This window comes from Bacillus sp. NH11B, from assembly GCF_001884205.1.
In the GTDB taxonomy this organism is placed as follows: Bacteria; Bacillota; Bacilli; order Bacillales; family Bacillaceae_G; genus Bacillus_A; species Bacillus_A proteolyticus.
Map to the genome: position 1 here is coordinate 1 of NZ_MAOG01000101.1, position 115,343 is coordinate 115,343.

118 protein-coding genes, 8 pseudogenes and 3 other annotated features (1 of these 129 running past the window's edge) are annotated in these 115,343 nt (G+C 34.8%); of the genes and pseudogenes, 88 read left to right on the forward strand and 38 right to left on the reverse strand.

What is annotated here, in order from left to right:
- The first annotated feature begins 372 nt into the window (after positions 1 to 372).
- From BAU27_RS14560 to BAU27_RS14570, 3 genes are all read left to right on the forward strand, one after another.
- Positions 373 to 810 carry an NUDIX hydrolase gene (locus tag BAU27_RS14560; protein WP_071771248.1) on the forward strand — a complete coding sequence of 146 codons (438 nt, stop codon included), beginning with the start codon at positions 373 to 375 and terminating at the stop codon, positions 808 to 810.
- Positions 811 to 1,163: 353 nt separating this feature from the next.
- The gene (locus tag BAU27_RS14565; RefSeq protein WP_071771249.1) at positions 1,164 to 1,469 is read left to right on the forward strand and encodes a hypothetical protein; all 306 of its coding nucleotides are present in this window, start codon (positions 1,164 to 1,166) and stop codon (positions 1,467 to 1,469) included.
- A 394-nt stretch (positions 1,470 to 1,863) separates the two neighbouring features.
- Positions 1,864 to 2,247, forward strand: coding sequence for a VOC family protein (locus BAU27_RS14570; RefSeq protein ID WP_071771250.1), 384 nt, complete (start codon positions 1,864 to 1,866; stop codon positions 2,245 to 2,247).
- Positions 2,248 to 2,291: 44 nt separating this feature from the next.
- Here the strand turns inward: BAU27_RS14570 and BAU27_RS14575 are convergent, their stop codons facing one another.
- Together BAU27_RS14575 and BAU27_RS14580 are read right to left on the reverse strand one after the other, a co-directional pair.
- A complete protein-coding gene (locus BAU27_RS14575) occupies positions 2,292 to 2,930 on the reverse strand; it encodes a zinc dependent phospholipase C family protein (protein ID WP_071771251.1) in 639 nt (212 codons plus the stop codon).
- A gap of 29 nt (positions 2,931 to 2,959) precedes the next feature.
- Positions 2,960 to 3,946 (reverse strand): quinone oxidoreductase family protein, encoded by a 987-nt coding sequence (locus BAU27_RS14580; RefSeq protein ID WP_071771252.1) that lies wholly within the window; start codon positions 3,944 to 3,946, stop codon positions 2,960 to 2,962.
- A 207-nt stretch (positions 3,947 to 4,153) separates the two neighbouring features.
- On the opposite strand from BAU27_RS14580, the gene BAU27_RS14585 reads away from it, so the two are divergent.
- Both BAU27_RS14585 and BAU27_RS14590 read left to right on the forward strand, forming a co-directional pair.
- Entirely contained in the window at positions 4,154 to 4,732 is a 579-nt protein-coding gene (locus BAU27_RS14585; protein WP_071771253.1) for a sigma-70 family RNA polymerase sigma factor, read from the forward strand.
- Positions 4,729 to 5,409: a DUF3600 domain-containing protein gene (locus tag BAU27_RS14590; RefSeq protein ID WP_071771254.1), complete on the forward strand. Its 681-nt coding sequence runs from the start codon at positions 4,729 to 4,731 to the stop codon at positions 5,407 to 5,409. Before BAU27_RS14585 ends, BAU27_RS14590 begins: the two co-directional genes overlap by 4 nt.
- 54 nt (positions 5,410 to 5,463) lie before the next feature.
- On the opposite strand, the gene BAU27_RS14595 is transcribed toward BAU27_RS14590, so the two are convergent.
- The 4 genes from BAU27_RS14595 to BAU27_RS14615 form a co-directional block, all read right to left on the reverse strand.
- Entirely contained in the window at positions 5,464 to 5,709 is a 246-nt protein-coding gene (locus BAU27_RS14595) for a hypothetical protein (protein WP_002118769.1), read from the reverse strand.
- Positions 5,710 to 6,019: 310 nt separating this feature from the next.
- Positions 6,020 to 6,454, reverse strand: a complete 435-nt coding sequence (locus BAU27_RS14605; RefSeq protein ID WP_071771256.1) for a hypothetical protein — start codon at positions 6,452 to 6,454, stop codon at positions 6,020 to 6,022.
- A gap of 85 nt (positions 6,455 to 6,539) precedes the next feature.
- The gene (locus BAU27_RS14610; RefSeq protein WP_071771257.1) at positions 6,540 to 7,511 is read right to left on the reverse strand and encodes an MBL fold metallo-hydrolase; all 972 of its coding nucleotides are present in this window, start codon (positions 7,509 to 7,511) and stop codon (positions 6,540 to 6,542) included.
- 96 nt (positions 7,512 to 7,607) lie between these two features.
- On the reverse strand, positions 7,608 to 7,817 hold the full coding sequence (locus BAU27_RS14615) for a DUF3925 domain-containing protein (RefSeq protein ID WP_000844980.1): 210 nt from the start codon (positions 7,815 to 7,817) through the stop codon (positions 7,608 to 7,610).
- Between the two features lie 225 nt (positions 7,818 to 8,042).
- Between BAU27_RS14615 and bsaA the strand changes: the two genes are divergently transcribed.
- Positions 8,043 to 8,525 (forward strand): glutathione peroxidase, encoded by a 483-nt coding sequence (bsaA, locus tag BAU27_RS14620; protein ID WP_071771258.1) that lies wholly within the window; start codon positions 8,043 to 8,045, stop codon positions 8,523 to 8,525.
- A gap of 82 nt (positions 8,526 to 8,607) precedes the next feature.
- Here bsaA and BAU27_RS14625 read toward each other — a convergent pair whose 3' ends face one another.
- From BAU27_RS14625 to BAU27_RS14645, 5 genes are all read right to left on the reverse strand, one after another.
- Entirely contained in the window at positions 8,608 to 10,836 is a 2,229-nt protein-coding gene (locus BAU27_RS14625; RefSeq protein WP_071771259.1) for a transglutaminase TgpA family protein, read from the reverse strand.
- On the reverse strand, positions 10,833 to 12,047 hold the full coding sequence (locus tag BAU27_RS14630; protein WP_071771260.1) for a DUF58 domain-containing protein: 1,215 nt from the start codon (positions 12,045 to 12,047) through the stop codon (positions 10,833 to 10,835). The genes BAU27_RS14625 and BAU27_RS14630 overlap by 4 nt, the downstream gene beginning before the upstream one ends.
- A complete protein-coding gene (locus BAU27_RS14635; RefSeq protein WP_071771261.1) occupies positions 12,047 to 13,009 on the reverse strand; it encodes an AAA family ATPase in 963 nt (320 codons plus the stop codon). Before BAU27_RS14635 ends, BAU27_RS14630 begins: the two co-directional genes overlap by 1 nt.
- A 501-nt stretch (positions 13,010 to 13,510) precedes the next feature.
- Positions 13,511 to 13,861 carry a hypothetical protein gene (locus BAU27_RS14640; protein ID WP_071771262.1) on the reverse strand — a complete coding sequence of 117 codons (351 nt, stop codon included), beginning with the start codon at positions 13,859 to 13,861 and terminating at the stop codon, positions 13,511 to 13,513.
- 46 nt (positions 13,862 to 13,907) lie between these two features.
- Positions 13,908 to 14,408 carry a hypothetical protein gene (locus BAU27_RS14645; protein ID WP_071745444.1) on the reverse strand — a complete coding sequence of 167 codons (501 nt, stop codon included), beginning with the start codon at positions 14,406 to 14,408 and terminating at the stop codon, positions 13,908 to 13,910.
- A gap of 318 nt (positions 14,409 to 14,726) precedes the next feature.
- Here BAU27_RS14645 and BAU27_RS14650 point away from each other — a divergent pair, with 318 nt between their 5' ends.
- From BAU27_RS14650 to narI, 4 genes are read left to right on the forward strand one after another with little or no spacing between them, the layout of a single operon-like run.
- Positions 14,727 to 18,410, forward strand: a complete 3,684-nt coding sequence (locus BAU27_RS14650) for a nitrate reductase subunit alpha (RefSeq protein ID WP_071771263.1) — start codon at positions 14,727 to 14,729, stop codon at positions 18,408 to 18,410.
- Positions 18,400 to 19,875 (forward strand): nitrate reductase subunit beta, encoded by a 1,476-nt coding sequence (narH, locus tag BAU27_RS14655; protein ID WP_071771264.1) that lies wholly within the window; start codon positions 18,400 to 18,402, stop codon positions 19,873 to 19,875. The genes BAU27_RS14650 and narH overlap by 11 nt, the downstream gene beginning before the upstream one ends.
- A 19-nt stretch (positions 19,876 to 19,894) precedes the next feature.
- The gene (gene narJ / locus BAU27_RS14660; RefSeq protein WP_071771265.1) at positions 19,895 to 20,425 is read left to right on the forward strand and encodes a nitrate reductase molybdenum cofactor assembly chaperone; all 531 of its coding nucleotides are present in this window, start codon (positions 19,895 to 19,897) and stop codon (positions 20,423 to 20,425) included.
- 17 nt (positions 20,426 to 20,442) lie between these two features.
- Entirely contained in the window at positions 20,443 to 21,132 is a 690-nt protein-coding gene (narI, locus tag BAU27_RS14665) for a respiratory nitrate reductase subunit gamma (protein WP_071745440.1), read from the forward strand.
- 120 nt (positions 21,133 to 21,252) lie between these two features.
- Here narI and BAU27_RS14670 read toward each other — a convergent pair whose 3' ends face one another.
- Entirely contained in the window at positions 21,253 to 21,945 is a 693-nt protein-coding gene (locus tag BAU27_RS14670) for a Crp/Fnr family transcriptional regulator (RefSeq protein ID WP_071745439.1), read from the reverse strand.
- 386 nt (positions 21,946 to 22,331) lie between these two features.
- Here BAU27_RS14670 and moaA point away from each other — a divergent pair, with 386 nt between their 5' ends.
- From moaA to BAU27_RS14710, 8 genes are all read left to right on the forward strand, one after another.
- The gene (gene moaA, locus BAU27_RS14675) at positions 22,332 to 23,345 is read left to right on the forward strand and encodes a GTP 3',8-cyclase MoaA (protein WP_071745438.1); all 1,014 of its coding nucleotides are present in this window, start codon (positions 22,332 to 22,334) and stop codon (positions 23,343 to 23,345) included.
- Between the two features lie 17 nt (positions 23,346 to 23,362).
- Positions 23,363 to 24,376, forward strand: coding sequence for a molybdopterin-synthase adenylyltransferase MoeB (locus BAU27_RS14680; protein WP_071745437.1), 1,014 nt, complete (start codon positions 23,363 to 23,365; stop codon positions 24,374 to 24,376).
- 43 nt (positions 24,377 to 24,419) lie between these two features.
- Positions 24,420 to 25,709 (forward strand): molybdopterin molybdotransferase MoeA, encoded by a 1,290-nt coding sequence (locus BAU27_RS14685; protein WP_071771266.1) that lies wholly within the window; start codon positions 24,420 to 24,422, stop codon positions 25,707 to 25,709.
- Between the two features lie 44 nt (positions 25,710 to 25,753).
- Entirely contained in the window at positions 25,754 to 26,224 is a 471-nt protein-coding gene (locus BAU27_RS14690; protein ID WP_071771267.1) for a molybdenum cofactor biosynthesis protein MoaE, read from the forward strand.
- Positions 26,221 to 26,454, forward strand: a complete 234-nt coding sequence (moaD, locus tag BAU27_RS14695; protein ID WP_071771268.1) for a molybdopterin converting factor subunit 1 — start codon at positions 26,221 to 26,223, stop codon at positions 26,452 to 26,454. The genes BAU27_RS14690 and moaD overlap by 4 nt, the downstream gene beginning before the upstream one ends.
- Before the next feature lie 80 nt (positions 26,455 to 26,534).
- On the forward strand, positions 26,535 to 27,704 hold the full coding sequence (narK, locus tag BAU27_RS14700; RefSeq protein ID WP_071771269.1) for a nitrate transporter NarK: 1,170 nt from the start codon (positions 26,535 to 26,537) through the stop codon (positions 27,702 to 27,704).
- A 271-nt stretch (positions 27,705 to 27,975) separates the two neighbouring features.
- Positions 27,976 to 28,173 carry a PspC domain-containing protein gene (locus BAU27_RS14705; protein ID WP_016094164.1) on the forward strand — a complete coding sequence of 66 codons (198 nt, stop codon included), beginning with the start codon at positions 27,976 to 27,978 and terminating at the stop codon, positions 28,171 to 28,173.
- Positions 28,174 to 28,365: 192 nt separating this feature from the next.
- On the forward strand, positions 28,366 to 28,788 hold the full coding sequence (locus BAU27_RS14710) for an STAS/SEC14 domain-containing protein (protein WP_083596025.1): 423 nt from the start codon (positions 28,366 to 28,368) through the stop codon (positions 28,786 to 28,788).
- Positions 28,789 to 28,979: 191 nt separating this feature from the next.
- Here the strand turns inward: BAU27_RS14710 and BAU27_RS14715 are convergent, their stop codons facing one another.
- From BAU27_RS14715 to BAU27_RS14745, 7 genes are all read right to left on the reverse strand, one after another.
- Entirely contained in the window at positions 28,980 to 29,453 is a 474-nt protein-coding gene (locus BAU27_RS14715; RefSeq protein WP_071771271.1) for a precorrin-2 dehydrogenase, read from the reverse strand.
- The gene (locus tag BAU27_RS14720; protein WP_071771272.1) at positions 29,446 to 30,156 is read right to left on the reverse strand and encodes a sirohydrochlorin chelatase; all 711 of its coding nucleotides are present in this window, start codon (positions 30,154 to 30,156) and stop codon (positions 29,446 to 29,448) included. The genes BAU27_RS14715 and BAU27_RS14720 overlap by 8 nt, the downstream gene beginning before the upstream one ends.
- Entirely contained in the window at positions 30,153 to 31,577 is a 1,425-nt protein-coding gene (locus tag BAU27_RS14725) for a uroporphyrin-III C-methyltransferase (RefSeq protein WP_071771273.1), read from the reverse strand. The genes BAU27_RS14720 and BAU27_RS14725 overlap by 4 nt, the downstream gene beginning before the upstream one ends.
- Before the next feature lie 59 nt (positions 31,578 to 31,636).
- Positions 31,637 to 31,954, reverse strand: a complete 318-nt coding sequence (nirD, locus tag BAU27_RS14730) for a nitrite reductase small subunit NirD (RefSeq protein WP_071771274.1) — start codon at positions 31,952 to 31,954, stop codon at positions 31,637 to 31,639.
- 14 nt (positions 31,955 to 31,968) lie between these two features.
- Complete coding sequence (gene nirB, locus BAU27_RS14735) at positions 31,969 to 34,374, reverse strand: NADPH-nitrite reductase large subunit (protein ID WP_071771275.1); 2,406 nt, start codon at positions 34,372 to 34,374, stop codon at positions 31,969 to 31,971.
- A 251-nt stretch (positions 34,375 to 34,625) separates the two neighbouring features.
- The gene (gene ric, locus BAU27_RS14740) at positions 34,626 to 35,333 is read right to left on the reverse strand and encodes an iron-sulfur cluster repair di-iron protein (protein WP_071745426.1); all 708 of its coding nucleotides are present in this window, start codon (positions 35,331 to 35,333) and stop codon (positions 34,626 to 34,628) included.
- 204 nt (positions 35,334 to 35,537) lie between these two features.
- Positions 35,538 to 36,446, reverse strand: coding sequence for an excalibur calcium-binding domain-containing protein (locus BAU27_RS14745; protein ID WP_071771276.1), 909 nt, complete (start codon positions 36,444 to 36,446; stop codon positions 35,538 to 35,540).
- Positions 36,447 to 36,659: 213 nt separating this feature from the next.
- On the opposite strand from BAU27_RS14745, the gene exsG reads away from it, so the two are divergent.
- The 3 genes from exsG (at position 36,660) to BAU27_RS14760 (ending at position 39,142) form a co-directional block, all read left to right on the forward strand.
- Positions 36,660 to 36,812, forward strand: a complete 153-nt coding sequence (exsG, locus tag BAU27_RS14750; RefSeq protein ID WP_000395676.1) for an exosporium protein ExsG — start codon at positions 36,660 to 36,662, stop codon at positions 36,810 to 36,812.
- A gap of 247 nt (positions 36,813 to 37,059) precedes the next feature.
- Positions 37,060 to 37,269 (forward strand): hypothetical protein, encoded by a 210-nt coding sequence (locus tag BAU27_RS14755; RefSeq protein ID WP_000830289.1) that lies wholly within the window; start codon positions 37,060 to 37,062, stop codon positions 37,267 to 37,269.
- Between the two features lie 268 nt (positions 37,270 to 37,537).
- Positions 37,538 to 39,142, forward strand: coding sequence for a lipase family alpha/beta hydrolase (locus BAU27_RS14760; protein WP_071771277.1), 1,605 nt, complete (start codon positions 37,538 to 37,540; stop codon positions 39,140 to 39,142).
- 195 nt (positions 39,143 to 39,337) lie between these two features.
- Here BAU27_RS14760 and BAU27_RS14765 read toward each other — a convergent pair whose 3' ends face one another.
- Entirely contained in the window at positions 39,338 to 39,922 is a 585-nt protein-coding gene (locus BAU27_RS14765) for a preprotein translocase (protein ID WP_071771278.1), read from the reverse strand.
- Between the two features lie 538 nt (positions 39,923 to 40,460).
- On the opposite strand from BAU27_RS14765, the gene BAU27_RS14770 reads away from it, so the two are divergent.
- Positions 40,461 to 40,736: a stage V sporulation protein S gene (locus tag BAU27_RS14770; RefSeq protein ID WP_000427797.1), complete on the forward strand. Its 276-nt coding sequence runs from the start codon at positions 40,461 to 40,463 to the stop codon at positions 40,734 to 40,736.
- 427 nt (positions 40,737 to 41,163) lie between these two features.
- Here BAU27_RS14770 and BAU27_RS14780 read toward each other — a convergent pair whose 3' ends face one another.
- From BAU27_RS14780 to BAU27_RS14805, 6 genes are all read right to left on the reverse strand, one after another.
- A complete protein-coding gene (locus tag BAU27_RS14780; protein ID WP_071771279.1) occupies positions 41,164 to 41,553 on the reverse strand; it encodes a hypothetical protein in 390 nt (129 codons plus the stop codon).
- Positions 41,554 to 41,832: 279 nt separating this feature from the next.
- A complete protein-coding gene (locus BAU27_RS14785) occupies positions 41,833 to 42,159 on the reverse strand; it encodes a YolD-like family protein (protein WP_071771280.1) in 327 nt (108 codons plus the stop codon).
- A 780-nt stretch (positions 42,160 to 42,939) separates the two neighbouring features.
- Complete coding sequence (locus BAU27_RS14790) at positions 42,940 to 44,079, reverse strand: site-specific integrase (RefSeq protein ID WP_071771281.1); 1,140 nt, start codon at positions 44,077 to 44,079, stop codon at positions 42,940 to 42,942.
- 23 nt (positions 44,080 to 44,102) lie between these two features.
- Positions 44,103 to 44,618 (reverse strand): ImmA/IrrE family metallo-endopeptidase, encoded by a 516-nt coding sequence (locus BAU27_RS14795; protein ID WP_071771282.1) that lies wholly within the window; start codon positions 44,616 to 44,618, stop codon positions 44,103 to 44,105.
- Between the two features lie 488 nt (positions 44,619 to 45,106).
- Positions 45,107 to 45,928 (reverse strand): sunset domain-containing protein, encoded by an 822-nt coding sequence (locus BAU27_RS14800; RefSeq protein ID WP_071771283.1) that lies wholly within the window; start codon positions 45,926 to 45,928, stop codon positions 45,107 to 45,109.
- A 159-nt stretch (positions 45,929 to 46,087) separates the two neighbouring features.
- On the reverse strand, positions 46,088 to 46,450 hold the full coding sequence (locus BAU27_RS14805; RefSeq protein ID WP_016079246.1) for a helix-turn-helix domain-containing protein: 363 nt from the start codon (positions 46,448 to 46,450) through the stop codon (positions 46,088 to 46,090).
- 146 nt (positions 46,451 to 46,596) lie between these two features.
- On the opposite strand from BAU27_RS14805, the gene BAU27_RS14810 reads away from it, so the two are divergent.
- From BAU27_RS14810 to BAU27_RS14850, 9 genes are all read left to right on the forward strand, one after another.
- A complete protein-coding gene (locus BAU27_RS14810) occupies positions 46,597 to 46,797 on the forward strand; it encodes a helix-turn-helix domain-containing protein (RefSeq protein ID WP_001042381.1) in 201 nt (66 codons plus the stop codon).
- 47 nt (positions 46,798 to 46,844) lie between these two features.
- Positions 46,845 to 47,144 (forward strand): helix-turn-helix domain-containing protein, encoded by a 300-nt coding sequence (locus BAU27_RS14815; RefSeq protein ID WP_071771284.1) that lies wholly within the window; start codon positions 46,845 to 46,847, stop codon positions 47,142 to 47,144.
- Between the two features lie 67 nt (positions 47,145 to 47,211).
- Positions 47,212 to 47,727, forward strand: a complete 516-nt coding sequence (locus tag BAU27_RS14820) for a helix-turn-helix domain-containing protein (RefSeq protein ID WP_071771285.1) — start codon at positions 47,212 to 47,214, stop codon at positions 47,725 to 47,727.
- Positions 47,728 to 47,755: 28 nt separating this feature from the next.
- Positions 47,756 to 47,977 (forward strand): RNA polymerase subunit sigma, encoded by a 222-nt coding sequence (locus BAU27_RS14825; RefSeq protein WP_071771286.1) that lies wholly within the window; start codon positions 47,756 to 47,758, stop codon positions 47,975 to 47,977.
- Positions 47,978 to 48,161: 184 nt separating this feature from the next.
- Positions 48,162 to 48,446, forward strand: coding sequence for a hypothetical protein (locus tag BAU27_RS14830; RefSeq protein ID WP_071771287.1), 285 nt, complete (start codon positions 48,162 to 48,164; stop codon positions 48,444 to 48,446).
- A gap of 117 nt (positions 48,447 to 48,563) precedes the next feature.
- On the forward strand, positions 48,564 to 49,544 hold the full coding sequence (locus BAU27_RS14835; protein WP_071771288.1) for a DnaD domain-containing protein: 981 nt from the start codon (positions 48,564 to 48,566) through the stop codon (positions 49,542 to 49,544).
- A gap of 10 nt (positions 49,545 to 49,554) precedes the next feature.
- On the forward strand, positions 49,555 to 49,917 hold the full coding sequence (locus BAU27_RS14840) for a hypothetical protein (protein ID WP_001126003.1): 363 nt from the start codon (positions 49,555 to 49,557) through the stop codon (positions 49,915 to 49,917).
- 71 nt (positions 49,918 to 49,988) lie between these two features.
- The gene (locus tag BAU27_RS14845; protein ID WP_000512853.1) at positions 49,989 to 50,180 is read left to right on the forward strand and encodes a DUF3954 domain-containing protein; all 192 of its coding nucleotides are present in this window, start codon (positions 49,989 to 49,991) and stop codon (positions 50,178 to 50,180) included.
- A 359-nt stretch (positions 50,181 to 50,539) separates the two neighbouring features.
- Positions 50,540 to 51,055 (forward strand): phiTE_072 family protein, encoded by a 516-nt coding sequence (locus tag BAU27_RS14850; RefSeq protein ID WP_071771289.1) that lies wholly within the window; start codon positions 50,540 to 50,542, stop codon positions 51,053 to 51,055.
- Positions 51,056 to 51,245: 190 nt separating this feature from the next.
- Here the strand turns inward: BAU27_RS14850 and BAU27_RS14855 are convergent, their stop codons facing one another.
- The 3 genes from BAU27_RS14855 to BAU27_RS32360 all read right to left on the reverse strand — a co-directional run bounded on the left by BAU27_RS14855 (position 51,246) and on the right by BAU27_RS32360 (position 53,283).
- Positions 51,246 to 51,824 carry a hypothetical protein gene (locus tag BAU27_RS14855; RefSeq protein WP_071771290.1) on the reverse strand — a complete coding sequence of 193 codons (579 nt, stop codon included), beginning with the start codon at positions 51,822 to 51,824 and terminating at the stop codon, positions 51,246 to 51,248.
- A gap of 304 nt (positions 51,825 to 52,128) precedes the next feature.
- On the reverse strand, positions 52,129 to 52,941 hold the full coding sequence (locus BAU27_RS14860) for a hypothetical protein (protein ID WP_071771291.1): 813 nt from the start codon (positions 52,939 to 52,941) through the stop codon (positions 52,129 to 52,131).
- A 201-nt stretch (positions 52,942 to 53,142) separates the two neighbouring features.
- Positions 53,143 to 53,283, reverse strand: a complete 141-nt coding sequence (locus tag BAU27_RS32360) for a hypothetical protein (protein WP_175546546.1) — start codon at positions 53,281 to 53,283, stop codon at positions 53,143 to 53,145.
- Positions 53,284 to 53,858: 575 nt separating this feature from the next.
- On the opposite strand from BAU27_RS32360, the gene BAU27_RS32365 reads away from it, so the two are divergent.
- From BAU27_RS32365 to BAU27_RS14985, 26 genes are all read left to right on the forward strand, one after another.
- A complete protein-coding gene (locus BAU27_RS32365; protein WP_083596019.1) occupies positions 53,859 to 54,029 on the forward strand; it encodes a hypothetical protein in 171 nt (56 codons plus the stop codon).
- A 20-nt stretch (positions 54,030 to 54,049) separates the two neighbouring features.
- Complete coding sequence (locus tag BAU27_RS14865; protein ID WP_071771292.1) at positions 54,050 to 54,520, forward strand: ArpU family phage packaging/lysis transcriptional regulator; 471 nt, start codon at positions 54,050 to 54,052, stop codon at positions 54,518 to 54,520.
- Entirely contained in the window at positions 54,517 to 55,059 is a 543-nt protein-coding gene (locus BAU27_RS14870) for a tyrosine-type recombinase/integrase (RefSeq protein WP_071771293.1), read from the forward strand. The genes BAU27_RS14865 and BAU27_RS14870 overlap by 4 nt, the downstream gene beginning before the upstream one ends.
- 590 nt (positions 55,060 to 55,649) lie before the next feature.
- Positions 55,650 to 55,829: a hypothetical protein gene (locus BAU27_RS14880; protein WP_071771382.1), complete on the forward strand. Its 180-nt coding sequence runs from the start codon at positions 55,650 to 55,652 to the stop codon at positions 55,827 to 55,829.
- Between the two features lie 125 nt (positions 55,830 to 55,954).
- Positions 55,955 to 56,173 (forward strand): hypothetical protein, encoded by a 219-nt coding sequence (locus tag BAU27_RS14885; RefSeq protein ID WP_071771294.1) that lies wholly within the window; start codon positions 55,955 to 55,957, stop codon positions 56,171 to 56,173.
- A 6-nt stretch (positions 56,174 to 56,179) separates the two neighbouring features.
- Positions 56,180 to 56,371, forward strand: a complete 192-nt coding sequence (locus BAU27_RS14890) for a hypothetical protein (RefSeq protein ID WP_071771295.1) — start codon at positions 56,180 to 56,182, stop codon at positions 56,369 to 56,371.
- A gap of 22 nt (positions 56,372 to 56,393) precedes the next feature.
- Positions 56,394 to 56,705 carry an HNH endonuclease gene (locus BAU27_RS14895; protein WP_071771296.1) on the forward strand — a complete coding sequence of 104 codons (312 nt, stop codon included), beginning with the start codon at positions 56,394 to 56,396 and terminating at the stop codon, positions 56,703 to 56,705.
- Between the two features lie 3 nt (positions 56,706 to 56,708).
- Positions 56,709 to 57,008 carry a hypothetical protein gene (locus BAU27_RS14900; RefSeq protein WP_071771297.1) on the forward strand — a complete coding sequence of 100 codons (300 nt, stop codon included), beginning with the start codon at positions 56,709 to 56,711 and terminating at the stop codon, positions 57,006 to 57,008.
- A gap of 107 nt (positions 57,009 to 57,115) precedes the next feature.
- A complete protein-coding gene (locus BAU27_RS14905) occupies positions 57,116 to 57,436 on the forward strand; it encodes a P27 family phage terminase small subunit (RefSeq protein WP_071771298.1) in 321 nt (106 codons plus the stop codon).
- Positions 57,420 to 59,090 carry a terminase TerL endonuclease subunit gene (locus tag BAU27_RS14910; protein ID WP_071771299.1) on the forward strand — a complete coding sequence of 557 codons (1,671 nt, stop codon included), beginning with the start codon at positions 57,420 to 57,422 and terminating at the stop codon, positions 59,088 to 59,090. The genes BAU27_RS14905 and BAU27_RS14910 overlap by 17 nt, the downstream gene beginning before the upstream one ends.
- A gap of 16 nt (positions 59,091 to 59,106) precedes the next feature.
- Positions 59,107 to 60,294, forward strand: coding sequence for a phage portal protein (locus BAU27_RS14915; protein ID WP_071771300.1), 1,188 nt, complete (start codon positions 59,107 to 59,109; stop codon positions 60,292 to 60,294).
- Positions 60,266 to 61,003, forward strand: coding sequence for a head maturation protease, ClpP-related (locus BAU27_RS14920; RefSeq protein WP_071771301.1), 738 nt, complete (start codon positions 60,266 to 60,268; stop codon positions 61,001 to 61,003). Before BAU27_RS14915 ends, BAU27_RS14920 begins: the two co-directional genes overlap by 29 nt.
- A gap of 40 nt (positions 61,004 to 61,043) precedes the next feature.
- Complete coding sequence (locus BAU27_RS14925) at positions 61,044 to 62,186, forward strand: phage major capsid protein (protein WP_071771302.1); 1,143 nt, start codon at positions 61,044 to 61,046, stop codon at positions 62,184 to 62,186.
- Complete coding sequence (locus BAU27_RS31860) at positions 62,167 to 62,346, forward strand: hypothetical protein (RefSeq protein WP_139254654.1); 180 nt, start codon at positions 62,167 to 62,169, stop codon at positions 62,344 to 62,346. The genes BAU27_RS14925 and BAU27_RS31860 overlap by 20 nt, the downstream gene beginning before the upstream one ends.
- 1 nt (position 62,347) lies before the next feature.
- Complete coding sequence (locus tag BAU27_RS14930; protein ID WP_071771303.1) at positions 62,348 to 62,641, forward strand: head-tail connector protein; 294 nt, start codon at positions 62,348 to 62,350, stop codon at positions 62,639 to 62,641.
- Complete coding sequence (locus BAU27_RS14935; RefSeq protein WP_000844458.1) at positions 62,625 to 62,972, forward strand: hypothetical protein; 348 nt, start codon at positions 62,625 to 62,627, stop codon at positions 62,970 to 62,972. Before BAU27_RS14930 ends, BAU27_RS14935 begins: the two co-directional genes overlap by 17 nt.
- Positions 62,962 to 63,348 (forward strand): hypothetical protein, encoded by a 387-nt coding sequence (locus BAU27_RS14940; protein WP_033674118.1) that lies wholly within the window; start codon positions 62,962 to 62,964, stop codon positions 63,346 to 63,348. Before BAU27_RS14935 ends, BAU27_RS14940 begins: the two co-directional genes overlap by 11 nt.
- Positions 63,338 to 63,760 carry a hypothetical protein gene (locus BAU27_RS14945; RefSeq protein WP_071771304.1) on the forward strand — a complete coding sequence of 141 codons (423 nt, stop codon included), beginning with the start codon at positions 63,338 to 63,340 and terminating at the stop codon, positions 63,758 to 63,760. The genes BAU27_RS14940 and BAU27_RS14945 overlap by 11 nt, the downstream gene beginning before the upstream one ends.
- Before the next feature lie 5 nt (positions 63,761 to 63,765).
- Positions 63,766 to 64,341 carry a phage tail protein gene (locus tag BAU27_RS14950; RefSeq protein ID WP_071771305.1) on the forward strand — a complete coding sequence of 192 codons (576 nt, stop codon included), beginning with the start codon at positions 63,766 to 63,768 and terminating at the stop codon, positions 64,339 to 64,341.
- Between the two features lie 46 nt (positions 64,342 to 64,387).
- Positions 64,388 to 64,849, forward strand: coding sequence for a hypothetical protein (locus BAU27_RS14955; protein ID WP_071771306.1), 462 nt, complete (start codon positions 64,388 to 64,390; stop codon positions 64,847 to 64,849).
- Positions 64,850 to 65,031: 182 nt separating this feature from the next.
- Complete coding sequence (locus BAU27_RS14960; RefSeq protein ID WP_071771307.1) at positions 65,032 to 69,099, forward strand: phage tail tape measure protein; 4,068 nt, start codon at positions 65,032 to 65,034, stop codon at positions 69,097 to 69,099.
- 1 nt (position 69,100) lies between these two features.
- Complete coding sequence (locus BAU27_RS14965; protein WP_071771308.1) at positions 69,101 to 69,784, forward strand: distal tail protein Dit; 684 nt, start codon at positions 69,101 to 69,103, stop codon at positions 69,782 to 69,784.
- On the forward strand, positions 69,781 to 72,204 hold the full coding sequence (locus BAU27_RS14970; protein ID WP_071771309.1) for a phage tail spike protein: 2,424 nt from the start codon (positions 69,781 to 69,783) through the stop codon (positions 72,202 to 72,204). Before BAU27_RS14965 ends, BAU27_RS14970 begins: the two co-directional genes overlap by 4 nt.
- 22 nt (positions 72,205 to 72,226) lie before the next feature.
- Positions 72,227 to 73,282 carry a BppU family phage baseplate upper protein gene (locus tag BAU27_RS14975; protein ID WP_071771310.1) on the forward strand — a complete coding sequence of 352 codons (1,056 nt, stop codon included), beginning with the start codon at positions 72,227 to 72,229 and terminating at the stop codon, positions 73,280 to 73,282.
- A gap of 57 nt (positions 73,283 to 73,339) precedes the next feature.
- Positions 73,340 to 73,765, forward strand: coding sequence for a phage holin family protein (locus BAU27_RS14980; RefSeq protein WP_071771311.1), 426 nt, complete (start codon positions 73,340 to 73,342; stop codon positions 73,763 to 73,765).
- A complete protein-coding gene (locus BAU27_RS14985; RefSeq protein ID WP_071771312.1) occupies positions 73,765 to 74,787 on the forward strand; it encodes a GH25 family lysozyme in 1,023 nt (340 codons plus the stop codon). The genes BAU27_RS14980 and BAU27_RS14985 overlap by 1 nt, the downstream gene beginning before the upstream one ends.
- 277 nt (positions 74,788 to 75,064) lie before the next feature.
- Here BAU27_RS14985 and BAU27_RS14995 read toward each other — a convergent pair whose 3' ends face one another.
- Together BAU27_RS14995 and BAU27_RS15005 are read right to left on the reverse strand one after the other, a co-directional pair.
- Positions 75,065 to 75,562, reverse strand: coding sequence for a DUF2247 family protein (locus tag BAU27_RS14995; protein ID WP_071771313.1), 498 nt, complete (start codon positions 75,560 to 75,562; stop codon positions 75,065 to 75,067).
- A 272-nt stretch (positions 75,563 to 75,834) separates the two neighbouring features.
- The gene (locus BAU27_RS15005) at positions 75,835 to 76,134 is read right to left on the reverse strand and encodes a contact-dependent growth inhibition system immunity protein (RefSeq protein ID WP_059037553.1); all 300 of its coding nucleotides are present in this window, start codon (positions 76,132 to 76,134) and stop codon (positions 75,835 to 75,837) included.
- 57 nt (positions 76,135 to 76,191) lie between these two features.
- On the opposite strand from BAU27_RS15005, the pseudogene BAU27_RS33380 reads away from it, so the two are divergent.
- Positions 76,192 to 76,410 (forward strand): annotated as a pseudogene (locus BAU27_RS33380) (N-acetylmuramoyl-L-alanine amidase); the annotation flags it as partial.
- A 45-nt stretch (positions 76,411 to 76,455) separates the two neighbouring features.
- Here BAU27_RS33380 and BAU27_RS15015 read toward each other — a convergent pair.
- Together BAU27_RS15015 and BAU27_RS15020 are read right to left on the reverse strand one after the other, a co-directional pair.
- Positions 76,456 to 76,758 (reverse strand): contact-dependent growth inhibition system immunity protein, encoded by a 303-nt coding sequence (locus BAU27_RS15015; RefSeq protein WP_016079286.1) that lies wholly within the window; start codon positions 76,756 to 76,758, stop codon positions 76,456 to 76,458.
- 12 nt (positions 76,759 to 76,770) lie between these two features.
- The gene (locus BAU27_RS15020; RefSeq protein ID WP_254797965.1) at positions 76,771 to 77,367 is read right to left on the reverse strand and encodes an RNase A-like domain-containing protein; all 597 of its coding nucleotides are present in this window, start codon (positions 77,365 to 77,367) and stop codon (positions 76,771 to 76,773) included.
- A gap of 151 nt (positions 77,368 to 77,518) precedes the next feature.
- Between BAU27_RS15020 and BAU27_RS32905 the strand changes: the two are divergent.
- From BAU27_RS32905 to BAU27_RS15035, 3 genes and pseudogenes are all read left to right on the forward strand, one after another.
- Positions 77,519 to 77,692 (forward strand): annotated as a pseudogene (locus BAU27_RS32905) (N-acetylmuramoyl-L-alanine amidase); the annotation flags it as partial.
- Between the two features lie 384 nt (positions 77,693 to 78,076).
- Positions 78,077 to 79,165 (forward strand): response regulator aspartate phosphatase, encoded by a 1,089-nt coding sequence (locus BAU27_RS15030; protein WP_071771314.1) that lies wholly within the window; start codon positions 78,077 to 78,079, stop codon positions 79,163 to 79,165.
- Positions 79,162 to 79,311 carry a Phr family secreted Rap phosphatase inhibitor gene (locus BAU27_RS15035; protein WP_071771315.1) on the forward strand — a complete coding sequence of 50 codons (150 nt, stop codon included), beginning with the start codon at positions 79,162 to 79,164 and terminating at the stop codon, positions 79,309 to 79,311. The genes BAU27_RS15030 and BAU27_RS15035 overlap by 4 nt, the downstream gene beginning before the upstream one ends.
- Positions 79,312 to 79,962: 651 nt before the next feature.
- On the opposite strand, the gene BAU27_RS15040 is transcribed toward BAU27_RS15035, so the two are convergent.
- Entirely contained in the window at positions 79,963 to 80,769 is an 807-nt protein-coding gene (locus tag BAU27_RS15040) for a hypothetical protein (RefSeq protein WP_071771316.1), read from the reverse strand.
- A gap of 109 nt (positions 80,770 to 80,878) precedes the next feature.
- Here BAU27_RS15040 and BAU27_RS15045 point away from each other — a divergent pair, with 109 nt between their 5' ends.
- The 5 genes from BAU27_RS15045 to BAU27_RS15065 all read left to right on the forward strand — a co-directional run bounded on the left by BAU27_RS15045 (position 80,879) and on the right by BAU27_RS15065 (position 85,085).
- Positions 80,879 to 81,526, forward strand: coding sequence for an HD domain-containing protein (locus tag BAU27_RS15045; RefSeq protein ID WP_071771317.1), 648 nt, complete (start codon positions 80,879 to 80,881; stop codon positions 81,524 to 81,526).
- Positions 81,523 to 83,418: an ABC-F family ATP-binding cassette domain-containing protein gene (locus BAU27_RS15050; RefSeq protein WP_071771318.1), complete on the forward strand. Its 1,896-nt coding sequence runs from the start codon at positions 81,523 to 81,525 to the stop codon at positions 83,416 to 83,418. Before BAU27_RS15045 ends, BAU27_RS15050 begins: the two co-directional genes overlap by 4 nt.
- Positions 83,419 to 83,493: 75 nt before the next feature.
- Entirely contained in the window at positions 83,494 to 84,225 is a 732-nt protein-coding gene (locus BAU27_RS15055) for a Bax inhibitor-1/YccA family protein (RefSeq protein WP_071771319.1), read from the forward strand.
- A 105-nt stretch (positions 84,226 to 84,330) separates the two neighbouring features.
- A complete protein-coding gene (locus tag BAU27_RS15060) occupies positions 84,331 to 84,585 on the forward strand; it encodes a DUF4318 domain-containing protein (protein WP_071745248.1) in 255 nt (84 codons plus the stop codon).
- A gap of 161 nt (positions 84,586 to 84,746) precedes the next feature.
- Positions 84,747 to 85,085, forward strand: a complete 339-nt coding sequence (locus BAU27_RS15065) for a single-stranded DNA-binding protein (RefSeq protein ID WP_071745247.1) — start codon at positions 84,747 to 84,749, stop codon at positions 85,083 to 85,085.
- A 47-nt stretch (positions 85,086 to 85,132) separates the two neighbouring features.
- On the opposite strand, the gene BAU27_RS15070 is transcribed toward BAU27_RS15065, so the two are convergent.
- Entirely contained in the window at positions 85,133 to 85,723 is a 591-nt protein-coding gene (locus BAU27_RS15070) for a TetR/AcrR family transcriptional regulator (RefSeq protein WP_071745246.1), read from the reverse strand.
- A 168-nt stretch (positions 85,724 to 85,891) separates the two neighbouring features.
- Complete coding sequence (locus tag BAU27_RS15075) at positions 85,892 to 87,025, reverse strand: FAD-dependent monooxygenase (RefSeq protein ID WP_071771320.1); 1,134 nt, start codon at positions 87,023 to 87,025, stop codon at positions 85,892 to 85,894.
- 258 nt (positions 87,026 to 87,283) lie between these two features.
- Between BAU27_RS15075 and BAU27_RS15080 the strand changes: the two genes are divergently transcribed.
- From BAU27_RS15080 to ileS, 10 genes are all read left to right on the forward strand, one after another.
- Positions 87,284 to 88,411: a conserved virulence factor C family protein gene (locus tag BAU27_RS15080; protein ID WP_071771321.1), complete on the forward strand. Its 1,128-nt coding sequence runs from the start codon at positions 87,284 to 87,286 to the stop codon at positions 88,409 to 88,411.
- Positions 88,412 to 88,414: 3 nt separating this feature from the next.
- Positions 88,415 to 88,798 carry a thiol-disulfide oxidoreductase DCC family protein gene (locus tag BAU27_RS15085; RefSeq protein ID WP_016094149.1) on the forward strand — a complete coding sequence of 128 codons (384 nt, stop codon included), beginning with the start codon at positions 88,415 to 88,417 and terminating at the stop codon, positions 88,796 to 88,798.
- Positions 88,799 to 88,881: 83 nt separating this feature from the next.
- Positions 88,882 to 89,316: a BrxA/BrxB family bacilliredoxin gene (locus BAU27_RS15090; RefSeq protein WP_000063705.1), complete on the forward strand. Its 435-nt coding sequence runs from the start codon at positions 88,882 to 88,884 to the stop codon at positions 89,314 to 89,316.
- Positions 89,317 to 89,365: 49 nt separating this feature from the next.
- A complete protein-coding gene (locus BAU27_RS15095) occupies positions 89,366 to 90,142 on the forward strand; it encodes a class I SAM-dependent methyltransferase (RefSeq protein ID WP_071771322.1) in 777 nt (258 codons plus the stop codon).
- Between the two features lie 40 nt (positions 90,143 to 90,182).
- Positions 90,183 to 90,397, forward strand: a binding site (T-box leader).
- Between the two features lie 44 nt (positions 90,398 to 90,441).
- Complete coding sequence (argS, locus tag BAU27_RS15100) at positions 90,442 to 92,130, forward strand: arginine--tRNA ligase (protein ID WP_071771323.1); 1,689 nt, start codon at positions 90,442 to 90,444, stop codon at positions 92,128 to 92,130.
- A 245-nt stretch (positions 92,131 to 92,375) separates the two neighbouring features.
- Positions 92,376 to 92,705 (forward strand): DUF2085 domain-containing protein, encoded by a 330-nt coding sequence (locus BAU27_RS15105; RefSeq protein WP_071771324.1) that lies wholly within the window; start codon positions 92,376 to 92,378, stop codon positions 92,703 to 92,705.
- A gap of 29 nt (positions 92,706 to 92,734) precedes the next feature.
- Positions 92,735 to 92,953, forward strand: a complete 219-nt coding sequence (locus tag BAU27_RS15110) for a hypothetical protein (protein WP_071771325.1) — start codon at positions 92,735 to 92,737, stop codon at positions 92,951 to 92,953.
- Positions 92,954 to 93,178: 225 nt separating this feature from the next.
- The gene (locus BAU27_RS15115) at positions 93,179 to 94,057 is read left to right on the forward strand and encodes a methyltransferase domain-containing protein (RefSeq protein WP_071771326.1); all 879 of its coding nucleotides are present in this window, start codon (positions 93,179 to 93,181) and stop codon (positions 94,055 to 94,057) included.
- A 420-nt stretch (positions 94,058 to 94,477) separates the two neighbouring features.
- Positions 94,478 to 98,680 (forward strand): tetratricopeptide repeat protein, encoded by a 4,203-nt coding sequence (locus BAU27_RS15120; protein ID WP_071771327.1) that lies wholly within the window; start codon positions 94,478 to 94,480, stop codon positions 98,678 to 98,680.
- 98 nt (positions 98,681 to 98,778) lie between these two features.
- Positions 98,779 to 99,017 (forward strand) — a binding site (T-box leader).
- Between the two features lie 54 nt (positions 99,018 to 99,071).
- Positions 99,072 to 102,173 (forward strand): isoleucine--tRNA ligase, encoded by a 3,102-nt coding sequence (ileS, locus tag BAU27_RS15125; protein WP_071771328.1) that lies wholly within the window; start codon positions 99,072 to 99,074, stop codon positions 102,171 to 102,173.
- A gap of 54 nt (positions 102,174 to 102,227) precedes the next feature.
- Here the strand turns inward: ileS and BAU27_RS31865 are convergent.
- A pseudogene (locus BAU27_RS31865) lies at positions 102,228 to 102,317 on the reverse strand (DUF418 domain-containing protein); the annotation flags it as partial.
- Between the two features lie 213 nt (positions 102,318 to 102,530).
- Between BAU27_RS31865 and BAU27_RS15130 the strand changes: the two are divergent.
- Positions 102,531 to 104,039 (forward strand): M36 family metallopeptidase, encoded by a 1,509-nt coding sequence (locus BAU27_RS15130; RefSeq protein WP_071771329.1) that lies wholly within the window; start codon positions 102,531 to 102,533, stop codon positions 104,037 to 104,039.
- Between the two features lie 104 nt (positions 104,040 to 104,143).
- Here the strand turns inward: BAU27_RS15130 and BAU27_RS15135 are convergent, their stop codons facing one another.
- The gene (locus tag BAU27_RS15135; protein WP_071771330.1) at positions 104,144 to 104,623 is read right to left on the reverse strand and encodes a hypothetical protein; all 480 of its coding nucleotides are present in this window, start codon (positions 104,621 to 104,623) and stop codon (positions 104,144 to 104,146) included.
- An 82-nt stretch (positions 104,624 to 104,705) separates the two neighbouring features.
- Between BAU27_RS15135 and BAU27_RS15140 the strand changes: the two are divergent.
- From BAU27_RS15140 to BAU27_RS15195, 11 genes and pseudogenes are all read left to right on the forward strand, one after another.
- A pseudogene (locus BAU27_RS15140) lies at positions 104,706 to 106,070 on the forward strand (UDP-N-acetylmuramoyl-tripeptide--D-alanyl-D-alanine ligase).
- A gap of 66 nt (positions 106,071 to 106,136) precedes the next feature.
- Positions 106,137 to 106,348 (forward strand) — a binding site (T-box leader).
- Positions 106,349 to 106,459: 111 nt separating this feature from the next.
- Positions 106,460 to 107,758: an aspartate--tRNA(Asn) ligase gene (gene aspS / locus BAU27_RS15150; protein WP_071745231.1), complete on the forward strand. Its 1,299-nt coding sequence runs from the start codon at positions 106,460 to 106,462 to the stop codon at positions 107,756 to 107,758.
- Between the two features lie 175 nt (positions 107,759 to 107,933).
- A complete protein-coding gene (locus tag BAU27_RS15155; RefSeq protein ID WP_071745230.1) occupies positions 107,934 to 108,698 on the forward strand; it encodes a vWA domain-containing protein in 765 nt (254 codons plus the stop codon).
- An 11-nt stretch (positions 108,699 to 108,709) separates the two neighbouring features.
- Positions 108,710 to 109,483 carry a hypothetical protein gene (locus tag BAU27_RS15160; protein WP_071771331.1) on the forward strand — a complete coding sequence of 258 codons (774 nt, stop codon included), beginning with the start codon at positions 108,710 to 108,712 and terminating at the stop codon, positions 109,481 to 109,483.
- Between the two features lie 27 nt (positions 109,484 to 109,510).
- Positions 109,511 to 109,873 carry a ubiquitin family protein gene (locus tag BAU27_RS15165; RefSeq protein ID WP_071771332.1) on the forward strand — a complete coding sequence of 121 codons (363 nt, stop codon included), beginning with the start codon at positions 109,511 to 109,513 and terminating at the stop codon, positions 109,871 to 109,873.
- A 31-nt stretch (positions 109,874 to 109,904) separates the two neighbouring features.
- Positions 109,905 to 112,529, forward strand: a pseudogene (essC, locus tag BAU27_RS15170) (type VII secretion protein EssC); the annotation flags it as partial.
- A 44-nt stretch (positions 112,530 to 112,573) separates the two neighbouring features.
- A pseudogene (locus tag BAU27_RS32910) lies at positions 112,574 to 112,672 on the forward strand (HNH endonuclease); the annotation flags it as partial.
- A 2-nt stretch (positions 112,673 to 112,674) separates the two neighbouring features.
- Positions 112,675 to 113,244: an SMI1/KNR4 family protein gene (locus BAU27_RS15180; RefSeq protein WP_071771333.1), complete on the forward strand. Its 570-nt coding sequence runs from the start codon at positions 112,675 to 112,677 to the stop codon at positions 113,242 to 113,244.
- 228 nt (positions 113,245 to 113,472) lie between these two features.
- Positions 113,473 to 114,264, forward strand: a pseudogene (locus BAU27_RS15185) (HNH endonuclease signature motif containing protein); the annotation flags it as partial.
- 24 nt (positions 114,265 to 114,288) lie between these two features.
- Entirely contained in the window at positions 114,289 to 114,759 is a 471-nt protein-coding gene (locus BAU27_RS15190) for an SMI1/KNR4 family protein (protein ID WP_071771334.1), read from the forward strand.
- A gap of 472 nt (positions 114,760 to 115,231) precedes the next feature.
- Positions 115,232 to 115,343, forward strand: a pseudogene (locus BAU27_RS15195) (WXG100 family type VII secretion target); its annotated part runs 664 nt beyond the window's last position; the annotation flags it as partial.

The window sequence follows — 115,343 nt, forward strand, 5'->3', positions numbered from 1 at the left end:
ACGATAATAAAATACTACGTGAAAAGATCGCATTTTGTATAAAAATATCCCTTAAGTTGATGGGTGTGGGGTAGCACCACATACCCATCAAGTTAATATTAAGTAAAATTCCGTCAACCGCCTTGTATTTCAGATAATCCAGACGAAAATCAACCAGGTGTCAAATGGATACCGTTAGATGAATTGCAGAATATCGTTCTATATCCAAATATTCGTAGTGAAATTGAAACATATATACATGGCAAACGAAACATTGAACTTATGGAATAACAACAATTAGAAGGGGATTAATAAAAATTTGGGGCTAATTCGTGTTTTTCGGCACTTGAATGAAACAACTTTATTATCATTACACAGGGAGGAGGTTAAGCAATGAGAGCACCATATCAAGTATTGATATTTCCTTATATAAAAACTGACGATTCTATTCAATATGCTATTTTTAACCGAAGTGATTATGGTTATTGGCAAGGAATAGCTGGTGGTGGAGAAGATGGTGAGACTCCTATTGAATCAGCAAAACGGGAAGCGTTTGAAGAGGCTGGTATTATAAGAGAATGTCCATATATAAAATTAGATTCTGTGTCTTCACTACCAGTAGAGGATGTAGTTGGAGGATTTCTTTGGGGAGAAGATGTTTATGTAATAAAAGAATTTTCTTTTGGAGTTAAAGTTCCTACAAAAAATATTTCATTATCCAAAGAGCACTTCAATTTTAAATGGTTATGCTTTGAGGAAGCAGTAACGCTTTTGAAATGGGATAGCAACAAAACAGCATTGTGGGAATTAAACAAAAGACTATTAAAGTAATTAAAGTGTTATCTAACAAAGACATTAGTAGTATAAGAATGAAACAACTTAAAAAAGCCTTGCTACACTTCATATGCAGCAAGGCTTTTATTTTTCTTAGCGTGGTTTTTTTCCGAAATGCTGGTGATACCCCATCGCCAAAAGAAAAGCAAATACCCCAAAACGAAAAAATGAGCTTTTTTGTTACTAGCTAGTACAAAATTTCGTTCTGGGGGTACTATAAAATTTTAGCTTGATGGGCATGTGACGGGACCCCTTATTGAACTAACGGGTGTTTTAGTTGAACAACATTTAAACAACTTTATTATCACTTTACATTCTGATGGATATTCTTGAAAAGGGAGTAATGTTGTATGAAATCAATAAATGTAAATGGGACTATATATCATATTGAATCTGTTCCTTTTGAAGATAAGAGTGAGCAGGATGAAGAGGGATACTACGAATATTTTTACAAAGGAGTCAATTTATCGTTTCACTCTGACAAAGAAGTAATGAAAGCCCGAATTTATGACGAGGAAGAAATAATATATTTCTTAAAAAATCCAATTCTTGCTTTTGGTAAAGATTTTGAAGCGATAAAGGTATATATAATTAAAGAATATGATGTAAATAAATTTAAGATTCCAGGTGGGGAAAAAGCCTATATAGAGTTATAGCCATAATTGATCTTTATCTTTACCATAATATATTAAATGCAAAAGGTAGATAGTTATATGATTCGTGAAGCTGAACCAAAGGACGGTAATATAAATGAAAATCTATTTTTAAAAATTGGTTGTTCCACAAAACGACAAAAATGAGCTGAATGATCATAAATAATTGTAAAGAGATAAAAATTTTGTTTAGGGGGGACTTCATAACCGTAGCTTGATAGCGGTGGGCTACAGCCACATTATTGCTACTAAGCAAAGGTTCTTAAGTGTTCCCTATAGCAAAAAAATAACTTTTTAATGACTAGCGATTTATAAGCATTCAACTGAATGAAAAAGGAATAATAATAGTACCTGTAGAAAGCTACATAGAATATAAAAACCATTAGGGGGAAAACAAATGATTCATAAAGTTGGACAAATTATGTTATACGTAAATAATCAAGATGAGGCAGTAAATTTTTGGACTGAAAAAGTAGGATTTCATGTAGTTGCAGAGGAAGATAACAAGCAAGGGATGAGATGGATTGAAATTGCTCCAACAAACGATGCGGAAACAGGTATTATACTACATAATAAAGAAGTTATTTCTAAAATGAGTCCAGGATTGAATCTTGGTACACCGTCTTTAATGTTCTTCTCGGAAAATCTTGACCAACTATATAAAGATTTAACAAATAAAAATGTTACAGTTGGCGAAATGGTAACTATGCCTTCTGGTAAAGTATTTAACTTTGCTGATAGTGAAGGGAATTATTTTGCAGTAATGGAAAAGAAAAAATAATTATATTGTTATGTGAAAATCCCCCTCGTAAATAATGAGGGGGATTAAATATTTGAAGTGAATTTTTTATTAGCGAGTTGTTCTATAAAAAATGTTCCTTTTTCAATTGCAGTCTCAATATAACCAACGATTTGATCAAATGAAAACACTTGTAACTCTTCATGCAAATGTTGCTCAGGATATAGCATATCTTCAAAAATATATTGCCGAAAAGCTAAAACATTCTCTCTAGAAACCTCATCGATATTCACAATGGTAGTCTCTTGATTAAGAAGGGAGAAGAGTTGTTGTTCTTTATCGTAATGATGCAACAACTTTGCGTTCAATAATTTAAAATCGTTATAGTACATAGGTGCAATAGTTTCGTCGTTTTCCATTCTGTTTTTAAGCCATGGTAGAAAAAAGCCGCTTAGCCAATTATCATCGGCAATGAGGTGGGTATAATAACCTAAAATATAAGGGGAATCCATATGATCTTCGTATTTATGAATAAATGAATCAAAATCTATTCTTCTCGTATAGTTCTTCGTGGTACCAGCGTAAAAATGTGAAGTTCCTTTTTTTTCTTTTGAATGAACAGCATCAGGAGCTACACCACCAAGTAAGAAAGAAGTTTTGTCTTGAATAGATAGTTTTTCGGCAATCCCGCTCGCGATAATGATATGCATAATTCGTGATCCCATGAATAACACCTCTATTTCATGTATTCATTTTAGGGAGCTGTCTGAACGTTTAGTATTACTTTCCCTGTACTTTGTCTACTTTCGACCCATTCATGTGCTTTCCCTGCGTCTTGAAGAGGAAAAGATTTCGTAGTATTAATTTGTAAACTTCCATCGCGTAAATAACGGAAAACTTGCTTCGCAGTTTCTTGGAGTAATTCAGGACGTTTTTTTCGTGTAGTGCCAAAGCTAAAACCGAGTATAGAACGGCAACTTGCGTGTAAATCTTTCGTTTGAAAATGACCAACTTCTCCGCTAGCATTGCCGAAATGGACGAGACGACCGTAATAAGCAAGGCATTTTAAACTACTTTCGGACATAGTACCAGAAATAGAGTCTAAAATTACATTAACTCCTTCTCCGTTTGTAAGCTTATTAACTTTCTCTACAAAATCTTCATCTTGATGACAAATAACATAATCAGCACCAGCATCTAAAGCAATTTTTCTTTTTGCTTCACTTCCGACAGTCCCGATTACTTTTTTAGCCCCTAATAATTTTGCGAGTTGAATCGCGGTAGTACCAATTCCTCCAGCAGCCGCATGAACTAGAACAGATTCACCTTGTTGAAGTCTTGCAACATTTACAAGTAAATTGTAGCTTGTAAAAGATACGATAGGGCAAGCGGCTGCAGTTTGGAAATCAACTTCATCCGGTAATACGAAAGTAAGATTTTCATTTGCAACAACATATTCAGAGTAAGAACCATTTTGAGGAAAAGCAATGACTCGTTGGCCAGGATAAATGTTTTTCACATGAGAACCTACGCGTTCTACAATACCAGCTGCATCTATCCCTGGGATAAAAGGTAAGGCTTTGTTTCCTTTTTTGCCATAACGTGATTTAATATCGGCGAAATTAACACTAGTAGCAACAACGTGAATTAAAACTTGGTTATCTGAAAGTGTAGGAATATCCATGTCTATATATTTCAACACTTCAGGACCACCGAATGAAGTTACAACGATAGCTTTCATATACATCCTCCTAAATTTGACTATATATATTATTTTAAATCTTCATTAGGAATTGGAAAATTATATAATTGTTATGCATGGTTATAAGTGAAGCTTATGAGCTTATTGAATTATTATATTAATTTATATAAAAAACTTTTTTGAAAAAATCGAACGAAATATCAATTACTTGCCAATATATAGTGTAAGACAAAGGAGGGATGGTAAATGAAGGATGAAACAGTGTATATGGATTTAATCCAATTAACTTTATCGGGCAATAAAGAAGCGTATAGCGAATTGTATGATAAAACGATTCAAGAAGTATATAAAACAGCACATTTCTTAATAGAAGATAAAACGGATGTAGTTGATGTTGTTCAAGAAATATACATACAGCTATATGAATCGCTTCGTAAATATGATAGTGAGAAGCCATTTCGTCCTTGGTTAATTGGACTTGCAATTAAACAAATTCATTCTTATAGAAGAAAGAGATGGATGCGACTGCGAATTGTAAAAAAAGCAGAAGAGCAAAGAAAGCCAGTACAAATTGATTTTTCTAGCGATGTTGTAAGTAAAATATCAAATCAAAAATTAATCGAACTCATTCATAAGTTACCGTATAAATTGAAACAAATTATTATCTTAAGATACTTACACGATTACTCTCAAGAAGAAGTAGCACAAATATTACATATTCCAATCGGTACAGTGAAGTCTAGAATTCATGCGGCATTAAAGAAACTACGCCAAAAAGAACAAGTAGAAGAAATCTTTTTAGGAGAGGTAGGGAATGTGAAATGAGCTTAGATTGTAGAGTTAGAGAATCTATACAAGAAGAAGCGAAGGGGATTGTAGCACCACCGGAGTTAAAAGAAAAAGTAATCATTCAAATAAAAATGAAGCGCAGTGGAAGTAAAAGAAAGAAGCGCCTTATCGCAGGAGTGCTTGCAGCAGCATTTTTAATTCCGACAACGGGTTTTGCTTATCAATCTATTATGGCAGATGGTATATACGGGTCTTTTGAAAATTTAAAGAAGCATGCCGGAGCTATAACATTAGAAGGATACATGCGTTTTAATGCAAAGTTATCACAAGCGAAAGATGAAATGGGTGCGAAGGAATATGAAGAGTTTACAAAAGAACTAAAGAAATTAACAAATGCAAAGCTTGAGTACGGGGATTCGAACGGTAATATTGATTATGATCAATTATCACCAGCTAAAAAAGAAGAAATGAAAAAGGTAGAAATGGAACTTCAGCCGTATTTTGATAAATTAAATGGCCATAAATCTAGTAAAGAAGTATTAACTTCAGAAGAGTATGAACAATATATGGAAGCGTTAATGTCATATCAAACTGTATTAGTAAAAGTGAAATCGAGTGGTGGGATAACAGTAGAAGAAGTACCTGAAGCGTATAAAGAAAGGTTTATTAAAGCAGAACAGTTTATGGAGTATGTAGATGAAAAGGTGAGATAAGTAAAAAAGCTCATAGCTTAAGCTGTGAGCTTTTCTTATTGAAAAGTAAATATATTAACCACCTATTCCTTTTGCTAGCAATAGGAAATATACAAATACTAATATTACGCCATTTAATGCAGTACCAACTATTCCGAATAACCAATTTTTTGATGCTATCGCAAAAATAATACCGAGTAATGAAAGTATGCCTAGAATCGCAATAATCAAAGTTAAATTTGCATTAGGTCCTCTTAAAATAAAGAAAGAACATATACTTGCGAGAAACATTAGACACGAAAATCCAAAAAATCTATACATAATAATTCTCCCTTGATTGAAATGTATTTTGTCTTAGTGCACGATTTTCTATAGTTTAACATAAATTTCCTAGTACATATTGAATATATAAACAATAAAAAACGAGTATAAAATCTACGTGATTTCATACTCGTTTTATTATTACTTAAGTTTCCTTACCGCATGAATAGCTACTCTTACAAGGAGTATTGCACTTATAAATAAACCACCATAACCAACGACATTTGAAAATTGAACATTAGGTTCTTTTGCATACAAGTCAGGGGCAGAATTATCTTGATTTGCTTAATAAAGTGAAAGTGGAAATTACTTAGTTATATTCCTTACTATTCTCCTTGTCTTTTTGTATCAAACAATCTAAAAGTGAGTAACCAGCTATTAAACTAATAATGGTAACGAAAGTCGTATTCACAAGAATAATATTAGCTAAATAAGGTAGGTATGAACCAACTGGTGAAAAGAGTAGAGCTGGAGAAAAGGAAATGAATAGCGTAGGCAACGTAATAGCGATAAACTTATCCGGTTGAAAGCTCCAGATTTGTTTACTCGTTTCGCGATTAATGGATTGAAGGAATCGTAATAAAATGCCAACTATAAGAGGGAAGAGTGTAAAGTAAAATAATCTTGGATAAACGTTAAAATTCACCTGCGCGTCTGTATCTAAATAAAATTGAATTTTCACTCCGACAAATAATAATAAGACGATAAATAATGTGAAGCAGAGGTATAGCATCACTTTTTGCATTACATTCCACCATCCTTTACTCAAAATATATTCAAAAAAAGAAGAGATATACAATAACTACTGTTGTATATCTCTTCTTTTACTGTTAGTTAATAGTGGAATTTGTTTTTTCTAGCTTCGTGAAATAATCAATTATGCCCATCGCGCTAATTTCTATATCCAGATGTAAAATGTTATAAACGGAATGATCTGATGGGACGTTTAATTTTGTAAGGTGAGAAGAGATTTTATCCATTAATAAGGTTTGTAATGCTTTAGTAGCCTCATCGAAATCATGATATTTTTCAAAGACTTCCTTACCGGTCTGAACGAAAATAGGTAACCAATGTTCTAGTTGGTTATATACTTCTGTAACATTGGACGATGCACCGTAATGGCCGAAATAAATAGTATCTACATTCATACTTTGAATGTGATTTTTAGAAGCAATCATCGCATCTGGTTGAAATTGTGAAGGGGACGTTGATGGTAGATATAGTTCTACACCAAGGCTTGCGAGTTCTCTATAATAAATTCCAATCGTATCGCCAGTAAAAATGCCGTTTGTTAATGAATCGTGAATGCTAATATGGTGTTTTGCATGTCCCGGTGTATCATAAAATGTAAGGATGCGGTCTTCTGCAATTTTTAATGTATTACCATGCTGTACAATACGAACACGTTCTTCTTTTATAGGAAGAATTGGATCAAAAAGTTTATCGAAATCTTCTTTGTACACAGCTTTTGCACCTAAAATGAGTTTCGTTGGATCAATCATATGACGAGCGCCGCGCGAATGCACATATAAAGTAGCATTTGGGCACTTCTCCATCATTAAACCAGCTGCCCCAGCGTGATCTAAATGAACATGTGTAACAATGATATTTTTTACATCTTTTAAATCAATATGTAGTTGTTGTAAGCCATCTAAAATGTAAGGAAGAGAAGGGGCTGCACAGGTTTCAATTAAAGTAATTTCGTCACCTAATAAAACGTACGTACCTGTTCGTTCATTATGTTGTAAGTCGTAATCATCAATAAGATATAGGTGAGAAGATAATTGTTCTACTTTTTTCATATTTACCACTCCTTATATACGGTATATATCTATTATACGCTAACAATAGAAAAAGACAGAAAACGAAAGCTCGTCTTCTGCCTTTTTCTATCGTTGTTATTTCGTTTGTTCTTTATTAATAGACATAACGAACAGTCCAACAATACCTCCAACTATTGGAAGCATAATCTCTCCTGCTAAATTAAAGTAGGAGCTTAAGAATAAACCATTTACATCGATTACCCAACCAGTAACATACAATAACATCATATATAGTACGAAATAAAACTCGCGATTTGAAATCGTTTCATGTTGTGCAGTTTTCATAATGAACACCATCCTTTTCTTTTATAATGGAAATATAAACTGTCACATTTTGTTCACAATTCAATTGTAAAACTTTCCATCATAAAAGTCTAGTAGTTTGTGCCGAATTTTCGAACAAAAATAAAGCGCTATCATTTTGGTGTATAAGTACGTAATAAGAGCTGTACATTCACGAATGTAGTATAGTATAAACATAGAATGATAGTGAAGAGAGGGGTAGGAACAATGACAGTTTATGATTTTTCAGCTAAAACAATTACAGGAGAAGATAAATCGTTAAAAGATTACGAAGGAAAAGCACTTCTTATTGTAAATGTAGCTAGCAAATGTGGTTTTACACCGCAATATAAAGGATTACAAGAAGTATATGATAAATATAAAGATCAAGGATTAGAAATACTAGGTTTCCCTTGTAATCAATTTGGAGGACAAGAACCGGGAACAGAAGCTGATATTACTAGTTTTTGTGAATTAAACTATGGTGTAAACTTCCCGATGTTTGCTAAGGTTGATGTGAAAGGTGATAAGGCTCATCCTCTGTATACATACATGACAGAAGAAGCACCAGGCTTACTCGGTATGAAAGCCGTAAAATGGAACTTTACTAAGTTTCTAATTGGAAGAGATGGGAAAGTAGTAGGGCGTTTCGCACCGCAAACGAAGCCAGTGGATTTAGAGGTGGAGATTGAGAAGATACTTGGAGAATAACTAGGAGTTTCACATTATTAAAAACGCCTCAAAGAACAATGCAGTTCTTTGAGGCGTTTTCTTTAAACTCACATTATCAAGATTAAATCACTCCATCGAAGTCATTTGATTTAGGCAGAGAAGCTGCTTTTTTCATAAGTACTTCCCATAAGTGTACGGATTTCTTCCATTCGGCTGCGGCCTGTCCCTTTTGATACATAGCGTTCTCATAACTGAAAGTAAGTTGTTGCATATCAGCCGAGTTGTAAAGTGTATCGATGTGGAGAGCGTATTCTCGGAATGTTTGACTTTCACTCCGTGGTATGCCGATTCTCGCAAATTGTTTTAAAAGTGCGCCGTAAGCTTTTTGATAAACAGCATCATCTTTTCGATATTTATAGAAAAGAATAATAAAAAATGTAATCCACTTCATTCTAGTGGTTAAGAGAATGTATCCTATAATACTAAGCGGTATCGTAGAGAGGAATACGTACCACCAAGAAAATCCATTTTTAGAATTTGTGATCTTTTTAGTAGAGGATTCTTCTGTATTTTCTATTAAACTTTTGAGCTTTGCTTCATTGTTCCGCTCTTGCATTTGCACGTTTTGAGAATTATTTTCTTCGTTATTTTGTGAAGTAGAAGCAGAAGGAGTATTTATAAAGTTATAGGGATTGGTAAACCCTTTTGTTGGTTCGAATGGAATCCATCCGTATCCTGGAAAATATACTTCAACCCAAGAGTGTGCGTTATTGTTTTCGATTTTATAAACATTCTCACCTTCTGCATCAGCAATTGTATTCTCAAGAGTTCCTTCTGTAAAGCCTTTTACCCAGCGAGCAGGAATCCCGGCAGAACGAAGTAACACGATCATAGACGTCGAAAAATTATTACAGTAGCCGCTTTTTGTATCGAAAAGGAATTGATCTACATAATCTTGGTTTTTTGCAGGGAATAAGACATTCATTGTTTCGTATACAAAAGAATGGTCTGTGAAGTAATTTTCAATAGCCAATACTTTATCATATCGGTTGTCTTTATCATTTGTAAGATTGACAGCCAAGTCTTTTACTCGCTGCGGTAATGATTCGGGAAGTTGTGTGTACTTTGTCATGAAATAAGAACTTGTTTCATGCCCTTCATTCGTTTTTACAGCTTTCAAATTTTCTATGGAAAACTCCGGGATTTCATATGTTACTTTATACGAATTTAAAGTAGTAGAAGAATCTCCGTGCATCGTAAAGATTTTTTCTGAAAATGGGTCAACGCTGTATGATACATCGGGAGAAGCCTCAATCGATACTAATCCTGCTGGATAGGTAAGGTGAGGATAACTTTTTTGCATGGTGATTGTTGCTTCGGTTGTCTCCGTTTTTGTATTTTGTTCGTACCAACTCACGACGTCGTTTTTATTTTTAAAAGAAACCTTTTTCGGATTTTCAGAAACCTCCCAGCCTTTTCCTGTATAAAAATCTTTTGTTTCTACTCTCCAATATTGTTTGTTTTGCGTTTGTGCTGTAAAAACAATTGTATTATCCGCCTTAAAAGGACCGCCTAATTGCGAGTCGTCTAAACCATACCCAATTTTAGAAATTTCTTGTTCTTTACTTGCTTCGGATGTGTTGAATTTTAAAAAATTTATTGGGTTTGGCCATTGAGGGCCAAATTTTGGAGCGAAGTATGCGATGGTTGCTGACAATACAATAAATATTGTAAGAGGTCTAAGTAATTTTGAGATTGCTCTAGCATAATTTTGTAAGTGTTCAATCTCTTTTATTCGTTCTATTTGAAGAAGACTAAGCATAAAAAAGCCAATGACAACAGTACGAATAATAGCGTAGTTTGCATTGTATAAATGTAAGTTATGAAAAGTTGTGATATAAATAATAGTCAATACAAGAAATAACAGCCCACGTTTTTTATGAATTATCCAAAACGAGATGAAAGAACTCAAAAACCAAAATGATAAAAAAAATAAAAGTGTTGGAAAAACTGGAGAAATATCTAACAAATTCCCTTGGGAAAACAGGGAGGAATTTCGAGAAATATCAGAAAAAAAATTCGTTAGCCAAGATGGATTTATAAAAGCATTTTTATAATACAGGAAATGAATGATGAATAAGATCGTGACGATTTTTATAGGAATCTGCCATCTTGTTTGAAAAAAAGAGAGAGTGAAGCAAATTCCTATAAATATTACAAAAATATCTAATCTACCTACATTTGTAATACCTATAAGAGGTCTTAGCCATTCTAGTAAAAGTAGAAGTGCACATACATGCATGAAGAATCTATTCATATCCCACTGTTTTTTTATTTGTAATGTTATCATTTGCTCACCTCAAAAAATACGTTTGTATACCGGTTTTCATAAACCGCATTTACAAATATTTTTCGTTTTTGTAGAGTTTCTAGTATACTTAGTTCCCGCTGTGAAAGTTGATTTGCTTTTTCTTTCACGACAAACACCATTAATTTTCTATTTTTAATAGCTGCATAGTCAGCTGCCTTTTGAATATCGGGAGAAAGAACGCTTGTCACGAGTATAATCGTTACGGGCTCATAAATTTTTCTTAATTCCATTTCTACACTCTGGGAGAGCGGGAATACACTGTCTGCTTGTACTTTCGCTAAATGACAAAAGATTTGTTGTAACTGCGTATCTCCATTGTCTAAAGGGAAAAAAGTTCGTTCTTTTCCGACAGACACGAATGACGCTGGTGAATTTTGCTTCAAGACAGCCCTTACAATAGAGGCAGTAAACGTTACGACTGATTCGAATAAAGGAGATGGGGTTCTGTCCATGAATATCATAATATTATGGCTGCGCTGTTGTTCAAACTCTTTCGTCATAATATTGTTTGTTCGTGCAGTTGCTTTCCAATCAATCCATGAAAAGCGGTCACCAGGTTTATATTCTCTGACACCGACAGAGACTGTAGAGTCTTTTGCTAAATTTATATTTGCTGAAAGTGCCCCTTGTTCGAAATGATTTTCCAATTGTCGATACGTTATATCTACATACTGGGGATAGACTAAAAATGTATCTGGAACTGAAAAAGTTACTTCTTTCTCTATCACACCGAATAGATCGCCAGTTTTGACACGTACGCTTGAAAAAGTGTGCTCTCCTCTAGGGATTGTGTCAATAACATATTGAAACGAAATATTTCGTTTTAATCCTGGAAAGAGTATTATCTTATTCGTCTTCGTTTGTTTACAATTTGTAAATTGTGATGGCAGTTCATCTTCTATAACTAAATAAAGTAAGGGAAAAGGAAATTTTCTTTTTATTGTAAGAGTGCTTAAAAATTGTTCTCCTGCTGCATATTCGTTTTGGTTTGTTATTCGTTTTACTTCAGCGTCTCGTAAAGCGTAGAAGGGAAGTAGTAGTGAATAAAGGCAAATAGGAATCGTACTGTAAAACAAAAACCAACTTACAAATCCTCCTTGAAGCATAGCGTATACAAATGTTAAGACTAGGCATAAAGGTATTAGCAATAACTTCGTAACGTGATATAGCGCCCGTAGTAGTCGTTTCATCAAAGGTTCATCTTCCTTTGAGTCGGAACGGTAGTTCGTGCAACGATTTTGGCGATAACTTGTTCTCCTGTTATTCCTTCAAATCTTGCTTCCATTTTTAGAATGAGTCTGTGAGCTAACACGTAAGGAGCTAAAAATTTAACATCGTCTGGAATAACATAATTTCTGCCATGGATGAATGCATAAGCTTGTGAAGCTTTCATTAAAGCAATTGAGCCGCGTGGACTTGCACCTAGCTGTATAGAACTATAAGAACGAGTCTGACTAATAAGCTTTACAATGTAATGCTTGATTGCTTTGTCCATGTTTATATCCCGTACGCTTTGTTGTAAATAAAGTAATTCTTTTATTGTAGTAATAGCTTGTAAATGAGAGAGTGGATTTGTTTTTTCCATCCGGTTTAAAATTTCAAATTCTTCTTCTGGTGTAGGATATCCCATTCTTAGCTTCAACAAGAAACGATCGAGCTGAGCTTCTGGTAAAGGGTATGTTCCCTCATATTCGACCGGATTTTGTGTAGCCATTACAAAGAATGGTTTTGGTAACGGTCTTGTAATGCCATCTATTGTGATAGTACCTTCTTCCATACTTTCAAGTAAGGCAGATTGTGTCTTTGGAGATGTACGATTAATTTCATCAGCAAGTATAAAATTCCCCATAATTGGTCCAGGCTTGAACTCAAATTGGAGTTCTTTTGGATTATAAATAGAAACACCTGTTACATCTGACGGCAGTAAATCAGGTGTGAATTGAATTCGCTTGTAATCGGCATCAATTGATTTAGAAAGAGCGCGTACTAACATTGTTTTCCCGACACCGGGAACATCTTCTAATAGTACATGACCTTCAGCTAAGAGAGCTGTTAAGGCTAAGATTGTTTCTTTTCGTTTCCCGACCATTAATTTTTCAATATTGTTGATTATTTTTTCTACAATAGGATGTAATGAATCAAGCTGGGGCATTGTAATCCTCCTAATTTTATTATCGTTTTCTAATCTATTTAGTGGACAATAGAATTTATCCCTCTATTTGCGGGTAGTAAAACTCTCATCTTAAATTCTGAGAATATTCAGATTATTTATTCCGATTACAACTAGTATAATTGTTTCCATAACTAAGGGCAATACAGTAAATAATGATTTGTAGTTTTATATAAAATATGTCTTGATATAAAATAGTAGCGTTGAAGAAAAATAAATTCCTTACGTACAATAAAACAATAGGATAATCCGTGTCAGAAGGTGACGAATATTTATTATTTATATATAATCATGGGTTATCGAGAGTATTGTCGGTAAAGAAGAGGAGGGAGGGAAGGAAAGGATAACCTTGGTGACCAAAATAAATAGCGTAGAAATCCCTACGCGTAAAGGTTAGATACATATATCATATGTCTTGTGATTAAAATTTATATGAAATAATAAATAAAGCCGACTGCATGTAGAGGCCAGCCACTTAAATTATTACAATTCTTTATTTTTCTCTTTTTTTAATTCTTTTCGTTTAGCTAACCAAATATGAATTAATTCTACCAATTCCATTGTTTCTATCTCACAATATTCACCTTTACCATCTTCTGCTAAATTGTCTAGCACAGTAGTTGTGTCGTTCCGAATTTCTAAACCGCAAATGTTGTCATTTACTACTCCGTAATTTTTTTCTCCGTTTAAAACACTATGTATTTCTTCTAAAATCCAATCTCCAAAAGCAGAAACTTCAACTCCTAAAAAAGTTTCAACAAGTTTAATTTCTTGAGGAAGTCTCATAACTAAATCTCTATTGTTAAGTACTTCAAAATTATATGGATATTTCATTACTATTCTACTCCTTTATACTAGCATCACTCTTGTCCTATTTAAATTATAGAAAAAGTAGATTATTATGAAACTCATCTACCCAATAATTCTCTGATTCAGGTATTAATTCAGTGAAACCTTCATATTTACCTATCCAATCTTTTGGTACATATTCTTCATATGATGCTGGTTCCGGAAACATCGAATATAGTATTGTATCATCAAAGTTAATTAATAACACTGGACTGAAATCTAATAGATCTTCTCCTGCATTTTTACTTTTAATATTTTCAAGTAATAAATAATTTAATTCCTCTTTAGTTACGTTATATTTATTAATCCTTTGTAAAAACACCTCTATATTTTCATTATCTAATACTTTTATTCCATTTCTTTCTTCCGTTTCGTAATTATCTTCAGTGCTTACACTTAAATTTTTATATGCATTATCTAATTTATTATAATCTAAAAACCATAGTTCTTTATCTGTTACATACCATCTAAATTCATTATTATATATGACGGCTACTACAATGTTTTCTGCATAAAGTGGTTCTAATATCATAATATCCTCCTTTTATTATTACTTTATAATCTTGCCATTCTTGGCGTTGTTGGGTCAACTATTTTCAGGACAGTTGCCCTTGGTTTAGTGGATATAAAGTATTGCATTTTCATTTATAAACACATCTAACGATTTAAGTATATCAAATTTAACAGTCAGTGAAGGATGTGAACCCCACAATGATTAGATTTTCATTTTTTCATATTTTCACTGGAATTTTTGACAATCTCTTGAACTGTGCGAAATGTCACATCTGTATTTTACAACCTCTCTTATAGTAAGGGTATGTAAGAGAGACGTATTAAAGGAGTGAACAGTATGAAGAAGAAACCTTCAGCACTAATGAGACGTTTAAAATATTTTTCACCAATAGATCGTTATAACGATAATCATACACAAGAAACATATGAAGATCGCGAATGGGAGAATGTGTACAGAAAGCGTTGGCAGCATGATAAAGTAATCCGTTCTACACACGGTGTGAACTGCACTGGTTCATGCAGTTGGAACATTTATGTGAAAGATGGAATTGTAACATGGGAAGGACAGGAGCTTAACTACCCAACAACAGGTCCTGATATGCCTGATTTTGAACCACGAGGTTGTCCGCGTGGAGCGAGTTTTTCTTGGTACATTTATAGTCCACTTCGTGTGAAATATCCGTATGTACGTGGTGTTCTTTGGAGTATGTGGCGAGAGGAATTACAAAATAATGAGTCACCACTAGATGCTTGGAAAAGTATTGTGGAAAACCCTGAAAAAGCACGTAAGTATAAGCAGGCGCGTGGTAAAGGGGGATTTATTCGTGCGAATTGGGATGAAGTATTACAACTCGTTTCTGCTTCGTTACTTTACACAATAATTAAATACGGCCCAGACCGAAATGTTGGTTTTTCACCAATTCCAGCTATGTCGATGTTAAGTCATGCAGCAGGTAGCCGCTTTATGCAACTTATGGGTGGGCCGATGCTTAGCTTCTATGATTGGTACGCTGATTTACCACCAGCTTCTCCGCAAATTTGGGGTGATCAAACAGATGTACCAGAAAGTAGTGATTGGTATAACTCCGGATACATTATGACGTGGGGTTCAAATGTACCGATGACGAGAACACCAGATGCTCACTTTTTAGCAGAGGTTCGATATAAAGGAACGAAAGTTGTTTCTGTAAGTCCTGACTTCGCTGAATCTACAAAGTTTGCGGATGATTGGATTAGTGTGAAACAAGGTACAGACGGTGCACTTGCGATGGCAATGGGGCACGTAATCTTACAAGAATTTTACGTAGATAATCAAGTGGAATACTTCACAAAGTATGCGAAGCAATATACTGATTTTCCTTTCTTTGTCACATTGAAACAAAAAGGAGATCAATTCGTTGCGGATCGTTTCTTAAATGCTTCTGATATTGGACGTGAAACAAAATTAGGAGAATGGAAGCCTGTACTTTGGAACGAGAACACGAACGATTTTGCAACACCTCACGGCACAATGGGATCACGTTGGGATAATGAAAAGAAATGGAACTTACGTTTAGAAGATGAACAAACAGGTGAAAAGATTGATCCACGTCTTTCTTTACTTGGAATGGAAGATGCGGTTGGTACGGTACAAATTCCATACTTCTCTGATGATGGAAACAAAGTATTAGAACGTACAATTCCAGTGAAAAAAGTTATGACAGAAGAAGGCGAAGTGTTCGTTACAACTGTGTATGACTTAACGTTAGCAAATTACGGCGTGAACCGAGGGCTCGGGGGACAAGAACCGAAAGATTTCAATGATGACGTACCGTTTACACCTGCATGGCAAGAGAAAATGACGGGAGTGAAACGAGAGCTTATTATTCAAATTGCTCGTGAGTTCGCACAAAATGCTGTTGATACGAATGGTCGCTCGATGATTATTGTAGGGGCCGGTATTAACCATTGGTTTAACTCTGATACGATTTATCGCGCCGTTTTAAATCTTGTTCTTCTCGTTGGCGCGCAAGGTGTAAACGGCGGTGGTTGGGCACATTATGTTGGGCAAGAAAAGTTACGACCAGCAGAAGGATGGCAAACAATCGCGATGGCAAAAGATTGGCAAGGGCCACCGAAATTACAAAACGGTACATCTTTCTTCTATTTCGTAACAGATCAATGGCGTTATGAAGATACACCGGTTGGACATTTAGCATCACCAATTGAGGGCAACTCTCGTTATCAACATCACGGTGATTACAATGTATTAGCAGCACGACTTGGCTGGTTACCTTCCTATCCAACATTCGAGAAAAATGGAATTGAATTATATAAAGAAGCTGTTGCTTCTGGTGCAACAACGCAAGAAGAAATCGGAAAATACGTTGCGAAAAAATTAAAAGAAAAAGAACTGAAATTTGCGATTGAAGATCCAGATAATAAAAATAACTTCCCGCGCAACTTATTCGTATGGCGTGCCAACTTAATTTCAAGTTCTGGTAAAGGACACGAATATTTCTTAAAACATTTATTAGGTACAACAAACGGATTAATGAATGATGATAGTGATTCATTACGACCAGAAGAAATTAAGTGGCATGAAGAAGCACCAGAAGGGAAGTTAGATTTACTCATTAATTTAGATTTCCGTATGGCTGGAACAGCGCTTTATTCTGATATCGTCTTACCTGCTTCAACTTGGTATGAAAAGCACGATTTAAGTAGTACAGATATGCATCCATTTGTGCATCCGTTTAATCCAGCAATCGGTTCACCGTGGGAAGCACGCTCTGACTGGGATATTTTCACCGCTCTTTCTAAAGCTGTGTCAGATTTAGCGAAGAAAATCGATCTTGAGCCAATGAAAGAAGTCGTTGCCACACCACTTCTTCACGATACACCGCAAGAATTAGCGCAACCACTTGGCAAGATTAAAGATTGGAGCAAAGGCGAGTGTGAACCAATCCCAGGTAAAACGATGCCACAAATTCATGTTGTCGAAAGGGATTATAAAACGATTTATGACAAAATGACAGCGCTTGGACCAAATGCTGGAAAGCAACCGATTGGTACGAAAGGGATTTCTTGGTCTGCAGAAAAAGAATATGAGCAATTAAAGAGTCGATTAGGAGTTGTGCGAACGGATTCTATTGCGAAAGGGTGCCCAGATATAAAAGAAGCAATTAATGCTGCTGAGGCGGTATTAACACTTTCTTCTACAACAAACGGTCACATGGCTGTAAAAGCATGGGAAGCACTTGAAAAACAAACCGATTTAAAACTGCGTGATTTAGCAGAAGAACGTGAAGAAGAATGCTTCACATTTGAACAAATTACAGCGCAGCCGAAAACAGTAATTACTTCTCCAGCCTTTACAGGTTCTGAAAAAGGTGGACGCCGTTACTCACCATTTACAACAAATGTTGAACGTCTTATCCCTTGGAGAACGATAACTGGTCGACAATCTTTCTACTTAGATCATGACATGATGAAAGAATTTGGTGAAACGATGGCAACATTTAAACCAATTCTGCAACATAAACCGTTCCGTAAATCACGGCCCGAAGTAGAAGGAAAAGAGATTACACTAAACTATTTAACACCGCATAATAAGTGGTCGATTCATAGTATGTATTTCGATTCATTACCGATGTTAACGCTGTTTAGAGGTGGGCCAACTGTTTGGATGAATAAAGAGGATGCTGCTGAAGCTGGCGTTGCTGATAATGATTGGATCGAGTGCTTTAACCGTAACGGTGTTGTTGTAGCGCGTGCTGTTGTAACGCACCGTATACCGAGAGGAATGGCATTTATGCACCATGCGCAAGATCGCCACATTAACGTACCTGGTTCGAAATTAACAAGTAACCGCGGAGGAACGCATAATAGTCCAACTCGAATTCATGTTAAACCAACACATATGATTGGTGGATATGGTCAATTAAGTTATGGATTTAACTATTATGGTCCGACTGGAAACCAGCGCGACTTAAACGTTGTAATTCGCAAACTGAAGGAGGTAGATTGGCTTGAAGATTAAAGCGCAAGTCGGAATGGTAATGAACCTAGATAAATGCATCGGCTGCCATACTTGTAGCGTAACATGCAAAAACACCTGGACAAATCGTCCAGGTGCTGAATATATGTACTTCAATAACGTAGAAACGAAACCTGGAATTGGTTATCCGAAACAATGGGAAGATCAGGAGAAATATAAAGGCGGCTGGGAATTGAAAAATGATGAAATTCAGCTGAAATCCGGTTCGAAAATGAAGCGCCTTATGAATATTTTCCACAATCCAGATCAACCAACAATTGATGATTACTTTGAACCTTGGAACTATGATTATGAAACATTAACAAATAGCCCGCAGCGTAAGCATCAACCAGTTGCTCGTCCGAAATCAGCAATTACAGGTGAATTTATTGATAAAATTGAATGGGGTCCAAACTGGGAAGATGATTTAGCAGGCGGACATATAACAGGATTACAAGATCCAAACGTAAAGAAAATGGAAGAAGAAATTAAAACGGATTTTGAAAATGTCTTTATGATGTATTTACCACGTATATGCGAACATTGTATGAATCCATCTTGCGTATCGTCTTGTCCATCTGGTGCGATGTATAAACGTGAAGAAGATGGGATTGTACTTGTGGATCAAAATGCATGTCGTGCCTGGAGATTTTGTGTATCGTCTTGTCCGTATAAAAAAGTGTATTTTAACTGGCAAACAAATAAAGCTGAAAAATGCACAATGTGTTTCCCACGTATTGAAGCTGGTATGCCAACAATTTGTTCTGAAACATGTGTAGGACGTATTCGATATATTGGGGTAATGCTATATGACGCTGACAAAGTAAAAGAAGCGGCTTCTGTTGAAAATGAAAAAGATTTATATGAATCTCAGCTTACAGTTTTTCTAGATCCAAATGATCCAGAAGTAGCAGCGGAAGCGAAAAAACAAGGGATTCCTGAAGAATGGATTAAAGCGGCACAAGAGTCGCCAATCTATAAAATGATTATCGATTGGAAAATCGCTCTACCTCTTCATCCAGAGTATCGCACAATGCCAATGGTTTGGTATATCCCGCCGCTTAGCCCAATTATGAATATGGTGGAAGGGAAAGGAAGTAACTGGCAAGCAGAAGAGATTTTCCCTGCTATCGATAATATGCGTATTCCAATTCAATATTTAGCGAATTTACTCACTGCAGGAGATGAATCACATATTCGTCTTACATTGAAAAAAATGGCTGTCATGCGAACGCATATGAGAGCACTGCAAATTAATAAAGAACCAAATGAAGCAGTATTAAAAGAACTTGATTTAACGAAACAGGATGTAGAAGATATGTATCGTCTTCTTGCTATCGCAAAATATAAAGATCGCTTCGTCATCCCGACTTCACACCGCGAACAAGTTGCAGATTTATATAGCGAACAAGGGAGCTGTGGCCTTTCCTTCACAGGTGGCCCAGGCTCTTGTATGACAATTTCTTAAATAAAGGGGGCAGAAAATCATGAAACAAAGTTTACAAACTGCTTTTTCTTGTTCTTCTTTTCTTCTCTCCTATCCGGAACTTGGGTGGGGAGAAGCTTTAACTGAATTACAAGAAGAGATTGAAGCGATTGAACAGAAAGACGTTAAAGCAGCACTTACAGCATTTATTAAACAAGCACTAGATAAAACGAATGATCAATTAATTGATTGTTACGTATATACATTCGATTTTGGTAAAAAGACAAATATGTATCTTACTTATATGAACACCGGTGAACAAAGAGAAAGAGGGATTGAATTATTAGAGCTAAAACAGCATTATAAAAAATCTGGTTTTGAAGTAACAGATAAAGAACTACCTGATTATTTACCGCTATTACTTGAGTTTTTTGCAAATGCAGATGAACAAGATAGTGAACCGATTATGAGTAAATACAAGGAGAATATACAAGCATTGCACGTTCAGTTAAAAGAAGCAGACAGTATGTATGAACCAATTCTTGCAGCTATTCTCCTCGCTATCGATACATGGGGTGTACAGACAAATTAGAAAGGAGAGTTGTCAAAATGATGGATCAATTTTTATGGGTGTTGTTTCCCTATATCATTTTTGCAATCTTTATCGGTGGACATATTTTCAGATACAACTATGATCAATTTGGATGGACATCAAAATCTAGTGAACTATTAGAGAAGAAAATGCTCCGGGTCGGAAGTCTATTATTCCACTTTGGGATCATGTTCGTAATTGGTGGTCATATTATGGGGATTTTAATTCCAGAGTCCGTATACCGTTCAATAGGTATTTCTGAACATATGTATCATGTAGTGGCAATTAGTTTCGGACTTCCGGCAGGTGTTGCTTCTATCATCGGTTTAATTATATTAACGTATCGCCGTGTGACAGTAAAACGCATCATTGCAACGAGTACAACGGGAGATTATATTGCGCTTATTTTATTACTTATCGTTATGCTAGCAGGACTTTCTTCAACGTTTTTAAATATCGACTCAAAAGGATTTGATTATCGTACAACGATTGGCCCTTGGTTCCGAAGTCTCTTCATTTTCCAACCGAAAGTTGAATATATGATGGAAGTACCTGTTTGGTTTAAATTTCATATTATTGCAGCGATGGGTCTATTCGCAGTATGGCCATTTACTAGACTTGTCCATGTATTTAGTGCCCCAATTAAATACTTAAGCCGTAGTTATGTGATTTACAGAAGACGTATTCCTAATGAATTGAAAAAATAATACCGCTGTAAACGGATAGGAGCCAACAGCTAACATGAAACGAGGTCTAATGGAAGGCCTCGTCTTTTTATATAGGAGATAATTGTGTCTATGAAAAAAGAGTAGCATCTATATTAGATGCTACTCAATGCTACAAATAGAGGCAGAGCAATCTTCACAAGCAATTTCACATTTTAAAAATTGTAAATCGTGAATTGTAATTTTTCCTTTATGAATAGAAATTGTATCTTGCTTTTTTAATTCATTTAACATTCGATTTACACTTTCACGTGAAGTTGCACAGAAATTCGCAAGTTCTTGATTCGTTAATGGTAAATCGATGAGAATCCCATTTTCTTTTAACACACCGTAACTATTGGTCATTCGAATGAGAGTAGAATATAGGGCACCCTTTTTGCCGTGTAATACTAAATCTCGGAACTTTGTTTGCATTCTTCTTAAATGTTCACTAATCCATTTCATAAATTCAAATACAAGAGCTGGTTTTTGGAGTAATGCTTTTTCTAAGGCTTCACGCTTTATAACTCCTACTTCAACATCTTCAAGGCATTTTGAATTTAATAAATACTTCGCATTGTCAGTGAACAATGTTAATTCTCCAATAATGTCATATTCCGAACAAATACGAAGTGTTAATTCTTGCCCGTCAGCACTTAGTTTACTAATTTGTACTTTTCCTGAGTGAATGATATAGAGGTCTGTTGCTTCCATACCTTCTTGAAAAATAAAACTTCCTTTTTTTATTTGCATTTTATATTCAACAGATGCAAGTAATTCTTTTAAATCTTGAGATAATGTCATACTGTTTGCCACAGCGATCACCTTTCTTCTCATAAACAATATATTTCTTATTTTGAATGTAAGTATGGTGAAAATGCAAGAGATATTTTTGAAAATAAAGTGAAATTTCAATGACCGTAAGGATAGATGATCTTACATTTCGACAAAGATACTTGTAGTAAGGAATTATATGACTCTAAGATATTGTTTTAAGAAAAGATAAATAATAAAAAAATTCGATGTGTATAGAGAATAAGAGTGGAGATGTGAACAAAATTCGAACGGATTCGTGAAGAATTTTTGAATGGGGAAAGTAATGTGAGAAAAGTCACATTGAATATGTAGCTTCTTTTTTATAATGAAAGCAAATACAAAATATGAAACTTACTAAGGATTTGAGTAGAAAAGAAGGGATATAGATGTACGAGAAGATGAGAGATTCGTTAGAGCGGCCACTTCAAGATTTACGTATTTCAGTTATTGACCGTTGTAATTTTAGGTGCACATACTGTATGCCGGCTGAAGTGTTCGGACCAGATTACGCTTTTTTACAGGAAGAGTTTTTATTAACGTTCGATGAAATAGAAAGATTGGCGAGATTATTTATAAGTATGGGAGTTGAAAAAATTAGGCTTACTGGCGGTGAACCTTTATTGCGTAAAGATTTACCGAAGTTAATTGCAAGGCTTGCAAAGCTAGAAGGCTTAAAGGATATCGGACTCACAACAAACGGTATTCATTTAGCAAAACAAGCAAAGCTATTAAAAGAAGCTGGATTAAAACGTGTAAATATTAGTTTAGATGCGATAGAAGATCATGTCTTCCAAAAAATTAATGGACGAAACGTAAGTACAAAACCTGTCTTGAAAGGAATTGAAGCAGCAAAGGAAGCTGGATTAGAAGTAAAGGTAAATATGGTTGTAAAAAAAGGAATGAATGATAACCAAATTCTTCTTATGGCTCGTTATTTTAAAGAACAAGAAATTCAGCTCCGTTTTATCGAGTTTATGGATGTGGGGAGTACGAATGGCTGGAACTTTGGACAAGTCATTACGAAGGAACAAGTAATAGAGGAAATTAATCGTGTATATCCGCTTAAGCCTGTTACACCTCGTTACTTTGGAGAAGTTGCAAAATTATATCGATATGTAGGGAGCAACGCAGAAGTTGGATTTATTACTTCAGTCTCCGAATCTTTTTGTTCTTCTTGTACGAGGGCTCGTATTTCGGCAGACGGCAAGTTTTTTACATGCTTATTTGGAACGAAAGGAACAGACTTGCGAACGCTTCTTCAAGAGAATATTTCTGATGCCTCGCTACTAAAAATTTTAAAACATACATGGGAATTTAGAAAAGATCGGTATTCAGATGAAAGAACAGCTGAAAGTACAAAAAAACGTCCAAAAATTGAAATGTCCTACATTGGTGGATAATGAAAGGAGGATTCCGTATGCAGGAGCGTTATTCAAGGCAAGTATTATTTTCTGGAATTGGTGAAATGGGACAAAAGAAAATAAGAGAAAAGCATGTGCTTCTAATCGGTGCGGGTGCACTAGGGGCTGCAAATGCGGAAGCGCTCGTTAGGATGGGAATTGGGAAATTGACAATTGCTGACCGTGACTACGTTGAATGGAGTAATTTACAAAGGCAACAGTTATACACAGAAGAAGATGCACAGCAGTGTAAACCAAAAGCAATTGCAGCGGCAGAACATTTAAGAAGGATTAATTCTGAAGTGGAAATTGTACCAATTGTAACGGATGTCACAATGCAGGAAATGGAAGAGTTAACAAAAGAAGTGGATCTTATTTTAGATGCGACTGATAATTTCGATACGCGCCTACTTATCAATGACATTTCACAAAAAGAAAATATACCTTGGATATATGGTGGGTGCATCGGAAGTTACGGTGTAACGTATACAATTCTTCCAGGGGAAACACCATGTTTTCGCTGTCTAATGGATCATCCAATGGGCGGAGCAACGTGCGATACAGCAGGAATCATTCAACCAGCTGTACAAATGGTTGTTGCTCACCAAGTAACAGAAGCGATGAAAATATTGGTGGACGATTATAAGGCGCTAAGGGGAACAATGTTATCATTTGATATTTGGAACAATCAATATCTCTCATTAAAGGTAAATAGACAGAAGAAAAGTACATGTCCATCTTGTGGCAATGTACGCAAGTATCCAAGTTTAACATTTGACGCACAGTTGAAAACTGAAGTGTTATGCGGGCGGAATACAGTTCAAATCCGTCCAGGGATAAAGCGAGTTCTTCATTTAGAAGAAATTCAAAAGCGCTTACAAAAAAGTGTGAATGTCAAAAAAACACCATATTTACTATCGTTTCTTGTTGATGAATATCGTTTTGTTTTATTTACAGACGGTAGGGCATTTATTCATGGGACTAATGATGTGAAAATGGCAAAACGATTATACGCAAAATATATAGGGTGAATAGAAAGAGCGTTTCTCCTTATCAAAACGAGGTGAAAAAGGAATGTTAGAAAAACGTATACCGATTCCAGTGGCAGAAGCAGTTGCACGTGTAATGGAGTACGCCTATCAAGGTGAAACGGAAAAAGTTTCTCTTATAGACAGTTACGGAAGAATTCTTGGAGAAGATGTTGCTGCAGATCATGATGTTCCGCATTTTGATCGCTCTCCATACGACGGGTTTGCAATTCGAGCGGAAGATACGAAAGAAGCAAGTAGCAGTAACCCCATTAAGTTTGAAGTGATTGGTGAAATTGGAGCAGGTTATGTTTTTACAGGAGAAGTAAAGGCATTTCAAGCTGTACGTATTATGACAGGAGCCGCAATTCCAGCGGGGTGTAATGCCGTTATTATGTTAGAGCTAACGGAATCGTTTGAAGAAAACGAAAAGACTTATATAAAATTAAAACGCTCTTTTGCGCCTGGTGATAACATTTCTTTTAAAGGAGAAGACGTAAAGAAAAATGCCATACTTGTGAAAAAAGGAACTTCTATTAATCCTGGAGTAGCGGCGCTCCTTGCTACGTTTGGTTATAGTTCCGTATATGTTGTAAGACAGCCGGTTATTGGAATTATAACGACGGGGAGTGAACTGCTCGAAGTACATGAACAACTGAAACCAGGGAAGATTCGAAATAGTAACTCCTATATGATAGCTGCTCAAATTGAACGAGCGGGCGGAGTTGTACAGTATTATGGACAATTCGCCGACAATTTAGAGACGTGTTATAACACTGTGAAAAAGTCGATGAAAGAAGTCGATATTTTAATTACAACTGGTGGTGTTTCAGTAGGAGACTACGATTATTTACCTGCTATTTATGAAAGGTTACAGGCTAATGTACTTTTCAATAAAATAGCGATGCGACCAGGAAGCGTGACAACTGTAGCTGAGGTAGAAGGAAAACTATTATTTGGTCTATCTGGTAACCCCTCTGCTTGTTATGTTGGTTGTGAATTATTTGTTCGACCGGTCATTGGGACATATTTGCATAGGGAAGATCCGCACGTACATCGTGTAGAAGCGATTTTACAGAAAGATTTTCCGAAAGCAAACCCATTTACTCGTTTTGTAAGAGGTAGAGTGGAAATTGTAGATGGTCAATTACAAGTTACACCAGTTGGTTTAGATAAATCTAGTGCAATTTCTTCACTTGCAGAGGCGAATGCATGTATCATCCTGCCGGGAGGAACGAGAGGATTTGAAGCGGGAGTAACTGTTTCGGTACTGTTATTAGAATCAAACGTCGGAAGTAAGTGGCCATGGAAAGAACCACTTCGATCATACAAGTAATAGAGAAATAGGTTGCTAACTTATACAAAGATAAGAGGTGCAAGATGACACATAGGTATTATGAAGTAATTGATACACCTATTTCAATTGAAAGTGTTACAAGTAAAGTAATTCGTCGTGAGTGCGGTGCTGTTACTACTTTTATTGGTACTGTCAGAGAATTTACGAAAGGACGTCGCACGCTTTATTTAGAGTATGTAGCTTATAAGACGATGGCGGAAAAACAACTTGAGAAAATTGGTACCGAAGTAGGAGAGAAGTGGCCTGGGACATATGTGGTAATTACACATCGCATTGGTATATTACAAATTTCTGATCTGGCTGTTGTCGTCGCAGTTGCTACACCGCATCGGAAAGCAGCTTATGAGGCGAATGAATATATTATGGAACGAATAAAACAAATTGTTCCGATTTGGAAGAAAGAGTTTTGGGAAGATGGTGAGTCATGGATAGGTGATCAGTTAGAGAAAACAGCATATGCAAATGGTGAGCCTGGAAAGGAGACGAGAATATGATTGAAGTACTATTATTTGCACATTTGCAAGTAGAAGTAAGTAAGCCAGCTTTGCAAATAAATTGTGAAAAGATTACGGTTGCTGAACTAAAGGAAGTTCTGGTTATGGAATATAACGTAGCAATTTCAAACGAGACAATGGTCGCTATAAATGAAGAGTATGCAAATGAGGATGACATCATTCAAACTGGCGATGTCGTAGCAATGATTCCGCCAGTAAGTGGTGGTTGATTCTTTTCAGCCTAATCATGTAAGGACGTGATTAGGCTGGAGGGAATGAATATAACTATGCATACATAGGAGGGAACAGGGTGAAAAGTCCTAATTTTCAATTAAGTTTACAAACTTCCAATCTAGTTATCGGTTTTATGGTATGGGTCATTTTATCATCATTAATGCCTTATATTAAAGCAGATATTCCATTAACTGCGGGACAAATTTCTATGGTAACAGCAGTACCGGTTATTTTAGGTTCTGTTCTTCGCATTCCAATTGGTTATTGGACAAATCGTTTTGGAGCAAGAAAATTATTCTTTATTAGCTTTATTCTATTATTATTTCCTGTCTGTTATATTAGTGTTGCTAATTCTATGATGGATTTAATTATTGGTGGATTATTCGTCGGAATCGGTGGGGCGGTATTCTCCGTAGGTGTAACTTCTTTACCGAAATACTTTCCGAAAGAGAGTCACGGTTTTGTAAATGGTATTTACGGTGTGGGTAACGCCGGAACAGCAATTACCTCATTCTTAGCACCTGTCATTGCAACTTCGGTTGGCTGGAGAACGACAGTACAGTGTTATTTAGTTTTACTTGCAGCATTTGCACTTATGAACTTTTTATTAGGTGATCGTAAAGAGAAAAAGGTGAATACACCATTAATGGAACAAATAAAAGGTGTATATAAAAATGAAAAACTTTGGTTTTTATGTATCTTTTACTTTTTAACTTTCGGATCATTTGTCGCATTTACAGTATATTTACCAAACTTTTTAGTATCTCACTTCGGATTAGAGAAAGTCGATGCAGGTATGCGGACAGCTGGATTCATTGTATTCGCAACAATTATGCGCCCGATCGGCGGTTGGCTAGGTGATAAATTTAATCCATTTAAAATATTAATCTTCGTATTTATCGGTTTAACACTTTCAGGTATTATCCTATCATTTATGCCAAGCATGAACGTGTATACATTTGGTTGTCTACTAGTTGCATTTTGTGCAGGTATTGGAAATGGTACAATCTTCAAACTCGTTCCAATGTACTTCTCTGAACAGGCTGGGATTGTAAATGGACTCGTTTCAGCTTTAGGCGGATTGGGAGGGTTCTTCCCACCATTAATTTTAACAGTACTATTCCAACTGACAGGTCATTATGCAATTGGATTTATGGCGTTATCAGAAGTCGCACTTGCTTGTTTAATCATTACAGTGTGGATGTATAGTCAAGAGAAGCTGTTAGTGATGTTAAAGAATCATTAATAAGGAAAAAGAACCGTCCCAAAGTATTTTGGGATGGTTCTTTTAGTAATAGGCTTCGATATGTTTTTTATTGCTATCTTAATAAACGTTTGTTTTCTAAAAGAATGTGGTTTTAAAATGAAAAACAGAAGACTTATGGGATTTTATGTTAAAATATAGATGTCAGAAGTTATTCAATTAAAGGGCAGGTTAGTTAAAGGAATCTTAAACTTCTTCCAAAGATCGAACTAATTATTAGAATGCAAATATTTAATTGAATCGGGGTGTTTAGATGAAAAAATTATATAAGTCCACTCAAGATAAACAAGTATCAGGTGTATTAGGTGGCTTAAGCGATAAGTATGGCATTGATGTAAGTATCCTTCGCATAGTAACTGCATTATCCGCCTTTTTTACTAGCGGATTAACAGTGTTAATTTATATAATAGCTGCAATTGTTTTGCCTACGGATAAAGAAATTAAGGGATAAATGTATGAACTTAAATCTAATTCCACAATCGAGAGCTTTAAGGGAACGAGTAGATAAAGGCACTCCGCCTCTTACACGTCTAGCGTACCAGAAAGGGACTTCGAATGTGGTAGTAAGAATCCGACTGACGTTAGTCATTTTGCATCGTTAGGAGTGGGAGTGTCAAGTAAGAATTTTATCCTTATTGATTTTATGAGATTGCTATGCATAATTGTAACTAAGGGAGATGATTCTAAGTTGAGTAAACCGAATATCAGCACTACAGTTTCAGGAGATATAATTGTTACCCATCTAATTGGCCAGATTAAAACAGATGATGTGTATGAATGGTTTAATGGCTTTGAGCAGGTTTGTCAGCAATTTATTTCCGAGGGTCGGAAATACAAATTGTTGGTGGATAGAAAAGGGTACACGCCAAATCATTTTTCTGTTCAAAAAGTATGGAAAGATAAGTTCTTCAATGAAACTATTTTGAATCATAGTAAGGCAATTGCATTTCTCCTTGAAGAAGGGGAGATACTGAATTATTTACAACAATCCAATACGAAAGAATCTGTAAAATTTTTTGATGATTATGAACGATCGCTAATTTGGTTGAATGAATATCCAATATAAAAACTGAATTGAACCAGTTACTCGTAATATTGCATTTGTCATAAAAATCACTTGTTTACAAGTTGCCCACATCATTAATTTTCTTCGCAGATTGCCTGTGCAATTTTAAAAAACGAAACCAAAACAAAAAGAACAAACGCTTCTAAAAAACGTTTGTCCAAATATAATTGCTATTTTAGCTAAGAAATAGACTACAATTTGTGAGTATGAGAAAGTCTTTTTATAAGATTAGGAAGGGCAGAAGTTAATTCTTGTTTCATACGCTTTGTAAACGATGGATCTTTACCTGAAGTTGAAATAGTGACAACATATTCATCATTTCGGATGACACCAGGTGTGTGAAACGATGATTCTGTACCATCACTTACAACGTTAACCCATTGGAAATCATGAGCAGCTTGTTTGACCATCATATTGACAGCATGTTGATTTGTTGCTGCATAAATAAGATGAGCATCTTTAATATCATCATTCGCAAAAGTTTTTTGCTTCCATGTAATATAAGGAAGTTCCTTCATTTCCTCGCAAATCTCTGGGCTGATAACGGTGACAAAAGCGCCTGTATCTTTTAATCCAGACGCTTTTCGATATGCAATTTTACCTCCGCCAATTATAACGACCACTTTATTATGTAGATTAAACATAAGAGGGTACATGCTATACATACACACATTCCTCCATTCGTTCTAATAAAGCTGCCTTCATATATGTATCAAATTGAAGACAGTTACAAGTCGTAACGTGATCATATTTTTTTGTATGCAATTTAATTTTCTGAAGCAATAATCCGGTAAAGAGAAGGTACGGCATGACATATACATGGGACGCGGCCGATGTTATAGTCTTGAGTTCATCAGTAAAAGAGGGAGCTCCTTTCGTTAAAAAGGAACGACATACTGGCATACCGAGTTTTTGCTCGACAGACTTTCCGATTTGTTGTAACTCATATATAGGCTGAGGATCACTGCTACCTCGTCCTACGAGTAAAACACTACTACCTTGCATTGGCATAGTTTCACGTATTCGTTTCACTACAAGTTCAACCATATGTGGATGTGTACTAAAAGGTGGCGCAACTGAAAATGTTATGTTTGGATATTTCATTTGCATTTGCTCTATCTCAAAAGGGATATCACGTTTATAGTGAGCTGCCGCAAATAATAAAACAGGTACAATCATTATTTCAGTTGCTCCTTCTAGTATTGTTTCTGTAACAGCATCTGAAATGGTAGGTGTTGTTAGTTCAAGAAAAGCAATTTTTTGAATCCGTTCGTTACGTTCTTTCATAACAGATTGAATAAAGTGAATGAATTGCTCATTACCTTCTTGTAGTCGGCTCCCATGTCCAACATATACGATTCCTTTCATTGTCTCACCATGTCCTTCTTCATAAGAGTTTCTTGTAATTGATAATCTACGTTATGAAACCCGACTTTATTTGCATAGTGTAAAGTTGGAACATCGGTATACGAGAATGGGAGAGTAAGAATATCGATAAAGCCAAGGCGTTTTATTTCTGCTAGAAACGTATCAATAGAAGCACGTCCTTCAAATACAATGCTATCCCATGAGAATTCAGAAAGCATACGGGAATGAATTTCATCGAAGCGGTGATCAATTGTATATTCATGAGTCATCATATAAGAACCAGCACCAATTTTTTCTTGAATGAAAGCAATGCGATTAATATTTCGGCCTAAATAAACAGTTGTATCGGAAGAGAACGTTGCTTGTTGGCTTAATAGTCCATATTGCATCAGTTTTTCTTGAGTGGTACCGTTCATATGCTGCAGTTCTGCCTGTAAGGAACGAATATCTTTATGATATTTACTACATGATCGCATCAAGATTTCTACACTTTCAGCTGAACAAAATACAAGACGATCAACGCTAAAAATCTCATTGACTTGTTCAGAGGTTAATGTGTATTCTTCCTTTTTGAAAGTTGGAATTTGATATATTTCTGCACCGTATTCTTGTAACATTTGTTTTATTGCACTTTCTTTATTTGTAGCAGCTGAAAATAATACTTTTTTACCGTGCAATGGTTTACGTTCTTTCCAAGCGATTTGCTTCCGCAAAGTAACGACATCACCAACAATCGTCATGGAAGGATTAGAAATATTTTCGTTTTTGACGATAGGAACGATGGTTGAAAGTGTCCCTGTGACAACGCGCTGTTTGCCAGTTGTCCCCCATTCAATGACTGCTACTGGCGTATCTTCTTTCTTTCCGGATTGTAGTAAGCTTTCACAAATTGTAGGTAAGTTTTTTATACCCATGTAGTAGGCGATTGTGTCACTATTGTGGGATGAATTATATTTTCCATGATCGGTTAAAGGACCTTTTGCATGTCCAGTTAGTAAAGTGACGCTATTACTGTAGTCACGGTGGGTGAGGGGGATACCTGCATAGCTACTAGCGGCAATGCTAGATGTAATACCTGGTACAATTTCATATGGAATGTTCGCAGATGCTAAAGTTTCTGCTTCTTCACCAACGCGGCCAAAAATAGATGGATCTCCGCCTTTTAAACGGACAACGATTTTCCCTTCTTTCGCAAATTGAAGAAGGTGTGCGTTAATCATTTCTTGTCGCATAGTATGATTTTTGGGCATTTTGCCGCAATAAATAAGTTCACATATTTCTTTTGTGTAACTAAGAAAGGCAGGATTTAATAAGCGGTCATATAAGACGATATCTGCACGCTTTAAGCAATCTATCGCTTTTTTTGTAATAAGCCCTTCATCACCTGGTCCTGCACCAACTAAATATACATATCCGTTCATATTCGCACCTCATCTATTTTTATTTAAAAGGAAGCCAGGGGGAGGCTTCCTTTTGTAAATTACATGTATATATAAATATCCCCATCAATAACGTCTACTTCGTATGTTTGAATACAACCGTCATCAGGTTTTTGAACTTCACCTGTTAGTAATGAAATTTTCCAATCATGTAGTGGACAAAAGACGAATTCACCAGATACAATACCTTCCGCTAATGGTCCGTTTTTATGAGGACAACGATTTTCTACAGCTCGAATATCACCATTTGAAAGGCGGAATAGGGCGATAGACATACCTTTCATTTGTACCTCTTTACCAATTTGAAAAGGGAGGTCTTCCACACACATAATTTTTATTTTCTCTTTCGTTTGTAACATACAGTGCACGCTCCTTATTTTACAGTTTCTACTTCATACATCGCTTTTAATGATTTCGTTTCTAGTGCTTGTCCCCATGCTTCCGTATATGTGCTACGAGCTTTTTGGAAACGTTCATTTAGCGTAGTGACCATATTTGCATCTTGCAGTATTTCTTTTATGTGATCGAAGCCTAATCGTTCTGTCCAGTAGGCAGTTCGTTCGCCGTAAATACCAGTTTCACGATAATATTGCATGTAAGCTGTTGCGATGCGAAGGACATCGTCTTCAGTAGGGACAATCATTACAAAATCAGCTTCCCGTACTTCCGTACCACCATTTCCGCCGATATATAGTTGATATCCATTTTCGACACAGACAACGCCAAAATCTTTCGTAAGTACTTCCGCGCAGTTACGTGGACAACCCGTTACACCCATTTTCATTTTATGAGGTGTATCTACCATTTCTAATGATTGTTCAAGTAACATACCAAGTCCTAATGAATCTTTCGTACCGAAACGACAGAAGCGAGAACCAACACATGATTTTACATTACGAAGGGATTTTGAATACGCATATCCAGAAGTCATATTTAAATCAGCCCATACGTTAGGTAAATCTTGTTTCTTAACACCATATAAGCCGATTCGACTCGCACCTGTAATTTTCACGAGAGGAACGTCATATTTTTTTGCAACTTCAGCAATTTTCATTAAATCATCTGCTGTTGTAACGCCTCCGTACATACGTGGAATAACAGAAAATGTACCATCATGCTGGATGTTACCATTCATTCTTTCATTAACGTAACGGGATGATTTATCATCTGCATATTCTTCTGGAATCGCCATACGTAAATAGTAATTTAAAGCAGGACGACATTTCGAACATCCGTCTTCATGTGCAAAACCAAGAACATTTCGTACTTCTTTTGGGGATTTTAAACCTTTCTCATGAATCGCCGTTACGACTTCATCACGTGATAAAGTTGTACATCCACACATACCGGCAGATTGTGCAGTTGCATCAAATGCATCTCCAAGTGTATGAGATAAAATTTGTTCAACAAGCGGACGACATTTACCACAAGACCCTGCGGCTCTTGTGCATCCTTTTACTTCTTCAAAAGTAGTTAACTCTTGTTCTAAAATGGCATGTACGATTGTGCCTTTCGTAACGCCATTACATCCACAAACAGTGTCATCGGCACTCATAGTAGCAACGTTAAGTTCACTTTCTTCACCAGCTTTGTGAAGAAGGGAAGCTGCTGTATATTCTTGTATATCTTCTTCTGTCTTTAACATACTGAAGAGGCGTGTACCATCAGCAGTATCACCGTATAAAACGATACCAACGACTTTATTGTCGCAAATTAATACTTTTTTATAGGAACGTTTACATTCATCAAAGATTGATATTGCTTTCGTTTGATCATCTTCATAAATTTGGCCAGCAGAGAATAAATCACAACCTGCAACTTTTAATTGCGTACCGACGATGCTGCCTGTATATCCATCAGTTTGTAAATTCGTTATATGTTTTGCTAATATTGCACCTTGTTCATATAGAGGAGCAACAAGGCCATAGGCGATACCGTCATGTTCCGCACATTCTCCAACTGCATAAATAGATTCATCATTTGTTTGCATAAAGTCATTGACTACAATACCGCGATTTACAATTAAACTAGCATCTTTTGCTATTTGAGTATTCGGGCGTATGCCGACAGCCATTACAATTAAATCACAATCTACAACTTCACCATCTTCAAATTGAATGCCCTCAACGTGGTCTGTACCAAGAATTTTTACCGTTTTCTTTTCCATGAGAAATTTCATGCCTTGTGCTTCTAAATCTTCACGAAGGAGAGAAGCTGCTTTGGTATCTAGTTGTTGCTCCATTAAGCTCGGCATTAAATGAACGACATGTACGTCCATTCCTAAGTCAATGAGGCCTCTTGCGGCTTCTAAACCAAGTAATCCACCACCGATGACAACGGCTTTTTTCTTATCTTTAGCAGTATTTATCATAAATTGTGTATCTTCAATTGTTCGAAATCCTGTCACACCAGGAAGGGTAGAACCTTCAACAGGCAAAATAAAAGCACTAGAACCTGTTGCGATAATGAGTTTGTCGTATGTAAGAGTACGATTCTTTTCTGTAATAATGATTTTTTCTTCTCGGTTAATACTTTGAACGCTTTCGTTTGTATATAAAGTTATTTCATTATCCTCATACCAACTATATTCATTTATAATGATATCTTGCATATTTGTTTTGCCTTGTAGAACATGAGAGAGCATAATGCGATTGTAATTTGGATGTGGTTCATCTCCAAAAATATTAATCTCATATGAATCACTATCATGTTTTAATATTTCTTCCATACAGCGTATTCCAGCCATACCATTTCCGATCATAACTAAACGTTTTTTCATATTCATTTCCCCTTTTATGTGAAATTCTGAACAAAGTATTATATTCTCATTATAGAAAATCAAAAAAGGGGAAGATGTGATATTTATCACACTTTTATAATGATTCACAAATTGTTAAAATTCGGATTTATGTGAAGGGAGAAGCGAAAGAGAATTTGGTGATATGGGTAGAGGGGGAGGGGAAGTATAAATATTTTTCACACAATGAAAAAGCAGGACATGAGCATTTATACTCATGTCCTGCACTTTATTTATGCTTTTGTAATTGCACGCGGAAATAAAATATTATTTTCTAAATGAATATGCTCAAATAAATCAGATTCAATGGCTTCAAGGCGCTGGTAAACAAGGCGATAAGTGCCACAAGCCCCTTCTGGTGGAGTAAAGTCATTTGTCACCTTACGAAGTTCTTTAATAATATTGCCAGCGTGGTTATGTTCATTCTCCAACTCATCTACTACTTTACGTAACTTTGCATAGTTTTCATCAGTTGGATTTTGTTCGAATTCTAAAATTAATGGGAAATCTTCCGTTTCTTCTTTAATTAAATGTTGTTCTAATTCCATTTTAAGTTCATGAAATAGCTTATGAATTTGAGCTAAATGAGGCTGATTCGCTCCATGAACGCGTAATACTTTCGTTACATACGGGCTTAACTGCGGCAACTCCTCATTTAAATAGCGATGATGCTTATTAATTACATAATCAATCAATTCGAGATAAGAAGCATTTTTCCAATCAATTTCAGATTCGTTTAATAGTTTCGTATTATGATAAAGTGTATTTAACTCTGTAATTACTTCAGAAGCTGATAAATTTCTTTCATTAATTGCATCAATCAGTGGTCTATTACCACCACAGCAAAAATCTATTCTATATGACTTAAAAAGGTCGCTAGCTTTCGGGAATTGCGTAACAATCTCACCAACAATTGAAGTTTCAGTAAATGTATGTTCCATATGAATGCCTCCATAAAGTTTAAATGTAATATCTAAATTAAGAATAGCGATAAGTGAAAAATAATGTGGTGATTGAAATCACTTATAATGTGTCAGTTTTGAGAATTCTAAAATGAGTTTTATAAAAGTGAGAGGGAGGGTAATTGGTCGCAATAGTTTCTGATAATAAAAAAAGAAGCTTACTAGAAGCTTCTTTTTTTATTACTATTTTTCACATGCAACTCCATCGCCATCACGATCAAGTTTAGAGCTATAACCTGGTTGATCTCTATATAATGGAGCTTTTCCAGCATTCTTAACTTCAGTACAATTTTTGTAAATTACATTACTATTGTTACTTGTAGCTGGTTTTGTTTGAGCTTGCTGTGCTTTTTGTTGTTCCTGTTGTACGCGAGCTTGTTCAGCAGCTTGACGTTGTTGCTCTTCTTGTTGTTTGCGGGCTTGCTCAGCGGCTTGACGTTGTTGCTCTTCTTGTTGTTTACGAGCTTGCTCAGCAGCTTGGCGTTGTTGTTCTTCTTGTTGTTTACGGGCCTGTTCTTCAGCTTGACGCTGTTGCTCTTCTTGTTGTTTACGAGCTTGTTCTTCAGCTTGGCGTTTCTCATCCTCTTGCTTACGAGCTAGTTCCTCAGCTTGACGTTTCTCATCTTCTTGCTTACGAGTTTTTTCGTCCGCTTCTTTCTTTTCTAATTCCTTTTTCTTTTCGTCATCTTTTTTCTCTTCACTATTAGAAGCAACTTGTTTATTCGTTGCTGTCGTTTTTTCAGAAGAAGGACCTGAAATACCTAATAGCGCAACAAAAATGACAAATAAAATAGTTGTAATAATAAATTGTTTTTTTGCTACACCGGTTTTCTTAATTACAGATAAGATTGCTAGAACAAGGAAGAAAATAAATAAAACAAAGCTTAAAATAGAAAAGAATTCAACAATTGGGTGATTAGAAGTCTCTGCGCCAGTTATTATTAAGACGATTGAAATCATAAAAAGAATAACGGTAGAGCGACCATATTGTTTTACTTTACCATTTTTCTTAAAGAACGAGATGATGCAAAGAATTAAAAGGATAAAAGCAATAAAAAATAAAGCCGCACCAATATTACTCAATACTGTCATTTGAATACCTCCATTTGTAAGATTTTCTCTATTGATTATATAAAAATCTATTGGGAATTACAGGGTTTTTAATAAAATAAAAAGATTTATATTATTTTTAATAGATAGATAAACAATTATTTTATATATAAAGAAAAATGGATTTAATTACTATTACTTTTTGAAAAAAAATTTCATAGATTATAGTATCTCATTTGAAAGGAGGAGATTTGAATGGAATTTCAATTATTAGTGAATTGCGTGTTACAAGAAGGGAATGCTTACTTTTTAGTAACAAAAGTAGATGATGTTATTACGTTGAAAGTGCCAATTACAGCAGGAGTAGCAGGTTTATTTTTAGCTTTAGGTGTACCAAGATGTTCTTAATTTAGATTTTTATAGTAAAAGGATGAGGGACAAGCCTTACCTTTTACTATTACATAATTTTTTTATGTAAACTAAATGAGTGTTTTCAGTTTTTTAATATTATTTTTGCAATAGCACGTTTAAAACAGACATGCATATACTATAATGTTTCATTGGCCTTTGATGATAAACGATAGTTTAAAAAAGTGTATCGAAAGTAGAAGTAGTACTTTTTTAAATAATGAAAATATATGAGGTGCTAGTATATATGAAAAGAAGGACGTATGATATTCCAGTCGCGTTGCGAAGAGAATGGTTTTTAATAGAGTTAGCGCATTTAACGAAGAAATATGGAATTGAAATTGCAACTAGTAAAATAGAAGATGCACCATTTCTAAGAGATAAAGTTACAGAATTGAAAATAGGAGCGGGTTTGCAATACGATAAATATGATGATGAGTACATCATCGAGTTTTAAACAAAGAAGCTGCGTATAAAAGGTTATTAAAGAGACCTTTTATACGCAGCTTTTTTTGTAAAGAAAAAGCTTTATTGAGAAATATATAAAACGCTTACTGCAAAAAGGAATGAAGGAATGTTGAGAGAATAACGTTTGATAAGAAAGGAATGTGGCTATTAATTTCTTATCAAATGTATTGTAAAAGTAATCGATTAAATGGAATTAAAAACAATTGGTGTTCAACATTAGGGTAGCGCTTTCTTTCAAGGGGAAAAGGGGGATTTTAATGGGGATTATGAAAAGGTGTATCGTATTACTTATTTTACTTTGTTTTATGAGTCCGATGGTTGTCAGTACAAATGTACACGCAGAGGTTGTAACAGAGCTTAAGACTGGCTTTCCAAATCAAGAAGTATTTACTCCTGGAGAATGGTTTTTAGGTCAGAAACCTGCTAATCATGATGGGAATAAACCACCAATTCTCTTTGTACAAGGAAGAAATGGTAATGCGGATAGTTGGTATGGAAAGACAGTATATCATGATATGAATGATATGTACGATTATGCTTTGAAAGCAGGCTATCAAACTGTATTTATTCAATTATATGATGCCGCAGGGAAAGGATCTGCTAGCCAATGGGACAATGGAAAATTGTTAGCACAAAAGCTTGAAGAGATTTATAATCATTTTGGTAAAAAAGTAAATGTTGTAGCTCACAGTAAAGGTGGTATCGATACACAAGCTGCGTTAGTTGGATATGGAGCGAATCGATTTGTTGGAAATGTTATTACGCTTGCCACTCCACATTACGGATCAAATTTAGCGGATTTATCATATAGTTGGTGGGCAGGGTGGCTTGCCTCTATATTAGGTCAAAAAGATGATGGGACATATTCATTACAAATAGGTGAAATGGCAAAGTTTCGTTCTACAATAGATAATAATCCAGCAGCTAAATTAAACCGTTACTATACGGCTACTGGGACAAGCTGGGGGCCTGTTTTTTCAGCATTATCTATGGGCGGGTTGTATTTGTCATCATATGGTTCTAATGATGGGTTAGTGAACGAATGGAGTGCTAAGTTACCATATGGAACACATTTATTTACAGATTCACGGTTTGATCATGATAATATACGAAAAGGTTCAGCTGTTTTCGCACGAATTGAACCATATTTACGGACGGCGAATGTACCAGTACCGGTTTTATTAGCCCCAAGTAATAGTTCAGAGGAAAAGGTAGAACAATTAAACACAACCTCTAATCAAGCTATTTTAGGAGGAGAGTTGTCACAAAATCAGTGGGTAGGGCAAACTGTCGCAGTTGATAAAAAGGCAGAAGGGGTAGTTTCTGTTTTAACAGCTTCTTCGGATGTAGAAATACAACTAATATCTCCAAAAGGAAAAGTTTATACAAATAAAGATAGTGCTGTATCTACTGGTGAAGGTGAATCTTTCTTTAAAGGAGCGACTATAAGAACATTTAAATTTGATAAAATGGAAGCAGGAGAATGGCAAGTTAAAATGATGGCGAAGCAGCCGAAAGATGCATATGTAATCGTAACCGATTACAAAAAAGATGCTCCGTTCGTCCTTCAAATGCCGGCAAAAGTTAAAGTAAATAAAGCAGAGTATAAACTCAAAAAATCACCTGTAGCTCCAGAAATGAAAGGCGATCTTTCAGTAACAGTAAGAGTAATTAATAAAGATGGAAAGTTAGTTTCAGAATCAAATGAATCGCAAAATATTAATACAAATACATTTACAGGTGCTTTGAAAAATATAGAACAGCCAGGTGTATATAACGTTACAATTGATATAAAAGGGATGAATAAGGAAGGACAACCTTATAATCGTACGATAGTTAAGTCGGTTTATGTGGAGAAGTAGGAAAGAATGAATAGGTTTTAATAAAAAAAGTGCCGAATTCTTGTGGTAGAAGGATTTCGGCACTTTTTCATATTTAGTAAATGAATAAAAAAGTGAAATGGGAGTTTATGTTGTATAAGAGGACGATAGGAATCAAAAAAACGTTATGCAATAAAAAAAGATACTAAATTAGTATCTGAATGTGAGGGAATAGTATTAACTTAGTTTTGTAACTGTTAATTCAACTGAATTTATACCATTATCACAAGCCACAATACTTTGATGATTGAAACCACTATTATTTCTAAGTTGAAGAGTTGAATTAGCTGGAACCGTAACAATAGTTTCGCCAACTAGTTGAAGGCATTCGTTATTTGATGAAGTATTCATTTGAAAAGCGAAATCACCTTGACTATTAGCAAGTGGATTGTTATTTAAAAATATAGTTATAACGGGGATATGTGGAAATACAGGATTTAACGTAGTGTTAATACTTGAAATAAAAGAAATTCTATAATCACCAGCTTTACTAAATTGTATAGTAGTTGGATTTAGTAAGGAAACTCCTCCTGCCAAAGGGCCAACGTGATTAAACGGAAAAGAACCGCCAAAAGGAACAGTTATAAACTTAGTCTGCCAAAAAGTGCCGTAAGCAGGCTTAGATGATTTATGTGAATGGTCGGATGAACATTTTTTATACGAACTGGAAGATCGATGGCACGAACATTTTTTATATGAACTAGAAGAAGAGTGGCATGAACATTTTTTATATGAACTTGAAGAATGATAGTATGAACCCAAAATATTACCTCCTATTATTATTAATAATATTAAATGTATAACACATAGTAGTTTATGCAATCGAAAAGCAAGTGGCGTGTATACTTGTCCATATATAAGGTAATAGATTTGGGATAAAAAGCTGGCATAATATAAAGTGCTCTAATGAGAGATATAGTTTTCAAAAGAATAGAATTAGAATATTCTATATAATGACTTGTGAAGACGAAAAAGCAGAAAATTTAGCAGATAACTCTATCCAAGGTTTTAAAATGTTGAATTATTTAAACTTAAAGATAGTATATCGCCAAAGTAAAGAAGAGAAGTATTTTAAGGACAGCATTTTAGTGAAACAGAGAAATGGATAAAGCGATGATTAAGTTTCTAACTTAGTCGTCGTTTTTTATTTATGTAGTTGGGCAGGAAGAAGGCAAAAAATATCGAATGAATGTAATTATACAGAATTGTTTGTATTTGGTATGGGTAGTAGTTAAAGATACGTTAGTTATATTTCAAACAGTAAGAAAAGAGAGATTAAATAATAGAGGGAGCAACTTACATGGAAAATATATTAAAGGTATCCTCAAAATCAAGTCCGAATTCAGTGGCAGGTGCAATAGCGGGCGTACTAAGAGCAAGTGGTAATGTAGAAATCCAAGTAATTGGAGCTGGTTCTTTAAATCAAGCGATTAAAGCGATTGCGATTGCAAGAGGTTTTGTCGCTCCAAGTGGAATTGACTTGGTTCTTGTTCCAGCGTTTCAAGAGGTTACTATCGATAATCAAGAAAGAACAGCAATTAAATTAATTGTAGGTCCTAGAAGAAAAAGGTCTTAATAGCGAGCACTAATATAAGGGGATTTGAAAAGGTCGCAAGATAAAGTAATAAAAAGACCACTCTCACTTTTGAAATGAACCCGAATAGTGGTACATGAGAAAAACACCTCCTGAATTCGCATACTAAGTGAAGTGACCCAATGAAATAAGACAAGGAAAAAACACCTCTTATACCGTATTTAATTTAAATACGAATATACGGAGGTGTTTCTTTTATGGGAACGAGAAAATCTTATTCAGAAGAAATTAAATGGAAAACAATCGAACTGAAAAAACAAGGGCACACAAACAAAGAAATCTATGTATATGTGAAATAACAAAAGAAACTGGCTCTTTATTTAAGCCGGCTTTTTTATATACTCGTTTACTTTTGTTATATCTCACTAAATGCATAACAACTATGCCGTAGTAATGTATTTAGTTTATATTATAAATTGGTATTAAATATCTTAATTGAAGTACTCTGTATTTCTACCCATTCGTTTAATATATCTTGCTCGATTCCTTCTATATCAATTAGTACAATACTATCATAAATATTTAGTGTTGCTAAGTTATCCTCACTGTTATAATCTAGCTTAGCAATTACTTTAATGCCTTCATCATTCTGAATTATTGCATTTGCATTTTCATCTGAAAAGGCTATATTTGTATTCCATATAAATTCATCATCTATATCTATTTCTACATTATAGTTTTCATTTTTTTCTGGCTTATCACCATCCCACTCAGCGATAAATTGATTGCTATCTACTTGAACTAATACTTTATATCCATCTAATAATTTTTCTGATATATATACTATCTTAACATTCATTGCTTATTACTCCTGTTTTTTTATTTCTATGTAATTAAAATTTACTTTTAGATAATGCTTTTAATATAGGGTTTATGATTTTACTCAATAAACGAAATCCCCTAAATGTGGAGCTAACAATTTTCATAAAGTTAGAACGTTTTTTCATTTTTATTTTCATTTCTTGAACAAAATTATGAATCTAATATCTTTCTAACCCCTTTTTCCCTCTGTAATTAACCTAGAATACAAGATTATATCATTTTTATTCCCAGCTATATTTGAAAAACAGTATGTTTTTTATCTCAAATCAATTATATCTATAAATTTAAGGAAAATTCTGTTATAAGATGCATCAGTGCAAGTTATTAAATTCTTTATCGGATTTATGTCAGTTACAGTCATATATCTAGTAAGCAAATGACCATCTCTATAATAAGTAATCAATATCTTCTCCTCAGAAAGAAATGAACATAATAACTTGTTTTCAATAATTTCTTGTTCGTCTTGGGTTAATATAGGGCGCTCCATTTTTGTTTGTTTTTTAACAATCTTACGAACACCGATGAACTTCTTCGGTATCGAAGTGAATGGAGTCTGCTTAACCATTTCTCTTCTTTTTGACATGTTTGTATATCCCCTTAATTTTTGTAAATAACTGTATCATTATACAGGGTTTTAGAGATATGTGTATTGTTTATGAAATAATAAAATGTATACGTAGAGATTTTTGGTTCCACATATAATCAATACGGATTTAACTACCCATGATTTATATATATAAGCGTTTGCCTATCGTGAGTAGGCGGACGGTATATAGAGTGTTGGTAGCACTTTATATACACGCTGTGCTCTTTTGTTTTTTGCTTAATAGATGCCCACAAAATAATGAAACAATATTATTTGTTTTGAGTTTCAAATTTTTAAGATTCCCTATAAATAGGGGGTTCGTGATTATTTTGATTTGTTATTTGGGTGTGAAGCTTGATTAGCACACAAGTTCAACAGTAGGAACGGTAACACCTATTTATAAAGGTGATTGTAATACAAAATTTAGTGTGGGAATTTATGTTAAATGAATGGTTTTTATAATGAAAATAGACCTAGTACAGTTTAATTAAAAGGTTATCATTTGCTCACAAATAATATAAAAACACATGAAAAAATGTGAAATACCCTTTTGAAATAGAATATAATATAACGAATAAAAAGTGTCACAAATGCTTGTATAACAGGCATTTGTGACACTTTTATAGTTTTATCTAACACAAAATGAACAAACTTAAAACTGCTCATTCTTCTCCCAAGATTCAACGATATAGGCCTATAAACCTTGTCATATCAAGGTTTATAGGATCTGTTTTTTATTAATGCTCACATTTTGCTCACATTAGAATTTTTATGTTTTTATTTGATGTTTTCATAAGGTTTTATTACATTCTCAAAATTTTCTGCGGCCTGTTGCTGCATGTTTTGTGTGATATGGCTATACTTGTCTAATGTCATTTGAATAGAAGAGTGGCCTAAACGATCCTGAACAATTTTAGGATGCTCACCAGCTTGAAGCATAAGTGTTGCATGCGTATGTCTTAAGTCGTGAATACGAATTCGTGGAACTTTAGCTCTTCTATAGTGGTCTTTCAAAAAACGATGGGGAGCATCTATATGTAAGGGAGAATGAATTGTATTGCCAGCGAAAATAAATGCCTCTTCATTCAAATGTATGCCCCAGCGGAAAAACTCTTTCTTTTTATATACGTAGTATGATTGTAACTCTGTTACAACAAAGGAAGAGATACTGATGCTTCTATTGGAAGATTTAGTTTTTGTAGCAGCTTTAAATAGTCCTTCTTCAGTTTTTACAAGAGATTTATTAACTAAGATACGTTTGTTATCAAAGTCAATATCTTTCCATGTCAGTGCAAGTAACTCCCCACGTCTCATACCTGTATAGATCGAAAGTAAAAAGAACATATAGTACTTTTTATTTTTTTCTTTTAAATATTGGAGGAATCGATTACATTCCTCACTAGACCAGGTTTTCATTTCACTTTGCTCTTCACGCGGTTTTTTTACTTTATTCATTATATTATCATGTATGATCTCCCATTCTACAGCATGTTTGAATATGCATCTGAAGCAGCGATGGATATTGCTGATTGTACCATTTGACAGACCTTTTTCTTTAAGTTCAGCATAATAGCTTTGAATCATTACAGGCTTAATACTTTTAATTTTTTTATAACCAAATGTGGGAAGTATATAAAGTCTGACTAGGCTCATGTCTTTTTCATAAGATGTTATTTTTAACTCAGCTTTACGAATAGGCTTTAATTTTTCCCAGATATCTAACATACTTAATTGTTTGTCATCAAAATACATACCTTTTTCAATCTCTGTAATCATAGTTGCAGCAGCATTTTGAGCTTCTTTTTTAGTTCTAAATCCACCTTTACTTTTTTGCTTTCTTTTGCCTGTCATTGGATCTATACCAACATCTATAGTAAACGACCACTTATCTCCACGCTTATGAAAGTATCCCTTCAAATTTAACCCTCCTAAAAAAATTATTAAATCATTTTGTAGTGTTGAGTAATGGCATCTTGTAACTTACTAGCTAATAGTTGGTTTTCATAACGCAGTAGCCTTTTTTCAGCGAATTGGGGTGAGACGTTAAAAGTCTCAGCTATAAAATGTGCTGTTAAATGTGAAGGGAGCAAGCTTCTTAACATGAAAGTTGGAATACAAAAATGTAATTCGAAATTCTTAGCTTTTGCTTCTTGATAGTCTAGAAACATTTTAGGCATTAATAATTGATTACCAGAATGTAAGAGTATGTGGCATAGCTCATGTCCGAAATCTTCCCATTGTTCCTGCTTTGTTTTACGATTATCAATTACTAAGCTACACATTCCATTCCTTTCAATAGCATGGCTACCAAATGGGGCAAAGTAAACAAAAATGCTTAATTTATTCGCAATCTCCATCATATCAATTTCTTCTGGAACAATAATAGATAAGGATTGGTACATGTGCTGGATATAGTCTTCGAGTTGTGTTGTAAAGTAGGGTTGCGATTGAAACATGATTTTCACTCCATTTAAATTATAAAATAAGAACATTTGTTCTTATTTTATAATAAAAGAGAAAGAGTTTGAAGTTTTATTTTTTATATTAATTTATATATATAAAATTATATAAGGTTACTAATTTATATCTTGCCAGGAATTAAATGTTAAGGGTAATAAATGAAAGAAATATATGGCAAAGAGGGTTGAGAGTAGTTGGAAATGAAAACAATGGTAATAGGTAAAATTGACTTTTAGAATAGGGAAGATTCTTTTTTTCAGGTTTTATTAAGTATATAATTAGTATATCTCAAATTTTCACAGTAGGTATGTTATTGGTAGAGTACCGAGTGTTAATAATATTTTCAATTGATTTTGTAAATAAGTTCAAGCTTGACCAACAAATGTCACAGAATACTAATAAATATATATAGTTTCTATTTAATCAAAAGCTTGGAAAGCTCAACAAAAGTGCTTTCCAAGTTTAAGAATTAATAAGTTAAAGGTTACCTTTTAGATTTCACATAACCATTTGCTTGAGCATCAGCTTCTGAACAGAACCATACGATATTATCTTTTGTAGAATCATAATATTGCCCACCAGGAACATGGTATTTTTTCGAATTGGCATTTCCTTTAATTTGCCCTTTACAAGTAGTGTTGGATTCTTTGTCATCACTAGGATCATTCTGGAAAGGCTGGCCATTAGAGCCTCCACGATTAGCACTAGATGAGGAAACTGTAGCGCTTTTCTTTTGTGAAGCCTCTTCCTGAGCTTTACGTTGAGCTTCTTCTTGAGCCTTGCGATCAGCCTCTTCCTGAGCTTTACGTTGAGCTTCTTCTTGAGCCTTGCGATCAGCCTCTTCCTGAGTTTTACGTTGAGCTTCTTCTTGAGCCTTGCGATCAGCCTCTTCCTGAGTTTTACGTTGAGCTTCTTCTTTCTTCTTTGTGTCTTCTTTATTATCAGCTGAAGTGGAAACTTTTGTGTTTACCTTTTGTGCAGTTTGTTTGGAAGCTGATTTGCCATCAACAAACGCACTACTCATTAAAAAGAATGCTAAAGCTAGATATAAATATGTATATAATACTTTTTTTCTTGTTTTTATTTGTATTTTCGGTAACACAAATTGTGGTTTTATTAATCCAATAATTAAAGCTAGTAAACTTAACATAAAGCCCCCAAAACCAATGTTAACAATTATAGGGTGGATAGAATTTGGAATGATTGCTTGAAGAATTAAAAATAAAATTAAGCTATAAACAATAGAAGCAATAAACATTTTCCAGCCTGTTTTAGAACGATAACCAAATATTTTTCTCCAGTTCATTTAAGAACCTCCTTTTCTGAATTGCTGCGCTTTACTACTCAAAGTAGAATAATAACCACCTTTCCCTATTGGATAAGAATAATATATCGATAAAACGAATATATTACAAAACAAATACACGCATGAAGCGTGTATTTGTTTTGTAATAAAATCTCTATTTTATTTATATCTATTTTGTCTAATCTTTTCGTTCTGCATTATAAACTCCCAAAAGCGTTTTAACTCTTCGCGTTTTTCAGGTGAAGCATCTTTAATATCTTTAAACCAGAGACTCAGTTCTGGATCCACATCAATATTAGTTGGTACATGTTCTTGATAACTAGTTGTTCTTCCAAGGAGGAAGTCAGTTGTTACTTTAAAATAATTAGCAATACGATTTAATGTATCATAATCGGGTTGGCGCTCATTTCTTTCATACATACCGATGGTACTTTCACTAAGTTTAAGCGTAAGTGCTAAATCTTTTTGAGTTATTTTCTTTTCTTTTCTTAACTCACGTAGTATATTTCCGAATGTTTTCATTTTATCACCTGTCCTTATAATAACACATTGCGTGTTATTTGATTAAGTTTCTGATTTTTAACCACACGAAAAGTGTTGACAACACGAAGCGTGTGGTTTATATTTAAAATCAACAACACGATATGTGCGGTTGAGGGGGTGTAGATATGAATAAGAGAAAAGTAGCAGCAACTCTTGTTAATTTAAGAAATGGAAAATCTAGAGAGGAAATTGCAGAGGCGATAGGAATCAGTGTGAGTACATTGCAAATGTATGAGAATGCACAGAGAATTCCAAGAGATAGTATAAAAATAAAATTAGCCAATTTTTATGGTGTTACAGTTCAATCTATTTTTTTTGATTATTAACAACACAAAGTGTGCGGTCGTGTGAAAGAATACTAAGGGGGAGAAATATGATTAACTTCGACATCGAATCATTCCGACAGATTATCCGCGAAGAAGTACAAAAAGCAACTGAGCATCTTCAACCAATGAACGAACTACCACCATTCTTAACCATTTCGGAATTAATGGACCTGTTACATATTAAACGCACTAAGGCATCTGAGTTATTAAACCGTTCTGATTTTCCAGTATGTCGTGAAGCGGGAGTTCTTATTCCTACACATCTTCTTTTTAAGTGGATGGAAAATCATACTGACTGGGTCGAAAATAATACTGAGTATTACAATCCATTTAAAGAATCCGTCTAATACAAAGTTACCATGTTGGGTTGTCACAAATAAATAATATGTTAGGTACGAATGGGGGAAGTAAACGATGTCTATAGGAAAAGAAGTTGCTATGGCACGTAAACGAAAGGGAATCACCCAAGAACAGCTCTCCTTAGAAATCCCTGTTAGTCGTGAGTCATTAGCAAAATATGAAACTGAAAAACGAAGAATACCGAAAGACTTAAGAAAATGTATTACTGAAGGAATAGACGACCCACAATTGTTTTTTAAAATGTGGAGTGAAGCAGCTGGTCATGTAAGCATTCCATTTTTTAATGGAGAATACATAGATCTGCATCCTACAAGTATGAGGTACATGGTTCAGCAAGAAACAAATGAAGCTTTGAAACAGCTTGATACATTATGTTGGTTTAAACCTTCACAAGTATGGTCTGAACATGAGAAAGAATCTATGAAAAAGGCTATGCATGAAATTTTAGATGCTACTGGTTCGATGATGAGTCTAGTAGCGGTCTTATGTGATCAGTACGGTTTTTCAATGACAGATATATTTAAGTATTGGAAGGTTTCGCTGAGAGCAAGGAAATATACAGATGGCTGATTTGATTATTACTAGGGAGGTTAAAGTAATGACAATTGATTATGTGAGTCCAACTTTAAAGCAATATAAAGAACTGGTAAGAAAAGAAGCAAATTTATATGGTGATATCAGAATCGCATCAATTTGTGGAGATTTTATAAAAGCTAAAAATTTAAAGCAAGAGAAGAAATTAACAGAGATAAGAATTCGAATTATAGAAGCTGCATTCGTTTTGAAAAATAAAAAGAAAAAAGAAAAGGCTACCGCATAGCCCGCGATAACCCAAAATATCAACAAATGAATTATAACATATTCCGATTTAATGCGACAAGCAACTGCGCTTGTCGTTATGGCCAGAAAGATTTGTTCTCCTGTTGTTAATAGTTTATAAGATTGTACTTTCTGGCCATAACGATACGTACAGTATCAAATTATTTTTAAGTGAGGAATAAAGTATGAAAGTAGATTGTAATCGTCTGTTTGATTTAGTTCTACCAGGAGACTTTGCTTTTGCAAATGAATTACATAACTGCATGATGACATGTATTCATAATATGTTCAATGCTAGTTCGCTTGATGAAGCAGATCACTGGGAGAAAGAGTTAAATAGGTGTGCTAAAGAATTCAAGAGTATTCGTAACGCAAGAGAAGAACATGATGTATTAAAGAGTAATCGTGTAGTTGTTAAAAAGCTTCAAGGGAAAGGGATTAATGCATCATTAGTTAGTTGTAGAAAATAAAAAATCTATCACTTGGCAGAGTGATAGATTTAAGGCCCGTATAGCGAGTCTTTATAAATATTAATTTAGTTAAATTATATCAAAGTAAATCAAGTAAAACAATGGAGGATGAATATTATGGCAGTTTATAGACCTGTTCAGGTTTCATATTGGCAAGATGCATTTGTTTTAGATCTTACACCAGAGGAGAAATACTTTTACTTGTATTTAATGACTAACAGTAAAACTTCTCAGAGTGGAATTTATGAGCTTCCATTACGTGTTATAGAAATGGATACAGGATATAACCGTGAAACAGTTGAGAAACTATTAGAGCGGTTTAGTGATTACGGAAAAATTAATTACAACAAGAAGACTAAAGAAATCATGTTGCTTAATTGGCTTAAATTTAATGCTATTACAAATATGAACATTGAAAAGTGTGTGCTGAAAGAAATACAGAGCATTAAAGACGAGGAGTTTTTAGTTGATTTTTATGAAACCTGTTTAGAGCAAGAAAAACAGCAGGATTTTAAAATTCCTCGTATTAAGGAGTACTTCCAAGCTCGTTTTGAGTGGCTTGCAAGGGGCTTCGATGACCCTATGAAGGAAAAAGAAGAAACAAAAACAGAAACAAAAGAAAAAGAAGAAACAAAAACAGAAACAAAAGAAGCAGCGAGCTGCTCCGAAATGCCAAAAGTAGCAGTAGAAAATCCAATAGCATTTTATGAACAAAATTTTGGAGTTCTTAAACCTTTTGTAGCTGAAGGTATTAACGCTTGGATTGATGATTTAAATACACAACTTGTAATTAAAGCAATGAAAATCGCTTTAGAAAAAAATGCACCTAATATGTCTTATGTGCAAGGTATTTTAAGAGATTGGCATGCTAAAGGGTATAAAAGCATTAATGATGTTGAAGCTGCACAAGCTCAATTCCGTAAGAAATATCAGTCACGTGGTGGAAGAAATAATGCTCGAAAAGAAATTGTTCCTGATTGGTTACATACTCAAGATACGGAAACACATTCTCAGTCAGTAGAGCGTAGTGAAACCGAATTAGAAGCTGAACGTAAACGTTTAGAACAAGTGTTATCTAAATATAAAAAAGAGGCTTAGGAGGATTGTAATGCCAAAGCAGCTAACAATCTTTGATGTTGAACCAGTTGTGTCATTTGATCCTAAGAAGGCTCATGTTCATCGGTTAAATTCTAAACTACGTTTTGCTGACGTTGTTGTACAAATACCACGCCAAGCAAAGGCGATTGACGAATTAAAACCAACGACAGCACCTGATGAGCGTTATGAGTTGTTTGAAGATTACGTGATTGGTATTTGGCGCTATAAGCGATCGGAGGATAAAGAATTTGTATGGGAAGAAGCAGAAAAAATGTGTAAGCAAGCACGGGATGAAAAAAAACCGATTCCAATACGGCTCCATTTATCACTTGAACAATCATTTGTTCCAGAAAATGTTGTGCGATATTTGTAGACAAACAAAAAAGCCGAGATTGCTCCCGACCTACTTCGACAAAGTAATTATAACATATGGGAGTGATCTTGGTGGGAATCAGAAAAGAAAATCTTGTAGAAATGACAGCTGAAATAGATTTGAAAATAAACGGAATATATGTTGTTAAAAATGGTCAAGTCCAACTAATAGAACCACCTCAAGGTGGATTTGGTGAACAATCATTTGTATATCAAAGTGGAAAAGTAATTCGTATGGAAGAACGAAAAACACAGTTACTTTAATCAAATTTGAATTTTATTAAAAAATTGGACCAAAAGCATTAATAATGAGATGGGAAAAAGAGCATCATCACTGAAATAAAAAAGCCCTGCACACAGGGCGTATAAAAAGATACCTTAGCAATAACGACGATTAGGGGGACGTATTAGCTAAGGTATCTGTATAGGTGATTGCATACTAAGTATGCAATCAGGAGCATTGTTGAATGTATTGGGTTATTCAACAAGTTCAGAATAACACGAAATTTTTGATAATTCACCCGATAAATTTATCCTAAAAATGTTCGGTAGGATTTTCAGGTTTAAAATATGTTCATAAATTATAACAAAAGCGTTATTTTAATCGAAAAGGGGGAATTAAGATGTCAAAAACTACAGCAGTTCGTTACACAGTTCCATCTGTGGATGGTGAAGGTTGGGGGATAGTTTTATTCGATAACACTGGAGTATTTTCAGCTGTTACGGACTTTGGTAACTTCGCTTATTGGTTTTCATTAAGAGAAAACGAAAGTATGGAAGAGTTTTTAATTAGCAGAAGACCGGATCAGATTCTATGTAAAATCACTCGTGAAGATAAAATCGACGTTGAAGAAACAATTAAATACATCAAAGAAGAATTGCTAACAGATCGAAGAGCAGAACGCTTTACGGAAGAAGCGGCAAGAAAAGAATGGAAACTAATTGAAGAATTACAGAGAGATTTAGGTGATTATTCTGAAGAAGTAGCGTTCCATTATTTTTACGAAAAAACAAGGATTCAATTTGATGATGGTTTTCTAAGATTTAAATATCCAAGCGCGGCAATTAGATTTTGCGATGAAACGTTTGTGAGATTACAAGAGAAATTGAAGTCGGAATTATTATCAGCAGCTTTATAACAAAATAGTTATTTGAATAGAAAGGGATAATGGAAATGGAAATGGACTTACGAAAGGCAAACGAAACGAGGATTTAGAATAGTTAGAATCATCAAACGGAATGCTGACACAAGTTCAGTTATGCCGGCACTATACCGATGTAGTTAAACTTGTGTCAGTCAATAATACTTGCCGGCTATTTATCATTAGTCTAAGGAAGAACGAATGTTTTTTGCTGAGTGATATCTGATGTGAAGACAGCCGTTACATTTGAGTTTTTAAAATGTTCAGCTATATCTTTACCAAGCAAATCTTTTACTTTCTTATATTGATTATCAGAAATAGGTGTTCTCCGGGTGTGATGATAATAAATTTCTTTATTAGGCAGCACAGACTTTTTGTTGGCATTTTGGATTTTTTGTATGCCGTCACGACTATCAAGGTAAGAGATTTTAAATTCATCATTTGGGTTTTCTACACTTTGAATCGACTCTTTAAGTTTTTTCTGAAACTCGGTAAACCCTGGGCTTGTTGTGTTACTTAACCCTGTAGCGTATGTAATGTAAGGGCCCCAGTACATATTGATATCAGCAACACCATTTTTGAATAAGACTGGGTAATTCTTAATAAATGAGATTTCACTATTTTCGCACACAAGAACCAAAAATTGATTTCCTTCTTTGTTTGAAAAGAAGATTTTAATTCTATGATTATTAAAGTCAAATACAATTTCTAGTATTTTATCAGAATTTATAGAGCACAATATTTCATATTCCTTTTGGAATTTCATTAAAAATACACCTCCTAACACGGTCAATATTCGATATTTAGGAATGCAAATCCTGCATAATTTGTAGAGATAGATTGAAGATCGAACAAAAACGCTATTTTAATAGCAAGGGTGCGGAACAGTGAACTTAAAGGAGTACGTCGTTTATAAAGGTGAATCATTCATATGTCTCGGGACCATAAAGGAATGCGCACAGCATATGGGAGTGTATGGTGATTCCTAATATGAAAAGAGAGCCCAAAGGCTCTCCTTAGTAATTATGGGATTCACTAGCAAAATGAAAAGCTTCAAGTACATCAATACATTAGAAATTTTGTGAACATGAAGTACAAGGTCCACCTGTAGGCTGAAATACAACATTATCAATAAAAGCTGTTGCGCCTTCTCCACCAGTAGCAATATTTTGAAAAGCGACACATGCCATAGTAACACCAGGAGGTATACAAACAACAAGAACATAATGTTGGAAACCAGATTGCGGTTGATTCATAACTGGTATAATATGTGGAATATTTAATGTGCCGAGAGTTGTAGCAAGAGGAGGACACCCGTGTCCAACAAGTTCTGGGAAAGATACAGAAGCTATAGGAAATGCACCATCCCTTACATCTGCAGCAAAAGAAAACGTAAAACAACAACCTTCGTCGACATCAACTAATTGATTAATACTTCCACCTGGTCCAATTGCCACAGCTAAGAGACTAAGTGTCCCATTTGAAAGAATACGACCACTATGAACGTTTGGAACGCCTACTTCTGCAACATTCCCAACTTGATTCCAACCTGGAACTAAATCGCCTATTAATGGTGGTTCGTCAAATCCAGGGTTGTCAAGAACATTAGTACAAGGACAACATGCTACCGCTGTTGGACCCGTTGGGCCTGTTACTCCTGTTGGACCTGTTGGACCCGTTGGACCTGTTGGACCCGTTGAGCCTGTTGGGCTCGTTGGACCCGTTGGACCCGTTGGACCCGTTGGACCTGTTGGGCTCGTTGGACCCGTTGGACCCGTTGGACCCGTTGGACCTGTTGGACCTGTTGGACCAATTTCAGGTATAGGTAAAGGGGGGCCGAAACATTCGCACGGAATATGAAATTTCTTTTTAAATTCACTCATTTTACACCATCCTTATCATTCACCCACTTACACAATATAGTTTATGAATTAGCTTGCACACACGTATAAGGAAAAAGCCTTTAAAAATAAAAATAAACATAATCCCTTATGTCACATATATAAACCCATTCCATAATATATAAGGAACATGGCTTCACTCCAAAAAGCTTTTAATATATATAAGAAGGTTCGATTCCTGAATCAATACCGTTGAACCTGTTGCTCCTGTTGCTCCTGTTGCTCCTGTTGGTAAAGTGAATGACGAAAAATAGGTAGCAGTGTTGAACCGATTAAACTCGATTCAACAGCAGTTCCATGTAAAACAATATTTTCTTCATTCATAGCTTCACCTCCTATGATTGCTCGTCGTAGGAGGTGAAGTTAGAGAAAAGCAAATCATGAAGCTGGAAAGCGATTATATAAAAGCGCAAGAATCATTAAGGGAAATTAAAAAACGTATCGAAAGGGAGAAGCGAAGGAAAATGCAGGAAGAATTGTACGATCATGGTGATTGGATGATATAAGAGGGTGAATGGGTTGAAGTGGACAAGCAATAAAAGAGTAGCTAGCAAAAGATAACTGCTCGGTGCCAAAAGAAATATGGATGCTTCGCTAAAAATAGTTGAAACTCACTTATAGCATATATGCTCTTTTTAGTTTTATTCTAAAAAACTAAAAAGAGCACCTTCGAACAGTGCTCTTTCTCGGAGTGAATTTTATCAAATAATAATCTATATAGAATATGCATATGTGCACGGATGAGTGATACAAGGAAGGTAACTTAATAAAATAATCCTTTTAGAAGAAAGTGAATATAGTCCGGCTAGAAAACTAGAGGACACCAATTCATTAAAACGGCAATTAAAGCTGTTTTAGGAATAGGTGTCCTTTTTATTTTGAAAAGGGAGATGGGGGAAATGAAGGTGCTAAGAGATCAATTACGTGAGTGGAAAAAGCAATCGAAACAAGCAAAGAAGAAAAACAAGAAAAAACGGAAAGAGAAATTAAGCACTCGTGACATTGAGGATTTAATGGGGATTCGTGGACCACGTTATGAACGTAGACGTGGTGCATTAAGACAAAAATAATAAAAATGGAGGAATTTAATATGAATAAACAATTATCATTTAAAATGCCAATTATAGATGGGAAAAGAACAAAACAAGAGGTTGAAAAAGTATTCGAAGATTATCGTAGATATTTAGCAACAATGCCATGTGATATGCTGCCAAAAGTGACGCCATCATATTCAATTGTTCCTCCATCAGTTACAAATGAATTTAATAGTTCAACAGAGAATATTGCTATTGAAAGAATAGAGTATGAGCAAGAAAGAAATGAGTTCATGAATTGGCTTTATGATGCTGTGAATCATTTGAGAGATGATGAACGTGAAGTCATAGTAAAATTTTATATGGAAGATGAAGTTGGATATGATCCAGACATTTGGATGGATTTAAGTATAGGTAAAACAAAGTATTACAAGTTAAAAGGACGAGCTATACTACGTCTAGCATTCAATCTAAAAAAAGAGGTGTATCAAAAAACGCGTAGACAAAAAGAGGTGCCAAGCGTATGAATCTCGTTCAACCAATAAGAGATAAAGAAATGATTCAGGAGCTCAAAGAATATTTTAAGGAACAGAATGAGCGTAATTACATTCTGTTCCTTCTGGGCATTAATACAGGATTACGCATTTCAGATATCCTACGCTTGCGAGTTCGCGATGTAGAAGGGTGGAGTATATTTATTCGTGAAAAGAAAACTAAAAAAGTTAAAGAGGTAAAGATGCCTTCTGATTTAAAGAAAGCACTAAGGGAATATGCGAAGGGGAAACCTAAGGACGAGTTTCTTATTAAAAGTAGAAATGGGAAGAACAAACCAATTACTAGATCGATGGCATATGTAATTTTGAATCAAGCAGCCTTAAAATTTGGATTAGAACGAATTGGGACTCACTCACTTAGAAAAACATATGGGTACCATCACTATAAGCAATTTAAAGATGTAGTTGTTTTGCAACGAATGTTAAATCATACGGACCAAAAAGAGACGTTAAGGTATATAGGGATTGAACAAGATACACTAAATGATTATCAAAAGAAATTTAAAATCTAAACACTTCTTTTTTTAGCCATTTTTGAATTAGCTACAAAAGAAAAGTGTCAAATTCATTTTTAAGAAGTATGAAAAAGCTTGATAGCTCTAAGGGAAAACGAGATGGTCTAATTCAACACAATCTAGGTTATAGCTAATTCATTTTAAATGACTAAGGACTCTATTTGATGAAAAAGTGGGTAAAAAGTGCGTAAAAAAGGAACATAAAAAACGCGAACTATTCGCGAACTATTTACGGACACGCTTTGGCTTTTAACATGATATATTTGTATTGTGAGAAGTGGCGGAAAACATTTTTCACGTTCCTCTATAATTCAAATGGATCGTTAGGCTATGGGTGATGGTTGAGGATTGAATGAGATGTTGTTTCTTGCTTTCAATTCTAAAGTCAAAATCTGTTGTGTAAACGAAGGAGGGCTTTTGCTCTTCTTCCAGTTACTTAATAATGTTGACGCAGATGAATGTAACAACATTAGGTGATTGGAAAAAGAATAAAACTTCACGTACCACGATTGAAACATAAATGAATAATTGAGGAAAAAGCATCCGTTCGGGTGCTTTTTATTTTGGAGGGATGAAGGTTGAATCTAATGACGTTCCATAATCGAGATGTGAGTGAAAGTATTAACTTTAATGTTGGTGGACAAGAAATTATATCTCTGAAGGGTAATGGTGATATCTATGTTAAAGGTGAGCTTGTAGAGAATAACAAGGAAGTTGTGGATGGATTGAAAGAGTTCTTGAAGGTATCTAAGGGAAATAAGGAGTGATTGGATGAATTGGTTAAATTTCTTCATTGGATACGGAACAGGATTTACAATTTGTTTAGCAATCATGATTCAATTCATTAAAGCAAAGGAAGTAAAGGAATTAGATTAATAAGGAGTGGTGATAGATGCAACTAACTAAGCTTGAGAAGGGAATTGCTATTGGTACAATCCTTAACGCTATTGGAGCAGACAATCTTGAAGAGTATGTGGAATTAGAGAAATTACGACCAGTAGTTAGAACTTTAGATAAATTAAATAAAAGAACAAAACCAGAAGAAAAGAAAGAAGCTACAACAAACTTAATTAGTAAACTGATGGATGACCTATTAAATGGCAAGGAGTGAGGATAGATGGATCGTAAGCAAACATTGATAGGAATAGATATGGCGAATCCGTTAAGCTCATCAGTAACTGCTATTAATGGGTTACCTATATTAAAAGAAACAATGACAGTGCAATCATATGGACGGTTGCATGAAGTAGATAAAGAACAAGTGATGAAAGAGTTTAAATGTGTGCATTTAGGCGTTTGGGTTAAATAGATAGGGTAGGGAGGTGATAGCTATGGAAACACATGAGCTTATTCAGTTAATAAGAGATGACAAGCTTATGAAGTTCTATAAGTCTAGGGAATGGCGTGAGTTAAGGCTCAAGGCTTTGAAGAGGGATAACTTTGAATGTTGTATGTGCAGAGATAAAGGTAAGTATCGTAAGGCTGATTGTGTTCATCACATCAAGGAAGTAAAACAATATCCAGAGTTATCATTAACTTATGATAACCTTATGTCTCTTTGTAATACATGTCATAACGAAGTACATGATCGTTTAAAGGTAGAAGATAAGTTACCTGCATTTGTTAATGAAGAGAGATGGTAGCAGATGATTATAAACGATAACGGACGTGAGTATGATACTGACTATCTTGAACGAGTAGCAATGTTAGAACCAGAGAATAGAACAAGCGTAGAGCGAGACATCTTTAATGCAGGTGCTCGCTTTATTTATTATAGGTATACACAAATCAGAGACATTATTAATCGTAATAGATGTAATAACTTAACGATTAATAAAGTAAAACAACTTTTAGATATAGATAGAGTTCAAATGTTCTTTCCAATTACAGAAAAAGAAATACATTACATTATTTCTTTTGTTGAACGATATATACAAATTAAATAAGTCCCCCCCTTAAAATAAAATCGACTTTCTTTCGGGGGAACGTTCAACGGGAGGGGGAGAGCGGTTAAAACATTTTTGCGAATTTAAAAGTAAGAGGGGGGGTACTTGTGCGAAAACTATCAAAAAAAGCACAGATAAAGCAAGGTTTATTACAACAATTGGAAATTAGCGATTTGAACGGTATGCATTACGTTGATCTTGTTGATGACTACATGACATTGTTTGATGCAAAAAATAAGTTAGCAAGAGAAATGAAAAAGAATGGACCTATGATTGAATGGCAAAATAGCGAGAGTCAAAAAGGAGTTAAGGCGAATCCAGCTACAAAAGAGTTTCGTGAGACAAATAAACGCATGACAGAGTTATTGAAAGTACTTGGCTTGAAAGAGCCTATATATGAAGGTAATGATGATGACGATGACATCTAGATATCCCACTACATATAAGTATCATCCTTACATTGATGAATATATGCGTATGGTTGAAAATGGAGAAATACAAAGTTGCAAAGAGCAAAAGCTACTTATGAAGTTCCTTCGTTGGAAGTTAGACCAACCAGGTGTCGTAATTGATGCAGAGGCTATTGAAAAATCAGTAGAGAAGCCAGCCCCCTACTTTTCTTTTTCTCTTTTCGCTTGGCAAAGGTTCTGTAATGCATTTATTTACGGTGTACGTTATGCAGATGGTCGTCTTATGTTTGATAGGTATCTGTTATTACTTGGACGTGGTGCAGGTAAAAACGGATATATAAGTTATGACAGTTTTTATATGCTAACTGGACATCATGGAATCAAAAATTATGATATAGACATCGTAGCAACTTCTGAGGATCAGGCGAAGACATCCTTTCAAGATGTTTACGATATTTTAGAAGCGCCAAAGTTTATGAGAAAGCTAAAAAAAGTTTTTTACAAGTCAAAAATACTTATAAAACATTTGAAAACAAAATCTAAGTTTGAATTTAATACATCAAATGCTCGTACAAAAGATGGTAAACGAAGTGGAGCTGTTATATTTGATGAGTTACATGAGTATGAGGACTATTCGAATATAAAAGTCTTTACATCCGGCCTAGGTAAAAAGAAGGACCCGAGGATTTTCTACATTACAACAGATGGAAATGTTCGTGGTGGAGTACTGGATGATATGAAAGAAGAAGCACAAATGGTATTGAATAAAGAATTACCAGACTCTACACTATTTCCTTTTATATGCAAACTGGATAGTGAAAAAGAAGTTCATGATGAGTCAATGTGGGAAAAGGCAAATCCTTCATATCGCTACAATGAAAATTTACAGCATAAAATGCGTAAAGAATACCATGATATGAAACGCAATAGTGCATTGCGAATTGAGTTCATGACGAAAAGAATGAATTTACCTGTTGAGGATACAAGGAAAGAAGTTGCTACCTATGAAGAAAGGTTAGCTACAGAGCAGCCATTCCCAGATGATATCCAAGGAATAGAATGTATAGGAGCTGTTGACTTTGCGCAAATACGCGACTTTTGTTCAGTAGGGATTTTATTTAAAAAAGATGGGAAACGTTATTGGATGCAACATACATTCATGCATCATACAGCTCCTAAGTTGCAAGATATTAACCCAGACATTATTCGAATTGCAATTGAAAAAGACTTACTTACTGTTGTTTATGATAAATCAATTAGTGCTGAACATGTTCTAAATTGGTTCATTATGATGAATAAGAAATACCGTATTAAAAAAGTTAGTATGGATTTATATCGTTCAGCAATTTTAAAAGAGTCGCTTGAAGCAGCAGGTTTTGAAGTGGAAATTGTTCGTCGTGGTCCAGCGACCCATAGTAAATTGGCTCCATTGGTAGAGGAAATATTTATTAAACAAGCAATCGTTTTCGGTGACGATCCTCTTATGCGTTGGTATGTTGGTAATGTATATAAAGAAGAAAAAATGAATGGCAATATTGAATATAAAAAGATTGATAAAGAAAAGCGGAAAACAGATGGGTTTTTCGCCTTTTTGCATGCCTTGAATTTTGATTCAGAATTAAGTGAACATAAACAACTCACTCCTGGAACATTCAAAGTAAGAACTTATTAGAAAGGTAGGTGAAGAAATGGGGTTAATAGATTGGATAGGCGGTTGGTTTGGAAAGAGAAACAGGGAAGCACTAAAAAGTTATTTATATGAGTCTTCTATTGATTTCTATTTTAAAAAATTAGCTGTAAATACTTGTGTGGATTTAATTGCGAACACGCTTGTTCGTTGTGAGTTCCAAACTTTTGAAAAAGGAAAAGAAGTCCGAAATGAAAACCATTATTTATTTAATGTACAACCAAATCAAAATCAAAACGCTTCTCAATTTATGCATAGCTTAGTTTCACATTTGATTTATGATAACGAATGTTTAGTTATTATGCATAACGATCAACTTTATGTAGCCGACAGCTTCAATAAAGAAGAATTTGCATTAAGAGAAAATTGGTATACAAACGTTACAATAAACGACTTCACTTTTACCCAGAAGGTATTTAAGGAGAGTGAAGTTTTTTATTTCAAATTAAATGATGAAAATATCATGAATGTGATAGATGGTTTATATGGAAGCTGGGGGAAATTAATTACTTCTGCAACAAATATTTATAAGCGTTCCAATGCAATGAGAGTTGTAGTAAAAGGTGAATTTTTAAGAGCACAAACTGATGAGATGCAAGAACAAATTGATGCAATGTTTAATGAGCAGTTCAAAACATTTTTTGAAGCTGATAATGCAGGTGCTGTCTTCCAATTACAAGATGGATACGAATTAGATAATTTCAGTAATACCTCAAAAGGAAATAAGTTAGATAGTCGAGATATTAAATCACTGGTGGATGACATTATTGATTTTGTTTCTATGGCTTTTCATGTACCAAAAGGAATGCTGAAGGGTGATGTGGTGGACGTATCCAAACAAACCGATAATTTTCTTATGTTTTGTATCAATCCACTTATAGAATTAATTACAGATGAAATCAATCGGAAGTTTTATACAAAAGAAGAGTACTTAGGGCGAACGTATTTAAAAGTTGATACAAGTCGAATTAAGCATGTAGATATTACAGAATTAGCAAATGCTTGTGATGTGTTCTTCCGAATTGGTGTAAATTCCATAAATGACATTTTAAGAATGTTAGGACGTGAACCTATAGATGAGGAATGGGCAGATATGCGTTATGTTACTAAAAACTATGAATCAGTTGAAAATGCTAAATCATTAAAGGGAGGTGAGAATAATGACAGTAATGGAAATACCAAAAATTAAAAATAGATTTGAAGTACTTAATAGCGCAAACACTGAAGAAGCAGACCTTTATATGTATGGAAGTATTTCAGCATATTCTTGGTATGACGGTATCTCGAGTAGTAAAGTACGAGAACAATTAAAGAATATCACTGCAAAAACAATTAATGTTCACATCAATAGTGGCGGCGGAGATGTATTTGAATCTATTGCTATCTCTAATCTATTAAAAAACCATTCTGCCAATATTGTTATACACATTGATGGTTTGGCGGCAAGTGGAGCATCTGTTATTGCGATGGCAGCAGATAAAATTGTTATGCCTAAAAATACAATGATGATGATTCATAAAGCATGGACATATGCGGCTGGTAATGCAGAAGGGTTACGTAAGGTTGCAGATCGTCTTGATAAAATTGATAATGCAGTAACGGAAAGCTATACATCCCGTTTTGTAGGAGAAAAAAGTGAACTAGAAACACTTTTGGCAGAAGAAACATGGTTAACTGCTGAAGAGTGTCAAACGTTTGGTTTCTGTGATGAAATTTCAGATGAAATAGTAATTCCAGAGGATGACGAAGATGATGATGAAGAACTAGAACCTACAAAAGCAAAGATATTAAACAAATACAAATCATCAGTTCAAGTACAAAATGAGCCAAAAGAAACTACTCATAATAACAAAAATACGTTATTCACATTATTAACAGCGTTAAACACTACAAAATGATAGTGTTTTTTATTTTGTATAAAACAGGAGGAATTTGAAAATGACAATTAAAAATTTAGATCGTGAAGCTCAAAAACAAATTGAAATGCAAGAGAAGTTATTAAAGGCAATGAATAGTGGCGATGAGGAACAAACAGCGGCTGCTATGGTCGAATTTGCAAACTCTATTCAACAAAATATTATCAATGAAGCACGACAAGCTGTAAATGAAGACTTATCAGATCAACAAGTAATGACAAGTCGCGGTCTTCAAGTTTTAACAAAGGAAGAGCAATCATATTATAACGAAGTCATCGCAAATAAAGGGTTTGCAGGTACAGAAACATTAGTACCAGCAACTGTATTTGAGCGTGTATTCGAATACTTACGTGTAAATCATGCATTGTTGAATCATATTCAATTTGTAAATACTACTGGTGTAACGCAATGGGTAGTGAAAAAAGGATACGTACAATCAGCTTGGTGGGGAAAACTTTGTGAAGAAATTAAAGAATTATTAGATGATGGATTTGAAGTTATTACAACAAATTTATATAAATTAAGTGCTTATGTTCCAATTTGTAACGCTATGTTAGATTTGGGCCCAATCTGGTTAGATCGTTATGTTCGTGAAATTTTAGCTGAATCGATGGCGATTGCATTAGAAGAAGCTATTGTTAAAGGTACAGGGAAAGATCAACCGATTGGAATAATGAAGGATTTAAAAGCAGCGGTAACTGCTGGAGTATATAGTGATAAAACAGCTATTCCGCTTACTGATCTAACACCGACATCATTAGGTAAAGAAGTAATGTCACCACTTACTAATGGTGGACGTCGTGCGGTTAGTAATGCCCTTATGATTGTAAATCCACTGGATTATTGGGAAAAAATCTTCCCAGCTACTACGTTTTTAACACAAAATGGCGCATATGTATCAGGGGTGCTTCCAATTCCTGCGACAGTGGTTCAATCATTAGCTGTTCCAAAAGGAAAAATGGTTGCAGGTATCGCAAGCGATTACTTTATGGGTGTTGGTTCAACTCAAAAGATGGAAAGTTCAAAAGAATATCGTTTCCTAGAGGATGAAACTGTATACCTATCTAAACAATACGCAAATGGTCGTCCAAAAGATAACGATTCATTCTTAGTATTTGATATTAGTGCTTTAAAAGCTGGTGCTAGTGGAACGACTACACCCTAATAAACCCTCCACATTAAGAGTGGAGGAAATTGATTTTAATAGTATGTTAAAAGCAGAATTAATTGATTATGCAAATCAACACAATATAGATATTTCCTCTGCAACATTGAAAGAGGATATTCGAAAAATTATAGAAGAATCAGTTACAAGTGGTGATTGAAATGAATGAAACATTACTTGAAGATGTAAAAAGTCGGTTAAGGATCACTTGGAATGATGAAGATGCACAACTAATAAAAACAATTGAACGTGGAAAGGCGTATTTACAAAATCTTTGTGGTACGTCTTTTTCTTTTGGAGAAGAAGACCAGGTTAAGCAGTTACTGATCGAACGGTGCAGATATGAATATAACAATGCTCTGGAGGATTTTGGAAAGAATTTCCGAGGGGAATTACAGCGTTTAATTATAGATGCTGCCTTAAAAGAGAGGGCAAAAGATGAAGTCATACAATGAAACGTTTAATGATGGTTTTTTAAGGTACGGACGCACAGAAACAAAGCGTAGTGAAAATGCAAAGCGGATCAAAGGTGTTTTTTCTGAAGAAGGAAAACTAGCTTTTAGAGAATTGTCGGCACGAGATAGTGACTATCAATCTTGCGGATTATTAAATGCAAAGTTAGATAAAAAAGTGAAAACTTTGTTCCCTCCTTCTTTTCGTTCTATTAATAAAAATAAATTAAAAGCAGTTATAGATAAATTAGAATACGATGTCATCAAAGTTGATTCGGACAAGCGATATTTATATTTCTATTTACAGGAAGTAGGTGGACATATTGTTGAGTAACGAACAATCAAAAAAGCGACTCCAGAAAATGAATAGCTTGTTAATTAAAAAATTAAATGAAGCATTCGGTGTAGAAGTTTACCAGGATCAAGTAAGTGAAGATGAAGAAGAAGACTATCATTACTTCATATTTGAGACAGGTGGCTTTGAAAAAACAGAAAGCAAATTAACGCTTCGTCAAAACGTTTTAATTCGTTATTACTCTGAAAATCGTGATGATTTAGATGAAAGAATGCTAGATATTATTGCAACACTTGAAGCTACAGGACATTCTTTTCAACACTCTAATAAAACATCTATTCAAAAAGGTGAAATGGATGAATACATTGATGAAATTGAAATTAATGTAACTAGACTTGTTAAATATGGCTGCTAATTCATGGAGCGTAGAGTTTGGCGATATTGAAGCCTTAGAAAACAAGCTCAAACAAATACCAGGGAAGTCAGAGCAAGCACTTAATAAAGTTTTGCATAGTGATGGTGTGAACCTTGCAGTCGAATCCATTCAGCCTAAAATCCCTGTTTCTACATGGAAAGGGCGTGTGAGAAATAAACGACATGCCAAAGATCAAAAAGCTTTAACGAATAGCAAATTAAATCTTGGTTTTACAATTCGTCCAACACCTAGATTTAATTACTTAAAGTATCCAGATTTAGGGATAGGAAATTCAAAGAAAAACGCACCGAAAAAGATATTAGAGCGTGGCTTGCAAACCGCTACTCCAAAGATATCAGAACGCTTAAATACAAAATTAGATAAAGTTATCAATCAAACACTGGGAGGTTAATTATAATGGCAAAAACAATTATTGAAGAATTCGATCCTATGTCATTTACAAACGTAGGTATTCAATTTATTGAAGGTGGAATTCAGCAACCAGGTACAAAGTTCGGTTGTGTTGGAACAATCGAAGGTGAAACAGAAATGCTTGAGATGGTAAAGAAATGTGAAGGGATAGAGGTTAAGAAGAAATCTAAGCCTTCTAAAATGAATATGACTCTTTCTGGTCATTTACGTGTAGATGTACTTAGAAAGCTTTTCGGAATTAAAACAGATGGGTTAAAAGCTGGTGTATGGTCATACGGTACAACATCAAAAGGAGAGTCATTTGTTTTAACTGCTGACGTAGTTGATGAATTTGAGGATTTAAAAAAATTCGTTGCCTTCTCTAATTGTTCATCTACAACAGGATTTAAATTTAAAGTGGAAAACGGTGCGGATGAAGTAGCAGAAACAGAAATAGAGTTTACAGCCCTTAAAGATAGTAACGGGGAATTTTATTACGAAGCATTAGCGGATGAAGTGGACGATGTACAGGTGAAAGAGAAATGGCATACACAATTTACACCAGAGCTTGTAAAACTGTAAAAATAACAACAGCAACTCTATCAAAACAAAAGGGGACAAGTAACTTATGAGAGTCGAAATCGTAAAATTAAAAGAAGTAGAAGTTGTAAATGTAGAAGGACAATTCAAGCCAATCGAAAAAAATCATCAAAAAGTTCCTTGTTTTATTACGAATTATGCAATGAAACAAGGGAAAGATTTAGGGCTAACTGATGAATCATTATTGCAAGGTGTATTTAAATTACAAGGTTTAGCTAATGCAAATCCTAATCAAATAGACAATATAGATTTTAGTGCCTTACAAGGTATTGATGAAACCGCAATACAAAAAGTTATTTATTTAGGATGCCTAGGAGCGAATAAAGATTTCGAATATAATTTTGACGAATTTTTAGAGCGATACCATTACTCTTTTGAAGAAACAATGAAACTATATGTAAGATTAGCTTCTTCTAGCATAACTGGGCAACAAAATAAATTTGCGAAAGGATTAGGAAATAGTACAAAAACTAACGAAAAAAAGAGATAAAACCACCGAAAATAAACATTGAATGCGTAGAGGATAAATATGTTCTCTACGTTTTAATTTATGGGATTGATCCAGAAACATTTTGGCATTTTCCCATCGCATCGGTGGAGCGAATAGCTGAAGGGAAGCTTGCCTTTGACGGTTGGAAAGCTAATCCACGCTAAGATAAGGCAGGTGAGAATATGGCAAACATACCAGAGTCGAAAATAACATTTAAAGTTTTTAATCAAGAATTCAATAAAGCGATGGGTGACATGAAAAATGAAAGCTCTAAGCTACGTCAAGAATTCACTTTACAACAAGAACAATTAAAATTAAGCGGTACAGCAACAGAGCAATTAGCAGCTAAATTAGGACACTTACAACAGCAACAACAACTTGCTGCACAAAAAGTTGCTGCAACAGAACAACAATTAAGTAGAGCTAAAGCAATATATGGTGAAAATTCTGTTGAAGTTGAAAAATTAGACCGTCAATTAGGTAATGCACAAATAGCAGAACAAAGATTTTCAAATCAAATTAAAGAAACAGAAGGCGCTCTTCAAAGGTTAGGTCAAGAAAATAGTAGTGCTGCACAGGATTTAAAAAAATTAGGTGCAGCAGAAACAGAACTAATAAATCAATCAGCGAAGTTACGGGCTGAATATGATTTTCAAAATGCTGCTCTTGGTCATAATGCAACAGAGTCAGAAAAGTTAAGTGCAAAACTTCATTACTTAGGACAAGCACAACAAAATGCTTCTCAACAAACACAAAACTGTGCACAACAATTAGCAGCAGCAAAATCACGGTATGGTGAAAATTCTGCTGAAGTAAATAAACTCGAAACAAAACTACTACAATTAAGATCAGCCGAACAACAATTAGAAAATGAGGTTCAACAAGCTAATTCGGTTTTATCCGAACAAGCAAATGTAGCTAGCAAGGTTTCTGAAAAAATGAGTGCTGCTGGTGAAAAAATGAAGAGCGCAGGGGAATCCATGACTACAACTGTTACCCCTGCAGTTCTTGGTCTTGGTGCAGGTGCATTGAAAGTAGCTTCTGATATGGATGCTTCTCAAAGAAAAATCCAAGCTTCTTTAGGATTGACAGCCCAAGGTGCTGAAAATCTTGAAAAGATAGCGGAAAGCACTTGGAAAAATGGATTTGGGGAAAACATTGGTGAAGTTGACACGGCATTAATTAAAGTCTTTCAAAATATGCGTGACGTACCGCATGAAGAATTAAAAGCTGCAACTGAAAATGTATTAACACTCGCTCAAACATATGATGTTGATCTAAATGAGGCTACACGTGGCGCAGGACAATTAATGTCTCAATTTGGTCTATCGACCCAAGAAACATTCGATTTACTTGCCGCAGGTGCTCAAAGTGGTTTGAATTATTCAGATGAGCTTTTCGATAATCTTTCAGAATACGCACCGTTATTTAAACAAGCTGGTTTTACTGCTGATGAAATGTTTAACATACTTGCTAATGGAACCGCAACAGGATCATATAATCTTGATTACATCAATGATCTAGTAAAAGAGTTCGGTATTCGTGTTCAAGACGGAAGCAAGGGTGTTGCAGAAGGATTTGGCGATTTATCAAAAGAAACCCAAGGTGTTTGGCAGTCATTTAATGAAGGTAAAGCAACTGCTGCAGACGTTTTTAAAGCTGTTACAGGTGACTTAAAAAACATGGATGACAAAGTAAAAGCCAATCAAATCGGTGTAGCTCTGATGGGAACTAAATTCGAAGACATGGGTGCTGATGTTGTACTAGGATTAAATGATGTAAATGGTGGTCTTGGTGACACAACAGGTCGCATGGAAGAACTGAAAAAAATCCAAGAAGAATCATTTGGACACCAATTTAAGAGTATTACACGTGACGCTGCTTTAGCTTTGGAACCACTAGGTAAAATTCTATTAGAACTAGCAAAAGAAGCGATGCCATCAATTTCTAGTGCAATTAAAACAATGTCAGAAGCATTTAATAATCTATCACCAACGGCAAAGAAAATAGTCGTTATTATTGGTGGAATTATAGCCGCTCTCGGTCCTATTTTACTTATCATAGGTCCAATAGTAATGGTAGTAGGTAAATTAATAGCCGCTATTTCCACGATTGGGACGGCAATCATGGCAGTTTGGGGTGTAATTCAGCCAATACTAGCCGCAATAGCTGTTGCATTCGGTACAACGGTTGGTATCGTAATCGCTGTTATAGCCGCTGCCGCTGCTGCGATTATAGCCATTTATGTATATTGGGATGAGATTAAAGCATTTCTTGTTAATACATGGAATTACATTGCAGAAGTAGCATCATCAGTATGGCAAGGGATTTCTGACTTCTTTTCTACCTTATGGGATGGGATTGTTCAATATTTCTCTGATTCATGGGATAGTATAGGCCAAGGAGCAGAAGAGGTTTGGACAAGTATTGTTGAATTCTTAACTACAACTTGGGATGGAATTATTGATTTTGTTCTGACATGGGGAACTAGAATTTTAACTGGATATATAGAGATTTGGACATCTATTTTCAATTTTTGTATGGAAATTTGGAATGGCATAGTTGAATATTTAACGGGAGTTTTACAAAGCATAGCAACTTTCTTTTCTGAAACCTGGACATCTATTTCGGTATTCTTCCAAGAGGTTTGGAATGGTATAGTTGAGTATTTAACAGAGGTTTTACAAAACATAGCAACTTTCTTTTCTGAGACCTGGACTGCTATTTCAGAGTTCTTCCAAGGTGTTTGGAATGGAATAGTTGCATTTTTAACGCCTATTTTACAAGGAATAGCTGATTTCTTTTCAATGATTTGGAATGGTATTTCTACAGTTATTCAAACTGTATGGAATTTCATTACACAATACTTGCAAGCGATTTGGACAGCTATTTTATATTTCGCTACACCGATCTTTGAAGCGATTAAAAATTGGATTATTAGCGTTTGGGATACTATCAGTTCTACTACTTCTATGGTTTGGAATATGATTGTTAATTTCTTACAAACCTGCTGGAATACTATTGTTTCAATTGCTACTACAGTTTTTGAGACGATTAAAAATTGGATTATTAGTGTTTGGGATACTATCAGTTCTACTACTTCCATGGTTTGGAATGCGGTTACTGCTTTCTTACAAACCTGTTGGAATACTATTGTTTCAATTGCTACAACAATATTTGAAGCGATTAAGAATTGGATTATTAATACATGGAATACCATTAGTTCCACTACTTCCATGGTTTGGAATATGATTAAGAACTTCTTACAAACTTGCTGGAATACTATTGTTTCAATTGCTACAACAATATTTGAAGCGATTAAGAATTGGATTATTAACACTTGGAATACCATCAGTTCTACAACATCTTCAATTTGGAATGCGGTTAAAAACTTTTTAATTGGTCTGTGGAATTCCATTGTTTCAACAGCAAAATCTGTCTTTAACAACATAAAAGAAGCGATTACCTCTGTTTGGAACATGATCAGTAGTACAAGTAGTAGTATCTGGAATGGTATTAAATCCACACTTTCAAACATTTGGGAAAGTATTAAATCCACCGCATCATCTGTATGGAATAGCTTAAAAGAAACGATTATGACACCTGTTCGCTGGGTTACAAGTTCTGTTGGTAACGCCTTTGAAGGAATGAAATCCGCTGTACTAGGTGCTTGGAATGGTATTAAAAGCGGTACTAAAACAGCGATTAACGGTATCATTCGTATGATTAATAAATTCATTGATGGCTTTAATACACCTGCTGATTTATTAAATGAAATACCTGGTGTTGATGCACCTAAAATCCCACATGTACCGATGCTCGCAAAGGGTGGACATGTTTTAGGAGATGGGCAATTCATTGCTGGAGAAGCCGGTCCCGAGTTATTCAGTAAAAAAGGGAATAAGGTATCTGTAACACCATTAAGTTCTTCTGAAAGAATGGGTGGAATTGGCGGTCAGTTAGGATTACTAACTAAAAATGTAACAGACATGATACAAAATGCAGCTTCTCAATTAGCTCAAATTGTGGCTTACGATGTACCTAGTGCACTAGGGGAAGCACTTTTGAATGGTGTTCCTAATATGGCTGGAGCAGCTGCAGGTGGCGGAATGGTTAATCAACAACCAGTAGAAGTAAACTTTTATAACACTGTACGAAATGACCGTGATATAGACCGTATGTTTGAAAAAGCTGATGATTGGTTTGCACAAAAAGGACGTAACTTAAATGTCGGAATAGGGAGGAATTGATTTGCTAGACATAGGGATTGATACGGAATTAGCGAGTGATTATCGAATATGTATGGTAGATCGCCCCGTTATTCCAACAGCAAAACAAAAAGTTGAACATATAGAAGTTCCAGGGAGACATGGATCACTAACAAAGAAAGGGGCATTCAAGGATGTCCCTTTTAAAGTTAAGTTTAATTTACTCGAAGAAGAAAATATAAAACCATTATTACGTCGTATTAAGGCATGGCTTATGAATGGTAAAACATTATATTTCACTGATGACGAAGTGTACCGGAAAATTAAATCTGTTGAAATTGGTGATATTGCAAATGAGATCGAAGAATATGGGGAATTTGAAGTGGAATTTACACTTGATCCTTTTGAATATATTGATACATCACCGATAGTATTAACAAAACCAGAAAGCATTTTAAATCCGGGAACAGTAGAATCAGAGCCGAAATTAGTGATTTATGGTGGCGGTGATATAACGGTTACTATTAATGATATATCGTTCCGAATAAAAGGAGTGGCTTATTCCGTTACCATCGATTCAAATCTGCTAGAAGCATATGTTGGAACAACATCAATGAATTCTAAAATGATAGGCGAATTTCCACTTTTTAAAGAGGGGATAAATTCAATTTCATGGTCTGAAACAGTTACTAAAATTATAGTTGAACCAAGGTGGAGATTTTTATGATTACACTATATAAACCAGATGAGACTGATTTCACTCATAATGGAATTGGACTATTAGATAAACACATTTATGGTGCAACTGTTGTAGAAGAGCTCAACGGTTTATTTGCATTTACATTTAGTTATCCATTATTTGCTCCACATGGAATAGAAATTGATGGCATGAGCATTATTAAAGCTCATACACCAGATGGTGACCAATTATTTCGTGTTGTAACTCCTAAACCAAGTATGGGCGAATTAACTGTACAATGTTATCACATTTTTTATGATTTAACGGAGAACTTAATTGAAGATATATTTATTCAAAACACAAATGGTAATGCAGCAATGAGCCGTTTATCAACAGGATGCCAATATAAACATCCTTTTACTTTTTACTCTGATATTCCAACAATAGCAAGTGCACGTATTGTAAGGAAAAATCCAGTTGAAGCAATGCTCGATACGAGTTTAGATAATGCTTTTATTAATAGATGGGGCGGAGAATTAAAACGAGATAACTTTGATGTAAAAATGCTTAAAAGTCGTGGTATGGATCGTGGTGTTGTTATCCAACATAAAAAAGATTTATTAGGGTATGAGGGCAATGTAGATTGGAAAAGTCCAATTACCAGAATCATGCCACAGGGATTTGACGGGTTGCTTCTTCCGGAAAAATATGTAGATAGTCCAAATATAAATAAGTATCCTCATCCCAAAATCAGAGTGGTGGAATTCAAAGATATAAAGGCAGGAATTGGTGACCATGCAAAAGATGAAGAGGCGGTTCCTCTTGAGGAAGCTTACAAACGATTACGTCAAGCTTCTAAAGATATGTTTGCGATTCAAAAAGTAGATCAACCCAAAGCAACATACAAAGTTGAATTCCAAGAACTATCACAAACGGAAGAATATGAGGATTTCGCAATATTACAACGTGTTTATTTGGGCGATACGGTCACTGTTAAGCATGCAGAAGATAACCTTGATATTCAAGCGAAAGCTATTTCTTATAAATACGATCCAATAAAAAAAGAGTATACAGAAATAACCTTGGGTAATTTTAAAGAATCATTTACAAATATAGCTGGTAAAGTAGATCAAATACAAAACGAAATATCAGACATGCCAAGCTCTATATTAGATGCAGCAAAAGAAAATGCGACGAATCTTATTAACTCTGGATTTGGGGGACATGTTAGGGTTTATCCTGATCGGATTTTGATCATGGACACAAAATCCGAAATGACCGCCTCAAAGGTTTGGCAGTGGAACATCAATGGATTAGGGTATTCCCCTTGGGGAGTAACGGGTCCATATGAAACTGCCATTACATATGATGGGCGAATTGTCGCTGATTTTATAACAGCTGGAACACTTACTGGTAATTTAATTAAAGGTGGAGAAATTAGTGGTACCACTTTAAGATCCGATGATACAAAAAACTATGTAAGCATATCTAAACAATTCATGCGAATTATGGAAAATGATATTGCTCGTATGTTTTTAGGATACTACAAAAATTCGAGGAATGAATTACAACCCACTTTACTTATAGGTGGAGACAATGACAATACAGCTTCACAAGGAGCCCTTGCACTTTATCAGTATTCAAATATTTATCCTAAAGCAGCAGGGATAGGAATTACACGAGGTTATATTGGTGGAAGTAATACAGACTTATATTTTCCTGCCATTATTAAATTTGGTCAAAATGGCGATATGAACGTAAAAGCAGAAGAATATTTGCAACTTGAATCTCAATTGTCATATATGAACCTACAAGCTGGTACAAACTTTGCAGCAAAGGCAAAAAACGATTTCGTTGCTGAAGCAACAAATGGGAATATGCATTTCACCGCTGGGCAAAGGTTTTATTATCATAAAAATGGAAAAAGACTTCTGTCTATAGATGCCTCTTCTGGCGGAGACACGGATCTTATTATGCAGTACTGTATGTTACGTAATTCAGATTATGAGAATGGGTATCTTCAAGTTAAATCTGGTACAGGTTCATTCTATGGCGGAATAATAGCGGCGGATTTTAAAGTATCATCGCAAGCTAAATACAAAACGAACATACGTAATATTAAATTTGATGTGTTAGAAAAAGTAATGGATTGGGATATAAAACAATATAACCTCAAATTAGATATGCCAAAACTATATGAAATGCGGATGGATCGTAAAGAAGGAGAACCTGTTTTAACGACAAATGACATCCCTACTCATTATGGTATTGTCATTCCGAACGAATCTGAAGAAACAGGTGTAGGCATATATGGGATGCTTTCACAAGTTACTAGAGCTTTTCAAGAATACGTAACAAAAACAGATGCTAGAATTAAAGAATTAGAGCCGATACAACCCAAAGGTAACGTAAGACATAGAGTGAGAACAAAACGTGTTAAAAGGGCCCCTAATCGCATTAAAAGATGATTCGAGAAAGGAGATGGGTCACATGAGAGATGAGGTAATTTCTATAGATTTAGCTGATCCAGTTTTCACAAAAACAATACGTTCTCGTCAGAATGATAAAAATGGTTTGAGAATTGTTGTTTATTTAAAGGGAAATGGGCAAAAAGTAAATTTGACGGGATATTCAGTTAAATATGAAGCCACGAATCATTTAGGACAATTGATTAGAGATGACGCAAAAATAATTGATGCAAATAACGGAGCTTTTGAGTACACATTGTCAGAAGAAGCAGTTTCGATGGCTGGTGATTGGACAGCTTATTTCGTTGTAGAAAAAAATAATTTAGAGCGAATAACTACGCCAGATATTCGGATTTCTCTAAAAAGAGATGTACGAGAAGGAAATATTAAAATAGAAAACTATATTTCTGAGTTTGATAAAGCCCTTGAAAGAGTGGCAGGTTATCTGAAAGTAATTGATGATACGAATAAAAAGATTGCTGATTTAGTAGCATCAATTAACGCAAACCAACTTGTTCGGAAAATAGGAGATAGCATGTCTGGTCCTCTTAGTATAGAACATACTGGAACTGATGCGCCTTTACTAGTCGCAAATGCATTAGGGCGTATGAGGTTCTTAATGACTAATGATGTGAACTATATCCAGAGCGGAACGTTAGATAACAAGTCTAGAAATTTACTTCTAACTGGTTACAATGGTTCTATTATGGATGAAGTACAAGTGAAAACGAAAAAGTTAATAGTAGAAGGTACGGTTAAACAAAGTGTAGATATCGTTTGGACAACTTTAAATACAACAGGTGTTACAAATGTATCCGATAGAATTCCAAAATATAAAAGAAATGGTGATATCGTTAATGTAATTGGATCAATACGAAATCCTAAAAATGTTACTTCATTTGCGACTCTTCCTGTGGGGTGTCGTCCACCACAAGATGTTGCCTTTACAGGTATTGCTATTGGAGATGTAACGATAACATGTGAAGTTACCGTGCAAGCAAGTGGGAATATATTTGTTAATAATCTTCCTAACGGTACTAATGTTACCGTGCATATGGTTGCTAATTTTATGATTTAACAAACAAGCCAAGCGTGCATAAGCAGGCTTTTTTATTTTGAATAAGGAGGAAAGAATTTGGATCGTATCGATGTATTATTAAAAGCCTTTATTGCCAGCTTTGGAGGTTTCTGTGGGTACTTTTTGGGAGGGTGGGATACAACTTTGAAAGTCTTGGTAATTATGGCAGCTATCGATTATTTAACAGGAGTATTTGCAGCAGGATTCAACGGGGAATTAAAAAGTAAAGTAGGTTTCAAAGGCATCGCCAAAAAGGTGGTGCTTTTTCTTTTGGTTGTAGCAGCTACTCAAGCAGATGCGGTTTTGGGCACAAATAGCGCAATTCGTGAAGCGACAATCTTTTTCTTTATCGGTAATGAATTATTATCACTTTTAGAAAACGCTGGACGTATGGGAATCCCACTTCCACAAGCTTTGACAAACGCGGTTGAAATTTTAGGTGGTAAACAAAAACAAAAAGATAAAAAGGGAGATGTTCAATAATGAAAAAACATATTATCGATATTTCAAAATGGAATGACAGTATTAATTGGGATGTATTAGCTCCTCAAGTTAGTTTAGCGATTTGCCGTGTTCAATATGGATCAGATACAGTAGATGGATTATATAAACAACATGTAGTGCAATTAGAGAAACGTGGCATTCCACATGCTGCCTATGCGTATGGATGCTATGTTTCTGTTAATGATGCAATTGTGGAAGCAAACGATTTTATGAAAAGAACAAATTCAAATGCTAAATTCTTAGTGCTAGATTGTGAGGATGATACATTAAAAAGTTGTGGCCCCGACAATCTAGCAGCTGCTTCTCAAACCTTTATTGATACATGTAAAGCGGCAGGTTGGAAAGTTGGATTTTATGTATCACATCATATGTACAATCAATATGGTTTAAATAAGGTGAAAGCAGACTTTTTATGGATTCCTCGTTATGGAAGTAATAAACCTGCCTATGCGTGTGATCTATGGCAATATGCAGACGGAGAAACAGGCGGTTGGCTTGATGGTGTAGGAAAAGTTGACTTAAATGTTCTAAATGGAGACAAGCCATTATCTTGGTTTATTGGTGGTAATGAACTAAATCCAATTAACCCAATTCAGCCTATTCAAAAAGAGGGAATTGGACATGCAACATCGAAATACGATGATGGTTATGGTGTGAATCTATATGAAAATCCTGCTGATCCTATTTTTGCTGGACGTATTACACAAAAAATCCCTTACTTAATCCAGAAAGGATACTGGGGTGGTGGAGAAAAAGACATGATCTGCCTTGGGAATGAAAAGCAGTGGGCTTACCTAAAACATTTTGATGTGAAATGGTTCTATGCGCATTCTAAATATCCTGTAGGTTGGGGGATTGCAGTTCATAGTGAGCCAGAATGTATTAACCATGTTGGAAATATTGACGGTTCTACTCCTTATCGTATTTGGGGAAGAGTTGGCGACGCAATAGATATTGGTGGTAATCGTTGGATTCGTGAGGAACATGTAATTATTAAGTAATATGTTGTTTCAAAAGTACACAACAACAAAGGTAAAAAGTACTATGTAACAGCAAATGAAGCCTATGTGTCTGTAAAGTAAGAGTTGCAAAAGAGCATCCACTTAAATAATAATTTTTAATTTAAATCAACAAAAGAGACCTCACATTTGAGTTCTCTTTTGTTGATTATTCTCCATATGTAACTTTCTCTTCACTTACTCCAAGCTAGATAACATGGTTCATTGAAATATCCAATCCTAAAGAAAAATTTTTCTTCAAAAAGTTCTTTTCATGCCCTCAGAATCTAGCAAAGTAGCTATTCAATAAATTTTTCTCTGAATCCAAAAATTTATAAAACCTATTTAATAAATCTTCCTTCGTAGTTGGGGTATCTTGGGGCATATAAGTAATAAAACTTGTCATATCTTCAGGATAATCATGTCTATCATAAAACTCTGCAATTCTATTTAATAGTTCATCCTCATCAGTAATCTTTTCTTTTAACTTAGATAAGTAAACGAATCTGAGTTTACTATTCTCATTCTGTAATTCTTCACTATTTTCTTCTAAATTAGGAAAATGGAAATCTTTAATTTCAAACAAAATTTTATCTAAATTACTAGAATCTATTCCCCAAGCTAGTTCATTAACAAAAGCTTCATCATCACCAGCTTCCATAAGTTCCACCGCATAATCAGAAATGACATTCGGTTCAAAATATTTTTTATTTACGCCAGTATAAATAGTTTTCCAATCATACTTAAGACCTTTGTTCTTAAAATCTATTAAATCCATATAATTCTCCTTTTACTTTTTTGGAACTTGATTTGGTTTCCCTGTAACAATATCATTTTCAATAAATCTTCTATGACTTACATTTCCATTTGGTTCAACAATCCACTCAAAGACACCTTTTTTACCACTGTTGCTTCCTTCTACTAATGCGATCTCCTCCTACTAATGGAAATTCATCAGCAAATCTTGAGTAATTATCAACAATATCAGAAAAGCCATGTTCCTTAGGGACATGAGGAAACTCTTTTACTATGATGGGCGTTCAATTTGTACTAATTATTTTTTAATGCTTGTTTTATCGTTTTAACTGTTTGTTCAAGCCATTCTAATGGTGTTATTCCTAATCCTTCAAAATATATCCCATCTGCAGAAAACTGTATGTACTCATTTTTTTCTTTATCACTATAATCGCTTTGAATAAATTCAGCTAGAAAAATAATAGCGTCTTGTAAATATTCCGTACTTTCTTCTTCAAGTAACTCTTGGAGTGCTTCTTCGTAAAATGTATCTTGATGAAATGTTGCTGCTAAAAACTGATAAACTGGATCTTCTGGATTTTTTAAAAATAGCATATATTTCTTTCCTCCTATTATTAAAATGGATATCCAGTTACAATAAAAATTCCATTTATTGTAGGGAAGCACGTTGTTTCTAAGGTTAACAATCTATGTTTCTATGAAAAGCCGTCTTGGCAAGATAAAGATGTTGCTGGTACTTTAGATGCAGGCTTAGGATTTACAATCGACGCAAAGGTAAATGTCAATGGGTATCCGCAGTATCGTGTTTATAATTCGAAGGGGCATAAGTACTACATTACGGCTAGTGATGCGTATGTGAGTGTGAAGTAATAGTAAAGCCGACTCATATCAAGCTGAGTCGGCTTTGTTTAGTTTTTATTCTTTACTTTTTATAGCTTCTTTTAGTATTTCAAGGGTCTGCTGTAACCATTCTATAGCTGTTAAGTTTAATGCAGGGAAATAAATGTAAGCATTATATTTAATAAATTCCTCTTTTTCACTATCAGTTAGATTACTGTTTAAAAACAAAAGTATATCATTTTTGGTATTTTCGATACATATTTTAGTAACTTCCATTATAAATTCATTAAGAGCTTCCTCAGGTGATTCAATATCTTGGTGAAATGTTCCTGCTAAGAAATCACCTAATTCTTCATAATGGCTATATTTATTTTCCATACAAATTCTCCTCTACTTTTCTGGATATCCTGTAATAATAAAACTTCCTTGGTTATCTTTTTTCAAAACAATCACAGCATTTTCCACATCTAAAGCACCATTTGATCCTCTTTCGACATATCGTCCAAGTATACTATTACCGTTATATCTTAGCGGTAAGGTTGGTCTGCTATTAGGATTGTTTAACCACCTATTTATTTTTGCTATATTTTGTGGATTACTTAAAACTTCATTAGCTACTCTCTCGGCTATAGCCCTATTAGTGAAAGATGATGATGCTGGTATTCTAGGGTCACTTTGTAATCTTTGCAATAGTTCTGCATCCGTTTTTTCTACGTGTTTTTTGATTAAGTGACCACCTCTTCTTTGGCCAGGTTTTGCCTCATGGGCAATTAATCCTCCTCCTGGAGCTAACGGACTAGTATCTCCTGGCTTTATAGCATTAGTATTAGTATTTCCACCAGAATTAGCAAACTGATGAGTTGATAGCTTTTCTTCAGCTTGTTTAAAATCAGGTATATCAAATTTAGAGCGTATATTATTTCCGCCAGAGAAAGCATAAGAAACATCTTTCTTAACAGGTTGTAAAATATCAGATACTTGCTTCAATTCTTTTACTAGCGTTACGCCTTTAGCTAATGTACTTGCTCCACCTGCTCCTTTTGTGACGAGGCCTGCTCTACCTAGTCCCCTATCGAGAATTAGACCGATGCCTATTTGGGTTAATCCATAAGTAGTCCATTGTGTAATGCTCTCTGCATCTCCATCTTGGCATGATAAAGATGTGGCTGGTTCTGTGGATGCATGATTAGGATTTACGATTGATGCGAAGATAAGTATAAGTGGTTCACCGCAATATAAAGTGAAAAACTCAAAAAGCAGTGTCTTCTATATTAAAGCTAGTTCAACATATGTAGAGGTACCATTAAAATAAGAAAGTCGATTCCAATTAAGGATTTGGCTTTCTTTATTGTTAAGATGTTTAGAATTTACTTTTAGACAATGCTTTTAATATAGGATTTATGATTTTACTTAATAAACGAACCCCGTTAAATATAGATTTTATAACCGTCATATTATCGTCCCCCTAAACTAAATAAATCATATCAACTTCATACCAAGGATGTAAACATTGTATGTTCATAAATTCAAATGAAAAAGAAGCTTCTTTTTCAAAGTGAATGATGGTGTTATAACTAAATACAGACTGAATAATTAGATAATTTTTTATCAATAAATAGTAATTGTTATGATGTACGCTTTGATATGATGATTTGTTATAATATTTAGATAATAATCTTAGAAAAGGGGGATTTATATGGAGACAAAAATTTCTACTACTAGCAAGGGGTATGAGCTATTAGAAGAATGGTATCATGAAATGCTTGCTCAGCATATAGAGAAGGCAAGTATTTTAAAAATTGAAGCAGATAATATATTTAATAAGGTTAAAGAAAATGCAGATTCTTTTATTTATTACTCCCTGTTACGATTTAGGTACCAAATGTTAAAGGGGAATTTTGAAAAAGGGCTAGAAGAGCTAGAATACATAAAAGATATGCCAGATGGTTTACTAAAATATTACTATCACTTCTTTAAATTTATTTATGAAACAGAAGTTGGAAACTACAATAGTGCAGAGAAACATCTTGAATCTGCTAGTGATTTATTAGATATGATGTCCGATGAAAAAGAAAAAGCAGAGTACAATTATCGTGTTGCGCTATATAAATATTATATTTCACAACCCACTTTAGCGATTAATTATGCTACAAAGGCTCTTGATTATTTTTCAAGTCATGAAGGCTATGAGACTAAAAAGGGAGCGTGTGAAAATACATTAGGTATGGCTTGTATTACTTTAGAACAATTTGAATTAGCAGAGGAATATCTAATTTCTGCTCTAAATATGTTTCAAAAACTTGACGAACAATCGCTAGTTTTAAAAGTTCGTAGTAATTTAGGAGTACTGTATGCCGAACAAAACTTATCAGATTCAGCTATACGTCATTTAGAAGAAGTATATAAAGCGTGTCAACATACAAAATTGCATTATCAAAGAAGGGTAATATTCCTATTAGCTCGGGAACATATTAAATTAAAACAGCATAATGATGCAGCTTTTTATATTAAAGAGGGCTTAAAGGATTGTAATCAAGAATATATTTATCACCTAAATATTATGGAGTGTATAAATAATAATGAATCTATAGCAGAATTGGAAGAAATTATAAATGGAGCGCTTTCGTACTTTAAAGAACAAGAATTGTGGAAAGACATTCAAATATATACCGAACTACTAGCAGGAAAATGGTATAATGTGGGTGCAAAGGAAAAGGCGTGTGAGTATTATCATTTAGGTCATGAAGCGAGAACTTTATTAAAAGAAAAGGGGCGTTTAAAATGAAAAAGATTAAAATTACATTAATAGGTTTAATTGGTATTGCAGTATTATCGTTTGGTTTAAATAGTCCTAGTATTGAAAAAAGTGCAGCACCTACACTGAAACAAGAAAATATTATTTCATATTCAGAACATGGTACAGGAATCTAATAAATAAGAAAATTACCCCCATCAGTTATTAAAGAAATAAATATTACTAAGCAGTAAAATAGAAAAAATAAACAAATCAAGATGATGACAACATCTTGATTTGTTCAATTGTGAAAAAATATTGAACTGTAACGAATTTTTTAGCGGATATTTTAAATAGGAAAGAACAGATGAAAATAAGCTATTTAGGTTTGTTTCAGTTTGTGGGGGCACCCACGAACCCACCCACAATTCACCCACAAAAATAAAAAAAGTGATGAATCACTATGAAACATCACTTTTATAAAACCTTGATAAATCAACGTTTTTGGCGCAATTTAAAACTTGATGAATTCAGAGGATATATTTAGCACACAAGTTCAACAATGGGAACGGTAATACCTATTTATCAAGGTGATTGTAATACAAGATTTATTGTAGAAATTTATGTTAAATGAAGGGTTTTTTAAATGAAAATCAATCTAATACAGTTTTATTAAAAGGCTATTATTTGCTCACATTTTGCTCACAAATAATATAAAAACACGTGAAAAAATATGAAATACCCTTTTGAAATAGAATATAATATAAAAAATAAAAAGTGTCACAAACGCTTGTATAACAGGCACTTGTGACACTTTTATCGTTTTATAAAACATAAAATGAACAACCCTAAAATTGTTCATTCTTCTCCCAAGATTCCACAATATAATGTGCAATCGTCGGATTAAATCCTTTACCAACTAAGAACATAATCGCAGCAACTTCTGTTAAAGCATGTTTGTGTGATGTATGTTTCGCTTCATTTAAACCGTAATCTACCCAAGGTTTTACGAAATCAAGGACAGGTTTCTTTAAAGGTAAAAACTGTGTACCGACAACTTGCTGGATTTGTTGTTGCGTTGGTTCTGTAATAGGTCCAGGTGGTAAAATTTGAGGCTGCGAAATATCGAGTGTAGGTCCAGGCGGTAAAATTTGAGGTTGCGTAGGATCAATAGTTGGTGGTGCTGGAGGTGAGACACGTGGATCATAGTGTGGTTGATACATTTGTTGTTGGTATTGCGGTTGTTGAGGCTGAGTTGGATATGGATTTTGTTGTTCTTGATTTTGCGGTGTTGGATATGGATTTTGTTGTTCTTGATTTTGCGGTGTTGGATATGGATTTTGCTGATATTGTTGTTCTTGATTTTGCGGTGCTGCATATGGATTTTGTTGATATTGTTGCTTTTGATTTTGCGGTGCTGTATATGGATTTTGAGGATATTCATAATTTGGACGTGTGTCATATGGATTTTGTTGATATTCAGCTTCTTGATTTTGCAGTGTTGCGTATGGATTTTGTTCGTATTGTTGTTCTTGTTCGTATTGTTGTTCTTGCTGTTGAAGCTCTTGTTCTTCATATTGCTCAGTGTATCTTTGTTCCTGATGTTGAGGGTAAAATGGTTGCCTTGGGTAAGGCGGTTGATTATTATAGAACATGTTGATTCCTCCTTCATAATGATGCCTACCACCCAGTGTATGGGCGGACAAGAAAATATGTGATGAAAAAATGTAGGCGTGTTACAATAAGTAACTGGGTGAAGATAAAATGATAAAACAAGAAAAAATAAAAAAGACAATAACTTTCGTAAAGCATATTTTAGAAAAAGATGCGAGTGGGCATGATTGGTATCATATTGAACGCGTACATAAATTGGCGATTTCTTTATCCGAGCAAGAAGGGGGAAATCGTTTTATAATTGAAATGGCAGCATTACTTCACGATGTGGCAGATGAGAAGTTAAATGAAAGTGAAGAAGCAGGAATGAAAAAAGTTTCTGACTGGCTAGAAGGATTGGAAGTTTCAAAAGAAGAAATTGACCATATTCTCCATATTATTGCGAATATGTCCTTTAAGGGTGGCCATGGTGGTAAAGTGGAGTCAATTGAAGGGAAAATTGTTCAAGATGCAGATCGTTTAGATGCCCTTGGAGCGATTGGAATTGCACGTACATTTGCATATGGCGGAGCGAAAGGGAGATTAATGTATGATCCAACTATTCCGCCGCGTGAAGTAATGACGAAAGAAGAGTATAGAAAAAATAACGATCCATCTTTAAATCATTTTTATGAAAAACTTTTGAAAATAAAAAATTTAATGAACACGAACGCGGCAAAACAGGAGGCTGAAGTTCGTCATCGTTATATGGAACAGTTTATTGAACAATTTATGAAAGAGTGGAATGCACAAATATGAAAATGTTAACAGTGGAGAACTTATCGAAATCATACGGAGAAAAACCGTTATTTGATGGATTATCATGTAATATTACAGAAGGACAACGTGTCGGAATTATTGGTGTAAACGGTACTGGTAAATCGACATTATTAAAAATTATTGCAGGATTAGAAACTCCTGATACAGGTGATATGACGCATTCACGTGGTTATACAATTAGTTATTTATCACAGCAACCAGAGTTTAATGAAAAACTAACAGTATTAGAGCAAGTGTTCCATGGTGATACACCTTTAATTCGACTTCTTCGTGATTATGAACAATCGTTATTAAATATCGAAAAAGATCCAAGTAATGAAAAAATACAGGAACAATTATTTGCAGTGCAGCAACGTATGGATGCAATGAGTGCATGGGAAGCAAATGCAAATGCGAAATCTCTTTTAACTAAATTAGGAATTACAGATTTCACTGCAACTGTTGGAAATTTATCTGGTGGACAGAAAAAACGTATCGCAATGGCACAATGTTTTATTGAAACACCTGATCTATTAATATTAGATGAGCCTACGAACCATCTTGACCATGAGACAGTTGAATGGTTAGAAGAATATTTAGCAAGATATACAGGTGCGGTATTACTTGTAACCCATGATCGTTATTTCTTAGATCGTGTGACAAACCGTATTTTTGAATTAGATAACGGTAAACTATATAGCTACGAAGGAAACTATAGTACATTTTTAGAAGCGAAAGCACTTCGTGAAGAGCAAGAATCGGCACAAGAATCCAAACGCCAAAATTTATATCGTCGTGAACTTGCTTGGATTCGCCGTGGTGCAAAAGCCCGTTCTACGAAACAAAAGGCGCGTATTCAGCGATTTGATGAGCTAAAGGGACAAGAAGGACCAGCTGCAAAACAGTCAGTTGATATTGCACTAAGTGGAAGTCGTCTAGGAAAAAAAGTACTTGAGTTAAAAGATGTAACGAAAAAATTTGGCGATAAGACGGTACTACATAATTTTAATCATATTGTGAAACCAGGCGATCGTATCGGAATTATTGGGGCGAATGGAAGCGGGAAATCTTCTCTATTAAATATGCTTGCAGGCAAATTATCTCCTGATAGTGGTGAAGTTGAAGTAGGACAAACTGTAAAAGTTGCTTATTATACGCAAGAAAATGAAGAGATGAATTTAAATCAGCGTATGATTGAATACATTAAAGAGATTGCAGAAGTTATTCATACAACAGATGGAAAAGTAATTGGTGCATCTCAAATGTTAGAACGTTTCTTATTCCCGACGCATTCACATGGTACACCGCTTGGTAAACTATCTGGTGGCGAAAGAAGACGTTTATATTTATTACGTATTTTAATGGGAGAACCAAACGTACTATTACTCGATGAACCTACGAATGATCTAGATACACAAACATTAACAGTACTAGAAGATTATTTAGAAGATTTCCCAGGTGTCGTTTTAACTGTATCGCATGACCGTTACTTCTTAGATAAAGTAGTAGATGAACTGTTCATCTTTACTGGCGGAGGCGAAGTGCGTGAGTTCCTAGGTAGTTATACAGATTATTTAGAAATGGAAAAAACGAAAGAACTTATTGAGAAAGCGGAAGTTCAAAAAGAGAAAAAAGTAGTAGAAGAAGCTCCAAAACAACAACGTAAACGTAAACTTTCATACAATGAGCAGCGTGAATGGGAAACGATTGAAGATACAATTGCCGAACTAGAAGAGAAAATTGAGTCAATTGGAGAAGAACTTGCGAAAGTTGGATCTGACTTCACAAAGGCACAAGAATTATCTGAAGCACAGCAGAAAACAGAAGAAGAGCTAGAAAAAACGATGGAAAGATGGAGTGAACTATCAGACATCGTTGAAGGATTAAAATAAAAACAAGCTGCATATATTGAAAAGTAAAGAGAAAAACTTTACACTATTGGTAGAACCTATTTTAGGAGGGAAAAAATGAGAACATCTAATCCAATGCTGAAAAAAGAGGCATTCCGTAAAGAAGGAGCAAATGCTTCTGCGATGACTATTGGCGGAACAGTAGGCAAAACGTTTATCATGCTTATATTGCTGCTTGCAACGTCTGTCTATTCATACATACAGATGACGCAAGGAACGATGAAGATGCCAGTATTAATTGGTGCTTTAGTTATTGCGGCAATCGTTGCATTTGCGTCTATATTCTTCCCGCGCATATCACCTATTGGTGCACCAATCTATGCAGCGGTAGAAGGGGTTGTATTAGGAAGTGTTTCAGCGGTTTATACAATGAAATTTGGCGATACTATTGTTTTAAACGCTGTGTTACTAACAATCTCAATTCTATTTGCGATGTTAGTTTTATATGCAACACGCGTAGTAAAAGTAACTGATAAATTCCGTACAGGTGTAATAGCAGCGACAATGGGAATTGCGGTTATGTATTTAATCGTATTCTTATTAAACATGTTTGGTGTAACTGTTCCATATATTCACCAAGGCGGAACTATTGGTATTATCATTAGTGCGGTTGTTATTGTAGTTGCTGCATTAAATCTATTACTAGATTTCGATCTAATCGAAAGCGGCGCACGTAGCCAAGCTCCAAAATATATGGAGTGGTACGGTGCAATGGGTCTAATGATGACTCTAGTATGGTTATACTTAGAAATTCTTCGTTTTGTTTCTTACTTTACGAAAAATGACTAATAAAAAAATCCTGCATGAAATGTGCAGGATTTTTTATTTTCAAAGATAAATTGAATACATGGTATAATATGGGATGTTAAAAGCTTGAATGGAAGGGGATGGAATATGATGAAAGAGAAGAAAGGGATTATGAAAAAACTATTTTCTAAAAGTTTTTTCATAGAACTAGATGATGCTTTAACATATCCGTCAGCAAAATTCATTTGTGCAGCTATTGAGGGATATGCAACTGAATGTAAGGAACAGCTAAACTTTGAGAGTAAAGTTAAACCGATTACATTCTACTTAGAAGATGTATTGTTTAGCGCTGAAATAAAGATGGCTCGCGGAGGATATTACATCTCTTGCAGTGAAGTATAATATTTTTGGAAACCTTACATGTTTGAAATATGTAAGGTTTCTTTTTTACTTTTAAAAGATATAAAGTAGTACTTTTCACTTGAAAATATATCATTTTGCACGTTTTACCCTGTGCAAATTTTTCCTTACAATGAAGAAAAATATGTGAGGTGGTATAACTTATGATGAATCGAGTTGTATTAATCGGTAGATTGACAAAGGAGCCAGAATTATACTACACAAAACAAGGTGTCGCTTATGCACGGATATGTGTTGCGGTGAATAGGGGGTTTCGAAATAGTTTAGGTGAACAACAAGTAGATTTTATTAATTGTGTTGTTTGGCGAAGGTCGGCGGAAAATGTAACAGAATATTGTACGAAGGGCTCACTTGTTGGGATTACAGGGCGTATTCATACGAGTAATTACGATGATGAACAAGGAAAGAGAATATATAGAACTGAAGTAGTGATTGAGAGCATTACATTTTTGGAGAGAAGACGTGAGGGTGCATCACAATAAAACGTAAAGAGCATTAATAATTAAGTGGGCTATGTAGTATAGCCCTCTTAATTTTGACTGATACCTTCCCAAACAACATCTAACTGTTGATTGAGTAAATTTTTCGTATTTATTTCATTAGCATGTAATAGCGAGTGGGACATTAGTGTATAAAAATAAGTACTCATAATAGTAGAAGTGATGGTATTTGTATCCCATGGACTGTGTAATGTTCCTGTCTCTTTCGCTTCTGTAATAATAGAAGACAAACTTTCTTGTAGCTGGTGTATACTTTTTAATTCATTTTCTACTAAGTAGTTAGATTTAATAATTTCAAAGACGGCATGCTTCATTAATTCACCATGTCCAGTAAATCGATCCAGTAAATCTCCTAAAACAAGTTTGATTCGCTCTTTCGGATGTTCCACATTTGAATATGTTTTTAAACTTTCATTCCATAGTTCAATTTGAGAATCACCTAAAAATAATAATATGTTTTCTTTTTTCGGAAAGTAGTTGAAGAAAGTTCCTTTTGCAATCCCGCATGCAGTAGTAATATCTTGAACCGTTACATTTTCGTACCCGCGTTCTTGAAAGAGTTGTACTGCTTTTAGGAATATAAGTTCTTTTAATTCTTTTTTTCTCGTTTCTCTAAGCATATTATCTTCTCCTAACATAAACAATTATATCTGTTTATTAGATAATCTCAAACGAAATTGTATTTCATAAACAAATTTACTATTTAATGAAGTTTAATACAATCATGGGAGTTTTTAGGTCGTGTTGTATTTGAAAACCCTTTGTGGATGTAGCGTTGTAGTTTCTTGTTATAAATGAAAATTGTATAGTTCATGTGCTTGCTTTTCAGAAACCCATTTCGGAATATGTTTCATTACTTCGTTTCTTACTATAATCAAAGGATTACTTTCCATTTGCGCCATTTTTCCAACTTTCCATGCAGTGTTTGAGATTTTTTCAATTCTATCTCGTCTTTTTTGTTCGTATTCTATAAATGCTTGACGATAGTGGGCATTTTTTTTGATACATTCTGCAAGGATGATAGCATCTTCAATTGCTTGACACGCCCCTTGACCTAAATTAGGTGTAAGTGCATGGGCAGCATCTCCAATAAAGACGATGCGTTTGTCAAAAAATTGTTTCATTGGAGTGATGTCTACAATATCACGATGAATCATATTAACGTCAGATGCGTTTTTTAAAATAGCTGGGATGGGATTATGATAATTTTTGAAATGATTATATAAATCTGCTGTTGTGTAAGCTGTATATTTTTGATCTCTAGCTTTAGCGTTTATGAGCGCATACCAGTATACTTCGTTGTTTGGAAGAGGGACAATGCCAAATCGACCGTTTGTTCCCCATGTTTCAATAAAATCATTTGTTAAAGATAGATTATGAGTTGGAGTTACACCACGCCAACACGTATATCCGGCATAACGATAACCATCGTTTTGTGTTACTTGTTTTCGGACGACAGAATGAATACCATCAGCAGCAATGAGTATATTGCCGAATGTTTCACTACCATCTTGAAATAATATTTTTAAGGCGTTTTCTGCATTTTGTTCTATTTTTACGCACTCTTTTCCCCACTCGACAGTACCTTCTTGTAGTTCGGAAAGTAGCAATTGATGTAAATCTTTTCTATGGATGGAGTACATTTTTGGATAACAAGCTGGAATGGTCAATTTACTAAATATAGTTCCTTTTTCGGATACAAGGTTAAAACCGTCACTTTCATTGCCGAATTTTTTTATTTGCTCAGAAATTCCGTATGGTTCAAGTGCTTGCATCGCATTTGGGGCAATGATAATACCTGCACCAGCAACAGTAGATTCAATATTTTTGTCATACACTTTTACATCTAATCCTATTTTTTGTAAGGAGATTGCTGCGCAAAGACCAGCGATACCACCACCAATAATCATGACATTATTCATTTGTTATCCCTCCACTTTTAAATGACTTTGATCATAAAATGACTACGGTCACTTTATGAGTTAAGATTAATACCTTTTTTTGTTATTGTCAATTAGACTTTTAACTATAGTTCCGGAACGATTAGGTGAAAATAGTAATAATTGAAATTCTAAAAATGTAGAAGAGGAATTAGTAAAATTAAGCATCCGAGTAGGAGTATAGAGTGATAACATGTTACAATACAGCTAAGAACACGCAATAAAGGAGAGTATTTTTACGTGAAAATTAAAGCAATTGAACCAACGCCAAGTCCAAATACAATGAAAGTTATTTTGAATGAAGTATTACCATCAGGAGCGCGTAATAATTATACAAATGAAAATAAAGAACAAGCACCAATGCAAGTGCAAGAAATTTTGAAAATAGAAGGCATTAAAGGTGTATACCATGTAGCAGACTTTTTAGCAGTGGAGCGAAATGCGAAGTATGACTGGAAAGTTTTATTACAACAAGTTCGTGCCGTTTTTGGTGAAGAAATAGTGGAAGAAAGCGAAGAACAACAACTTTCTCATTTTGGAGAAGTGAAAGTGTTTGTTCAAATGTTCTTTACTATTCCGATGCAAGTGAAGTTAACAGATGGAACATCGGAAGAGCGTGTAGGCTTACCTGATCGTTTTAAAGAATCTATTATGAAAGTGCAAATGTCTGCACCTAACGTTGTGAAAGAGCGCAAATGGGTAGAGCAAAGTACACGTTACGGTAATTTTGAAGAAATCGGGAAAGAAGTAGTAGAAGAAATTGTTGCTGCTTATTCAGAAGAACGTGTAAATGAAACGGTTAAAGAACTATTGAATCAAGCGGGTGCTGTTGAAGTAACGATTCAAAAGCGTGAGCCATATAAAGTAACAGAAGAGATGATGAAAGATTCTGACTGGAAAAACCGTTTTGCGGCTTTAGAACAAATGGATCCTACTGAAGAAGATATGCCGATATTGAAAATGGCATTAGAGGATGAGAAAGTATCTATCCGCCGTTTAGCAACAGCGTATTTAGGTATGGTAAAGGGTGATGGAGTATTGCCGTTATTATATAAAGCGCTATTGGATCGTTCAGTAAGTGTCCGCCGTACAGCAGGAGATTGTTTATCAGACGTAGGTGATCCAGCAGCGATGTTCGTTATGATTAAATCTCTGAAAGATTCAAGTAAATTAGTACGCTGGCGTGCAGCAATGTTCTTATTTGAACTTGGTGATGAAAGTGCAATTCCGGCACTAAAAGCAGCAGAAGATGATCCAGAGTTTGAAGTGGCGATGCAAGCGCGTTTAGCTTTAGAACGTATTGAAGGCGGCGAAGAAGCCAAAGGATCAGTATGGAAGCAAATGACGGAGTCTCGTAAAGGGGAATAGTTTATGATTGTTTTCTATGATAGTTGGTGTCCGATGTGTACAGCAGTTGCAGAGCGTACGAAAAGATTAGATAAAAAGGGTAAGATGAAATTTGTTTCATTTCGAGATGAAGATGTAGTTGAGAAATATGAACTTTCTCAAGAATTACAAAGTAAGATGGAACAAAGATTGTATATTTTAAAAAATAATAAGTGGTATGACGGAATTCATAGCATTAACGTATTAGCAAAGGCTGTTCCATCTTATTGGTTTACAGTGCCTTTTATAAAGCTATCTATCGTACTTGGATTTGGAAGTAAAGTATACGATTATATCGCTAACAATAGAAAACTTGTCCCAGTTGGACACTGCCGTGAAGGGGTTTGTGAAATCCCTACAAAAAAATGAAATCATCGTTATCTTTCTTTTGCACCTATTAATAGAGCGTGATATGATGAATTTGGAATGAAAGTTGAAGGAGAGATTACAAGATGTCAAATGCTTATGAAGAATACATGCGTCAAATGGTAATTCCAATGCGCCAAGAATTAGTGCGTTCTGGATTTGAAGAGTTAACTACAGAAGAAGCTGTAACAGAATTTATGGAAAACACGGCAGGTACAACTTTAGTAGTTGTAAACTCTGTTTGTGGTTGTGCAGCTGGTTTAGCACGCCCATCAGCAGGTCAAGCGGTTGTACGTGCTGAAAAACAACCTGATCATCTTGTAACTGTATTTGCAGGTCAAGATAAAGATGCTACTGCAAAAATGCGTGAATACTTCGGAGAAATTCCTCCATCTTCACCATCTATGGCATTACTAAAAGGAAAAGAAGTTGTTCACTTCATTCATCGTCATGAAATTGAAGGTGCAACTATGGACGAAATTATTACGAACTTAGAACAAGCTTTCGAAAAGAATTGCTAAAGTAGGGGGAGAGTGAATCTCCCTCTTTTCTTTATATAGAGGTGAAACAATGATAGTAACAACAGCAGGAAGAACAAATAAAGAAATGACAGCTTATGCAAATAAGGTAGCAGAAGAATTAAATAGTTCTTTCGTTATACGTAATGATATACCTGTACATAAATTGCATGAACAGTATGAACAAGATGTACTTGTTGTAGGCAAAAATCGTTTAGCCATTTATCCAAAAGGAACGGAAGAGTCGTTTTTCTTTCATCCAAACTCAGCGATGTTTCGTGTGAAAAGATTAATGCGCGGAGAACACGATCCGTTTGTACAAGCTGCTAAATTAGAGAGCGGAATGACAGTGTTAGATTGTACGCTCGGTATGGCATCAGATAGTATTGTAGCTAGTTATATTGTTGGTGAAAGCGGAAGAGTAACAGGACTTGAAGGAAATGAATATATGGCTTATATCATGGAAAAAGGCTTGCAAACTTGGTCTTCGTCTGTTGCAGAAATTGATGAGGCAATGCAAAGAATCGAGGTAAAGCAAACAGAGCATTTCGCATTTTTAACGCAATGTGAAGACAATAGTTACGATGTTGTTTACCTTGATCCGATGTTTGAAGAAACTGTCATAGAATCAGATGGAATAAAAGGATTAAAACACTTCGCTTTGTATCATGATATTACTGACAAAACAATTGCGGAAGCGAAGCGTGTGGCGAGAAAGCGCGTCGTTCTGAAAGATCATTTTCGTAGTTCTCGATTTGAAAAACATAATTTTTACGTATACAAAAGAAAAAGTGCTAAGTTTCACTTTGGTGTAATTGACCCTTGCTAATTGTTTGAAAAGATGTATAATAAGCAATAATCAATTGAATATACTGTCGGTGATGAAGAGAGTAGTCTTTTTCAGAAGGAAAGCGAGTTAGGGATGGTGTGAGCCTAGTGCGGAAGAAAAAGATGAAGCGCACTTCGGAGATGCTTCTTGAATGAATAGTAGAGTAAGCCGAGGCCCCCTGTCCTCGTTATAAACGGGAAAGTGGTTCGTAATGAACAACAAGGGTGGTACCACGGGTTAAAACTCGTCTCTTTTTTAGAGACGAGTTTTTTGTATTCAAAAAATAAGGAGGTTGTATTATGGATTATAAAATGCAGTTTGCAAAAAGTTTATCGAATATTTTTACGAGTGAATTAACGCAAAATCAAATTTTAGATTTAATCGAAACACCGAAACAAGATGAATTCGGAGATGCAGCGTTCCCATGTTTTTCACTAGCGAAGCAATATAAAAAATCACCAGCTATTATAGCGAAGGAAGTTGCGGAGAAATTAAATGATCCGTTCTTTACGAAAGTAGAGGCCGTGGGTCCTTATGTAAATGTATTTTTCAATCGTGAAACTGTAAGTGATGCAGTATTAAAAACGATTTTAGCTGAGAAAGAAGAGTACGGTCAAAATTACTTTGGATGTGAAAAAACGGTAGTTATCGATTATTCCTCTCCTAATATCGCGAAACCTTTTTCAATGGGGCATTTACGTTCTACAATGATTGGTAATTCACTGAAACATATCGCTGAAAAATGTGGTTATGAAGTTGTAGGAATCAATTATATTGGCGATTGGGGCACGCAGTTTGGGAAGTTAATTACCGCGTATAAAAAATGGGGAAATGAAGCAGTAGTTAAAGAGGATCCAATACGTGAATTATTTAAGTTATATGTTCAATTCCATGAAGAGGTAAAAGAGAACGAGGAACTAGAAGAAGAGGGACGCGCTTGGTTTAAAAAATTAGAAGAAGGTGATGAAGAAGCAGTCGAGCTTTGGAACTGGTTCCGTCACGAATCTTTAAAAGAATTTTCACGTATTTATGAACTTCTCGGTGTGGAATTTACAAATTTTCAAGGAGAAGCTTTCTATAATAATTTAATGGAAGATTTCATTGGACTATTAGAAGAACATGATTTGCTTGAAGAATCAGAAGGCGCATTAGTCGTTAATTTAGAAGAAGAAGGTATGCCGCCATGCTTAATTAGAAAATCAGATGGTGCGACTATTTATGCAACACGTGATTTAACAGCGGCATTGTATCGCCAAAACACATATGATTTTGATAAAGCTTTATATGTAGTCGGACCAGAACAAAGCTTGCATTTTAATCAATTTTTCACTGTATTAAAAAAGCTTGGCTACACTTGGGTTGATGGAATGGAACATGTACCGTTCGGGTTTATATTAAAAGATGGCAAGAAAATGTCGACACGTAAGGGCAGAATTATTTTATTAGAAGAAGTACTAGAAGAAGCTGTTGCACTTGCGGAACAAAATATTGAAGAGAAAAATCCGAATTTAAAACAAAAAGAAGAAGTGGCAAAGCAAGTAGGTGTTGGAGCAGTAATCTTCCACGATTTAAAAAATGAGCGTATGCATAATATTGAATTCTCATTAGAAAATATGTTGAAATTTGAAGGGGAAACAGGACCGTATGTACAATACACACATGCGCGTGCTTGTTCAATTTTAAGAAAAGAAAGTGTAGAGTTTGAAACGTGTACTTTTGAATTAAAGGACGCTTATAGCTGGAGTGTAGTAAAATTACTCAACAGATTCCCGCAAGTAATTGAAGCGGCCTTCAACAAAAATGAGCCATCTATTATTTCAAAATACGTATTAGATGTAGCACAAGCGTTCAATAAATATTATGGAAATGTTCGTATTTTAGAAGAGAACGAAGAAAAAGAGAGTAGACTCGCATTAGCTTACGCTGTGACGGTTGTATTAAAAGAGGGATTACGTTTACTTGGGGTAGGGGCACCTGAGGAGATGTAAAATAATACTTTTGTGCTTAAACGCAATAAGAAATATTTACATTACTTTAGGGAAGAACTGCAAATCAAATTAAAGCGTAATATTATAACAAAAAGAAAAATCAGGCGATCATTAACCTGATTTTTCTTTTTGTATTCTCTTGAATAAATTCTTATCTATAAGGTGTGTTATACGCTGCGAAGTGTAAGAACGCTATAATTTTGTTACGAAATCAATTAAAATATTTGTAGAGAGGATGGTCCGTATTGATTCGAGGTTTCATTTTACACATTCCTTGTCATAGACTACCGGAAAGGAGTTTTCTCAAACTACAAAAATACATGCCTTTATGTGCGCGATGCACAGGTATTTTTATTGGTTTATGTATGTTTCCAATTTACTTTTTAATAACACCTTCGTTTAGTCTCTCATTAATGATATCCTTTTTTGCTCAAATTCCATTATTAATTGATGGATTCACCCAAAAGTGGAAATGGCGAAGCAGTACAAATTTGCTAAGAGTAACTACCGGCCTATTAAGCGGTAATGGTATGGGACCATTTATTGTATCTAGTATTATATGGATTATATCTTAAACCAAATATCAACGGAGGTAGCTACTTACATGTTTTGGATTTACATAATTCTAATTTTTATATCAGGTGGAAGTGGAATTGGTTTTATCATTCATGAAAAATATATAGAAGCAATAATAGCTTTTGTTATTTGCGTGTTATTTATGGTGCTACTATATTTTTATTTAAAAAGAAGCAAAAAAAAGGAGAATTTAGATTGTGACGTAATAGATTGTACCGATTGCTCAGATTGTGATTGTACTAACTAAACTTCTGTTTATTCCAATATTATTATGAAAAGGATTATATATCGTTTCAGGTATGTAGTCCTTTTTATTTTTTTAAGATTAGTTTGTCAAATAGGTGGGAGAGTAAAGAACATGTACAATTTAACGCATTAATTAAAATTAAACATCTCTAAAATTTTTAGAAACATAGGAATACATTTATTAAATGGAGAACTATAGTTTTGTATATAAAAGGAGGCGTAGGTTTTGGAAAAATATGATTGGAATAGTAAGCTAGCGTATTTAAGAAATACGAGAGATTTATATTATAACGATGATTATTTAAGTTTTTTAGTGAATACAGTTTGGAAGATTACTGAACCGGTACATATTGTTGATTATGGTTGTGGATATGGATATTTAGGCTTAGTTTTGTTGCCGTTACTTCCAAATGGATCAAAGTATACAGGTATTGATAGCGGGGAAGCATTAATGGCTGAAGCGAGAGAGTTGTTTCGTTCGCTTCCATATGAATCAGAATTTATTGAAGGAGATGCTACAGAAATTGAATTGGAAAATAAATATGATATAGCAACCTGTCAGGCTTTCTTATTACATATGAGTTCCCCGAAAACGATGCTAGAGAAGATGATACATTCAATTAAACAAGGTGGTAAAATAATCTGTTTTGAACCACATTGGATGTCAAATATGTCTTCATACGTATTAGATGGAGAGAATCAATCGGAAATTATTCAGCTAGGTGTTTTGCAGAAATTATTTGAAAGGGATACACAGAGAACCGGTAAAGATGGGAATATCGGTATGAAAATACCTACGTATTTAAGTGAAATAGGTGTGAAAAATATCGAGTGTAGAGTAAGTGATAAAGTGAACTTTTTAGATTCTAATATGTATCATAATGATAAATATAGTTTGTATCATTCATTAAAAGAAGAGGGAATTGCGGGCAATCCAGGTGATAAACAGCAATTTATAGAACTTTTAATGGCCAGAGGATTAACATATGAAGAATCGCTAGCTCAATATGAAGCGGAACTACGGTTTTTTAAAGCATTTCATATGCATTCATCTTTAGTTTATGCTCCGAATATGAAAATTACATTTGGTGAAATAAAGAAGTAAATATCATATTAGAAAAGTAAGGGAGAAGGAGAATTGCTACATTTCTAATATGGATAGGTTACCATTATTATCAAGATTTGTCGGTAAATCGATATATCTTATCAAATCGTTGATCTATTGTAAGTTACAAGAGATATATTCAGGAAATCGTTAATATAATTTCATCCACTCAATGAAGCCTCAAAAAAGAAGATAAAACTCATCTTCGAATAATACATGTTATTTCATCAAATTAAACAAAATAACGAGAAAAAGTATCGTTTTTAAGATATTTAGTTAAAAACTTGAATAATATTAAATAATATCGTTCATTATATGAGGTTTTAGTTGAATGCATACTATATGATGTGTAAAATCTAAGCAAGTAGGTTAGAATACTGCTTGCAAATGGCAGTATAAATAATTATTTGAGGTGAATACATGCTAGATTTTAAACAATTAGAAATTTGTTTGAAAGAAAAGAGATTTGTAGATGGATTACAGGAGATAAATAATGAAATTGCACATATAAAAGAAACGAATAAGTTATCATACGTGAAGAACTGGCTTTCTAACGTTTCATCATTTACAGAGTTTGATACATTAATTCGCCTTGCTGATGAAGGTTTGATGCATCAATATAGCTCCTTTTTAATTCGTTATACTTATAAAAAATTCCCAAATATGAGAACGCTCTCTTTATATTGTGATGAGTTAATTGATGAGCGTAAAATCCTTGATGCTGAACAATTATTAAAAGATTCTTTGGAAGAGGTAAATGAAGAGGAAACTGATGCGGATGTTTTAACGAAAGCATATTTTACGTTAGTTAGATGTTTGTTAGATATGAAGCGCAATGAAGAGGCTTATGCCTATATGCAAAAGGCGGAAAAGTATAGTACACGTACAGTTTTTGATAAATGGGGTTACTTATATATACAGACTGGTGAGTGGGAGAAAGCAGAGGAACAACTTTTAGCCGGTCAGCAACATAAAGATTGTGAAGAGTTAGCTACGTACTTATTGGCGCAATTATATGCATATAAAGGTGAACAGCAGCGAGCATTACAACTCATAAATGATGCGATTGCAAAGTTCCCTCAAGTACCATATTTCTATTTTGAAAAAGTAAAATATTTATTAGATTTAGAGCGCTATGAAGAAATGTTAGCGGTAATAGATGAAATCAATCACATGCTTCCGCATCATGCATATACAACTTATTTTATACATTTACGTGCAGAAGCATTTTATAAAATAAATAATATTCACGATTTGCAAGCACTATTGAAAAGTGAAAAGAGTTTGAAAAATTCTCTATATCATCATATAGAAAAAAATCCTGATGGAAAAAAGGTTCGTTTACCAATAGTTCCGGTTGTACAAAAGGATAACTATTGCGTTCCGACAAGTTTGGAAATGATGTTAGGGGTATGGGGAGAAAAACGTACGCAAGATGAAATTGCACAACATATTTTTGATGTAACAGGTTCTAAGTTTTCAGATACAGTTACATATATAGAAGAGCAAGGTTACGAATATCGTTACTTTCAGGGGAATGAGGAAAATTATAAGAGATTACTTGATCAAGGTATTCCCGTTTTATTAAGTATAGATATTGAGCACGCTTCCCATGTACAAGTACTTTCTGGTTATGACGACGTGCTGCAAGCTTTTTATATTCAAGATCCGAATTTCTTAGAACCGATTCTTGTGGAATATGATAAGTTGCAAGAAAAATATCGTTATACAGATTGTTTAGCTATTACGTTTACACCAAAAGATAGAATGGAACAACTTTTATTTTTAGATGAGGAAGAACATAATTATTATAAATCAATTTTTTCTCTTACTGATCATTTAGCTGAGCAAGATAAAGAGGGAATTGAAAAGTTAGTATTATTTTTAAAAGAAACAAGTGAAAATCCAAACACTTGGCTATATACGATTAAACATTTAGATGCTGAAGTAGATAAAGATTTTATTCAATTTTGTATAGAAAAATTAATGGAAAAGTTTCCAAGCTCTGACTTTGTGAAATTGCATAGTGCACAGTGTTTTATTCGTCTGCAAGATATGGAAAAAGCAGGACATATGCTTCAAAGTGTGGAGAAGAAAAGCAATCAAGCGTTGTATCATTTTATAAATGGACGTTATTCTTTTGAGCAAGATAATTATGCAGAAGCGATTTCTAGTTTTCGTTCATCATTACAACTGGATGCAGACCAACCAGTTGCGTGGAGTTTCTTAGCATTATCATACATGTATATGGATCAATCCGAAAAGGGGCTAGAGTATTCGCTAACAGCTATAGAACGTAGCCCAGAAAGGTTTACACTTGTAAATCACGGTTTAATTTTAATAGATTTAGAACGATATGAAGACGCATATGGATTCTTTAATGATTTATTAAAAGAATATAAGTATGAAGCGCACATTTGGTATGAACGTGCAAGATGTGCTCAACATTTAGGAAAAGTGTATTTGGCGGTAAAAGGACTTAAAGTAGCAATTCAATTAGATAAAACAGCAGCCTATTTATATACGAAGCTTTCGGAAATCTATGAATCAGATTTGGATGATGAGAAAAGTACGAAGGAAATTTTATTACAAGGAATTCGATATTGTGAAGATCAGGCATCTTTATATGTTCGTTTAGGAGATGTACATTTTCAAAATGATGAACTTGAAGAAGCGGAAACTATATATAAGCGTTCTTTAGAAGAAAATAATGAAGATGTATATTCTCATTTCGGTTTAATTCAAGTTTATATGGCAAAGGAACAATATGAGGATGCAAAAAATTATATTGTTAGTATCAATCAGCAATTTGAGGACAATCAAGATTTTCTTATGAATGCTGGCATGGTGCTGTGGGATGCTGAAATTGCGTTAGGCGGGAATGAAGCTGAGTTGAAAACGGCACTTTCTAAATTAGAGGACGGTATACGTAAGTTATATAGTAATATAGAGAACGTGTTAGAAGAGTATGTAAATAGAATAAAAGGAACAGCTTTCGTGCAACGAGGCATAGCGTTTTTAAGAACGCTACAAAAAGAAAAAACGGAAGTAATTGAATACGGTTGTTATGCTGGTATTTTATATGAATCTATTGGACAGTATGATCAGGCAATGAAGAGATACAATAAGGCAATCGAACAAAAGAGAACTGCTTTGCCATATTATCGAATCGGCGAAACATATATGGTATTAGGACAATTGACAGAAGCAAAGCAAGCGTATGAAATATGTTTAGAGCTGGATGAAAACTTTGCAGGTGTACATTTGCAACTAGCAGAAATATACGAAAAAGAAGAAAATCGTTCTAAAGAACAAAGTCATATGGTCCAGGCGATGAAAGAAGAGCCTTTGCATATTAATATGGAATATTTGGCACAGCTTTCAGTAGATTTGAATCTTCATGAAGAATTGCTGACTGAACTAGATCAATTAGCAGGAGAAGTACCCGAAATATGGCGTTTAGATGCTATTGCATATGTATATGGTGCGATGAATGAAATAGATAAAGAACAGGTGCGAATTGAAGAAGCGCTACAATTAGATGAGGGACACACAGAAGTTCTATATCATTATGCGAAAGTATTAGTGAAAAAAAGAGATGCGAGTGCAATTGAAGTTGCAATGAAAGTAATGCATAAAGAATTAAATAATGAACGTATATTTGATGTATATGTAAAAGCAGTAGAACAACATAAAAAAATATCTCAAATACGAGACGCACTTCATACGTTAAAGGTGAAAAAAGCAGAAAGAAGTATGGCATTTATGTATGCCGCAGCTGCGGTTACAGAAAGATGGATTGAACGTCAACAAAATGAACAACCGAAAAAATCTATATTTACGAGAGCTTTTTATCGTATGAAAAACCGCGCGAAAGAAATTTCAATGATTACTACAATCATTGATTTATATGAAGTTTCGTTAAAGTTAAATCCAAAAAATAGTATGGCAGCGCAGCGATTTGCACTATTTTACGAGAATGCGGCAATGAATAAAGAAGCAATAGAAGTATTGCAAACATCGCTAGAAAATAAATGGGATTATGATGTAGCGAAGCAACTTGTAAATCTTTTCATTGAGTATGAAGAAGAAGGCATGTTACGAGATGCGTTGGAATTAACGAAACAAATGGTTCGAGAGCTACCGGATGATTATGATACGCTTCTTTTACAAGCACAAGTATTCTTGAAAGCTGGGGAAGAAAGAAAAGCAGAAAAAATATGTTTACAATTAACGGAGAAAACATCGTTTGTAAGTAGAGGATTCCTTACTTTAGCAGAAATATACCAAAGTCAAGAGAGGTTTGAGGATGCGATTCATTTATTAGAAGATGCTTCTGTACATCATCCAAATGAAACGGCAATTCTTATTGCTTTAGCATCTTCGTATCATAGAGCTGGGGGAACTACCAAAGCAGAAAAAATAACAAGTGATATATTAGAAATTGATGCTACACACTTGTTAGCAAGATACGATCATGCTTGCTACTTAGCATTATTAAACAGAATTGAAGAGGCGAAAGAAGAACTTGAAATTGTGCTTCGTGAAGATGACACAGGATTCTTTGCTGAACTTGCAGAGGAAGATGAAGATTTAGCAGGATTACGAGAATTTGAAAAGTAATTGTATAGAAATAGATAAAAAGGATATAAATAAAAATATATTTTGAATTAGTTGACAATTAATTGCCCAATGACATAAAATAACTTTTAATAAAGTATACAAATCTGAAGACGAGAAAGAGTAAAATAGTGAGCTGTTCTCCAGAGAGCCGGTGTATTGCTGAAAGCCGGTGTGCAGACGTTATTTGAAAATCATCTCCGAGGAGCCGTGGCTGAATAAAGTAAGCTCGGACGGATGTCTACCGTTACAAAGAACGCGTATGTTAGTACGTTGCTAAGTGCTATTAGTGAAAAGCTAATAGAATTAGGGTGGTAACGCGGGTAAACCCGTCCCTACTTCATGGGGACGGGTTTTTTGTGTGCTTTTAAAACATTCAAAGGAGTGATTGTAGATGAAGAAAGTAGATGTAAAAGAGTCAGCTGTAGGGAGAGAAACACGTATTCGTAAGCAGTGGAACGAACAAAGCATTTTTGAACAATCAATTCAGAATAGAGAAGGCGCGCAATCGTTTGTGTTTTATGAAGGACCACCAACGGCGAACGGTTTACCGCACGTCGGCCATGCACTTGGTCGGGCGATTAAAGATTTAGTAGCGAGATATAAAACGATGGCTGGATATAAAGTGTTAAGAAAAGCCGGATGGGATACACATGGATTACCTGTAGAATTAGGCGTTGAAAAACAACTTGGTATTTCAGGTAAGCATGAAATCGAAGAGTACGGCATTGAGCCATTTATTCAAAAGTGTAAAGAGAGTGTATTCACATATGAGAAGCAGTGGCGTGAATTCACTGAAAGTATCGGTTATTGGGTAGATATGGATGATCCATACGTTACGTTAAAGAATCCATATATCGAAAGTGTATGGCATATTTTAGGGACGATTCATGAAAAAGGTTTGTTATACAAAGGGCATAGAGTTTCACCGTACTGCCCAAGCTGTCAAACCTCTCTCAGTTCACATGAAGTTGCACAAGGGTATAAAACAGTAAAAGATTTAAGTGCAACAGTTAAGTTTAAAGTGGAAAATAGTGAAAATGAGTATTTCTTAGGTTGGACGACAACACCATGGACGCTTCCAGCAAATGTAGCGCTCGCTGTACATTCAAATATGGAATACGTTAAAGCGAAACAAGAAGGTCATGTATACATTATTGCGAAAGAACGTGTACAAGAAGTATTAAAAGAAAACTATGAAGTATTATCTGTTCATAAAGGTGAAGAATTAGTAAATACATCTTACACAGCACCGTTTCCGATGAAGGAAGTTACAAATGGATACCACGTCATCGCAGCAGATTTTGTAACTGCAGATAGTGGTACAGGACTCGTTCATATCGCTCCAGCATATGGGGAGGACGATTATAGAGTCGTTCAAAGTGAAGGATTGTCGTTCTTACATGTTGTAGATGAGAAAGGTGAGTATACGGATGCAGTACCATTTCTTAAAGGTAAGTTTGTAAAAGATTGTGACGTGGATATCGTTCGTTATTTAGCGAAAGAAGGGTTACTATATCATAAAGAAAAATATGAACATAGCTATCCGCATTGCTGGCGCTGTGATTCACCATTACTTTATTATGCAGGAGAAAGCTGGTTAATCCGAACAACTGAGATTAAAGAAACATTTTTACGAAATAATGATTCTGTTACGTGGTATCCAGACCATATGAAGCACGGACGGTTTGGTAAGTTTTTAGAAAACATGGTGGACTGGAATATTAGCCGGAATAGATATTGGGGAACACCTTTAAACGTATGGGAATGTGAAAGCTGCGATCATCAATTCGCACCGAAAAGTATTGCCGAATTAAGAAAGCATAGTACGAAAGAAACACCTGAAGATTTAGAATTGCATAAGCCGTATGTAGATGAAGTACAAGTTTGCTGTGAAAAATGCGGAAGTACAATGAATCGAACACCAGAAGTAATCGATGTTTGGTTTGATAGTGGCTCCATGCCGTTTGCACAATATCATTACCCGTTTGAAAATAAAGAGTTATTTGAAGAACAGTTTCCAGCAGATGTTATTGCAGAAGGAATTGATCAAACACGTGGCTGGTTTTATAGTTTATTGGCAGTATCAGCGCTATATACAGGAAAAGTTCCATACAAACGAGTGTTATCACTTGGGCATGTTCTAGATGAAGAAGGACAGAAAATGTCTAAAAGTAAAGGAAATGCACTAGATCCGGTTGATTTAGTAGAGAAGTTTGGTGCCGACGCTCTAAGATGGGCTCTACTCGTTGACAGTGCCCCATGGAATGCGAAACGATTTTCTGAAAGAACAGTACAAGAAGCGAAATCTAAATTTGTAGATACGTTAGTCAATGTGTATAGCTTCTATGTTTTATATGCAAATTTAGATGAATATAATCCGAAAGAAAAGTATGATGTAAAGCGTACGAAATTAGATGAATGGGTGTTATCAAGATTGCATAGTACGACGAGAAAGGTAAGAACCGCACTTGATGATTATCAATTCACAAATGCAGCTCGTGAAATTGCCACGCTTGTAGATGAAGTGAGTAACTGGTATGTAAGACGTTCACGCAATCGTTTTTGGGAATCTGGTATGAATACTGAGAAAGCAGCGGCGTATGAAACACTTCATGAAGTGCTTGTAACAATTAGTAAATTAATTGCACCATTTACACCATTTGTCGCTGAAGATATTCATCTGAATTTAGAAGGACGTAGCGTTCATTTAGAGGATTATCCAGTTGTAAATGAATCACTTATTCAGCCGAAGTTAGAAGCGGAAATGGATGCAGTTTTACAAGTTGTTGAACTTGGAAGAAGTAACCGTAATCAGCATTCATTAAAAGTAAAACAGCCGTTAGCAGAGCTTGTATTACTTGAGAATAAAGAGAATAATATCGATTGGGAATCTTATCGTGATATCGTTATGGATGAACTAAATGTAAAAGCGTTTCATGTTGAACTGGATGAAACGAAGTACACAACATATCAATTAAAGTTGAATTTTAAAACAGCGGGACCGAAGTTTGGTAAAAATGTGAATGCAGTAAACGGCTGGTTAAAACAATTATCGCAAGAAGAAGTACAAAACTTTGTTTCAACTGAAAGAGCCGTATATGAAGCAGCATCAGGGGAAGAAGTAGTTGTAACGTCTGAAGATGTATTAGTAGAAAAAGTAGCAAAAACAGGGTTCTCAAATACGACTAACGGACAATATACAGTTATGTTAGACACGAATGTAACGGAAGAATTGTTACAAGAAGGAGTGGCGCGTGAATTCATTCGTGCAGTCCAAGAATATCGTAAGCAATTGAATTTACCAGTTAACTTACGAGTTGATGTTACTCTTGATGCAGAAGATGAATTGCAACATACATTAACGAACCATAAAGAGTTATTAGAAGAAAATTTACTCGTAAAACAATTTGCGTTTCGTGTATTAACGACAGAAGATGATGAGCTTTCATTAGGTGAGACAAAAGTTCGCATCAAACTGAGCCCAGCAAATTAAATGAGAAGGAAGTTGGAATCGTTCATTCCAACTTCCTTTTTGTATGAAGAGAAATTATCCGGCTAACTTTCTCATAATCCATTCGATAGGAGCTCTAGAAAATTTCTTTCTCCAAAACATGCTAAATAAAACACTGAAAATGAATTATCACGATGAAAATAAAGAGTAATATATTTCTACAGTATTTTTCTAGTTTTACACATAAATATTGAGAAAATTTCACTCACCCGAAATGGAAAGGTAATAGAATTGCTCGTATAGAATTACTCGTAGATTCACTTTATTTCGTTACTTGTGGACAGTAATAGCCTTATAGGAATGGGGTAAAGGTTTCAATTTATTAGGGGGAGTGGTTTTATGTTAAACAAAAAAATGGTGGCAATGGCAATGACTGTACCATTAGTAATGGGGACGATTTCTACAGTTTCCGCATTGGAAAAAAAGCAAGTAAAGGTAGAAGCTTATTCACCACAGAAAAAAGCAATTGAATATTTAAAAGGACATGCTACGGAATATGGATTGAAGGCAGACCTTTCAGACTTACAATATATTTCTACAACAGAAACACCAGTAGCTTCATATGTTAGATTCCAACAAGTGGTCAATGGTGTTCCTGTATTTTCAAAACAAATAACAGTTACTATTAATGGACAGGGGCAGGGATTACTTGCTGTTTCTGATTACCAGGCAGTTCAAAGTGTGAAAGAAATAGCGAATAAGATTAGTGAAAAAGATGCTGAACAAAAATCAATGGCGTATGTTGGAGGAGAAAGTGAGCAAAATCTATGGGCTCCTACAGAGAAAGAGTTTGGATATATTATTGAGGATGGAGTAGCTATCCCAGTATATAAAGTTTTAGTCCATTCGAATAAACCTTTCGGAGCATGGGAAACATTTATTGACGCGGAAAATGGAAAGCTAATTAAAAAGGTTGATATAAACCGAAAAGCAGAAGGAACAGGGAAAGTATTTTTACCTAACCCCGTCGTATCTAGCGGTAGTAAAGTAGGGTTAAAAGATAATAATGATGCAGATTCGACAGCACTAACGAATCAATTAAAAACTGTTACGTTAAAAGGTTTAGATGGTACAGGATTTTTAATTGGAGAGTATGTTACGATTTCTTCAAAAGCGAAGACGAAATCTACAAATTTACAATTTAATTACACACGTGCAAATGATAGTTTTGAAGATGTTATGTCGTATTATCATATTGATACATTACAGCGTTACATTCAAGGATTGGGCTTTAAAAATATTAATAATCGTTCGATTAAAGTAAATGTAAATGGTACAACTGACGATAATTCATTCTATTCCCCATCAACGAAAGCTTTAACTTTCGGTACTGGCGGTGTAGATGACGCAGAAGATGCTGGCATTATTGCGCATGAATATGGACATTCTATTCAAGACAATCAAGTACCTGGCTTCGGAAGTTCACCAGAAGGTGGAGCGATGGGAGAAGGATTTGGAGATTTCCTAGGTGCTACGTATGAAGATGCGGTATCAACGACAGGATACGGGAAAGCATGTGTTGGAGAATGGGATGCGACTGCTTATTCTAGTTCAGATCCGACGTGCTTACGCCGATTAGATACGAATAAAGTATACCCGAAAGATATAACGAATGAAGTGCATAATGATGGGGAAATTTGGGCTCAAGGTCAATACGAAATGGCGCAGTCTTTTGGACGTGATGTAGCAACAAAAATTATTTTACAATCACATTGGTCATTAACGCCAAATGCTAAATTCCGTGATGGAGCGAAAGCGATAAAGCAAGCAGATGCTCTTTTATACGGTGGGCAACACGCGGCTGAAATCGATCGTATTTGGGCAGCGAGAGGAATTAGTACGAATTAATATAAAAAGTCGTGGCGTTTATAAGCCACGACTTTTTAATTTGCTTAAGGACTGGTACTGGAAAAATTATTGGTATCGGTAATAATGTACATATACCGATAAGTTTACTTTACTGCTTCTTTAAAAACAAAATGCTCTTTAAATTTTCTAGACTCAATTTTTTGGCCGTTTCGCATAGATCGGAAAGGATGCTCTTGCCAAGTGATTAATACGTCAACCTCATCTGATTTTGTAGAAACAGGGAAGTTAGCGTGTCTAAATCCAGTTTTTCCACTCGCTAGACGACTTTCTTTTAGGGAAAAGAGTTCATATTTTGTTTTCATATTTGGTTCATTTCGGAAGACTTCAACTTGTACGTTATATACTTCGTTTTCTCCAACATTCTTTACTGAAAATTGATATGTTTGAAATTCATTTTGTTTAGCTTGAAGCATATTTTTGTTTTTTTTTTTCGGTTCATCAATATTCACTTGCCATTGATCAGAGTTTTGAGAGATTGGTAAAGATTTTGGTGAATAAGCATGCGTTTCATTCACTACAATTAGGCATAACAAAAGGAGAAAGAAACTAATCGCTTTTTTCATATAAACACCTCGCTACAAAATTTTTATTAATATGCGTAAATGAAATAGGAATTATGTAATAAAATGGAAAGAAGGTGATACTTTGATTCAAATGAATTTGAAAAAACTTGAAGAGGTAGTAGATGGAGAAGGATTACAAGAATCTTTTCATCATATAGAAATACATGGTGTCTGCATAAATTCAAAAAACATTAAAGAAGGAAATTTATTTATTCCAATTATCAGGGTGAAAGATGGACATGATTATGTGAAAGAGGCAATGGATAATGGAGCGGTCGCTTCCTTGTGGAAAAAGTCTTAAGGTACTCCACCAAAAGGGATACCAATTATATTTGTAGATGACACTTTGTTTGCTTTGCAACAATTGGCACAATTTTATCGGAATGAGCTAGGTGTAAAAGTAATCGGTATTACAGGTAGTAACGGAAAGACGACAGTGAAAGATATAATAGGAGGCATTTTAAGTACAACTTATAGTGTGCATAAAACAAAGGGGAATTTAAATAGTCAAGTCGGTTTGCCGCTAACGATTTTAGAAATGAAACGAGATACAGAGTTTTTAATACTTGAAATGGGAATGAGTGAAAAAGGACAAATTCGAAACTTATCAAAAATAGCACAGCCAGATGTATCGATAATTACAATGATTGGGCAGTCTCACTTAGAAACACTTGGATCACGAGAAGAGAATGCGAGGGCTAAATTAGAAATTATAGACGGATTAAAAGATGAAGGACTGTTTTTATATAATGGTGATGAGACATTGCTTTCTCGAAATAATAATGTGCTAGGTCTAAAATGTAAGTCATTTGGTGAAAAGGATACAAATAATTTGTTTCCAACAAACGTGCAATTAGATGAATATGGTGTTCATTTTAAATTAAATGATTCCAAACTACAGTATGATGTCCCCTTACATGGAAAACATAATATTTTAAATACGATTGTTGGAATCGCTGTAGGTCAATTTTACAATGTCTCTCCAGAAAAAATAAAGGAAGCACTGCGGCAAATAAATATTACTCATATGCGCTTTCAATTTTTAACTGCTAAAACAGGTTTTACTATTATTAATGATGCATGGAATGCTAGTCCATCTTCAATGAAGGCTGCAATTGAAACGTTAGAGAAGTTAAATGTTTATCAGAAAAAAATCATAGTAATTGGGGATATGTTGGAGTTAGGGAAGAAAGCTGAAACATATCATAGAGAAATTGGTAAAATGTTAAATGAAGAGAGCATTCATTATGTATTTACTTATGGAGAGTTAGCTGAAATTGTAGCGGAAGAAGCAAGAAAGAACTATCATACAGGAAAAGTACAGTCATTTGATAATAAAGCCGAGATAGCAAAGGAAGTATTGAAAGTTATAACGAAAAAGGATGTTGTTTTATTGAAAGGTTCACGTGGAATGGCTTTAGAGGAGATTGTACAAAACTGGATGTGAAAAATCAAAATATATTTAAAAGTGCTTGCATTTTATAGAATGAAGAGATAGAATACTCTGTAAATATAAAAAGTGATGAACAGGAAAAGTACATGATGCAAAGGTCTACAGAGAGCAATCGGTTGCTGGGAAGATTGCGATACCGCATGATGGAAAGACACTTGTGAGTGTTGCTTTGAACGTGATAATTAGTAAAAGCAAACGGTACCTACCGTTATCAGGGCTAAGATGGTCATTATGACAATTTGGGTGGTACCGCGGAAAAATCCGTCCCTATTTATAGGGGCGGATTTTTGTATTCTTTGAAAGGAGGTGAGTGACCGTGGATGATGACGACGACAACAATAACAATAACGTAAATAAAAATAAAATTAATGGAGGGAAATGTAATGGATCAAATAATGAAGCGTTCACTCACACGAGAATGTACGGAGTATGTAGGAAGGGCTGTATTACTACAAGGATGGGTAAAAAAAATTCGTCATCTAGGGAATGTTAGTTTTTTATTATTAAGGGACCGAACGGGTGTTATTCAATGTGTATTAGAAAACGAGTTAGCCGGATACAAAGTTGATGTTGAAAGTGTGGTCCAAATAATTGGAGAAATAGTAGAGACACCGAAAACAGAATTAGGTGTTGAAGTACTTGCACATGAAGTGAAAGTACTAAATGGAGCAGAATCACTCCCATTTGAAATAAATAAAAAAAAGTTACAAGTTGGCCTAGATCAATTATTGAATGAGCGGGTATTATCGTTAAGACATGAGCGAATCGCGGCGATATTTAAAGTGAAATCCATACTCGTTCAGAGCTTTAGTGAATTTCTGATAGAGAACAATTTCACACGTATATTTACTCCGAAAATTGTTTCGCAAGGGGCAGAAGGAGGAGCGAATGTTTTTAAGCTTTCATATTTCCAAAAAGAAGCCTATTTAGCTCAATCACCACAGTTTTATAAACAAATGATGGTAGCGGGAGGACTTGAACGTGTTTTTGAAATTGCACCTGTTTACAGAGCGGAACATCACAACTCTTCCCGTCATTTGAATGAATATATATCGTTAGACGTAGAGCTTGGATTTATTCATGATTTTCATGAAGTGATGCAATTAGAAACGGATATTTTACGATATATGTTTCAACAAGTGTCAAAAAACTGCGAAAAAGAATTACAACTACTACAAAAAGAAGTACCTGTTATTGCAGAAATTCCTAAAATTACATTGGCAGAAGCACAAGAAGTTTTGAAAAGTAGGTATCGAAAAGAATCTCCTATAGGGGATTTAGATACAGAAGGTGAAAAGTTACTAGGGAAATATGTGAAAGAAACGTATAATAGTGAATTAGTATTCATTACACATTATCCGAAAGAATCGCGACCGATGTATACGATGCCGAATAAAGAGAATCCAACTATTACTGATTCATTCGACTTATTATATAAAGGGTTGGAAATAACGTCAGGCGCACAGCGAATTCATAACTATGACATGTTGCTCGCATCTTTTAAAGAAAAAGGATTACATCCAGAGAAATTTCAATCTTATGTAAATACATTCCGATACGGTTGTCCCCCGCATGGTGGTTTTGGAATTGGATTAGAACGAGTTGTGTATAAGCTATTAGAATTATCGAATGTAAGAGAAGCGAGTGCTTTTCCGAGGGATTGTACACGTCTTATACCATAACATTAAAACCCTTCTATTTTATAGAAGGGTTTTGTGCATTTCAACATATGTTAAAGGGAATGATAATGGTTTTTTCGTGTGAAAATATGTAAATTATATCAAGAAAATTCATAAGTTATAATAAAATATGAATATAAAAATAGTTCATATAATAATGTATGGAAGGGTATGAAACATGTTATATCAAACTCAAGCAACACAACAAACACCAGCTTATATAATCTATCTTCTGGATGTAAGCGCATCAATGAATCAAATGATGGATGCAGGCGGAGAAGAAAAAAGAAGAATTGATATTGTAACGGATGCTCTTTCTTTAGCAATTCGCCAAATGGTATTCCGTTCAACAAAAGGTAGTCGTTTGCTCCCGAGGTATAAATTGTCTATTTTAGCCTATAGTGATCATGTTTTTGATTTATTGGGTGGGGTGAAAACAATCGACGAAGTAGCAAGACTGCGCCCGCTAGAAAAAATCCAAACACATCGCTTAACTGATACAGCAAAAGCTTTCTCTGTAGTAGAGAAGTTATTACAAAATGAATTACCAAATTTACAAGATGGACCAGCTCCTGTTGTCTGTCATATGACAGATGGGGCTTCAACTGGTGAAGATCCAGAATTAATTGTGCGAAGAATTATGGATATGTCTGTACCTGATGGAAATGTACTAATTGAAAACATTTTTATTTCAGATGAAATTATGCAAGACCAAATTACTAGCATAAAGAAGTGGCAAGGGATTATGCCAAATACAGAAATTACAGATGAGTATGGTGCAAAGTTGCAAAGACTTTCATCGCCTATCCCTCAAAGCTATCGTGAGATGATGACTGAATATGGTTTCCATATTGCAGATGGTGCGGTGATGATGTTTCCTGGTACAAATGCGGATTTAGTATCACTTGGATTTCAAATGTCTGCTGCAACGCCGGTTCGATAGGAGGGAGAAGTATCGTGAAATATATCCTATCGCAAGAGAGAGAAACGGTATTGCAAGAAAAGAAAAGCAAACATTTTACTTATCGATATAGCTATGTCAGAGCAAAAGAAACGCAGGATTTAAATGAGAGTGGACAGGACTTCCTAGTATTTCAAGATAATGGAACTAGTTTCATATTTGTTTTATGTGATGGTGTAGGGATGTCTTTCCACGGTGAAATTGCTGCAGAGTTTCTTGGTATGAAGTTATTAAACTTGTTTGAAACGTGTCAAGAAAGTGGACAGGATATTCCTACATTATTAGATGAACAGTTAAATAATTGGATAGAAGAAGCTTCAGAGGAAGTGAGTGCATTCCGATTGCCAGAAGAAACACCGTGGTTACTTCGCGATGTATTAGAAGAAAAGCGAAAACAAGGTAGTGAAGCGATGTTTATCGGTGGGAAAATAGAGCTCATTCCAAATCAAGACAAAGTACAAATAACGATAGTTGTACATGGTGATTCATTTGTACAATTGTTTCAAGATAAGAAGAATTGTTCGAATGTAGTGAAGTTTGAGAGAAATATAGAGAAAAGATGGTCTACACAGCGTGGCATTATTGGAGGTGCACTGGAGGTATTTTCAAAGACATTATCCAGAGAAGAAATAAACCGGATAGTTATTCATTCAGATGGACTTGTATCGCTTAAGCAGTATAACTTTGAGGAAGTCTTAAAAGAAATAGAGAGGGCGCAGTGCTCACCGATAAGCGATGATATTTCATTTATAGATATTTCTTGGTAACAACACGATGGAAAAAGGTGAATAAATGTGGAAGAGATTATTGTGACATACATAAAGCAATCAAATGAAGAAATTGATATTGCAATTCCTAATGATGTAAAAGTGATACAAATTATTGAAGCAATTTTACATCATGAAAAAATAGACGAAGCATTGGGCGGTATGTATGAAATTAGAGTCGCAAAAGATAAAGAAGAATGGCATTCTATTCGAAATGATGAAACGTTGCGCGATAATGATGTTTGGGATGGACAATATGTAATGCTATATAAAAAAGGGGCAATTATCCCTTCTTTTGAAATGCAACCGGCAGAAGAAGTTTATAATGAACCTGTTAAACCAGATATATCTTCAAGTAGAGAAGATTACGTATGGAAAATCATTGAGTAATAGTTTTTGAATGGGGAAGGAGAAATGTTTTGTGCAAAAATCACCGTATTTTCAACGCTCTCCGCGTGTGAAAGTAGATATACCAACAGGGGATGTTATTATTCATGATCCGCCGAATATACCGGAGGAGCCGAAGTTTTCAATTGAAACAATGTTACTGCCAGCAATGATGACGATTTTAACATTGATATTATATTTTGTAATGATGAAATTTATGAAGATGAATTCAAGTTATATGCCATTAATGATGGTTTCAAGTATTCCAATGTTGGGATCATATGTAATTACAACGATGGGGCATTTCCGTAAAAAGAAAGAACATCGTCAAATGGTTGAACAATTACAAACAAGATACTTAGAGCAAATTCAAAAGCATCGAGTGGAATTAGATACGTTAAAGGTTGAACAAGCAAAATATTTAATTACACAAAATCCAAGCCCATTAAAAAGTGTACAAAGAATTGAAAACCGGGAAAGTAATTTATGGGAGAGAACACCTGAAAGTCCAGACTTTTTAGATATTCGTATTGGTACAGGAGAAAGACCATTCCTTGTAGAATTGAAGGTGCCTGAACAGAAAGGTTATGAAGAAAATCCATTAGTTACAGAAGCACAAAATGTGAAAAGGGATTTCAATACGATACCTAATGGACACATTTCAATTTCTTTGAAAAAAAACGATGTAATTGGTGTAGTTGGAAATAAAGAAGATAGACTAAACTTTATTCGAATTGTAACGACGCAAATTATGACACATCATGCACCAAATGAAGTGAAAATAGCAGCCTTTTATCATGAGAAGGAGAAAAAACAGTGGGATTGGATGAGGTGGCTTCCTCACGTATGGGATGAACAGAGAAGTATGCGCTTTTTATCTGAAAATCAACAAGATGCACAGAAACTAGCTGAAGTACTATTTACCCCACTTAACATGCGCAGAATCTATAATTCTTCTGCGCAAGCGGATGCAAAAGTTCCTTTAATTCCGATGTATGTCTTTTTCTTATCAGCGAGAGAATTTTTAGAGGATGATCCTTTAACTCCGATGTTACTTAGAGAAGGTGAAAGTGTAGGAGCCTCTACATTTATTTTTGCGGAACAAAGGGAACGGTTACCGATGGAATGTGATCTTATTATAAGTTTAAATGGAGAAAATGGTGAGTTAGTAGAAACTTTTTCAAGTTCAGCTGAAAACAGTGGGACAACGCGTGCCAGTTTTAAAGTAGATCGACTTTCATTCGAACGATGTGAACTAGGAGCGCGAAGCACTGCTCCAATTCGAATGAAAAGTTCTACAGCAGCCAACATTCCGAAAGTATTAACATTTTTAGACTTGCTTCAAGCTAAAAACATGGAAGAGTTACAAGTGCTCGAGAGATGGAAAGAAAATCGATATCCGACTTCATTACCAGTCCCGATTGGTGTAAGAGAAGGAAGTAAACCTGTTTTTCTAAATATTCACGATAAGATAGAGAAAAAAGGGCATGGTCCGCACGGTTTAATGGCTGGTACAACAGGGTCAGGGAAAAGTGAAGTGATTCAGTCTATTATAGCGGCGTTAGCAGCAACCTATCATCCTCATGAGATGGCATTTATGCTTATCGATTATAAGGGTGGTGGAATGTCAAACACATTTGCAGGATTACCGCATATTATTGCATCTATTACAAACTTAGAAGATCCAAACTTAATTGAGCGTGCCAGAATTTCATTAAAGGCAGAATTAGAGCGTAGACAAAAGTTATTCATTCAGGCTGGAAATGTCCAGCATCTAGATGAATATTATGAAACAAGCTGGCGTGAAAAAGAACCTTTACCACATTTGTTTATTGTTATTGATGAGTTTGCTCAAATGAAAAAGGAACAACCAGAATTTATGGACGAGCTAATTAGTGTCGCTGCCATCGGAAGAACATTAGGGGTTCACTTATTATTAGCAACTCAAAAACCTTCTGGGGTTGTAAATGACAAGATTTGGAGTAACTCGCGTTTTCGAATTTGTTTACGTGTACAAGATGACGCGGATAGTCGTGAAATGCTAAAGATTCCAGATGCATCTAAAATCAATGTACCAGGACGAGGGTATCTCCAAGTTGGTAGCAATGAAGTATTGGAATTATTCCAATCTGCATGGAGCGGAGCACCTTATAATCCAGATGAAGAGAAAGTTCTTGATATTGTTGACTTTACAGAAGTAAAGCTTTCGGGTGAAAGAATAAAAATGAAAAAGCGCCCAAAACCAATGACAAATAGTCCAAAGCAATTACAAGCTTTTATTCAATATGTACAGAGTATATCAGAAAAAGAAAATATTAAAGCATTACCAGGACCATGGCTGGATCCATTACCAGAAAAGTTATTGTTAAAAGAATTTTATGCTATGGAAAATTGGACAATTGCTGAGTGGAATAAATCAAAAGAATATTTACAAGTAACGGTAGGATTAATTGATGATGTTGCAAATCAAGCACAATTTCCTCTGAAGTTAGATTTACAAGAAGGGCATTTAAATATATATGGTATGCCAGGTACAGGAAAAACGACGATGCTGCAAACCATTATTATGTCCTTAGCTGTATCTCACACACCAGAAGAAGTGAATTTTTATATTATTGATTTTGGTCGTATGTTCTTAGATTTTAAAGATTTACCTCATAAAATGCTGCAAAGAAATTACTAAAGCAAGCAGGTGTTACACCGCACCATAAGTCGGGTTCTGTAATTGAGCTAATCCCAACTGATTTGCATAAAAATGTTCCACATATTGGTTCAGCATCTGATTTAAGAGGAGGATATTAAAAATGGAAAAATTGAAAATGAAATTAGATGAAATAATTGATTTTGATTTAAAAGAGATAGAGAAGGTTTGGGATGAAGTTGAGATAAAAACACTTGAAGAGAAATATAGTTTAAATTTCTCAGAGGATTATGTCTTTTATTTGAAGTATTATGGTAATGATTATATAAGGGGAAATGTTCGATTTATTCCCTCAATAGAATTACCAAAAATAATAAATCAAAATCAATTTGAAGTAGATGCTATATATGGATTATACAATGACGAAAATAACTTGGATGATAAAATAAACAGTTACAAGAATATATTACCAGATGGATCGTTTCCAATTGCAGATTTACCAGGTGGTGATTTAATTTGCATGGGTATGGAAGGTGATAAATATAATAAAATTTATATTTGGTTTCATGAAATGGAAGGAGAAAATATTTTCTTAGTGTCTAATTCTTTTGGGAATTTCATTGATAATTTCAAAAAAATAGAAGCGGAAAAAAATACTGTGGGTAATGTTAAGTTAAATTTAGGTGACAAATTAAATGCATTTTTAAATGCGGCGTCTAAAAATATGGATTAAATAGACAAAGAAAATGTTAATGGATATTAAGTAATGATATGTAAAAGGTTTTAAACTGGTACTAAAAAACTTACAAATTTACGATACTTAAAGCGCTTGCTTGCCAACTAGAAGGCAAACAAGTGCTTTTTTTGTCTCAATATAGAAATGGAATATATTAAAGAAAAAGTTTATATTTTGTTAGATCGAGAAAATAAAAGTATCTAGTAAAAAACAGCCACCAAATAAGTAAAAGAAGGCGTAAACTTTGTAGCCTCCACAGCAAAAGGATTTGCCGACAAAATCGGAAGCCTATGGAACAAAGGTGCCACAACCGTAAAAACAACCTTCTTGCAGGGGAATGAAAAGATTCAGCACGCAGTAAAAACATTACTGGAGTACAAATGGATCCCAGGCGAGGGAAAAGGCTTCGCCATGGCTGGAGTAGGAAAGGTCTCAGGAGGAGGACAGTATTCTCTGAAAGAGGCTTATCAGTATATGGAGAGTAAGGTTGTTAAGGGGACGGGTAATTCCAGTAAGATAGTCAATGAGGCTAATTTAAATAATATAGATGAATTTATAAATGGGACTAAGAAATTTGATGATGTTATTAATGATTATGTAAAGTTGTACAGTGAAAAAATTATCTCAAATAAAACGTGGTCATGGAATAAGTCACTTCACGGTGGAGCTAATTTAACTGCTCGTCAAAAAAGAATGATTAAGGAAAAAGCAGTTGCAGATGGTTTGGTTCCTGATGTGAAGGTTATTAAAGCTGATGGAATGAGATACGGATTTGCCGATTTTAAGAGTGCTGGGCTTGTTGTAGAGACAAAGCAACTTCCAGAGAGGCTATGGTTAATGTCAGACGAAGAGCAATTTAAATGGCTCGATAATGCAATAGGTGGACGACCGGAAGGTATGACATGGCATCATACTGAAGTACCGGGTAAAATGGAGTTGGTTCCTTTTGGAATACACAATATTACGATTCACAATGGTGGAAGGTCGGCCGGAATGTGGGCCGATGCTCCTAGATAGTAAACTAAAGAAAGAGGTAAAAACATGAAAATAAAACAGGATACTATTGTAAAACCATTACCTTCAGAAGAGTTAATAAAAAAACATGAAAATTTTTGGAGATTAAAACTACCAGGTTCATTTTTGGATTTTTTTAAAGTGTATAATGGTGCAGAAGTTGAAGAAGCTACATTTGTATGTGATAATCGTAGTTATGCGATAGAAAGGTTTTTATGTATGCTGGATGACATTGAAAATAACCCTAAAGGGATCTATGATATTGATGTTGTATTTTCACAGATAGAGGAAAGATTAACTGATAATGAAGATTTATTAGGTGCAGAGGTATTACCAATAGCTAGTATATTTGCAGGGGATTTTGTATGCTTGGATTTTAGAGAAAATAAAGAGAATCCATCGGTGTGTGTATGGTCTCATGAAGAGTCAGGAGAGTTTGAACCAGTGTTTTATAAAATAGTAGATAACTTTACTGAGTTTTTAGAGGTACTACAATAAAACTTGGTACAATGACTTTGTAAGTAATATAACAAGACTTAATATTTGGTATTAAAGTTAAAGACGTATAAGAAAAGTGAAGAAAAAGAATGAATAAGCTGTTAAAAAGTAAGTACTCCATGATGGTTGTACCATCATGGAGTACTGTGTGCAATGATAGAATAGAAAATAAAGTAAAAGCTTAGGTGAGATAGCATTTTATTTGACGATGAATATAAACCATGGATTGTATATGAAACTAATGAACTCGTACAAACTCGTAAGTTTTAACGTAGTAGTTTTTATGACATGTAAAAGGTGTCATACTTTTACTGCAGGATTTACAAATTTATGCTACTTAAAAACATATGAACTTGAAGCACTTGATTGTCTCTGAAAGGCAACAAGTGCTTTTTTCGTCTTAGTATAAAAATAAGATATAATAAAAAAGTTAATATTTTGTTAGATTGAGAAAATAAAAAATATCTACTAAAAAGCAGCTGTCGATGGCATAAAAACAGCCAGTCACAAAGTAAAAGAGGGTGTAAACTTTGTAGCCTCCACAGCAAAGGGATTTGCCGATAAAATCGGAAGTCTATGGAACA

Excerpts from the sequence above, each read along its gene's own strand:
- BAU27_RS14560 (WP_071771248.1), top strand. The coding sequence starts at position 373 with ATGAGAGCACCATATCAAGTATTGATATTTCCTTATATAAAAACTGAC.
- BAU27_RS14565 (WP_071771249.1), top strand. The coding sequence starts at position 1,164 with ATGAAATCAATAAATGTAAATGGGACTATATATCATATTGAATCTGTT.
- BAU27_RS14570 (WP_071771250.1), top strand. The coding sequence starts at position 1,864 with ATGATTCATAAAGTTGGACAAATTATGTTATACGTAAATAATCAAGAT.
- BAU27_RS14575 (WP_071771251.1), bottom strand. The coding sequence starts at position 2,930 with ATGGGATCACGAATTATGCATATCATTATCGCGAGCGGGATTGCCGAA.
- BAU27_RS14580 (WP_071771252.1), bottom strand. The coding sequence starts at position 3,946 with ATGAAAGCTATCGTTGTAACTTCATTCGGTGGTCCTGAAGTGTTGAAA.
- BAU27_RS14585 (WP_071771253.1), top strand. The coding sequence starts at position 4,154 with ATGAAGGATGAAACAGTGTATATGGATTTAATCCAATTAACTTTATCG.
- BAU27_RS14590 (WP_071771254.1), top strand. The coding sequence starts at position 4,729 with ATGAGCTTAGATTGTAGAGTTAGAGAATCTATACAAGAAGAAGCGAAG.
- BAU27_RS14595 (WP_002118769.1), bottom strand. The coding sequence starts at position 5,709 with ATGTATAGATTTTTTGGATTTTCGTGTCTAATGTTTCTCGCAAGTATA.
- BAU27_RS14605 (WP_071771256.1), bottom strand. The coding sequence starts at position 6,454 with ATGCAAAAAGTGATGCTATACCTCTGCTTCACATTATTTATCGTCTTA.
- BAU27_RS14610 (WP_071771257.1), bottom strand. The coding sequence starts at position 7,511 with ATGAAAAAAGTAGAACAATTATCTTCTCACCTATATCTTATTGATGAT.
- BAU27_RS14615 (WP_000844980.1), bottom strand. The coding sequence starts at position 7,817 with ATGAAAACTGCACAACATGAAACGATTTCAAATCGCGAGTTTTATTTC.
- bsaA (WP_071771258.1), top strand. The coding sequence starts at position 8,043 with ATGACAGTTTATGATTTTTCAGCTAAAACAATTACAGGAGAAGATAAA.
- BAU27_RS14625 (WP_071771259.1), bottom strand. The coding sequence starts at position 10,836 with ATGATAACATTACAAATAAAAAAACAGTGGGATATGAATAGATTCTTC.
- BAU27_RS14630 (WP_071771260.1), bottom strand. The coding sequence starts at position 12,047 with ATGAAACGACTACTACGGGCGCTATATCACGTTACGAAGTTATTGCTA.
- BAU27_RS14635 (WP_071771261.1), bottom strand. The coding sequence starts at position 13,009 with ATGCCCCAGCTTGATTCATTACATCCTATTGTAGAAAAAATAATCAAC.
- BAU27_RS14640 (WP_071771262.1), bottom strand. The coding sequence starts at position 13,861 with ATGAAATATCCATATAATTTTGAAGTACTTAACAATAGAGATTTAGTT.
- BAU27_RS14645 (WP_071745444.1), bottom strand. The coding sequence starts at position 14,408 with ATGATATTAGAACCACTTTATGCAGAAAACATTGTAGTAGCCGTCATA.
- BAU27_RS14650 (WP_071771263.1), top strand. The coding sequence starts at position 14,727 with ATGAAGAAGAAACCTTCAGCACTAATGAGACGTTTAAAATATTTTTCA.
- narJ (WP_071771265.1), top strand. The coding sequence starts at position 19,895 with ATGAAACAAAGTTTACAAACTGCTTTTTCTTGTTCTTCTTTTCTTCTC.
- narI (WP_071745440.1), top strand. The coding sequence starts at position 20,443 with ATGATGGATCAATTTTTATGGGTGTTGTTTCCCTATATCATTTTTGCA.
- moaA (WP_071745438.1), top strand. The coding sequence starts at position 22,332 with ATGTACGAGAAGATGAGAGATTCGTTAGAGCGGCCACTTCAAGATTTA.
- BAU27_RS14680 (WP_071745437.1), top strand. The coding sequence starts at position 23,363 with ATGCAGGAGCGTTATTCAAGGCAAGTATTATTTTCTGGAATTGGTGAA.
- BAU27_RS14685 (WP_071771266.1), top strand. The coding sequence starts at position 24,420 with ATGTTAGAAAAACGTATACCGATTCCAGTGGCAGAAGCAGTTGCACGT.
- BAU27_RS14690 (WP_071771267.1), top strand. The coding sequence starts at position 25,754 with ATGACACATAGGTATTATGAAGTAATTGATACACCTATTTCAATTGAA.
- moaD (WP_071771268.1), top strand. The coding sequence starts at position 26,221 with ATGATTGAAGTACTATTATTTGCACATTTGCAAGTAGAAGTAAGTAAG.
- BAU27_RS14705 (WP_016094164.1), top strand. The coding sequence starts at position 27,976 with ATGAAAAAATTATATAAGTCCACTCAAGATAAACAAGTATCAGGTGTA.
- BAU27_RS14710 (WP_083596025.1), top strand. The coding sequence starts at position 28,366 with ATGAGATTGCTATGCATAATTGTAACTAAGGGAGATGATTCTAAGTTG.
- BAU27_RS14715 (WP_071771271.1), bottom strand. The coding sequence starts at position 29,453 with ATGTATAGCATGTACCCTCTTATGTTTAATCTACATAATAAAGTGGTC.
- BAU27_RS14720 (WP_071771272.1), bottom strand. The coding sequence starts at position 30,156 with ATGAAAGGAATCGTATATGTTGGACATGGGAGCCGACTACAAGAAGGT.
- BAU27_RS14725 (WP_071771273.1), bottom strand. The coding sequence starts at position 31,577 with ATGAACGGATATGTATATTTAGTTGGTGCAGGACCAGGTGATGAAGGG.
- nirD (WP_071771274.1), bottom strand. The coding sequence starts at position 31,954 with ATGTTACAAACGAAAGAGAAAATAAAAATTATGTGTGTGGAAGACCTC.
- nirB (WP_071771275.1), bottom strand. The coding sequence starts at position 34,374 with ATGAAAAAACGTTTAGTTATGATCGGAAATGGTATGGCTGGAATACGC.
- ric (WP_071745426.1), bottom strand. The coding sequence starts at position 35,333 with ATGGAACATACATTTACTGAAACTTCAATTGTTGGTGAGATTGTTACG.
- BAU27_RS14745 (WP_071771276.1), bottom strand. The coding sequence starts at position 36,446 with ATGACAGTATTGAGTAATATTGGTGCGGCTTTATTTTTTATTGCTTTT.
- exsG (WP_000395676.1), top strand. The coding sequence starts at position 36,660 with ATGGAATTTCAATTATTAGTGAATTGCGTGTTACAAGAAGGGAATGCT.
- BAU27_RS14755 (WP_000830289.1), top strand. The coding sequence starts at position 37,060 with ATGAAAAGAAGGACGTATGATATTCCAGTCGCGTTGCGAAGAGAATGG.
- BAU27_RS14760 (WP_071771277.1), top strand. The coding sequence starts at position 37,538 with ATGGGGATTATGAAAAGGTGTATCGTATTACTTATTTTACTTTGTTTT.
- BAU27_RS14770 (WP_000427797.1), top strand. The coding sequence starts at position 40,461 with ATGGAAAATATATTAAAGGTATCCTCAAAATCAAGTCCGAATTCAGTG.
- BAU27_RS14780 (WP_071771279.1), bottom strand. The coding sequence starts at position 41,553 with ATGAATGTTAAGATAGTATATATATCAGAAAAATTATTAGATGGATAT.
- BAU27_RS14785 (WP_071771280.1), bottom strand. The coding sequence starts at position 42,159 with ATGTCAAAAAGAAGAGAAATGGTTAAGCAGACTCCATTCACTTCGATA.
- BAU27_RS14795 (WP_071771282.1), bottom strand. The coding sequence starts at position 44,618 with ATGTTTCAATCGCAACCCTACTTTACAACACAACTCGAAGACTATATC.
- BAU27_RS14800 (WP_071771283.1), bottom strand. The coding sequence starts at position 45,928 with ATGAACTGGAGAAAAATATTTGGTTATCGTTCTAAAACAGGCTGGAAA.
- BAU27_RS14805 (WP_016079246.1), bottom strand. The coding sequence starts at position 46,450 with ATGAAAACATTCGGAAATATACTACGTGAGTTAAGAAAAGAAAAGAAA.
- BAU27_RS14810 (WP_001042381.1), top strand. The coding sequence starts at position 46,597 with ATGAATAAGAGAAAAGTAGCAGCAACTCTTGTTAATTTAAGAAATGGA.
- BAU27_RS14815 (WP_071771284.1), top strand. The coding sequence starts at position 46,845 with ATGATTAACTTCGACATCGAATCATTCCGACAGATTATCCGCGAAGAA.
- BAU27_RS14820 (WP_071771285.1), top strand. The coding sequence starts at position 47,212 with ATGTCTATAGGAAAAGAAGTTGCTATGGCACGTAAACGAAAGGGAATC.
- BAU27_RS14825 (WP_071771286.1), top strand. The coding sequence starts at position 47,756 with ATGACAATTGATTATGTGAGTCCAACTTTAAAGCAATATAAAGAACTG.
- BAU27_RS14830 (WP_071771287.1), top strand. The coding sequence starts at position 48,162 with ATGAAAGTAGATTGTAATCGTCTGTTTGATTTAGTTCTACCAGGAGAC.
- BAU27_RS14835 (WP_071771288.1), top strand. The coding sequence starts at position 48,564 with ATGGCAGTTTATAGACCTGTTCAGGTTTCATATTGGCAAGATGCATTT.
- BAU27_RS14840 (WP_001126003.1), top strand. The coding sequence starts at position 49,555 with ATGCCAAAGCAGCTAACAATCTTTGATGTTGAACCAGTTGTGTCATTT.
- BAU27_RS14850 (WP_071771289.1), top strand. The coding sequence starts at position 50,540 with ATGTCAAAAACTACAGCAGTTCGTTACACAGTTCCATCTGTGGATGGT.
- BAU27_RS14855 (WP_071771290.1), bottom strand. The coding sequence starts at position 51,824 with ATGAAATTCCAAAAGGAATATGAAATATTGTGCTCTATAAATTCTGAT.
- BAU27_RS14860 (WP_071771291.1), bottom strand. The coding sequence starts at position 52,941 with ATGAGTGAATTTAAAAAGAAATTTCATATTCCGTGCGAATGTTTCGGC.
- BAU27_RS32360 (WP_175546546.1), bottom strand. The coding sequence starts at position 53,283 with ATGAATGAAGAAAATATTGTTTTACATGGAACTGCTGTTGAATCGAGT.
- BAU27_RS32365 (WP_083596019.1), top strand. The coding sequence starts at position 53,859 with ATGAAGGTGCTAAGAGATCAATTACGTGAGTGGAAAAAGCAATCGAAA.
- BAU27_RS14865 (WP_071771292.1), top strand. The coding sequence starts at position 54,050 with ATGAATAAACAATTATCATTTAAAATGCCAATTATAGATGGGAAAAGA.
- BAU27_RS14870 (WP_071771293.1), top strand. The coding sequence starts at position 54,517 with ATGAATCTCGTTCAACCAATAAGAGATAAAGAAATGATTCAGGAGCTC.
- BAU27_RS14880 (WP_071771382.1), top strand. The coding sequence starts at position 55,650 with ATGACGTTCCATAATCGAGATGTGAGTGAAAGTATTAACTTTAATGTT.
- BAU27_RS14885 (WP_071771294.1), top strand. The coding sequence starts at position 55,955 with ATGCAACTAACTAAGCTTGAGAAGGGAATTGCTATTGGTACAATCCTT.
- BAU27_RS14890 (WP_071771295.1), top strand. The coding sequence starts at position 56,180 with ATGGATCGTAAGCAAACATTGATAGGAATAGATATGGCGAATCCGTTA.
- BAU27_RS14895 (WP_071771296.1), top strand. The coding sequence starts at position 56,394 with ATGGAAACACATGAGCTTATTCAGTTAATAAGAGATGACAAGCTTATG.
- BAU27_RS14900 (WP_071771297.1), top strand. The coding sequence starts at position 56,709 with ATGATTATAAACGATAACGGACGTGAGTATGATACTGACTATCTTGAA.
- BAU27_RS14910 (WP_071771299.1), top strand. The coding sequence starts at position 57,420 with ATGACGATGACATCTAGATATCCCACTACATATAAGTATCATCCTTAC.
- BAU27_RS14915 (WP_071771300.1), top strand. The coding sequence starts at position 59,107 with ATGGGGTTAATAGATTGGATAGGCGGTTGGTTTGGAAAGAGAAACAGG.
- BAU27_RS14920 (WP_071771301.1), top strand. The coding sequence starts at position 60,266 with ATGACAGTAATGGAAATACCAAAAATTAAAAATAGATTTGAAGTACTT.
- BAU27_RS14925 (WP_071771302.1), top strand. The coding sequence starts at position 61,044 with ATGACAATTAAAAATTTAGATCGTGAAGCTCAAAAACAAATTGAAATG.
- BAU27_RS14930 (WP_071771303.1), top strand. The coding sequence starts at position 62,348 with ATGAATGAAACATTACTTGAAGATGTAAAAAGTCGGTTAAGGATCACT.
- BAU27_RS14935 (WP_000844458.1), top strand. The coding sequence starts at position 62,625 with ATGAAGTCATACAATGAAACGTTTAATGATGGTTTTTTAAGGTACGGA.
- BAU27_RS14945 (WP_071771304.1), top strand. The coding sequence starts at position 63,338 with ATGGCTGCTAATTCATGGAGCGTAGAGTTTGGCGATATTGAAGCCTTA.
- BAU27_RS14950 (WP_071771305.1), top strand. The coding sequence starts at position 63,766 with ATGGCAAAAACAATTATTGAAGAATTCGATCCTATGTCATTTACAAAC.
- BAU27_RS14955 (WP_071771306.1), top strand. The coding sequence starts at position 64,388 with ATGAGAGTCGAAATCGTAAAATTAAAAGAAGTAGAAGTTGTAAATGTA.
- BAU27_RS14960 (WP_071771307.1), top strand. The coding sequence starts at position 65,032 with ATGGCAAACATACCAGAGTCGAAAATAACATTTAAAGTTTTTAATCAA.
- BAU27_RS14970 (WP_071771309.1), top strand. The coding sequence starts at position 69,781 with ATGATTACACTATATAAACCAGATGAGACTGATTTCACTCATAATGGA.
- BAU27_RS14975 (WP_071771310.1), top strand. The coding sequence starts at position 72,227 with ATGAGAGATGAGGTAATTTCTATAGATTTAGCTGATCCAGTTTTCACA.
- BAU27_RS14985 (WP_071771312.1), top strand. The coding sequence starts at position 73,765 with ATGAAAAAACATATTATCGATATTTCAAAATGGAATGACAGTATTAAT.
- BAU27_RS14995 (WP_071771313.1), bottom strand. The coding sequence starts at position 75,562 with ATGGATTTAATAGATTTTAAGAACAAAGGTCTTAAGTATGATTGGAAA.
- BAU27_RS15005 (WP_059037553.1), bottom strand. The coding sequence starts at position 76,134 with ATGCTATTTTTAAAAAATCCAGAAGATCCAGTTTATCAGTTTTTAGCA.
- BAU27_RS15015 (WP_016079286.1), bottom strand. The coding sequence starts at position 76,758 with ATGGAAAATAAATATAGCCATTATGAAGAATTAGGTGATTTCTTAGCA.
- BAU27_RS15030 (WP_071771314.1), top strand. The coding sequence starts at position 78,077 with ATGGAGACAAAAATTTCTACTACTAGCAAGGGGTATGAGCTATTAGAA.
- BAU27_RS15035 (WP_071771315.1), top strand. The coding sequence starts at position 79,162 with ATGAAAAAGATTAAAATTACATTAATAGGTTTAATTGGTATTGCAGTA.
- BAU27_RS15040 (WP_071771316.1), bottom strand. The coding sequence starts at position 80,769 with ATGTTCTATAATAATCAACCGCCTTACCCAAGGCAACCATTTTACCCT.
- BAU27_RS15045 (WP_071771317.1), top strand. The coding sequence starts at position 80,879 with ATGATAAAACAAGAAAAAATAAAAAAGACAATAACTTTCGTAAAGCAT.
- BAU27_RS15050 (WP_071771318.1), top strand. The coding sequence starts at position 81,523 with ATGAAAATGTTAACAGTGGAGAACTTATCGAAATCATACGGAGAAAAA.
- BAU27_RS15055 (WP_071771319.1), top strand. The coding sequence starts at position 83,494 with ATGAGAACATCTAATCCAATGCTGAAAAAAGAGGCATTCCGTAAAGAA.
- BAU27_RS15060 (WP_071745248.1), top strand. The coding sequence starts at position 84,331 with ATGATGAAAGAGAAGAAAGGGATTATGAAAAAACTATTTTCTAAAAGT.
- BAU27_RS15065 (WP_071745247.1), top strand. The coding sequence starts at position 84,747 with ATGATGAATCGAGTTGTATTAATCGGTAGATTGACAAAGGAGCCAGAA.
- BAU27_RS15070 (WP_071745246.1), bottom strand. The coding sequence starts at position 85,723 with ATGCTTAGAGAAACGAGAAAAAAAGAATTAAAAGAACTTATATTCCTA.
- BAU27_RS15075 (WP_071771320.1), bottom strand. The coding sequence starts at position 87,025 with ATGAATAATGTCATGATTATTGGTGGTGGTATCGCTGGTCTTTGCGCA.
- BAU27_RS15085 (WP_016094149.1), top strand. The coding sequence starts at position 88,415 with ATGATTGTTTTCTATGATAGTTGGTGTCCGATGTGTACAGCAGTTGCA.
- BAU27_RS15090 (WP_000063705.1), top strand. The coding sequence starts at position 88,882 with ATGTCAAATGCTTATGAAGAATACATGCGTCAAATGGTAATTCCAATG.
- BAU27_RS15095 (WP_071771322.1), top strand. The coding sequence starts at position 89,366 with ATGATAGTAACAACAGCAGGAAGAACAAATAAAGAAATGACAGCTTAT.
- argS (WP_071771323.1), top strand. The coding sequence starts at position 90,442 with ATGGATTATAAAATGCAGTTTGCAAAAAGTTTATCGAATATTTTTACG.
- BAU27_RS15110 (WP_071771325.1), top strand. The coding sequence starts at position 92,735 with ATGTTTTGGATTTACATAATTCTAATTTTTATATCAGGTGGAAGTGGA.
- BAU27_RS15120 (WP_071771327.1), top strand. The coding sequence starts at position 94,478 with ATGCTAGATTTTAAACAATTAGAAATTTGTTTGAAAGAAAAGAGATTT.
- ileS (WP_071771328.1), top strand. The coding sequence starts at position 99,072 with ATGAAGAAAGTAGATGTAAAAGAGTCAGCTGTAGGGAGAGAAACACGT.
- BAU27_RS15130 (WP_071771329.1), top strand. The coding sequence starts at position 102,531 with ATGTTAAACAAAAAAATGGTGGCAATGGCAATGACTGTACCATTAGTA.
- BAU27_RS15135 (WP_071771330.1), bottom strand. The coding sequence starts at position 104,623 with ATGAAAAAAGCGATTAGTTTCTTTCTCCTTTTGTTATGCCTAATTGTA.
- aspS (WP_071745231.1), top strand. The coding sequence starts at position 106,460 with ATGGATCAAATAATGAAGCGTTCACTCACACGAGAATGTACGGAGTAT.
- BAU27_RS15155 (WP_071745230.1), top strand. The coding sequence starts at position 107,934 with ATGTTATATCAAACTCAAGCAACACAACAAACACCAGCTTATATAATC.
- BAU27_RS15180 (WP_071771333.1), top strand. The coding sequence starts at position 112,675 with ATGGAAAAATTGAAAATGAAATTAGATGAAATAATTGATTTTGATTTA.
- BAU27_RS15190 (WP_071771334.1), top strand. The coding sequence starts at position 114,289 with ATGAAAATAAAACAGGATACTATTGTAAAACCATTACCTTCAGAAGAG.